Annotated in this window: 106 protein-coding genes, 2 tRNA genes, 1 other RNA gene, 2 pseudogenes and 1 riboswitch (2 of these 112 running past the window's edge); of the genes and pseudogenes, 65 read left to right on the forward strand and 46 right to left on the reverse strand. The window is 65.7% G+C overall.

Annotated features, from left to right (window positions below; all coding sequences use genetic code 11):
- The 5 genes from IWX62_RS00280 to upp form a co-directional block, all read right to left on the reverse strand.
- Positions 1-265 carry the 5' portion of a SixA phosphatase family protein gene (locus IWX62_RS00280; RefSeq protein ID WP_196839356.1) on the reverse strand. It extends 260 nt beyond the left edge of the window, so 265 of the gene's 525 nt are visible here — the first part of the coding sequence; the start codon lies at positions 263-265; its stop codon lies beyond the left edge, outside the window.
- Positions 266-612: 347 nt separating this feature from the next.
- Entirely contained in the window at positions 613-3,225 is a 2,613-nt protein-coding gene (locus tag IWX62_RS00285; RefSeq protein ID WP_196839357.1) for a helix-turn-helix transcriptional regulator, read from the reverse strand.
- Positions 3,222-5,666, reverse strand: a complete 2,445-nt coding sequence (locus IWX62_RS00290; protein ID WP_196839358.1) for a LuxR C-terminal-related transcriptional regulator — start codon at positions 5,664-5,666, stop codon at positions 3,222-3,224. Before IWX62_RS00290 ends, IWX62_RS00285 begins: the two co-directional genes overlap by 4 nt.
- Positions 5,667-5,940: 274 nt before the next feature.
- A complete protein-coding gene (locus tag IWX62_RS00295) occupies positions 5,941-6,780 on the reverse strand; it encodes a winged helix-turn-helix domain-containing protein (protein WP_196839359.1) in 840 nt (279 codons plus the stop codon).
- A 649-nt stretch (positions 6,781-7,429) separates the two neighbouring features.
- On the reverse strand, positions 7,430-8,065 hold the full coding sequence (upp, locus tag IWX62_RS00300) for a uracil phosphoribosyltransferase (RefSeq protein WP_196839360.1): 636 nt from the start codon (positions 8,063-8,065) through the stop codon (positions 7,430-7,432).
- Positions 8,066-8,088: 23 nt separating this feature from the next.
- Between upp and tadA the strand changes: the two genes are divergently transcribed.
- The 5 genes from tadA (at position 8,089) to IWX62_RS00325 (ending at position 12,036) form a co-directional block, all read left to right on the forward strand.
- The gene (gene tadA, locus IWX62_RS00305) at positions 8,089-8,574 is read left to right on the forward strand and encodes a tRNA adenosine(34) deaminase TadA (protein ID WP_196839361.1); all 486 of its coding nucleotides are present in this window, start codon (positions 8,089-8,091) and stop codon (positions 8,572-8,574) included.
- A gap of 138 nt (positions 8,575-8,712) precedes the next feature.
- Positions 8,713-9,198: a pyridoxamine 5'-phosphate oxidase family protein gene (locus IWX62_RS00310; protein ID WP_196839362.1), complete on the forward strand. Its 486-nt coding sequence runs from the start codon at positions 8,713-8,715 to the stop codon at positions 9,196-9,198.
- 43 nt (positions 9,199-9,241) lie between these two features.
- Positions 9,242-9,326, forward strand: a tRNA-Ser gene (locus IWX62_RS00315).
- A 242-nt stretch (positions 9,327-9,568) separates the two neighbouring features.
- Entirely contained in the window at positions 9,569-11,008 is a 1,440-nt protein-coding gene (locus IWX62_RS00320; RefSeq protein ID WP_196839363.1) for a hemolysin family protein, read from the forward strand.
- Positions 11,005-12,036, forward strand: coding sequence for a CNNM domain-containing protein (locus IWX62_RS00325; protein ID WP_196839364.1), 1,032 nt, complete (start codon positions 11,005-11,007; stop codon positions 12,034-12,036). Before IWX62_RS00320 ends, IWX62_RS00325 begins: the two co-directional genes overlap by 4 nt.
- Before the next feature lie 91 nt (positions 12,037-12,127).
- On the opposite strand, the gene IWX62_RS00330 is transcribed toward IWX62_RS00325, so the two are convergent.
- The 3 genes and pseudogenes from IWX62_RS00330 to IWX62_RS16160 form a co-directional block, all read right to left on the reverse strand.
- Complete coding sequence (locus IWX62_RS00330; RefSeq protein WP_196839365.1) at positions 12,128-14,059, reverse strand: PKD domain-containing protein; 1,932 nt, start codon at positions 14,057-14,059, stop codon at positions 12,128-12,130.
- Between the two features lie 168 nt (positions 14,060-14,227).
- Positions 14,228-14,449, reverse strand: a complete 222-nt coding sequence (locus tag IWX62_RS16155; RefSeq protein WP_333483159.1) for a DUF3253 domain-containing protein — start codon at positions 14,447-14,449, stop codon at positions 14,228-14,230.
- 36 nt (positions 14,450-14,485) lie between these two features.
- Positions 14,486-14,629 (reverse strand): annotated as a pseudogene (locus IWX62_RS16160) (DUF2256 domain-containing protein); the annotation flags it as partial.
- 31 nt (positions 14,630-14,660) lie between these two features.
- Between IWX62_RS16160 and rlmH the strand changes: the two are divergent.
- The 4 genes from rlmH to IWX62_RS00355 all read left to right on the forward strand — a co-directional run bounded on the left by rlmH (position 14,661) and on the right by IWX62_RS00355 (position 17,451).
- Positions 14,661-15,119: a 23S rRNA (pseudouridine(1915)-N(3))-methyltransferase RlmH gene (gene rlmH / locus IWX62_RS00340; protein WP_196839367.1), complete on the forward strand. Its 459-nt coding sequence runs from the start codon at positions 14,661-14,663 to the stop codon at positions 15,117-15,119.
- A 111-nt stretch (positions 15,120-15,230) separates the two neighbouring features.
- The gene (locus IWX62_RS00345; protein WP_196839368.1) at positions 15,231-15,848 is read left to right on the forward strand and encodes a hypothetical protein; all 618 of its coding nucleotides are present in this window, start codon (positions 15,231-15,233) and stop codon (positions 15,846-15,848) included.
- A 93-nt stretch (positions 15,849-15,941) separates the two neighbouring features.
- Positions 15,942-16,679, forward strand: a complete 738-nt coding sequence (locus IWX62_RS00350) for a YcnI family copper-binding membrane protein (RefSeq protein WP_196839369.1) — start codon at positions 15,942-15,944, stop codon at positions 16,677-16,679.
- Positions 16,680-16,764: 85 nt separating this feature from the next.
- On the forward strand, positions 16,765-17,451 hold the full coding sequence (locus tag IWX62_RS00355; protein WP_196839370.1) for a DUF4232 domain-containing protein: 687 nt from the start codon (positions 16,765-16,767) through the stop codon (positions 17,449-17,451).
- 78 nt (positions 17,452-17,529) lie between these two features.
- Here the strand turns inward: IWX62_RS00355 and IWX62_RS00360 are convergent, their stop codons facing one another.
- A complete protein-coding gene (locus IWX62_RS00360; protein WP_196839371.1) occupies positions 17,530-18,066 on the reverse strand; it encodes a hypothetical protein in 537 nt (178 codons plus the stop codon).
- 63 nt (positions 18,067-18,129) lie between these two features.
- Between IWX62_RS00360 and IWX62_RS00365 the strand changes: the two genes are divergently transcribed.
- From IWX62_RS00365 to IWX62_RS00390, 6 genes are all read left to right on the forward strand, one after another.
- On the forward strand, positions 18,130-23,019 hold the full coding sequence (locus IWX62_RS00365) for an ATP-dependent helicase (RefSeq protein WP_442859220.1): 4,890 nt from the start codon (positions 18,130-18,132) through the stop codon (positions 23,017-23,019).
- On the forward strand, positions 23,012-23,818 hold the full coding sequence (locus IWX62_RS00370) for an Fpg/Nei family DNA glycosylase (RefSeq protein ID WP_196839373.1): 807 nt from the start codon (positions 23,012-23,014) through the stop codon (positions 23,816-23,818). The genes IWX62_RS00365 and IWX62_RS00370 overlap by 8 nt, the downstream gene beginning before the upstream one ends.
- A gap of 28 nt (positions 23,819-23,846) precedes the next feature.
- Entirely contained in the window at positions 23,847-25,796 is a 1,950-nt protein-coding gene (locus IWX62_RS00375; RefSeq protein ID WP_196839374.1) for a DUF6541 family protein, read from the forward strand.
- A gap of 68 nt (positions 25,797-25,864) precedes the next feature.
- Entirely contained in the window at positions 25,865-26,773 is a 909-nt protein-coding gene (locus IWX62_RS00380) for an RluA family pseudouridine synthase (protein WP_196839817.1), read from the forward strand.
- 69 nt (positions 26,774-26,842) lie between these two features.
- Positions 26,843-27,490 (forward strand): DedA family protein, encoded by a 648-nt coding sequence (locus IWX62_RS00385; RefSeq protein WP_333483121.1) that lies wholly within the window; start codon positions 26,843-26,845, stop codon positions 27,488-27,490.
- Positions 27,441-28,661: a hypothetical protein gene (locus IWX62_RS00390; protein ID WP_196839376.1), complete on the forward strand. Its 1,221-nt coding sequence runs from the start codon at positions 27,441-27,443 to the stop codon at positions 28,659-28,661. The genes IWX62_RS00385 and IWX62_RS00390 overlap by 50 nt, the downstream gene beginning before the upstream one ends.
- On the opposite strand, the gene IWX62_RS00395 is transcribed toward IWX62_RS00390, so the two are convergent.
- Genes IWX62_RS00395 through IWX62_RS00405 form a run of 3 tightly spaced genes read right to left on the reverse strand, consistent with a single transcriptional unit; the run spans position 28,603 to position 30,925 of the window.
- Positions 28,603-28,908 (reverse strand): hypothetical protein, encoded by a 306-nt coding sequence (locus IWX62_RS00395; RefSeq protein ID WP_196839378.1) that lies wholly within the window; start codon positions 28,906-28,908, stop codon positions 28,603-28,605. The two genes, IWX62_RS00390 and IWX62_RS00395, sit on opposite strands and share 59 nt — an antisense overlap.
- Before the next feature lie 44 nt (positions 28,909-28,952).
- On the reverse strand, positions 28,953-30,116 hold the full coding sequence (locus tag IWX62_RS00400) for an acyl-CoA dehydrogenase family protein (RefSeq protein ID WP_196839379.1): 1,164 nt from the start codon (positions 30,114-30,116) through the stop codon (positions 28,953-28,955).
- A 32-nt stretch (positions 30,117-30,148) separates the two neighbouring features.
- A complete protein-coding gene (locus IWX62_RS00405; protein ID WP_196839381.1) occupies positions 30,149-30,925 on the reverse strand; it encodes an SDR family NAD(P)-dependent oxidoreductase in 777 nt (258 codons plus the stop codon).
- A gap of 170 nt (positions 30,926-31,095) precedes the next feature.
- Between IWX62_RS00405 and IWX62_RS00410 the strand changes: the two genes are divergently transcribed.
- A complete protein-coding gene (locus tag IWX62_RS00410) occupies positions 31,096-32,223 on the forward strand; it encodes a glycoside hydrolase family 76 protein (RefSeq protein WP_196839382.1) in 1,128 nt (375 codons plus the stop codon).
- Here IWX62_RS00410 and IWX62_RS00415 read toward each other — a convergent pair.
- The 4 genes from IWX62_RS00415 to IWX62_RS00430 form a co-directional block, all read right to left on the reverse strand.
- Positions 32,175-33,242, reverse strand: a complete 1,068-nt coding sequence (locus IWX62_RS00415; protein ID WP_196839384.1) for an ABC transporter ATP-binding protein — start codon at positions 33,240-33,242, stop codon at positions 32,175-32,177. The genes IWX62_RS00410 and IWX62_RS00415 overlap by 49 nt on opposite strands.
- The gene (locus tag IWX62_RS00420; protein ID WP_196839385.1) at positions 33,239-34,813 is read right to left on the reverse strand and encodes an ABC transporter permease; all 1,575 of its coding nucleotides are present in this window, start codon (positions 34,811-34,813) and stop codon (positions 33,239-33,241) included. The genes IWX62_RS00415 and IWX62_RS00420 overlap by 4 nt, the downstream gene beginning before the upstream one ends.
- A gap of 25 nt (positions 34,814-34,838) precedes the next feature.
- Complete coding sequence (locus IWX62_RS00425) at positions 34,839-35,894, reverse strand: iron ABC transporter substrate-binding protein (protein WP_196839387.1); 1,056 nt, start codon at positions 35,892-35,894, stop codon at positions 34,839-34,841.
- Between the two features lie 103 nt (positions 35,895-35,997).
- The gene (locus tag IWX62_RS00430; RefSeq protein ID WP_196839389.1) at positions 35,998-36,588 is read right to left on the reverse strand and encodes a YdeI/OmpD-associated family protein; all 591 of its coding nucleotides are present in this window, start codon (positions 36,586-36,588) and stop codon (positions 35,998-36,000) included.
- A 62-nt stretch (positions 36,589-36,650) separates the two neighbouring features.
- Here IWX62_RS00430 and IWX62_RS00435 point away from each other — a divergent pair, with 62 nt between their 5' ends.
- The 6 genes from IWX62_RS00435 (at position 36,651) to IWX62_RS00460 (ending at position 42,209) form a co-directional block, all read left to right on the forward strand.
- A complete protein-coding gene (locus tag IWX62_RS00435) occupies positions 36,651-37,331 on the forward strand; it encodes a VOC family protein (protein ID WP_196839391.1) in 681 nt (226 codons plus the stop codon).
- Positions 37,332-37,454: 123 nt separating this feature from the next.
- Positions 37,455-37,994: an NUDIX hydrolase family protein gene (locus IWX62_RS00440; RefSeq protein ID WP_196839393.1), complete on the forward strand. Its 540-nt coding sequence runs from the start codon at positions 37,455-37,457 to the stop codon at positions 37,992-37,994.
- A 3-nt stretch (positions 37,995-37,997) separates the two neighbouring features.
- The gene (locus IWX62_RS00445) at positions 37,998-38,849 is read left to right on the forward strand and encodes a DUF6707 family protein (protein WP_196839395.1); all 852 of its coding nucleotides are present in this window, start codon (positions 37,998-38,000) and stop codon (positions 38,847-38,849) included.
- Between the two features lie 96 nt (positions 38,850-38,945).
- A complete protein-coding gene (locus IWX62_RS00450; RefSeq protein WP_196839396.1) occupies positions 38,946-39,752 on the forward strand; it encodes an SRPBCC domain-containing protein in 807 nt (268 codons plus the stop codon).
- Between the two features lie 20 nt (positions 39,753-39,772).
- Entirely contained in the window at positions 39,773-41,026 is a 1,254-nt protein-coding gene (gene tgt / locus IWX62_RS00455) for a tRNA guanosine(34) transglycosylase Tgt (RefSeq protein WP_196839398.1), read from the forward strand.
- Between the two features lie 226 nt (positions 41,027-41,252).
- On the forward strand, positions 41,253-42,209 hold the full coding sequence (locus tag IWX62_RS00460) for a type IV toxin-antitoxin system AbiEi family antitoxin domain-containing protein (RefSeq protein WP_196839400.1): 957 nt from the start codon (positions 41,253-41,255) through the stop codon (positions 42,207-42,209).
- Positions 42,210-42,268: 59 nt separating this feature from the next.
- Here the strand turns inward: IWX62_RS00460 and IWX62_RS00465 are convergent, their stop codons facing one another.
- Positions 42,269-42,982, reverse strand: coding sequence for a queuosine precursor transporter (locus tag IWX62_RS00465; RefSeq protein WP_196839402.1), 714 nt, complete (start codon positions 42,980-42,982; stop codon positions 42,269-42,271).
- Positions 42,983-43,128: 146 nt separating this feature from the next.
- Between IWX62_RS00465 and thiD the strand changes: the two genes are divergently transcribed.
- The 4 genes from thiD (at position 43,129) to IWX62_RS00485 (ending at position 50,648) form a co-directional block, all read left to right on the forward strand.
- Positions 43,129-43,953, forward strand: a complete 825-nt coding sequence (thiD, locus tag IWX62_RS00470) for a bifunctional hydroxymethylpyrimidine kinase/phosphomethylpyrimidine kinase (protein ID WP_196839404.1) — start codon at positions 43,129-43,131, stop codon at positions 43,951-43,953.
- On the forward strand, positions 43,950-45,413 hold the full coding sequence (locus tag IWX62_RS00475) for a polysaccharide pyruvyl transferase family protein (protein WP_196839406.1): 1,464 nt from the start codon (positions 43,950-43,952) through the stop codon (positions 45,411-45,413). The genes thiD and IWX62_RS00475 overlap by 4 nt, the downstream gene beginning before the upstream one ends.
- Positions 45,414-45,422: 9 nt before the next feature.
- Positions 45,423-46,412, forward strand: a complete 990-nt coding sequence (locus IWX62_RS00480; RefSeq protein WP_196839407.1) for a glycosyltransferase family 2 protein — start codon at positions 45,423-45,425, stop codon at positions 46,410-46,412.
- Between the two features lie 300 nt (positions 46,413-46,712).
- Entirely contained in the window at positions 46,713-50,648 is a 3,936-nt protein-coding gene (locus IWX62_RS00485; protein WP_196839409.1) for a S8 family serine peptidase, read from the forward strand.
- 78 nt (positions 50,649-50,726) lie between these two features.
- On the opposite strand, the gene rraA is transcribed toward IWX62_RS00485, so the two are convergent.
- Together rraA and IWX62_RS00495 are read right to left on the reverse strand one after the other, a co-directional pair.
- On the reverse strand, positions 50,727-51,203 hold the full coding sequence (rraA, locus tag IWX62_RS00490) for a ribonuclease E activity regulator RraA (protein ID WP_196839411.1): 477 nt from the start codon (positions 51,201-51,203) through the stop codon (positions 50,727-50,729).
- 39 nt (positions 51,204-51,242) lie between these two features.
- Positions 51,243-52,748: a helix-turn-helix domain-containing protein gene (locus tag IWX62_RS00495; protein ID WP_196839412.1), complete on the reverse strand. Its 1,506-nt coding sequence runs from the start codon at positions 52,746-52,748 to the stop codon at positions 51,243-51,245.
- Between the two features lie 179 nt (positions 52,749-52,927).
- Between IWX62_RS00495 and aceA the strand changes: the two genes are divergently transcribed.
- From aceA to IWX62_RS00510, 3 genes are all read left to right on the forward strand, one after another.
- Complete coding sequence (gene aceA / locus IWX62_RS00500) at positions 52,928-54,268, forward strand: isocitrate lyase (protein ID WP_333483122.1); 1,341 nt, start codon at positions 52,928-52,930, stop codon at positions 54,266-54,268.
- Positions 54,269-54,379: 111 nt separating this feature from the next.
- Entirely contained in the window at positions 54,380-55,999 is a 1,620-nt protein-coding gene (aceB, locus tag IWX62_RS00505; protein WP_196839414.1) for a malate synthase A, read from the forward strand.
- A 91-nt stretch (positions 56,000-56,090) separates the two neighbouring features.
- The gene (locus IWX62_RS00510) at positions 56,091-56,804 is read left to right on the forward strand and encodes a DsbA family oxidoreductase (protein WP_196839416.1); all 714 of its coding nucleotides are present in this window, start codon (positions 56,091-56,093) and stop codon (positions 56,802-56,804) included.
- Here IWX62_RS00510 and IWX62_RS00515 read toward each other — a convergent pair.
- The 3 genes from IWX62_RS00515 to IWX62_RS00525 all read right to left on the reverse strand — a co-directional run bounded on the left by IWX62_RS00515 (position 56,801) and on the right by IWX62_RS00525 (position 58,961).
- Positions 56,801-57,505, reverse strand: coding sequence for a LytR C-terminal domain-containing protein (locus IWX62_RS00515; RefSeq protein ID WP_196839418.1), 705 nt, complete (start codon positions 57,503-57,505; stop codon positions 56,801-56,803). The genes IWX62_RS00510 and IWX62_RS00515 overlap by 4 nt on opposite strands.
- Positions 57,498-57,797 carry a type II toxin-antitoxin system VapB family antitoxin gene (locus IWX62_RS00520; protein ID WP_196839419.1) on the reverse strand — a complete coding sequence of 100 codons (300 nt, stop codon included), beginning with the start codon at positions 57,795-57,797 and terminating at the stop codon, positions 57,498-57,500. The genes IWX62_RS00515 and IWX62_RS00520 overlap by 8 nt, the downstream gene beginning before the upstream one ends.
- Before the next feature lie 87 nt (positions 57,798-57,884).
- Positions 57,885-58,961 carry a multicopper oxidase domain-containing protein gene (locus IWX62_RS00525; protein ID WP_333483123.1) on the reverse strand — a complete coding sequence of 359 codons (1,077 nt, stop codon included), beginning with the start codon at positions 58,959-58,961 and terminating at the stop codon, positions 57,885-57,887.
- A 70-nt stretch (positions 58,962-59,031) separates the two neighbouring features.
- On the opposite strand from IWX62_RS00525, the gene IWX62_RS00530 reads away from it, so the two are divergent.
- Positions 59,032-59,358, forward strand: a complete 327-nt coding sequence (locus IWX62_RS00530; RefSeq protein ID WP_196839420.1) for a hypothetical protein — start codon at positions 59,032-59,034, stop codon at positions 59,356-59,358.
- Here IWX62_RS00530 and IWX62_RS00535 read toward each other — a convergent pair.
- A complete protein-coding gene (locus IWX62_RS00535; protein WP_196839421.1) occupies positions 59,339-60,781 on the reverse strand; it encodes a multicopper oxidase domain-containing protein in 1,443 nt (480 codons plus the stop codon). The genes IWX62_RS00530 and IWX62_RS00535 overlap by 20 nt on opposite strands.
- On the reverse strand, positions 60,774-61,439 hold the full coding sequence (locus tag IWX62_RS00540) for a hypothetical protein (protein WP_333483124.1): 666 nt from the start codon (positions 61,437-61,439) through the stop codon (positions 60,774-60,776). Before IWX62_RS00540 ends, IWX62_RS00535 begins: the two co-directional genes overlap by 8 nt.
- Positions 61,440-61,556: 117 nt before the next feature.
- On the opposite strand from IWX62_RS00540, the gene IWX62_RS00545 reads away from it, so the two are divergent.
- Positions 61,557-62,447 carry a hypothetical protein gene (locus tag IWX62_RS00545; RefSeq protein ID WP_196839422.1) on the forward strand — a complete coding sequence of 297 codons (891 nt, stop codon included), beginning with the start codon at positions 61,557-61,559 and terminating at the stop codon, positions 62,445-62,447.
- Here the strand turns inward: IWX62_RS00545 and IWX62_RS00550 are convergent.
- Entirely contained in the window at positions 62,444-62,944 is a 501-nt protein-coding gene (locus tag IWX62_RS00550) for a glutathione peroxidase (protein ID WP_196839423.1), read from the reverse strand. The two genes, IWX62_RS00545 and IWX62_RS00550, sit on opposite strands and share 4 nt — an antisense overlap.
- Before the next feature lie 75 nt (positions 62,945-63,019).
- Here IWX62_RS00550 and IWX62_RS00555 point away from each other — a divergent pair, with 75 nt between their 5' ends.
- Positions 63,020-63,949: an oxygenase MpaB family protein gene (locus IWX62_RS00555; RefSeq protein WP_196839424.1), complete on the forward strand. Its 930-nt coding sequence runs from the start codon at positions 63,020-63,022 to the stop codon at positions 63,947-63,949.
- Positions 63,950-64,104: 155 nt separating this feature from the next.
- Here the strand turns inward: IWX62_RS00555 and IWX62_RS00560 are convergent.
- Positions 64,105-64,189: transfer RNA gene (locus IWX62_RS00560), tRNA-Ser, on the reverse strand.
- A 191-nt stretch (positions 64,190-64,380) separates the two neighbouring features.
- Between IWX62_RS00560 and ffs the strand changes: the two genes are divergently transcribed.
- From ffs to recR, 4 genes are all read left to right on the forward strand, one after another.
- Positions 64,381-64,476: signal recognition particle sRNA small type (ffs, locus tag IWX62_RS00565), an RNA gene on the forward strand.
- 24 nt (positions 64,477-64,500) lie between these two features.
- Positions 64,501-65,391, forward strand: coding sequence for a tRNA glutamyl-Q(34) synthetase GluQRS (gluQRS, locus tag IWX62_RS00570; RefSeq protein ID WP_196839425.1), 891 nt, complete (start codon positions 64,501-64,503; stop codon positions 65,389-65,391).
- A gap of 44 nt (positions 65,392-65,435) precedes the next feature.
- A complete protein-coding gene (locus tag IWX62_RS00575; protein WP_196839426.1) occupies positions 65,436-68,330 on the forward strand; it encodes a DNA polymerase III subunit gamma and tau in 2,895 nt (964 codons plus the stop codon).
- A 39-nt stretch (positions 68,331-68,369) separates the two neighbouring features.
- Positions 68,370-68,966, forward strand: a complete 597-nt coding sequence (gene recR / locus IWX62_RS00580) for a recombination mediator RecR (protein ID WP_196839427.1) — start codon at positions 68,370-68,372, stop codon at positions 68,964-68,966.
- Between the two features lie 132 nt (positions 68,967-69,098).
- Here recR and IWX62_RS00585 read toward each other — a convergent pair whose 3' ends face one another.
- Both IWX62_RS00585 and IWX62_RS00590 read right to left on the reverse strand, forming a co-directional pair.
- Positions 69,099-70,235 (reverse strand): ABC transporter permease, encoded by a 1,137-nt coding sequence (locus tag IWX62_RS00585; RefSeq protein ID WP_196839428.1) that lies wholly within the window; start codon positions 70,233-70,235, stop codon positions 69,099-69,101.
- Positions 70,232-71,164 (reverse strand): ABC transporter ATP-binding protein, encoded by a 933-nt coding sequence (locus IWX62_RS00590; RefSeq protein ID WP_196839429.1) that lies wholly within the window; start codon positions 71,162-71,164, stop codon positions 70,232-70,234. The genes IWX62_RS00585 and IWX62_RS00590 overlap by 4 nt, the downstream gene beginning before the upstream one ends.
- Before the next feature lie 163 nt (positions 71,165-71,327).
- Between IWX62_RS00590 and IWX62_RS00595 the strand changes: the two genes are divergently transcribed.
- Positions 71,328-72,620 (forward strand): aspartate kinase, encoded by a 1,293-nt coding sequence (locus tag IWX62_RS00595; protein WP_196839430.1) that lies wholly within the window; start codon positions 71,328-71,330, stop codon positions 72,618-72,620.
- Here the strand turns inward: IWX62_RS00595 and IWX62_RS00600 are convergent.
- Both IWX62_RS00600 and IWX62_RS00605 read right to left on the reverse strand, forming a co-directional pair.
- On the reverse strand, positions 72,617-72,898 hold the full coding sequence (locus tag IWX62_RS00600; RefSeq protein WP_196839868.1) for a hypothetical protein: 282 nt from the start codon (positions 72,896-72,898) through the stop codon (positions 72,617-72,619). The two genes, IWX62_RS00595 and IWX62_RS00600, sit on opposite strands and share 4 nt — an antisense overlap.
- A gap of 84 nt (positions 72,899-72,982) precedes the next feature.
- Positions 72,983-73,189, reverse strand: a complete 207-nt coding sequence (locus IWX62_RS00605; protein ID WP_196839431.1) for a hypothetical protein — start codon at positions 73,187-73,189, stop codon at positions 72,983-72,985.
- Positions 73,190-73,300: 111 nt separating this feature from the next.
- Between IWX62_RS00605 and IWX62_RS00610 the strand changes: the two genes are divergently transcribed.
- The 6 genes from IWX62_RS00610 (at position 73,301) to IWX62_RS00635 (ending at position 78,849) form a co-directional block, all read left to right on the forward strand.
- Complete coding sequence (locus tag IWX62_RS00610; protein WP_333483125.1) at positions 73,301-74,275, forward strand: 3-methyladenine DNA glycosylase; 975 nt, start codon at positions 73,301-73,303, stop codon at positions 74,273-74,275.
- Between the two features lie 80 nt (positions 74,276-74,355).
- Positions 74,356-74,892 (forward strand): SSI family serine proteinase inhibitor, encoded by a 537-nt coding sequence (locus IWX62_RS00615; protein ID WP_196839432.1) that lies wholly within the window; start codon positions 74,356-74,358, stop codon positions 74,890-74,892.
- 169 nt (positions 74,893-75,061) lie between these two features.
- Complete coding sequence (gene purS, locus IWX62_RS00620) at positions 75,062-75,334, forward strand: phosphoribosylformylglycinamidine synthase subunit PurS (RefSeq protein WP_196839433.1); 273 nt, start codon at positions 75,062-75,064, stop codon at positions 75,332-75,334.
- Positions 75,331-76,089, forward strand: a complete 759-nt coding sequence (gene purQ / locus IWX62_RS00625; protein WP_196839434.1) for a phosphoribosylformylglycinamidine synthase subunit PurQ — start codon at positions 75,331-75,333, stop codon at positions 76,087-76,089. The genes purS and purQ overlap by 4 nt, the downstream gene beginning before the upstream one ends.
- Positions 76,090-78,402 (forward strand): phosphoribosylformylglycinamidine synthase subunit PurL, encoded by a 2,313-nt coding sequence (gene purL, locus IWX62_RS00630; RefSeq protein ID WP_196839435.1) that lies wholly within the window; start codon positions 76,090-76,092, stop codon positions 78,400-78,402. It begins immediately after the preceding gene.
- A gap of 39 nt (positions 78,403-78,441) precedes the next feature.
- Positions 78,442-78,849, forward strand: a complete 408-nt coding sequence (locus IWX62_RS00635; protein ID WP_333483126.1) for a DUF1304 domain-containing protein — start codon at positions 78,442-78,444, stop codon at positions 78,847-78,849.
- A 7-nt stretch (positions 78,850-78,856) separates the two neighbouring features.
- Here the strand turns inward: IWX62_RS00635 and IWX62_RS00640 are convergent, their stop codons facing one another.
- Positions 78,857-79,381 (reverse strand): DUF1990 family protein, encoded by a 525-nt coding sequence (locus tag IWX62_RS00640; protein ID WP_196839436.1) that lies wholly within the window; start codon positions 79,379-79,381, stop codon positions 78,857-78,859.
- On the reverse strand, positions 79,368-79,763 hold the full coding sequence (locus tag IWX62_RS00645; protein ID WP_196839437.1) for an MmcQ/YjbR family DNA-binding protein: 396 nt from the start codon (positions 79,761-79,763) through the stop codon (positions 79,368-79,370). Before IWX62_RS00645 ends, IWX62_RS00640 begins: the two co-directional genes overlap by 14 nt.
- A gap of 60 nt (positions 79,764-79,823) precedes the next feature.
- On the opposite strand from IWX62_RS00645, the gene IWX62_RS00650 reads away from it, so the two are divergent.
- Positions 79,824-80,651 carry a DUF1206 domain-containing protein gene (locus IWX62_RS00650; protein ID WP_196839438.1) on the forward strand — a complete coding sequence of 276 codons (828 nt, stop codon included), beginning with the start codon at positions 79,824-79,826 and terminating at the stop codon, positions 80,649-80,651.
- Between the two features lie 6 nt (positions 80,652-80,657).
- On the opposite strand, the gene IWX62_RS00655 is transcribed toward IWX62_RS00650, so the two are convergent.
- Positions 80,658-81,074, reverse strand: coding sequence for a CoA-binding protein (locus IWX62_RS00655; RefSeq protein WP_196839439.1), 417 nt, complete (start codon positions 81,072-81,074; stop codon positions 80,658-80,660).
- 205 nt (positions 81,075-81,279) lie between these two features.
- On the opposite strand from IWX62_RS00655, the gene IWX62_RS00660 reads away from it, so the two are divergent.
- From IWX62_RS00660 to IWX62_RS00690, 7 genes are all read left to right on the forward strand, one after another.
- On the forward strand, positions 81,280-82,092 hold the full coding sequence (locus IWX62_RS00660; protein ID WP_196839440.1) for an ABC transporter ATP-binding protein: 813 nt from the start codon (positions 81,280-81,282) through the stop codon (positions 82,090-82,092).
- A gap of 145 nt (positions 82,093-82,237) precedes the next feature.
- A complete protein-coding gene (locus tag IWX62_RS00665) occupies positions 82,238-83,278 on the forward strand; it encodes an aliphatic sulfonate ABC transporter substrate-binding protein (protein WP_196839441.1) in 1,041 nt (346 codons plus the stop codon).
- Positions 83,275-84,201 carry an ABC transporter permease gene (locus tag IWX62_RS00670; RefSeq protein WP_196839442.1) on the forward strand — a complete coding sequence of 309 codons (927 nt, stop codon included), beginning with the start codon at positions 83,275-83,277 and terminating at the stop codon, positions 84,199-84,201. The genes IWX62_RS00665 and IWX62_RS00670 overlap by 4 nt, the downstream gene beginning before the upstream one ends.
- A complete protein-coding gene (gene acs / locus IWX62_RS00675; protein WP_196839443.1) occupies positions 84,192-86,135 on the forward strand; it encodes an acetate--CoA ligase in 1,944 nt (647 codons plus the stop codon). Before IWX62_RS00670 ends, acs begins: the two co-directional genes overlap by 10 nt.
- Positions 86,136-86,212: 77 nt before the next feature.
- Positions 86,213-86,317: riboswitch (SAM riboswitch) on the forward strand.
- 5 nt (positions 86,318-86,322) lie between these two features.
- On the forward strand, positions 86,323-87,480 hold the full coding sequence (gene sfnG / locus IWX62_RS00680; protein WP_196839444.1) for a dimethylsulfone monooxygenase SfnG: 1,158 nt from the start codon (positions 86,323-86,325) through the stop codon (positions 87,478-87,480).
- Entirely contained in the window at positions 87,480-88,811 is a 1,332-nt protein-coding gene (locus tag IWX62_RS00685; protein ID WP_196839445.1) for an O-acetylhomoserine aminocarboxypropyltransferase/cysteine synthase family protein, read from the forward strand. Before sfnG ends, IWX62_RS00685 begins: the two co-directional genes overlap by 1 nt.
- A complete protein-coding gene (locus IWX62_RS00690; protein WP_196839446.1) occupies positions 88,808-89,311 on the forward strand; it encodes a CoA-binding protein in 504 nt (167 codons plus the stop codon). Before IWX62_RS00685 ends, IWX62_RS00690 begins: the two co-directional genes overlap by 4 nt.
- A gap of 143 nt (positions 89,312-89,454) precedes the next feature.
- Here IWX62_RS00690 and IWX62_RS00695 read toward each other — a convergent pair whose 3' ends face one another.
- Positions 89,455-90,261, reverse strand: coding sequence for a carbon-nitrogen hydrolase family protein (locus tag IWX62_RS00695; RefSeq protein WP_196839447.1), 807 nt, complete (start codon positions 90,259-90,261; stop codon positions 89,455-89,457).
- A 71-nt stretch (positions 90,262-90,332) separates the two neighbouring features.
- Between IWX62_RS00695 and IWX62_RS00700 the strand changes: the two genes are divergently transcribed.
- Both IWX62_RS00700 and IWX62_RS00705 read left to right on the forward strand, forming a co-directional pair.
- A complete protein-coding gene (locus IWX62_RS00700) occupies positions 90,333-90,827 on the forward strand; it encodes a DUF427 domain-containing protein (protein WP_196839448.1) in 495 nt (164 codons plus the stop codon).
- A 562-nt stretch (positions 90,828-91,389) separates the two neighbouring features.
- Positions 91,390-92,166 carry a SurA N-terminal domain-containing protein gene (locus IWX62_RS00705; protein WP_333483127.1) on the forward strand — a complete coding sequence of 259 codons (777 nt, stop codon included), beginning with the start codon at positions 91,390-91,392 and terminating at the stop codon, positions 92,164-92,166.
- A 17-nt stretch (positions 92,167-92,183) separates the two neighbouring features.
- Here IWX62_RS00705 and IWX62_RS00710 read toward each other — a convergent pair whose 3' ends face one another.
- The 6 genes from IWX62_RS00710 to IWX62_RS00735 form a co-directional block, all read right to left on the reverse strand.
- A complete protein-coding gene (locus IWX62_RS00710) occupies positions 92,184-93,962 on the reverse strand; it encodes an EAL domain-containing protein (protein ID WP_333483128.1) in 1,779 nt (592 codons plus the stop codon).
- Between the two features lie 177 nt (positions 93,963-94,139).
- The gene (locus tag IWX62_RS00715) at positions 94,140-94,406 is read right to left on the reverse strand and encodes a DUF3253 domain-containing protein (protein WP_196839449.1); all 267 of its coding nucleotides are present in this window, start codon (positions 94,404-94,406) and stop codon (positions 94,140-94,142) included.
- Between the two features lie 8 nt (positions 94,407-94,414).
- Positions 94,415-95,701 (reverse strand): adenylosuccinate synthase, encoded by a 1,287-nt coding sequence (locus IWX62_RS00720; RefSeq protein WP_196839450.1) that lies wholly within the window; start codon positions 95,699-95,701, stop codon positions 94,415-94,417.
- A 159-nt stretch (positions 95,702-95,860) separates the two neighbouring features.
- On the reverse strand, positions 95,861-96,298 hold the full coding sequence (locus tag IWX62_RS00725) for an SRPBCC family protein (RefSeq protein ID WP_196839451.1): 438 nt from the start codon (positions 96,296-96,298) through the stop codon (positions 95,861-95,863).
- A gap of 104 nt (positions 96,299-96,402) precedes the next feature.
- Positions 96,403-97,296, reverse strand: coding sequence for a helix-turn-helix domain-containing protein (locus tag IWX62_RS00730; protein ID WP_333483161.1), 894 nt, complete (start codon positions 97,294-97,296; stop codon positions 96,403-96,405).
- Positions 97,256-97,642, reverse strand: coding sequence for a DoxX family protein (locus IWX62_RS00735; protein ID WP_196839453.1), 387 nt, complete (start codon positions 97,640-97,642; stop codon positions 97,256-97,258). The genes IWX62_RS00730 and IWX62_RS00735 overlap by 41 nt, the downstream gene beginning before the upstream one ends.
- 47 nt (positions 97,643-97,689) lie before the next feature.
- Here IWX62_RS00735 and IWX62_RS00740 point away from each other — a divergent pair, with 47 nt between their 5' ends.
- The gene (locus IWX62_RS00740; protein ID WP_196839454.1) at positions 97,690-98,286 is read left to right on the forward strand and encodes a hypothetical protein; all 597 of its coding nucleotides are present in this window, start codon (positions 97,690-97,692) and stop codon (positions 98,284-98,286) included.
- A gap of 1 nt (position 98,287) precedes the next feature.
- Here IWX62_RS00740 and IWX62_RS00745 read toward each other — a convergent pair whose 3' ends face one another.
- From IWX62_RS00745 to IWX62_RS00755, 3 genes are all read right to left on the reverse strand, one after another.
- Positions 98,288-98,707, reverse strand: a complete 420-nt coding sequence (locus IWX62_RS00745; RefSeq protein ID WP_196839455.1) for a DUF3151 domain-containing protein — start codon at positions 98,705-98,707, stop codon at positions 98,288-98,290.
- 1 nt (position 98,708) lies between these two features.
- Complete coding sequence (gene fbaA / locus IWX62_RS00750) at positions 98,709-99,728, reverse strand: class II fructose-bisphosphate aldolase (RefSeq protein ID WP_196839456.1); 1,020 nt, start codon at positions 99,726-99,728, stop codon at positions 98,709-98,711.
- A gap of 187 nt (positions 99,729-99,915) precedes the next feature.
- Entirely contained in the window at positions 99,916-100,551 is a 636-nt protein-coding gene (locus tag IWX62_RS00755; protein ID WP_196839457.1) for a TrmH family RNA methyltransferase, read from the reverse strand.
- Positions 100,552-100,614: 63 nt separating this feature from the next.
- Here IWX62_RS00755 and IWX62_RS00760 point away from each other — a divergent pair, with 63 nt between their 5' ends.
- A complete protein-coding gene (locus IWX62_RS00760; RefSeq protein ID WP_196839458.1) occupies positions 100,615-101,394 on the forward strand; it encodes an HAD-IIA family hydrolase in 780 nt (259 codons plus the stop codon).
- 3 nt (positions 101,395-101,397) lie between these two features.
- Entirely contained in the window at positions 101,398-102,132 is a 735-nt protein-coding gene (locus IWX62_RS00765) for a tyrosine-protein phosphatase (protein ID WP_196839459.1), read from the forward strand.
- Here the strand turns inward: IWX62_RS00765 and IWX62_RS00770 are convergent.
- Both IWX62_RS00770 and pyrE read right to left on the reverse strand, forming a co-directional pair.
- A complete protein-coding gene (locus tag IWX62_RS00770; RefSeq protein WP_196839460.1) occupies positions 102,126-103,127 on the reverse strand; it encodes a thioesterase domain-containing protein in 1,002 nt (333 codons plus the stop codon). The two genes, IWX62_RS00765 and IWX62_RS00770, sit on opposite strands and share 7 nt — an antisense overlap.
- 15 nt (positions 103,128-103,142) lie before the next feature.
- The gene (gene pyrE / locus IWX62_RS00775; RefSeq protein WP_196839461.1) at positions 103,143-103,703 is read right to left on the reverse strand and encodes an orotate phosphoribosyltransferase; all 561 of its coding nucleotides are present in this window, start codon (positions 103,701-103,703) and stop codon (positions 103,143-103,145) included.
- 68 nt (positions 103,704-103,771) lie between these two features.
- Between pyrE and IWX62_RS00780 the strand changes: the two are divergent.
- Positions 103,772-104,653 (forward strand): annotated as a pseudogene (locus tag IWX62_RS00780) (DUF5996 family protein); the annotation flags it as partial.
- A gap of 3 nt (positions 104,654-104,656) precedes the next feature.
- On the opposite strand, the gene IWX62_RS00785 reads toward IWX62_RS00780, so the two are convergent.
- Positions 104,657-105,868, reverse strand: a complete 1,212-nt coding sequence (locus tag IWX62_RS00785) for an ROK family transcriptional regulator (protein ID WP_196839463.1) — start codon at positions 105,866-105,868, stop codon at positions 104,657-104,659.
- A 116-nt stretch (positions 105,869-105,984) separates the two neighbouring features.
- Here IWX62_RS00785 and IWX62_RS00790 point away from each other — a divergent pair, with 116 nt between their 5' ends.
- The 8 genes in view from IWX62_RS00790 to IWX62_RS00825 are tightly spaced (at most 54 nt apart) and all read left to right on the forward strand, a layout consistent with a single transcriptional unit that may run on beyond the window.
- The gene (locus IWX62_RS00790; protein ID WP_196839464.1) at positions 105,985-107,517 is read left to right on the forward strand and encodes a sugar ABC transporter ATP-binding protein; all 1,533 of its coding nucleotides are present in this window, start codon (positions 105,985-105,987) and stop codon (positions 107,515-107,517) included.
- Positions 107,514-108,521 carry an ABC transporter permease gene (locus tag IWX62_RS00795; RefSeq protein ID WP_196839465.1) on the forward strand — a complete coding sequence of 336 codons (1,008 nt, stop codon included), beginning with the start codon at positions 107,514-107,516 and terminating at the stop codon, positions 108,519-108,521. Before IWX62_RS00790 ends, IWX62_RS00795 begins: the two co-directional genes overlap by 4 nt.
- On the forward strand, positions 108,518-109,624 hold the full coding sequence (locus tag IWX62_RS00800) for an ABC transporter permease (RefSeq protein ID WP_196839466.1): 1,107 nt from the start codon (positions 108,518-108,520) through the stop codon (positions 109,622-109,624). Before IWX62_RS00795 ends, IWX62_RS00800 begins: the two co-directional genes overlap by 4 nt.
- Positions 109,624-110,862, forward strand: a complete 1,239-nt coding sequence (locus tag IWX62_RS00805; RefSeq protein ID WP_196839826.1) for a substrate-binding domain-containing protein — start codon at positions 109,624-109,626, stop codon at positions 110,860-110,862. Before IWX62_RS00800 ends, IWX62_RS00805 begins: the two co-directional genes overlap by 1 nt.
- Positions 110,863-110,916: 54 nt before the next feature.
- Positions 110,917-111,816, forward strand: a complete 900-nt coding sequence (locus tag IWX62_RS00810; RefSeq protein ID WP_333483129.1) for a sugar phosphate isomerase/epimerase family protein — start codon at positions 110,917-110,919, stop codon at positions 111,814-111,816.
- Positions 111,813-112,973: a Gfo/Idh/MocA family protein gene (locus IWX62_RS00815; protein WP_196839467.1), complete on the forward strand. Its 1,161-nt coding sequence runs from the start codon at positions 111,813-111,815 to the stop codon at positions 112,971-112,973. Before IWX62_RS00810 ends, IWX62_RS00815 begins: the two co-directional genes overlap by 4 nt.
- A 25-nt stretch (positions 112,974-112,998) precedes the next feature.
- On the forward strand, positions 112,999-113,736 hold the full coding sequence (locus tag IWX62_RS00820; RefSeq protein WP_196839468.1) for a sugar phosphate isomerase/epimerase family protein: 738 nt from the start codon (positions 112,999-113,001) through the stop codon (positions 113,734-113,736).
- A protein-coding gene (locus IWX62_RS00825) for a Gfo/Idh/MocA family protein (RefSeq protein WP_196839469.1) crosses the window boundary here: on the forward strand, positions 113,733-114,308 show its 5' portion. It continues 534 nt past the right edge of the window; the window shows 576 of its 1,110 coding nt (coding positions 1-576); its start codon is at positions 113,733-113,735; its stop codon lies off the right edge, out of view. Before IWX62_RS00820 ends, IWX62_RS00825 begins: the two co-directional genes overlap by 4 nt.

Here is a 114,308-nt window from a genome sequence, read left to right on the forward strand (position 1 = left end):
AGTACAACTGTTCCTCGAGCTTGGGGGTTGGCGCCTTGTCACCCAGTTCGTGGCAGATCCAGGTGCAGGTCTGACGGGTCCGCAGGGCCGAGGAGCAGAGAATGAGGTCCGGGACGGCGTCGTTCTCCACCATCCACCGGCCGGGCAGTGGAGCGTCCCGGTGGCCGCGGGAGCTCAGGGGACGCTCGAAATCCTCGACGTTGCGGGGCCAATCAGATTTGGCGTGACGCAGCAGCATGAGCCGTTTGAGGTGGTGGGATGCCATGGCCGAAGTCTATGGGGTTTCTGCGGCAGGACCGTCATGCCAGGGGTCCAACAGAAAGAGCGGCTTCCCGGCTCTCGCCCCGGGAAACCGCTCCGATCTGTGGGTCAGCGGTCGGTGTTCCGCTTCGGTCGATGCTGCCTCAGCACTGGCGGAGGCGGAGGCGGCGAGGTTCGTTGGGGAGTCCCTCAGCCGCCTCCGGCTCTATGCTTCAGTGCTGGTGTCTGCACCGACCTAGGAATTTCTTCCGTGTAAACAACATATGCTGCGAACCCCCGCCTATCACTACGCAGGAACTACCTGTCTTCGAGCGCTTGGTACGTAGTTTCTACTCGTTTTCCAGCCCCCAACTACTTGGTTTGCTTGCCGATGTCCTTGCGTGAGGACAACCCCAGCTTGGTGAGAATACTTTCGACGTGCCCATCCACGGTCCTGATCGACACCCCCTGCTCCCTGGCGACCTGTTTGGTGGTTTTCCCCGCCGCGATGTCTGAGGCGATCGTCGCTTCGCGGGGGGTGAGGCGGGTGGCCTGCCGAAGTGCCGCCAGTTGGGGGTGGAGTCGTTGCAGTTCCGGGTCGAGTTGCGCCAGCAGCTTTGAGGCGCTGCGGACTACCCTGCTGTTCGATCCCGGGGACTTGGTGAGCAGCACCCCCAGGCACACGGGCACCAGTAGCTCCTGGCCGCGTTCGAGGCACAGCTCGGCGGCTCCCACCAGGTCGACGTCGTCCCCTCCGGAGAGGGCGGAGAGCACAGCATGCAGGCCCTGGGCGCGCGGGTCCGCGAGCCCTGCGGTACGCGTGATGGCGACGTCGATGGCACCCGCCACCCCGGCCTGCACCTCAAGCACGCTGAGTTCAGCGCGAGTCTGTGGATTCGCGGCCTCGGACGCCACGGTGGTGAGTTGACGCGTCGACGACCCGGCCGGTGCCCCCACCACGGCCATATAGGCCTCGGCGAGCATCCGGCGTTCGGGTGGCCCCCGGTGGGTGAGCCGATGGTACTCCGCCACGTAGTCTTTCAGACCAGCGTCGCCAATGAGCCAGGACGTGTACGCTGCGAGCGCTGTGGCGAGCGGTCTGAACCGTTTGATGTCCCGTTCACGGAGGACGACGACGGCCGTCCTGAAGTGGGCCAACGCGCTCAGCGGCCGACCGCGGCGCAACGCCGTCAGGCCGTCGATCAGCTCCCAGAAGCCGATTAACCGTGTGACCCAGGGTGCCCTGCCATTCGTGACCTTGGCCTGCAATGCCGATAATTCTTCCCAGAACCCTCCCCCTGCCAGCAGGAACATGAGACGCACCAGGACGTACCCGCCGTAGTTCCGCAGCGGCTCATACGCCAGGACAAATTCGAGGGCCAGATCCAGCTCCCTGGCCGCAGCGGCGAGATCACCGCGTCGGTAGTGCAGTTCACCGGCAACAAGATGCCAGCACAGCGCCTCTCTGGGGTCATCCGGCACGCCAACCACCTCGACAAGGGGCAGCTCGGGGATAGCTCCAGTGACTAGATATTGCAGATCCTGGCCAAGCCGGGTGACCAGGGTGCTTTCATACGCGTTTCCGGCGGGGTTGACCTCAGCCCGACGACGGACAGCCTGGGCGAGTGCGGAGGCTCCCATCCCGGTGGCAAGGTTAACCTGAAACGTGAAGTGGACCAGTGAGGTCAAGAGCTCCGGTTCCAGATCACTGAGGACAAGGCGCCGGAGCCGGGGCAGCGCGAGATCGGTTCGCCCGTCATAGAACTCCGCGCGGGCACGCTGCAGTTCTGCCGCGGCCGCCAGGCCCGGCTGGCCCGCGGCAACGTCGGACGGCAGCAGGTTCAGGAGGAACTCGGCGGTTTCCGGCTGATCGAGGCGGTTGGCGAGGATGGCCGCGTTGAGCAGTTCAGAGTCATCAACGGCGACACCCACTGACAGCTTCCAGACCACCCGGTGAATGATGCCCGGCGTATTGGTGAGATGGGTGAGATGCTCGTGGATGTTGTCCCAGAGCCGACGCGAGCGGAAGGGTTCGACCCGCTGCCTGATCGCGGCCGCCAGGATGGGCGGGGCTGCGCGCAGCCAGATCTGGCCGGCGTCCTCCACCCGGGCCATCGCACCTTCCAGCAGGAGGGCGTTGACGGGATCCACGCCCCAGAGATCGACTGCCAGCTGAAGGGGTATCTGATGGGCCAGTGCCACGGTCACAAGGAGGTCCTTCTCCTCCGACCCGTAATCGGCGATCAGGCTGAAGACCCGTTCGGCCATCCGTTCGGTCAGACGCAGTTCGCGGGGGAGGATCCATACGCCGTCGCGCAGTTGGATCAGATTCTCAAGGACTCCGTCCCGTGCCACCATTTCCAGCAGGACCGGGCTGCCGCCAATCACATCACACACCAGGGTGCTGGAGAGCACGGGCAGCGTCCCGCCCAGGATGGAAGCGAAGTATTCTCTGACCTCTACTGCGCCCAGCTCCGGGATCAGGACCTCCTCGATGAACCCATCGGCGAGGGAGAGTTCAAGATCCACGGGCAGCTGACTGCGGGGGCCGCAGCGGATGAGCAATCCGATTGCGGTCGACTCAGCGAGGCGCGTCAACACGGCGATGCTCGACGTGTCAAGGTGTTCGGGGCCGCGCACCACCACCACACAGCTCTTCCCCTCGGTGAGGCGCTGGATGCGGTCACGCACCGCAGAGAGGACCTCCATTTCCGAGCTGAAATCGATATCCGGTGAATCCTGGAGGAGTGGAGCCAGCGGGGCGTAGGGTAGCCCCGAAAAGGACTCGGTTCCCTGCACGCTGACCGTATAGAACGGGTCGGCTGATGCCAGAATGCGCGCTAGCAGAAAGTCTCCACCGAAGACCGTCGACGTGGTGAGGAGCAGCCCCCCGGAACGGGATGTGACCAGTTCCCGTCCCGCGGCATGGAGCACGTCGTCGAGAGCGCTTCGAGTGTGGTTACCGGCGGGGGGCGAACTGGTCATGCACCGCCCGATTCAGCGGCGTCGTCGGGAGGCTGGAGTGCCCGCCGCAACTCCTCGCGGGTTGAGACGCCCAGCTTCCGGTAGGCGTTCTGCAGATGACGTTCCGCGGTCCGTGGAGAAATCCCGAGTACCGCAGCGATCTCGGAGTTCTTGCTGCTGGACCGGGCCAGGTCAACTACCTGGCGTTCACGCCGGGTCAGCATTGCCGCTTCCCGAGGTACGTCCGGCTGGGCCTCCGAGCCGGGCACCAACTCCTGGGCGGCGCGCTGGATCTCCGGCTGCCTGATCCGCCCCGCCGTGCGTGATGCCAGGGTGGCCGCGACCGTTGACAGCCCAGTGTTTCCTTGCCTGGCGGCAGCCTGCGCTGCCCTGACGAGCGTGGCAGGCTTACCGGTCAACAGTCCGTCGGCGAGCAGGCCAAGCTGGCGGGCCAGCGGGCCCGTCGTCGACCTGGCGCACCGCTCGAGGCGTTTGAGGTCAAGCTCGTTGAAGTCCTCGCCCGAGCTGGGGTCGGTGTCACCCTCGCCCTGCACGAGCACCAGCGACCCGAGAGCGAACAGTTGCAATCCGAACAGCCCGGTAAGCCGCCGGTCGCCCGCGAGTTCCTTGAATTGGGCCACCATGTGGTCCACCGTGTCGTGCACCGTGAACAGGTCCGCGGATCGCTCGAGAAACCACGCGAACATATCTGCGGGGCTAGCCGCACTTTGCTCACCACCGACGACGCCGGCCCGGGGTTCCCGTGCGATCAGTCGGGGAAGCAACAGGGTGGACTGCTCACCGAACAGCAGGCGACCCGGACGTCGCAGCACATTTTGGGTGAGGAGGTCGCTGAGCGCCCGCCATTCACCGTTGAGGAACAGGACGCGGTAATGGGCAGTCTCCCCGATTTCCCGGACCACGCCGGACCGCACATTCCCCGCTACCAGCCCGCACTCGATGGTCAGGAGGCGGGCACGGGCGGAGTCGCCACAGGCAGCATAAGCCTCCGCTGCGAGCATGGTGACCAGGTAGCGGGAATCCGACCCCGAGGGGAGGGTGATGGAGCGATACAGCTCAAGCATTGCCCGGTAGTTACCGGTCCGCCGGTGGACCAGCAGTTGTGCAACTGAGTCTCCCGCCACGCCCTCAGGTGTCGCCTCGCGAGCGGCGAAGACCGACCTCACCAGGCGACTCAGGGCCACTTCATCAACTGCCGGGGACGTGGACGCCTCTGGATGCTGTGCCTGGCCGGCCAGCACGCGCTGGCCCTGCTCGAACTGCCCCAGGAACCAGTGGGCTTCGGCCTGCATCCGGATCGACAGCCCGGTTCGCCATTTCACCGCAGATACGAGGTCCAGGGCAATGCGCGGCGAGTAGGCGCGGATGGCGTCGTCGGCGGCGGCGAGCAGAGCCGCGTCGTTGACTTCGATGCCGCGTTGCAGCGCCCAGACGATGTTGGCGCCGGGCGGTCGCACTCCGCGTTGCGACATCCCGGGTTCGACGATTGTGGTCCACACTTCACGGCTTCTTGCGTTGCCCAGGGTCTGACGCAGGATGTGGGCCAGGCCCTTGCTGTGCAGCCAGTAGGTGTTTCCGCCGTCGCGGGCTTCCACCATGCCCTCGCGTTGCAGGCGTTCGAGGGCTTGCATGTCGCAGTAACGTGCCAGCACATCGATGTGGACCGATCCGGCGGCGGCGAGCACCTCAAGCGCGGCGCGCTCGTCAGCGTTGAGTCTTGACTGGAGGACTGCCAGGCCGCTGCGCAGTGATCCGCTGGTGAAGGGCTCGGCATAGTGGACGGTGGTCCGCCAGAGCCCATCGACGTGAGCAATATTGCCGTTCTCCCGCGCGTGCGCAGCGAGCATCGTCAGGATTCGTCCGTTGCCCCGGGAATGCGCGTGCAAGGAGTTGGCAACGGAGGTGGAAACCCTTCCGCCCAGGAATCGCTCGATGACGGCCCTGCCCTCGTCGACTGACAACGCGGTCAGGGTGAGGGGTTCCATTGCACCGCTGTTCACTGCCGCCCTGATCTCGGGACTGTCGTCGACCCGGTTGCAGGAGACCAGTAAAGTGACCGCTGGCATGTCCAGCACCATGGTGCACAGGGCCATGCTCTGCGGATCAAGGAAATCGAAGTTGTCGATCAGTAAAATGACCGGGCGGTCCTCGGCAAGCTGACGCAGCCGGGCGGTTAGCTGGGCGAAGACGACCGCCGGGTGGGGGATGCTTCCTGAGCCGACCCTGACGAGGTCCCCCAAGGCCAGATAGGCAGTCTCGCTTCCGCGGGGCGTCCCCCGGAGGCGGACAATATTTCTGTCGGACTCTAGCGCCCGCGCTGCCAGCCTCAGGGTTTCGGTCTTTCCGGAGCCAAACTGGCCCTCGACCACCACCGACACTCCACGCCTGAGATGCACCTCCAGTTGTGTCATCAACTGGCCGCGGGTTCTGTCCCCAGTCATACCTGTCCCCCATGTGGCGAGTGCTCGGATGGGAAACTGGCAACTACTACCGCCTCGTTAAACACCACCCCAACACCCGCCAGGGCGCAGGGAATCGTGAAATCTTCCGGTTCTGCAGCCACGGGTTACCCGGCTCACCTCATCCGGGGGAGACTGACTCCCAACAGTCATCCCGATGATGAGATGGCCACAGGTTAGCACCTGTTACGCGCATTGGAAACCCCCTGCGCCCATACTGGCACCACTACTCGCAGAGGTACGCGGTTCATGCCAATCAGATGGAGTACTCGGGCGCCGCCCAGACAATCACTTCGGGGTGCTCGTAGAAACGGTAGCCCTGTCCCCTGACCGTCCTGACGGTGTTCGCCAGGCGACCGAGCTTTGAGCGCAACCGACGGATGTGAACGTCGATGGTGCGCTCATTGGGCACCTCTTCGGCGTTGCGCCACAGTCCGCTCAGGAGCTCTTCCCTGCCGACAGTACGGGTCGCATTTTCGACCAGGTAGTTGAGGAGCTCAAACTCCTTGAACGTGAGGTTCAGGGTGTCGCCGTCCAGATGGACTTCCCGGCGGGACAGGTCGATGAGGACGCCGGTGGGGCGCGGTGCGGCGGGCAGAGCTGGCTGGGCGGGGGCCCGTCGGGTCACCGTCGGGTCGCCGAGGGCCCGGCGGACGACGTCGATATCGCTGCCTGCTGCGTCGGCCGGGGCCAGCGCAACCGCGGCGTGGCTCTGCGCCTGCGGAACCAGAGACCGGACATGGGCCCTGACATCCTGCGCCAGTTTGGTCAGCGTGGTGCCGCTGTGCGCTGCGGTTTCTTCGTCCAGGGCAACGTAGAGAACAAATCCCCGAGCTGTGGTGTCTCCTGAGACTGCCTGCGGTCCCGGGACGCCGTTGGGCGTCACGACGGGCGTGGGTGCTGTGTCGGGGTGGCCGTTGTCCGCGGCGCCGGGTACGGACTGGAGCGGTCGGTACCGGGACGGCGGCTGGTCCTGAGCCGGAACCTCGCCATAGGGGACGAAGGATGGGCTCGGCTGGTAGGACCGGCCCTGGAAACTAGCGCGGGTCTGCGCGCTGCGGAGGGAAATGTGGACGTATCCAGATGCTACTGACATGTATGGCTTGCCTCTACGTGGATGGCCGTCATCACGGCACGAATGCGGGGGTATGCCCGGTCGGGATGGCTTCATGGAGCCCGCCGTTGGGCTTAAGGGGCGTACGGGTCTGGGTATGCCGTTACGCGTGCATTCGACACCAGCACATTCCGCGAGCAGGCTGTGTGCCTGCTACGGAAGATGAGACTGGAGATGCCGACGAGTGGGTAAACACATGACAAATTATTGCACGTCACATTCCTTTACGCACAAGTAACAATGCTGCCCGAGGTGGCATAAGGCCTAAATCGCCACTGGACAGAACGTTTCCGAAGGGCGCTAAGCAACCTTTGGATGTGCCGGTTTGTCTATCAAAATGGCGTAAAAGTCTCGTATCGTCCATGAATACCATGACTTTTCAGAGCCAGCCGTCATGAACCGGGGTCGCCAACACGATTCCTGACAGCCGGGGAGTTGGGGGCAGCAGGGGCAGGCTGTAGCCAGCATCGCCGGGGCCGGATGGGCCGGACACTGACAAAGGCCTGAGGATCGCCGTCGCACCGTTCCGGTGAGGAATCGAGACAATTGAGGCCAGAATTCCGCTCACCCATGCCCCGTATGACCCCCACGGACCGGATTTGCCCACCGTTCGGGGCCAAGAGGAGGGTGACTAGCCGACGACGCCGTACAGGCGGTCGCCAGCGTCGCCCAGGCCGGGCACAATATAGGCGTTTTCGTTGAGTTTCTCGTCAATGGAGGCCAGCACGATGGTCACGTTGGCGTCCTCGAGTTCGGCTTGCAGCGCTGCCAGGCCCTCTGGCGCGGCGAGGAGGCAGATGCAGGTGACATCGGCGGCGCCGCGCTTGAACAGGAACTTGATGGCCTCGCGCAGGGTGCCGCCAGTGGCGAGCATCGGGTCGAGGACGAAGACCTGGCGGCCGGTCAGATCATCCGGGAGCCGTTCGGCGTAGGTGATGGCCTCGAGGGTTTCCTCGTTGCGGGCCATGCCCAGGAAGCCCACCTCGGCGGTGGGGACCAACCGGGTCATACCCTCCAGCATGCCCAGGCCTGCCCGGAGGATCGGCACCACCAGCGGCGTTGGCTTGACGAGCCCGGTCCCGATCGTGGTGGTGACCGGTGTTTCGATCTCGACGGGCTCGACCCGGACATTGCGGGTTGCCTCGTAGGCAAGCAGCGTCACCAATTCCTCGGTCAGCTGCCGGAACACCGGCGATGCAGTGTTCTTGTCCCGCAGGACGGTGAGTTTGTGGGCCACAAGGGGATGATCTACAACCAGTACGCGCATAGCTCAAAAGTATCATTGGGACCATGCCACCAAACCCCCCACCCACCGACCCGCTCCATTCCCAGTGGATGGCCCTGGCGCTGGACGCCGCCCGCCGGGCACTGGCAACCGATGATGTGCCGATCGGCGCCGTCGTCGTCGGTCCGACGGGGGAAATTCTGGGTACGGGCTGGAATGAACGCGAAGCAACCGGCGATCCCACCGCCCATGCGGAGGTGCTGGCGCTCCGGCGGGCCGCCGCGGCGGCTGGCAGCTGGCGGCTGGAGGGCTGCACCCTCGTCGTCACCCTCGAGCCGTGCGCCATGTGCGCGGGTGCTTCGGTGCTGGCGCGCATTCCCCGCGTGGTGTTCGGCGCCTGGGATGCCAAGGCGGGCGCCGCCGGCTCGGTGTTCGACATCCTGCGGGACCGGCGGCTCAATCACTGGTCCGAGGTGCTCCCCGGGGTGCGGGAAGACGAGTGCGCCGACCTGTTGCGGGCCTTCTTTTCAACGCATCGTCCCGTCCGGTGAGCCAGACCGGGATCAACCCGGGTTGGAAGCTATCGCTGGCGGGCGAGTTTCGCTAGGCGCTAAGCCGGTATCGCTCACCGCAGGTAGTGCGTAGGCTGACTAAATCCGCTAGAGCCGCATAGTTTGAAGGAGCAGTTGATGACCACGCAGCAGGACGGCATGAAAGAACTGAACAAGGTGCTGAAGGACGCTGACATCGCGATCCTCACCACCATCAACGCCGAGGGCCAGCTGGTTAGCCGCCCGTTGGCGGTGCAGAAGGCCGAGTTCGACGGCGATCTGTGGTTTTTCACCGATGATCCCTCTCCCAAAGCCGATGAAATCCGCGCCAACCCTCAGGTTAACGTGTCGATCAGCAGCGGCAAGGGCTACGTGTCGATCGCTGGCACCGCGTCCCTGACCAAGGACCCAGCCACGATCAACGAACTGTGGAGCGCCTCGGTGGAGCCTTGGTTTGAGAATGGCAAGGATGACCCGTCGGTCGCGTTGATTAAGGTTGACGCCGACACCGCCGAGTACTGGACGCTCGACTCCCCGAAGATCGTCTCGGCATTCAAAATCGCCAAGGGACTCGTCACCGGCGAGCGCGCCGATCCAGGCAAGAACGACGTCGTCGATCTCTAACGTTTTGGGGCTTGGGCCCGCCAGCCGGTAAAGTAATCGAGTTGGTGACGTGTCCGAGCGGCCGAAGGTGCAACACTCGAAATGTTGTTTGGTGAAAGCCAACGTGGGTTCAAATCCCACCGTCACCGCGGTTCAAGAGGTCCCGGTTCCCCCTGCCAAAGGAGGGAAACCGGGGCCTTTTGCTTTTCCTGAAGGTTCACCGTAGCGCAGCGATAGCTCGGCCTCACGTATCGTTAAACGTACTTGTTCTCATCGTTAAACGTACTTGTTCTCATCTACGAAAGAGAAAATCCATGACCAATCATCGCAGTGCCCCCGATCCGGAGGGTCGATCTTCGAACCCCCTCAATGCACGAGGGGGTGAAGTTAGATGATTGAAGCAGTACTGACACTGCTGGTAGGTATTCTACTGACGCTGGCCATCATTGCCGCGTGCGGGTTCTTCGTAGCCCAGGAATTCGCCTACATGTCGGTGGATCGCTCCAAGATGGCGGCACTGGCCGAGAAGGGCGACGCCCAAGCCAAACGTGTTCTGGCCATCACGAAGCGTACATCGTTCATGCTCTCCGGAGCCCAACTTGGCATCACTGTCACCGGGTTGCTCATCGGCTACGTCGCCGAGCCCCTCATTGGACAGTCCGTCGGAACACTTCTGGGCGGCGTGGGTATAGACCCTGCCATCTCGGTGGCGATCGGAACAGCCGGCGCCCTGTTGCTGGCCATGGTGGTGACCATGATCTTCGGCGAGCTGTACCCAAAGAACCTCGCCATCGCCAACCCTGAACCGTTGGCCAGGGCGCTCGCCATGCCGACGCGCATCTATCTTTTGGCGTTCGGCTGGCTCATCACCATCTTCGATGTGGCAGCCAACCTCCTGCTCAAACTGCTGCGCATCGAGCCCCTTGAAGACGTCGACGAAAGTGCAACGGCACGCGACCTCGAATCAATCATCAGGGATTCCCGCGTCAGCGGAGACTTGCCCGATGATCTGTCGATGATCATTGACCGAATCCTTGACTTCCCGCAACGCGACGTCGAGCACGCCATGATGTCCCGCGCTAAGGTCGATTCAATCTCCCCGGACACCACCATCCGCGAAGTTCTCGCACTGATGGCTACCGGACACACCCGCTACCCAGTCATCGGCGACGAAGACAACCCTGTGGGTATCGTCGAACTCATCGACCTGTTGCGCGGTGACCACGATCTCGACGCTCCAGTGTCCACCGTGATGCGGGAGGCCGTTGTCCTGCCCACCACCATGCAGCTACCCCTCGCGCTTGAACGCATGCGCCAGACGCGAAACGAGCTGGCCTGCGTCGTCGATGAATACGGCAACTTTGACGGCATCCTCACCATCGAAGATCTCACCGAGGAAGTCATCGGTGAGATCTCTGATGAGCACGACCTCCACATCAACGAAACCGTGAATGTCGGAGCGGACCACTGGAGCCTGCCGGGAGACGTTCACCTCGACGAGGTGGAGCGCCTCATCGGTCATGACCTGACCCACAACGAAGCCGAAACCATCGCCGGCCTCGTGATCAGCGAGCACGGCGATCTGCCCCCGGTGGGTTCAGTGGTGCGAATCGACCTGCCCGAGAAGGCATCGGAAACGGTGCAGGATCTCCGCATGGAGCGTTGGCTCGACGTGGAAGTCACCGAAGTGGACCGACATGTCCCCTCCCAGCTCATCGTGCGGTTGCACGAACTCGATCTTGATGCCGAGGACACCCCGCCCGGTGACACAGACGCCAGTGACGATGCGCCCATTCTTTCCGACCGAAGCAGCAAGGAGGTGACCCGATGAGTTGGTGGATGGTCACAATCATCACGGTAGTCCTCATCCTGGCGAGCGCATTCTTCGTCATCGTCGAGTTCGCGTTGCTCGCCGCCAGACGATACCGGCTCGAAGAAGAGGCCGAACGTAGCGCCTCCGCGCGGGCCGCCCTTCGCGGGCTCAACGAGCTCACGGTCATGCTGGCCTTCGCCCAACTGGGCATCACCGCCTGCACCTTCCTGCTCGGCGCAGTGACGAAGCCGGCGATCGATTACGCTCTCGCACCAGTATTCGAGCAGTGGGGCTTGCCCACCGCCTTTGCCGGTGTGACTGCGTTCATGCTGGCCCTGATCGTTGTCACGTTCCTGCATCTCGTCATTGGCGAGATGGCACCAAAGTCGTGGGCGATTGCCCATCCCGAGACCGCAGCCAAAGCAACCGGCATCTCAGCGCGCGCCCTCACCTGGCCGCTGCGACCGTTCCTGCTCTGGATCAACCACCTCGCGAACCGGCTGGTGAGGGCCTCAGGAGTTGAACCCGTCGACAAGGCGGCCGCCGGCGGTCAGGACGCCGATACCATCCGGAAGCTGGTGGCACACTCCCGTGCCGCCGGCGTCCTCGACGCCGAATTCTCCGGGCCAATCGATCGTGCCATCACCCTGGGGACACTCACCCTCGGCGATATCGTCCGCACCGACCGTGTACCAACTTCGGTGCCTGAAACGGCTACCGCTGCGGATATCCAGGCGGTCGCCGCGTCGTCGGGGCACCTGCGTGTTCTTGTCGGAACCGGCGTGGACTGCCAGGTGGCGCACGTTCGCGACACTCTGGCCGTTGACGGGCAAACCCCGGCCATGGACATCGCCCGCGCAGCCCTTGCGCTGGCTCCGGAGGTGTCAGCGTACGATGCTCTCGCCCAGATGCGGCGAAGCCAGGTCCAGCTGGCCACGGTGGTGGCCGCCGACCGACTCCTCGGCGTCGTCACCCTCGACGATCTGCTGCAAGAGGTACTCCCGGGCCCGGCTGATTCTCAGGAGCAGCCCCTCCCCGTGGCATGACACCCTGAGTCGACGAAAGGTCCCTGGCTTCCTGCATCACAGGAAGACCAGGGGCCTTACGTCGTTAAAGCCGCTCGTTCGGCAACGCAGCTCATTCGGCGGTGACGTCGTCGATGAGCACCGTGACCGGCACATTCGTCACCGAGCCGGACAGATAAGTGAACAACCCGATCGTGCCGCCCGCCTGCAGGGCCGCCGTCGCGTCGGTCGCTGAACGCTGCCAGGCCGCCGGCTCAGGAGTCCCGGCCTTCCACGCCTTCGCCCTGATGGTGGTGGGTCCAGTCCCGGTCACTTCGGTCCGCAACAGCAGCCGGTCGCCCGGCGTGTACGTCAGCCCGGGCAGGGTGAGCGAACCCTGCAGGGATGTTTCGGCACCGGAGGCGTTGGTGCGGTGCAGCGAGAGTGCCGTCTGGCCGTTGGCGTCAAGGCGGAGCTTCGCACGGTACTCCCCCACCCCCGCGACACGGCGACCGATCGACGACACGTACAGCGCGCTGCCAGCGGGCCGTTTGTCCACCCCCACTGCGACCGTCAGGTCGGTGGCCGACGACGGCGGCGGGCTGAGGTAGACGGTCCGCCCGGACCCGGCGGTGGTGTGCCAGATGATGCCCGTTCCTGACCCCACCGAGTACGACGTCCCGCTACCCGCCACCGTCCACGGCCCGCCCTGCTCAGCAGCCCCCCAGCCGGAGGCGACCGTGCGGGTGAAGGTATCTGCCGCGAACGTTCCCGGCTGTGGTGCGGACTGGACGGTGACGCTGCGGGTGGTGGTGCCGGTGGCGCCGTCGTCGTCGGTCACCGTGAGCCGGACGGTGTAGGTGCCGGGCAGCGCATAGTCGTGGCTGGTCTGCGCTCCGGAGCCGCTGGCTCCGTCGCCGAAGTCCCAGGCGTAGCCGGTGATCGACCCGTCGGAATCGGCTGACCCGGCGGCGTTGATCGCGCAGGCGAGCAGGGTGCAGGAGGTGGTGAAGGTCGCGGTGGGCGGCACATTCGATGGCGGCACGCCAACCCCCAGAGTGAAGGCGTCGGTGAAGGTACCTCCCGATGCGCCGGTGAAGCCCGCACTGAGCTGCCCCGGGGTGACTGTCACGTTCAGCGAACCGAAGGTGGGGTTGGCGTTCAACCCGGAGGCCGCGGCGAAGTAGGGTGCCTCAGGGTCCGCGGGGAACACGTCCCGCAGGGTGACCCCGCCGGTGCCGATCGTCGCAAAGACGGTTCCGGCGCCCTTGGTCATTGCGGACCCGGTGCCGCTGATGCAGGACGACGACGCCGTCCCCGGCACCACCGCCGGGCAGCCGGGGCCATGCGCCAACTGATGGGTGCGCTGGTAGAGGTGTTCGTGACCGCTGAGTACCAGATCGACCCGCTTCTCCAGCATCAGGTTGGTAATGTCAGCCCCCGCCACGCAGCCATACTGGCCCTGGGACAGACACGGCGCATGCATGCCCACCACCACCCAGGGGATGTCGCTGCTCCGCGCACCGTCAATGGCAGCCGCCGCCCAGTTGTACCGTGGGGTGCCAGCCGCGTAGGACCAGACCCCGCCGTCGGTGAACGGGATGCCCGGCGAGATCATCACATACCGGACGAGGGGGTCCTCCCTGGGCACGTCAACGTAGTATTGCCGGCCGTAGGAGCCGACCAGCCCCGGCAGCTGGTTCGGAAGGCACGCAGCGAAGTCGTTGACGTTGCCGTTCTGGCCATTGGATTCGTGGTTGCCGGACAACAGCTCGAAGGCGAACCCCTGGCCGACGCGTGACGTGACGAAATCGCACCACGCCTGTTCGGCTCCGGTCGCCCCATAGGACAAGTCTCCCAGGGCAAGATGCAGGTCAGGTTGGAGGGTGCCGATCTGACTGAAGACCGAGGCTGCGGCAGGGCTCGCCGAGAAGTCGCCGCTGGCGGTGAACTGCACTGAAGAGTCAGCGGCCGGCGCCATCGGCACCATGCTGGGAAGGACTGCCGACCCCACGATCAGCGCTGTGCTGGCCACAATTCCGGTCACTACTTTGGCAGTTCCCATGGCGAGTCTCCATCTGGCAGGACATCGAAAAAGCGCATTCGTTTGAGACCCTGCGCGAAGCGTACACCCGCCCCGCCATCCCCGGAAGAGCAGCGATCCGGGCTGCTCAGGAGGGTTCCCGTCCGTCCGTCACCGTGTGCTGGTTGGAGCCTCTGGCGCCGAGGCTGCCTACCGCACCTTCCGGATGCGGATAGCCCCCTTGGCGGTGGACGGATCAACTGCTGCTCCGCCCTGAGTGATCTGGACCTGGCCGGAGTCAACCAGTCTCCGGGCTGCCCGACGCGCCGGCTCCAGGAAAGAACGCCAGTCGTCGCCGCCCACGGCTCGTGCCGCGTCCGACGGGCCGATGGTCGGTGTTGCGGCCAGCAGGGAAAGGATTGTCGCTTCCAACTCCTCATCGGTTCGGCTCACCCCTCGGCGGCGACAGGCGGATGAGCAATAGCGCACCTCGTCCCAATTCGCTGCCCACTTGGCCCGCCACTCCATCCGTCTCCCACAGGAGGCACAGATCTTTTCCTCAGGTGTTTGCGCGGTTCCGCGCTGTCGGTGGGCCATGGATTCATTTTCCATGCCCCAGACCCACCCTTGTAGTCTTACCGACGTGGCATTGAGAATTCTGGCGGTCGGGAAGAAGCATGAAGCGTGGGTCAGCGACGGCGTCACGCGCTACGAGAAGCGGCTGAAGAAGCCCTTCGACCTGAGCTGGCAGCTGATTCCCCATTCAGCGCGGGAGAATGACGCCGCCCGACGGGAAGAGTCCGAGCGGCTGCTCGCCAAACTCAGCGCCGACGACTTCGTGATCCTCCTCGACGAACGCGGCAAAGCCCTTGACTCCCCCGGGCTGGCCCGCACCCTTCAGCAACCTATCGACAGCGCCCGTACGGTGATCCTCATCATTGGCGGCGCGTACGGCGTGGACCCGTCAGTCCACACCCGCGCCAACCTGGTCTGGTCACTATCACCCCTCGTTTTCCCCCACCAGCTGGTCCGGTTGATCCTCGCCGAGCAGCTGTACCGGGCGCAGGAGATCGCGTCGGGACGCCCATACCACCACGAGTAGCGCGTTCCCACCAAGCCGACCACCCCTCCACGTCGAATACCCTTAGGTAGGGCGGGTAGCCCTTTCCGCCGCAGTACGAGCGCGGACAACCACGTGATGCAGGGGGGGACCATGAGCGGCGCACCAGCAACACTTCGCCTGGTCCGGTCCTCCGCGACATCAGCAGTTGTCCTCGCCCTTGCTGCCGGGGCGCATGTTATCGGTGGGGGAAACCTCCCCGCCCCGTTGATCGTTGCCGTGCTGGGGTCGGCAACGCTCTTGGCAGTCACAGTGATTGCAAAAAAGGCACTATCGCTACCCGCTCTCCTTCTTCTCCTCGGCCTGGGTCAGTGGCTACTGCACCACGCTTTCAGTCTCACTTCGACCACGATGGCGGCATGCGTCGCCGCTCCGGCCCGGCACTACGCCGTCCCGGCGGTTTCCTGCGCTCCGGCCGGTGTGCATGCCCACGCCGAGGCCGCCCACGCCGACGTACGGATGCTGGCGCTTCACGCGGCGGCCGTCGTCGTCACGGGATTCATGCTCCACCGGGGCGAAACCGCCCTCCGGCGTGCCATGGCCTGGCTCGTTCCGCTGCTGCGCCTGCCTGCAGCCGCCGTCGTCGTCCCCACGCCACGCATCCCCTCCTTTCCCCCTGCGCCCGTGTTACGCGCCGTCCGTGCGCTGCGGGACGTGCCTCCCCTCCGCGGGCCACCGTTGGCGTCTCTTCCCGGCCTCTCCCCCGCCTGACTTTCTCGGTCCGGGGACTGATTAACCATCCCCACACCCATTTTCTGCTGCCCTGAGCCGCGCGCCCGGGCAGTATCCCGAAAGGCATTTCCCATGAAAGCTTCAGCACGCCGCACCGCCACCACCTCGGCACTCGCCGTCACCACCGCAGGGCTGATGGCCCTCGGCCTCGGCACTGCATCAGCTCACGTGAACGTGAGCCCGGCCAGCACCACCGCTGGCGGGTACACCCAGCTCAACTTTTCGGTCCCCAGCGAATCCGACACCGCGCTGACCGAGTCGATTGAAGTCCAGCTGCCCACCGACACCCCCTTCACCTCGGTCCGGGCCAAGCCGGTGGAAGGGTGGACCGCCGAAGTAGTCCGGGGCGAGCTTCCCGAACCCGTGGAGATCGACGGCGCCACCATCACCGAAGGTGTGCTGTCAGTCATCTGGACGGCCGACAGTGAAGATGACAGTCTCTCGAACGATGAGTACCAGGTTTTCTCGCTATCGGTCGGCACCCTGCCCGAAGCCGGTACCACTGTCACGCTTCCAGCCATCCAGACCTACACGGATGGCAGCGTGTCCAGCTGGGATGAGGTCGCCGAGGAAGGCGCCGAGGAACCCGAAAGCCCTGCGCCGTCCTTCGTGACCACCGCCGAGACCGAGGAAGGCGGGCACGGCCACGATGCAGCGGCCACCGACGAGGCTGAAGCGGCCGACGCGGAGCCCGCCTCGTCAACCGAATCGTCGGCAACACAGCCAGTGATCTGGGTAGCACTTGCCGCTGGCCTGCTTGGTCTGGCAGCGGGGGCACTGGCCCTGATCCGGACCCGCAGCACCAAGTAGGAGTCTGTAACGATCCCTGCGTCAATCGGCCGACTCATTACTGCGGCCGATTGACGCAGGGGCAAACACCGGCGAAGGTGAGTCCATGGGTACCCACACACGGACTTCGTCCAAAGCAGCTGCCGTTCTCGCGGCCTTCAGTTCCATCGCGTTGATTGCAGGATGCGGATCATCCGGCTCCACCGACCAGGCGACGACGGCGCCGCCGGCCGAAACCACCTCTGCCGCTCCGACGTCTGAGCCACCCACCGAGGAACCCACCGAGGAACCCAGCGAATCGCCCTCGCCGGAGCCCGAGGCCACAGTGAGCCCCACCGCTGACGCTCCCGCTGAGCCCACAGATCCGGCCAACGGCGCCTGCACGGCTGCCGATCTAGCAGCAACGGTGGAAACACCGATGGGCGCAGGAAGCGCAGGGACCGCGGCGCGCAACCTTATCCTGTCGAATACTTCTGACGCCGAATGCACCATGACCGGGTACCCGGGGGTGTCCTATGTGGACGCGTCGGGGGCACAGATAGGGGCCCCCGCGGACAGGGAACCCGGCGTCGAATCCCCCACCGTGATCCTGGAACCAGGCCAGTCGGCGATTGCCACCCTGCAGCAGACCAACGCTCAGAACTATGGAGACGCCTGCGTCGTCACCGACACCGTGGGGGTGCTCATCTACCCGCCAGGCGCCACCGACTCGTTGATGGCAGTCCAGGAATCATTTGGCTGCGCGGCCGAGGACATCATCTTGATGACCGTCGGTCCGGTCGTTGCCATGTAGGCAGCCCCTCACGGGGAGGCTCTCACGGGGCGGACCTCACGGGGAGGCTCATTGGAGAGCGTCCTCACGGAGCGGCCCTTAGTGGAAGGCTGGAGCCGGGGACTCGGGTGCGTCGTCGGGCACCCGCCGGTGTGACAGCGACAGGTGCCGCAGCCGGCCTGCGGCGAGCGCAAAGACCGCTGCCGCCACCAATTGCAGTGTCACGGTGAGCCAGCTCTGGTGCGCCATCACGGCGACGCCGCCGGCCAGCACGGCGAACGCTCCGGCCGTCACCATCACCCGGCCACGTTCCAGCAGCCCGTAGGCCACCAGGCCGGCCCCCAGGACCAGCCAGCCGCCGAGCCCGCGCAGGGCGGCAATGGAGCCGCCGAGCAGGGCCGCCAACTCCAGGACGACGGCGAGGATCAGGTAGGTGCCGGAATTGGCGTTGATTGCCGGTGGATTACGGACCAGCCACGGGGCCGCCAGCAGGATAAGCACCAGGGTTGCGACGACGAAGTAGGCTGCCACGGCACCGGTGTTGTCCCCGGCTATCATGCCCGCGACGGCGCCGCCCACAAAGAGGGCAGACACTCCGGCCATCGGAACCCAGTTGTTGCCTACCTGGCCACTCATGTGTGATCCTTTCCTGCTGGAACGGGGGCGATCTACCCTGAAGCTACCCCTGATTTGCCGGTGATGCGGGAGCCTGGGCCCGCTGCGTCGCAAAATGTCAGCCGCCTGGGAGATGATGAATCGGTGACATCGGTGCTGGAAAAGTTCACTCCCGCAACCCATCAGTGGTTCGCTGGAGCATTTGCCGCGCCCACCTCCGCGCAGGAGGGGGCCTGGAACGCCATCTCGGCGGGCTCCAATGCCCTGGTCATAGCGCCCACCGGGTCCGGCAAGACCCTCGCGGCGTTCCTTTGGGCGCTGGACAAGTTCATCGCCTCCGGCGCCGCTGAAGCCGAGGCTGCTGCCCAGAAGAAGCCGACGGCCAAGGGGGTGCCAGCGAAGAAGCGTGGCACCCGGGTGCTTTACATCTCACCGCTGAAGGCACTCGGCGTCGACGTTGAACGCAACCTGCGCGCTCCAATGATCGGCATCACCCAGACCGCGAAACGGCTGGGGCTTCCGGCGCCAGTGATCACCGTGGGAGTGCGCTCGGGAGATACCTCGCAGGCGGACCGGCGGGCACTGCTGACCCGGCCGCCGGACATTCTCATTACCACCCCCGAATCGTTGTTCCTCATGCTGACCTCCAAGGCAAGGGAGACGCTGACCGACGTCGACACGGTCATCATTGATGAGGTCCACGCGGTCGCCGGCTCCAAACGCGGGGCACACCTCGCCGTGTCGCTGGCCCGGCTGGACGCGATGCTGGACACGCCGGTACAGCGCATCGGGCTCTCCGCCACGGTTGAGCCGCAGGAAACCGTCGCCCGTTTCCTGGGCGGCAACGCGCCGGTGGAGATTGTGGCGCCGCCCTCGAAAAAGCAGTGGGACCTGACGGTCACCGTGCCGGTCGAGGATATGACCGAGCTCGGCGGGCCGCCGACACAAAACACTGGAGACGACGACGATGCGTACGGCGCCGACGCCGTGCCGCAGGGCAGCATCTGGCCGCATGTCGAGGAGAAAATCGTCGACCTGATTCAGGCCAACCGCTCCACGATCGTGTTCGCCAACTCCCGCCGGCTGGCCGAACGCCTCACCGCCCGCCTCAACGAGATCCACGCCGATCGCCTCGAAGCCGCTGCACTGCGCGCGGCACCGGAACAAGGCGCCGGGACCGATGAGCCTGCCGGGAAGACCACTACAGACCAACCCACCCAGTCACCACCGGCCCAGCTGATGGGACAGTCCGGTCAGGCCGAGGGCGCTGAACCACTGCTGGCGCGCGCCCACCACGGGTCCGTGTCCAAGGACCAGCGGGCGCTGATTGAGGATGACCTCAAATCCGGGCGACTGCGCTGTGTTGTCGCAACGTCGTCGTTGGAACTCGGCATCGACATGGGCGCCGTTGACCTGGTGGTCCAGGTGGAGTCCCCCTATTCGGTAGCCAGCGGGCTGCAGCGGGTGGGCCGCGCCGGGCACCAGGTGGGCGAAGTCTCTCAGGGAGTGCTTTTCCCCAAACACCGCGGCGACCTGGTGAACACAGCTGTCACCGTTGAGCGGATGCTCGCCGGGAAGATCGAGCCGCTCTACATTCCCGCCAACCCACTGGACATCCTGGCGCAGCAGACGGTGGCAGCGGCTGCTCTCGGCACCATCGATGTTGAGGAATGGTTCGACGTCGTCCGCAGGTCGGCGCCCTTCGCCACCCTGCCGCGCTCCGCCTTCGACGCCACCCTCGACCTGCTGGCTGGGCGCTACCCGTCCGACGAGTTCGCCGAGCTGCGCCCACGGATCATCTGGGACCGGGTGGAAGGCACCATCACTGGGCGGCCCGGCGCCCAACGCCTGGCGGTCACCTCCGGCGGCACCATCCCCGACCGGGGGCTCTTCGGTGTTTTCCTGGTGGGCTCCGCCGAACCCGGCACCGGTGGCAAACAGGGCGGGCGGCGGGTCGGTGAACTCGATGAGGAGATGGTCTACGAGTCCCGGGTGGGCGACGTGTTTGCCCTGGGTGCCACCAGCTGGCGGATCGAGGACATCACCCACGACCGGGTGCTCGTGTCCCCCGCGTTCGGGCAGCCCGGACGGCTGCCGTTCTGGAAGGGCGATTCACTGGGCCGGCCGGTGGAACTGGGCCGCGCCGTCGGGGCGTTTGTCCGTGAGACCTCTACCGCCAGCCCCGAGGACGCGCAGGCCCGGTGCAAGGCGATCGGGCTGGACGACTGGGCGTCGGGAAACCTGCTGACCTACCTCGCCGAACAGCGGGCAGCCACCGAAATTGTCCCCAACGATCGCACCCTGGTAGTCGAACGGTTCCACGACGAGCTCGGCGATTGGCGTGTCATTCTGCACAGCCCGTTCGGCATGCCGGTGCACGCTCCATGGGCGCTCGCCGTCGGAGCCCGCCTGGAGCAGCGGTACGGCATGGACGGGTCCGCGATGGCATCCGACGATGGCATTGTGCTGCGGGTGCCCCTAATGGACGACGAACCGCCCGGCGCCGATCTGTTCCTGTTCGACGCCGAGGAACTCGACGGGATTGTCACCACCGAGGTGGGCGGCTCCGCCCTATTCGCCTCACGGTTCCGTGAGTGTGCTGCGCGCGCCCTGCTGCTGCCCCGCCAGAACCCCGGGAAACGCTCCCCCCTGTGGCAGCAACGCCAGCGCTCCGCGCAACTCCTCGACGTCGCCCGGAAATACCCCACCTTCCCGATCGTGCTCGAAACGGTCCGCGAGTGCCTGCAGGATGTGTACGACCTGCCCGCCCTGAAGGACATCGCGGCCAGCATCGAGCGCCGGGAACTGCGGATCGTCGAAACGACCACCTCGCAGCCGTCGCCGTTCGCCCGGTCCATGCTGTTCGGCTATGTGGCCTCCTTCCTCTACGAGGGCGATTCACCGCTCGCCGAACGGCGTGCCGCGGCCCTGTCGCTGGACCCCACCCTCCTCAACGAGCTGCTGGGACGCGCGGAACTGCGCGAGCTGCTCGATCCGCAGGTCATCACCACCACCGAAAGTGAGCTGCAGCGGCTCGCGCCGGACCGTACCGTGCGCGGGCTGGAAGGCGTCGCAGACCTGCTGCGCCTCCTTGGCCCGCTCACCACGCAGGAAGTGGCCGATCGCTTCCAGGCTCCCGAGGAGTCCGGCGACGCCCCCACCCCCGAGGACGTGGGGCCGCTCCTCACCCAGCTCGCCCAGGCCAACCGGGCCCTGCAGGTTTTCATTGCCGGCGAGGAACGCTGGTCGGCCGTCGAAGACGCCGCCAGGCTGCGCGATGCGCTGGGTGTTCCTCTCCCTATGGGCATCCCGCTGGCGTTCATCGAACCCGTGGCGGATCCCCTCGGCGACCTGGTGGGCCGGTACGCCCGGACCCACGGACCATTCACCGCCGCGGAGACCGCACAGAGGCTTGGCCTCGGCGTGGCCGTAGTGCTGACCGCGCTGCAGCGGCTGGCCGCTGACGGCCGGGTGGTCGAGGGTGAGTTCCGCCCTGTGGCCTCCCTCCCCGAAGGCACTGCCGAAACCACGGGCCACACAGCAGCGCCCAGCGAGTGGTGCGACGTCGAGGTGCTGCGCAGGCTCCGCCGCCGGTCCCTGGCTGCGCTGCGGCAGGAAGTGGAGCCGGTGGACCCCGCAGCCTACGGCAGGTTCCTGCCGTCCTGGCAGCATGTTGGGTCCAGCCTTCGCGGCTTGGACGGGGTGGCAACCGTGGTCGACCAACTCTCGGGGGTGCCCATCCCCGCATCGGCGTGGGAGCCCCTCATCCTCGCCTCCCGGGTAGCCAACTACACGCCGGCGATGCTCGACGAGCTCACCGCAACCGGGGAGGTGGTCTGGTCCGGGGCCGGGTCGCTCCCCGGCAACGACGGCTGGATTGCCCTGCACCTGGCCGAAAACGCGCCACTCACCCTCCGACCGGACCCGGTGTTCGACCCCTCAGCCCTGCAGCTGAACCTCCTCGACCTCCTCGGCCGGGGCGGCGCGTACTTCTTCAGGCAGCTCGCCGAATCGTTGGACTCCGCTACGCCACGGAACGACACGGACGTGGTCAACGCACTGTGGGAACTGGTGTGGGCCGGCCGGATCAGCAATGACACATTCACGCCGGTGCGCAGCCTGCTCGCCGGCGGGAAGACTGCCCACAAGCAGCGCGCCGCACCACCGCGGGCCCGCTCGTCGCGGGTCGGCCGGCTGGGACGCGCCCCCGGTGCGTCGCTGACCGGATCCTCCCTGCGCGTTTCCGGGAACGACGACGGCGTCCGCGGCTACCAGCGCAGCACCCCGCCCATGGCGGCGGGCCGCTGGACCGTCCTGCCACCGGTCGAGGCGGAAACCACGGTCCACGCCCACGCCACCGCGGAACTGCTGCTGGACCGGTACGGGGTAGTCACCCGCGGGTCGGTGGGCAGCGAAGGCACCCCCGGCGGCTTCGGCCTGCAGTACAAGGTGCTGGCCCGCCTCGAGGAAATGGGCCGGTGCCGGCGCGGGTACTTCATTGAGCATCTCGGTGCCGCGCAGTTCGCTGTTCCCGCCACGGTTGACCGCCTGCGCTCGTTCGGCGCCGATGCCCAGCAGGAGCGCCGCCCCGGCGAGGACCCGGACGTCGTGCGGTCCTCGATTGCCCTCGCCGCAACCGACCCGGCCAACCCCTACGGCGCCGCTCTGGCCTGGCCCTCGTCCGACGGCGGCCACCGCCCGGGCCGGAAGGCTGGTGCACTGGTCATCCTGCAGGACGGCAAACTGGCCCTCTACGTGGAGCGGGGTGGCAAGACAGTGCTGGCCTTCACTGAGGATTCGGCGGCCCTGCATGCGGCGGCTGGCGCGCTGGTCGCGGTGATCCGCCGGGGTGCGGCGGAAAAGATGGCGATCGAGAAGGTCAACGGCGAACCGGTCCTGGACTCAGAGGTAGGACGCGCGTTGACCGCTGCCGGCTTCTACTCCACACCGCGGGGGCTGAGGATCCGTGCCTGAGGGAGATACCGTCTGGCGGGCAGCCCGCGAACTGAATGCAGCCCTGGCCGGCCGGACGCTGACCCGCTGCGATATCCGGGTACCCCGGTTTGCCACAGTCGACTTCACGGGCCAGACGGTACAGAACGTGGTCGCCCGCGGCAAGCACCTCCTAATCCGGGTGGGCGACAACGACGGGTTCACCATCCATTCGCACCTGAAAATGGAGGGTCTCTGGCACATCTACCCCAAAGGAGTGAAATGGCGGCGCCCGGCGTTCAAGGCACGCTGCATTCTTGAGACCGCCGAGTCCGCGGCGGTGGGATTCGAACTGGGATTCCTGAAAGTCCTCCCCCAATCCGCGGAGAACGAGGCGGTGGGTTATCTGGGCCCCGACCTCCTGGGCCCGGATTGGGATCCCGATGAGGTGCTGCGCCGTCTGCTGTCCCAGCCTGACCGGGCGATCGGGTTGGCCCTGCTCGACCAGCGGAACCTTGCGGGGATTGGCAACGTGTATCGGTGTGAGCTGTGTTTCCTCGCCGGAGTGCACCCCCTGACTCCGGTGGCCGGCGTCCCTAACCTGACGCGCATGGTGGCCCTGGCCAAGAAACTTCTCGAAGCGAACAAGGCGCGATCCACCCGTGCCACCACCGGCAACCTGAGGGGCGACACGCTGTGGGTTTACGGCCGGGAGCACCGCGGCTGCCTGCGGTGCGGCACCAAGGTGACGCTGGAACAGCTCGGGGACAACGAGCTCGAGTTGCGGGACCTGTACTACTGTCCGTATTGTCAGCCGGCCAGACCGGCAGCATCCGAATGAGCATTTCCGCCACCATCCGAGAGGACCTATGAGCTGGGCAGCAACCCTCCCCGCGTTTGTTGTTGCCCTGGTTGTGGTCTTTGGGCCCGGTCTGGCCTGGGGTGCCGCGCTGGGGCTGCGGCGGCTCACACTGCTGGCTCTTGCCGGGCCCTTCAGTATCACCGCGGTGGTGGTGTCCGCTGAGGTTGCTGCCTTCGCTGGAGTCGACTGGACATTGCTACCGGTGCTGGCCGTCACCGTGGCGGTGGCGGGTGCGTTGTGGTTGCTGCGCCGCGGCGCCGGGCACCTGATGCACGGCCCCATCGGAGGGGCCGAACAGCAGGCGCGAACACGGACCGTTCTCATCGCGTGGGCGGTAGGCGCGGTGCCGGTGGCGGCGTGGATGTTCTGGATGTTCGGGTCTCCCGAAAACATCGCCCAGTCCCACGACAACATTTTCCATCTCAATGCCCTGCGCTACATCACCGAGACCTCCAACTCCTCGTCGCTGACCCTCGGGTACCTCGGAACCCGGGAGGGAACGTTCTACCCGGCTGGCTGGCACGCTGTCGTTTCACTGGTCATCGCCACCTCGGGCATTCCCCTGGCCGCAGCCATCAACGTGACCAATCTGGTGCTGATCACCGGAATCTGGACTGTCGGCTGCCTCTTCCTGGTCACCCGGCTGACCGGCGAGCGCGCCCTTCCCCTCCTGGTCGCCGGTGTCCTCTCCACCGCCTATAGCTCCTTTCCCTACCTGTTGTTGGAATTCGGGGTCGTGTACCCGTTCATGCTGTCCATCGCCATCCTCCCAGCCGCGCTTGGCCTGGTCATTCAGCTGGTGGGAGCCGGCGCCGAGGTGCAGCTCAGACGCTTCGGTACCGTGATGCTCCTGGTGGGTCTCCTGCCCGGGCTATTACTGGCCCACCCGTCATCCCTGCTGGGGCTGCTGGCCCTGTCGGCACCCGCCGTGCTGGCGGTGGCCTATCGGACCGCCCGCACGGGTCACGGTCGACGGCGGCTGGCGGCCGCCATCGGCGCCGCCTCATTTGTGGTGCTGTCGGCTGTGCTCTGGATGACTGTCCGTCCCGCCCAAAGCAGTTCAGAAAACTGGGCCCAGATGGGCGACGCCGGTGGCGCCATCTCTGAGGTCCTCCTCCACGGCCCCCTGGGACGGCCGGCGGCTATGCTGGCAACCATCCTCACCGCAGTGGGCGCCGCCGTCGTGCTGTATCTGCGGAGCCATCGGTGGGTCATCGTCATGTATCTGGTGGCCGGTGCGTTGTTTGTCCTCGGCAGCTGGCAGGAGCAGCCCACCCTGCGGTGGATCGTCGCTGGTGCCTGGTACAACGACTATTTCCGGATCAGCGCCATGCTCGCACCCGCAGGACTCCTGGTGGCGAGTATCGGTGGCGTGGCGATCGCCAGTTCCGCGGTCCGTGGCCTTCAACGGGTACGTGCCACGCGCAGTACGCCCGAGCCGGGATGGTTCCTGCCGGCAGTCACGGCTGCGATGGTGGTGATCGGCCTGGCCGTGGCACCGTTGTTTGCCGTGCAGCGCGCGGTGAGCGAGGCGGCCTTCCACTACCGGTACACCGAGGACTCACGGTTGCTGACCATGGACGAGTTGGCCCTGATCGAACGGCTGCCTGACCTGGTCCCCGCCGACGCGGTGATTGCGGGCCAGCCGCTGACCGGGGCATCACTGTCCTATGCCTTCGCCGGGCGTGCGTCCCTGCTGCCCTATGGCATCAGTCCGGCGACCCCGGAAGCAAAACTCATTTTTGACGAGCTGGACACCATGCGGCGGAACCCGGCGGTCTGCGACGCTGTGCGAAGCACCAACACGGCATTTGTCCTGGATTTCGGGACTGCCTCGGTCCACGGTGGTCACGCCCCCATCTTCTCCGGCCTCAGCGATCTCTCCCCCGGCGCGGGCTTTGAACTGGCGGACCGGGAGGGGGAGGCGTCCCTGTACCGGATTGTGGGCTGCGGCTAGCCAGCCGTTGCCTTGCCTCCCGTTCCTGATCCTGATCCTGAGTACACGGCGCGTACAGTTGATGGGTGATGCAATCCCCCCTTCCCGTCCGCGACGGTGTCAACGCCACCCGGTTGCGCCTGCCCGCCGAGGGGCCCTGGGGAACCGCACTCGACTACATCCTGGACCGGTGGGGCCATGTCGACCCTGAAGGGATCGCCGCCCGTTTCGACCGGGGCGAGGTGGTCGCGCTGAACGGTGAGCGGCTGACCCGGACCACCCCTCTCACCGAGCACACCTTCATCTGGTATTACCGGGAGCTGCCAGTTGAGGTGCGCCTTCCGGTAGAGGTGGGAATCCTGCATCAGGATGAAAACCTGCTGGTGGTGGATAAACCGCATTTTCTGCCGACCACCCCGGGCGGCCAGTACGTGGCCGAGTCGGCTCTGGTCCGGCTGCGGGTCCAGCTGGACCTCCCCGATCTGATCCCGATGCACCGTCTGGACCGGCTCACCGCCGGAATCCTCTTGTTCTCCACCAACCCGGCCACCCGGGGAAACTATCAGCTTTTATTCGAGAACCGGCTCATCTCCAAGGAATACGAGGCGGCTGCCCCAGTTGACCCCTCCCTGGACCTGATGGACCACCCGCGGGTGGTCCGCAGCCGCATCGTGAAGAGCCGTACCTATCTGCTCGCCCAGGAAGTGGAGGGTGAGCCCAACACTGAGACCCTGGTGCACCTCGTCGAAGAACGGAACGGGCACGGCCGCTACCGGCTCACCCCGCACACCGGCAAGACCCACCAGCTTCGCCTGCACATGGCTGGCCTCGGGCTGGGGATCACCAACGATCCGTTTTACCCGGTCCTCTACCCGCAGGCACCCGACGACTACACCAAACCGCTGCAGCTACTCGCGAAGACCATATCGTTCACCGACCCCCTCAGCGGGGTCGCCCGTCGTTTTGACAGCCGGTTGCAGCTCCAGGCCTTCACCTAGCTGTCTCAGTACACCCAGCAGGTAGGCCACCCTGGACCGCGCCCGGTGGGGCACCTGTAGATTGGAACCGTGGACCTTACCGATCTCGGAGCATGGTCACCGCTGTTCCATCCCCTGACCTTCATCGTCGTCGTGATCGACGTTTTCATTCCCGCCGTGCCCTCCGAGTTTCTGGTGATCGCGTCCGGCACCATGGCGTCCGAGGGCACCCTCCTCCTGCCGGTGGCCCTCCTGACTGCAACCCTAGGAAGCTGGCTGGGGGACATCGTCCTGTACCTGCTGTTCCGCAACCGGCTGACATCCTGGCTGGACAGGTTCCGGTGGGGTCGCGGCATCCACCGGGGCATCCGGAACGCGGTCGAGAAAGCGGGAAAGTCCCCTACCTACGCGGGGCTCATCGCCCTAAGATTCCTTCCGGCCGGGCGGTCGGCCGGTGTCGCGGCGGCGGGGATCGCCAGCCTTCCGCTTCGGCCGTTCCTCGCGTGCGCCGCCGTCGGGGGGATCCTGTGGGCATCGTGGCTGGTCATGCTGGGCTACATCACCGACGCCACCACGGGGTTCCCGCTCTGGGTCAGTGCCCTCCTCGGAATGGGTATAGGTACTCTGGTGGGACTTGTAATTGCAGCATTCCTCGCGCTCAAGCAACGCCGGAAGGTGAGAACCACTGATGAGCACCCCGACCCCGCCCGTCCCCCGGCTGCCGAACAAACCGACTAGCCTGCCGGCGGTCACCTCGGAATCCGTGCCGCCCCGGACTGCGGCTGAGGCACCCGCACCGGGATCGACGTCGCCGGTCTTGGAGCGGCTCCGGGCCGGGCGACCCGCCGGCGTCACGGCTCCGGGAACTGCCGCCGACACTCCGGCGGCTGCGTCGCCTGTACCGCAATCATCGAGCACCGCCCGGACCCCACCGGAGGACGCAGTTTCCCCGTCGGGTCCAGCGGGGAACGGGAGCAACGCACCCCGGGCTGCCGCGCGCCGGGTGGGGCAAAGTGGCTCCGCGGTGGTCAAGCAGGTGGGCTCCTGGGACCCGGATCTGGTCCGGCGGATTGCTGTGACTGTTGTGGTGCTGGGTGCCGGCCTGGGCGCGGCCAGCACCGCCGGCGCATTCGGCGGACCGGATATCCGCGGCACTTCCCTGGGAACATTCGACCCCGAGGCAACCCTGATCTCCCCCGCCGCGCCGGCGCACTATCTGTGGCTGCTGATCGGCGTCGGTCTGCTGGGGTACACGGCGCACCAGTGGCTGCCATCCCAGCGGCGCAGCCCCCGCCACCGCGGACTAGGGTGGCTGGTTGCCGCAGCGACGCTGATGACAGCGGCCTGGGCACTTAGTGTTCAACGGAATCTTGGAACCGCCAGCCTGGTCACGATCGTACTGCTGCTGGCCACCCTGGTGGGATCCCTGCGCTGGCTGAACCACTACCCGGCACAGACCCGGCGTGAAGGCGCCCTGGTTGATGTACCGCTTGGCCTGTTCCTGGGGTGGGCCGGCGTCACCACTGCGGTGCAGATCGCGGCGGTGCTGACGACACAGGGTGTCGACTGGCTGGGGTGGGGAGCTCAACGTTGGGCGCTTGCTGGGATAGTTCTGCTCACCTTGGCCGCGATGGCTGTGTGCATGACCGATCGGGGTCGGATCGCCGTCGCCCTGGCAGTGGGCTGGGGGTTGGCATGCGTGGTTCCGGTGCGCCTGTTCGGTGACCTTCAATCGACGCCGGTGGCCTTCGCCGCCGGGCTGGGCGTCTTCCTGCTGATCATCTCCGCTGGCTCGAGGCGGCACCGGGTGGACCACGCGTACCGCCGAGAACTCCGCGCACGGCAGATGGCTACAGTCGCTCCCATCGATTTCTACGACGACGGAGAACCCGCAGAGGCCCGACCGTAGCTACGCGCTCCACCGCGTGCCGCATAGTGACTGCGGCCTGGATCGCCTGCCGGGCTCCGGTCTCATAACCGGTTTCCTCGACGAGGAACCTCAAGGTGATCCGAGGCGTACCCGCTACCACGTCGAGCTGTTTCGCTTCCACCAGATGGGCGGCACCCAGAGCCGCCTCGGCGGAGTCCATGACGGCCTCCGGCGCGTGTCCTGGGAGCAGGCCCATGATGTCGAGCTCGGTGCGGAATGACGGCATGGGATAAGTCTGCCATTGCGGGGTCCAGGTGTTAGCGGCCGGATCTAATTGATCGCCGACAGCCCGGTGATGGCCCGTCCGACAATGAGCGTGTTGATTTCGTAGGACCCCTCATAGGTGAAGATGGCTTCGGCGTCGGCGAAGATCTTGGCCATCCGGAAGTCGGTGGTAATGCCGTTGCCGCCAAGGATTCCGCGCCCCAGGGCGACTGTCTCGCGCATCCGGGCGGTCGTGTACGCCTTCGCGAGCGCCGCCTGGGGCATGTCCCCGCCCCCGTCTTCCTGCAGTTGGGCCACCCGGGCCATCATGCCCAGGCTGGCGGTCGTGTTGCCGAGCATGCGTACCAGCTGATCCTGCACCAGCTGGAACCCGGCGATGGGCCGCCCGAACTGGTGGCGGTCCACGGCGTACTGGCGGGCGACGTCGAAGGCGGCCAACTGCTGGCCCACCGCCTGCCAGCCCACCAGGATCCGCGATCCACGCAGCAACCGGCGGGTGTCCCCGAAGGTGCTGATCCCGGCGAACCTGTCCGCTTCGGGCACCCTGACGTTATCCAACAGCACGTCAGCGTTTTGGACGGTGCGCAACGCAATCTTGTTCTCAATCCGCGTGCGGGTCACCCCGGGCAGCGTCGCGTCGAGGATAAAACCCCTGATGCTCCCGTCCGCGGTGTCCCTCGCCCACAGCAGCATGTAGTCGCAGAAGGTGCCATTGCCGATCCAGCGTTTGGCACCGTTCAGGACCCAGGTGTCGCCGTCGCGCGTTGCGGTGGTCGAGAGCCCGCCAGCCACATCGGAGCCGTGCAGCGGTTCGGTGAGCGCGAACGCCCCGGTGATCTTCAGGTCCATGGCGTCCTGGAGAAGCCGGGCTTTCTGGTCCTCGGAACCGAATTCGTGCAGCGCCTCCACGAACAGGTCGTGGTGCACCATGAAAAAGGTGGCGAGTGAGGTGTCGGCCCGCGTCATTTCAGCGATCACCATACCGCTGAACAGGTAGCTGTACCCCTGCTGGACCGGGGTGCTCAGGTTCAGGGCGGCGAGCTTGGGAAGCACCTCGATGGGGAACTCCGCCCGGTTCCACCACTCTTCGGCCGACGGCGCCACCTCCTTGTCGAGGAAATCACGGACGTCGTCGAGCTTCGCGCTCTCGGCGTCGCTGAGCAGGGATTCGAAGCCCATGAAATCGGCGGAGGGGAGGGTGCTCTCCATTGAGCTGTTCCTTTCTGGAGCTGCGGTGGCAGCTATTTCGGTGCCATTCGGATGGCACCGTCGAGGCGGATCGTTTCGCCGTTGAGCATCTGGTTCTGCACAATGTGTGAGACCAGGGCCGCGTACTCGGCGGGCTTGCCGAGCCGCGATGGGTGGGGGACCTGCGCGCCCAGGGAATCCTGCGCTTCCTGCGGCAACCCGGCCATCATCGGGGTTTCGAAGATTCCCGGCGCGATGGTGACCACCCGGATCAGCGAACGGGCGAGTTCCCGCGCGATGGGCAGGGTCATCGCAGCGACGGCACCCTTGGAGGCGGCATAGGCTGGCTGGCCGATCTGCCCGTCGAACGCCGCGACCGAAGCAGTGTTCACGATCACTCCGCGTTCGGGGGAACCGTCCGGTGGGGAGACGGGGTCGGTGGCCGCCATCGCTGCGGCGGACAGCCGGATCACGTTGAACGTGCCGATCAGGTTGATGTTGATGACCCTGGCGAACTGCTCCAGGGGAAGCACCCCGTCGCGTCCGAGAACCTTGCCGGGCGTGGCAATCCCTGCGCAGTTGACCACGGTGCGCAGCGGACCCAGTGCTACGGCTGCGTCGACGGCGGCCTGCACCTGGGCGGGGTCGGTGACGTCGGCCGGGGCGAACACTGCACGGTCGCCGAGTTCGGCGGCGACCTGGGCGCCGGCGGATTGCGGCAGGTCGACGAGGACCACGATGGCGCCGTCGTCGTGCAGTTTCCTAGCGGTGGCCTGGCCCAGGCCTGAGGCGCCCCCGGTGATCAGTGCCACAGTATTGGTGATGTCCATGGAGTCTCCTGGGCTTCGGTGCCGTTGGGCGATCTGTCGGTTTTGCGGGCTCAGGTGGAACCTGATGCCCACCAAACACTACTGTGACGCAGCCCATACTGCACCCGATGGACGCGCGGGTTGGCAGATTGCTCAATACCTGTCGCGCACTGTCCGGTTAGGGTGGATTTATGCTCACTTCGGGGGAGGAACCCCAGATCCGTGCGGCGGGTTTGCGTGCCGGGGCCGCCGCAGAGTCCGTCCAATCCCGCTTCGGCCACCGGCTTTTCGGGCTACCGGGAACCCATCTGGGCACCATCCGGAGTCCCCGTGGGCGTTCCGGCACTGCCTGGCACTACTGGTGGCAGGCCCATTACCTTGATGCGTTGGTTGACGCAGCCCAACGGGAATCCGACCGGGGTGAGGCCGCAGGTCATCCCGCCTCCGCACTTACCGCCCGGCGACTGCTGCGCGGGATCCTCCTGCGCAACGGACTGCGCTGGACCAATTCCTACTACGACGACATGGCCTGGCTGGCCCTCGCGGTGGACCGGCTATACCGGCTGGGTGGGGACGGCGGACGGGCCCTTCCTGCCCTGGAACGAGCCTTGAGGTCGGCGCAGACGCCGGACCTGGGCGGCGGACTCTACTGGAATACCGATCGCGACTTCAAAAACACCCCCGCCACCGGCCCCGCGGCCCTGGTGTTCGCCCGGCGGGACGATCCGGGACGGGCACAGGACCTGGTGGACTGGCTGGGGCTCCGGCTCAGGGATCGACAGACAGGCCTGTACCGGGATGGGATCCGGCTCACGGCCGGCAGCGAAGTGCTGGTCCCCGCCGTGTACACCTACAACCAGGGTCCGGTTCTTGGTGCCCTCCTGGCGTTGGGTGGCACCGCCAACCTGACCGTCGCCGCTGACCTGGTCGCCGCCGTCGGGAAACATTTGGCAGTCGACGGGGTTCTGATCACGCATGGAGGCGGCGACGGCGGCCTGTTCACCGGAATCCTGGTCCGCTATCTCGGTCTCGCCGCACTGGATTCCTCCCTGCCGGGCGCCGCCCGGCGCACTGCCGCAGCACTGGTGACGACGACGGCGGACTCGTTGTGGGCGGGGCGCACCGCTGTGGACGCCCCGGCAGTCCGCGGCCGACGTCGGGATTCCAAGGCCGCGGTGCTGTCCTTCCCGGCAGGGACGGGCGACGACGCGGTCACCGGCGGCGCCGAATTATCCACGCAGTTACAGACGTGGATAATCCTGGAGGCCGCCTACCGCGTGACTGCCGGCGCGACGGGCGACGCCGAGGTCTTGGAGTAGGCGAGCGCACGATGCCTGATGCCCAGCGATACCCGGTCGCCGCGGGTCGGCAGATCCGGGGCGGCCATCCGGGCGCGGACGGTCAGCCCGGTGGTCAGTTCGACACTGACGAGGGCGTCGTGGCCCGCGTAGGCCACTGAGGTGACAGTCGCTTCGGTTCCACCGCCCTCTACATGCAGCCATTCCGGGCGGAGCATGACGCACACCGGCGAGCCGTCCTTCGGTTCGCTGCCGTCGGCCATCTCGGCCTCCACCAGTCCAAGACCGCACTGCACCAGACCGCCGGACCAGTAGCCGTCCATTTCCACCGTGTCACCGACAAACGCTGCCACCCACCGGCTGACCGGCCGCTCGTACACCTCGCGGGGGGTACCCCACTGCAGGATCCGGCCGTCACGCATCACCGCAACGTAGTCGGCCAGGGACAGCGCCTCCTCCTGGTCGTGGGTGACCAGGAGGCTGGTGTTGCTTTGTCCGCGGAGCAGGTCAGCAACCTCGCGGCGCAGCGTGGACCGTAGCTGGGGATCAAGAGCGGCGAACGGTTCGTCGAGGAGCACCAGATCGGGCCGGGGCGCAAGGGAGCGGGCCAGCGCCACCCGCTGGGCCTGACCGCCGGACAGCTGGGACGGGGCGCGGTCCAGCAGCTCGTCGAGGCCAACGAGTGCGGCAAGGTCGGCGATCCGCCGGGCCCGGTCCGGGTTGCGCTTCAGCCCGAACCCGATGTTGTCCCCCACCGACAAGTGGGGAAAAAGGGAGGCATCCTGCGGCACCCAGCCCACCCCGCGTTTTTCCGGGGCCAGCTGGACTGTCGGTGAGGACAGCAACTTCTCGCCCACACTGATGGTGCCGCCGGTCGCAGGAAGCAGGCCGGCAATGGCACGCAGCAGGGTGGTCTTGCCGCAGCCGCTCGGGCCGAGCACAGCGGTCAGGGAGCCCCGGGGGATCTCCAGATGGACGCCGTCGAGCACCGTCGTGGCGCCGTAGGCAACACGCAGCCCGTCAATGACTACCCAACTCACAGATCCTCCTTCGCGACGCCCCGGAACCCGGAGAGCACCACCGCCGGGACGGCGGCGAGCAGCACCAAGGTTGCCGCGTAGGGTGCGGCCGCCCCAAATTCAAACACTGTGGTCCGTGACCACAGCTCAGTGGCGAGAGTGGATGTGCCCGTGGGGCGCAGCAGCAGCGTCGCAGGTAATTCTTTCATGACGGAGATGGCCACCAGTAGCGCGCTTACCCCGATGCCGGGGAGTGCCAGCCGGGCTGTCACCCGCCACCACGACTGGAGCGGGGACAGCCCCAGCATCCGCGACACATCAACCAGATTCCCCGGTACCGCCGCGATACCGCTGCGCATCGTGCCGATGGCCTTCGGCATGAACAGCACGGCGTACCCGAAGATGAGCACCACAACCGTTTGGTAGAGGGCCGGGACTGCGGCAAGGGCAAAGAACACCAGAGCCAGGCCCACCACAATCCCGGGCAGGGCATGGCCAAGGAAACCCACTGCCTCCACGGCGGCGACCAGACGACCCCGGTACCGCGCCGCCAGGACGGCAATGGGGAGTGCCAGCATCACGGCGGCGAGCGCGCCGGCAACGGCGAGGCCCAGGGTGGTCCCGATGGCCTCACCGAGGCGCGCGACGTCGAGTTCCCGCAGGGTCTGGGCTTCCACCAGGCGGCTGGTGAGCCCGGCGACGGGAACAGCGACGCCGACCAGCGGTGCAGCCAGCACCAGGGCGAGAGCCGCGGTGACCCACCGGCCGGCCGGGACCAGCGGCATCCGGCCGCGACCGGTGCCCTGGCCGGCCTGGCCGCGGAATCGTTTCTCTCCGGCGACCACGGTCAGCGCCAGGGCCACCAGCATGAGAGCCAGCAGGGCGGCCTGGTTTCGATCGAAGCTGGCGCCATAGGCGGAGTTGATGCCCCAGGTCAGGGTCTGAAACCGTAGCATGGCCACCAGGCCAAAATCGGACAGCGTGTACAGGGCAACGAGGAGCGCTCCGGCCAGGGCCGCGGGGCGGACCCGCGGCCAGGTGGCGGAGCGGAAAGCTCCCCAGGGGCCGCGGCCCAGGGTACGGGCCACCGCCTCCAGCTCACCGGACGCGCCACGGAGTGCTGCGACCACCGGCAAGGTGACGTAGGGGGTGCAGACGGCGGTCATGATCAGCCAGCTCGCAAAGAAACCGTCCAGGGTGGGCAGCCAAACCAGCCAGCCGTAGGCGGCCAGGTAGGACGGGACGGCGAGGGGCAGCGCCGATACCAGCAGCATCGCCCGGGGTGCGGGGATGCGGACCCGGGTCAGCGCCCATGCCGATGCGGTACCCAGCACCAGGCAGGAACCGGTCACTGCTGCGGCGAGCAGTACCGAGTTCAGCGCCAGCTGCAGCACCCTCGCCCTGAGGAGGGTGTCGGCGAATTCAGCGAACCCGGCGTCGGTGGTGCGTGCCACGAGATAAACCAGCGGGATGGCTGCGGTCGAGGCACACAGGATGGCCAGCACCAGCAGCCATCCCGGGGCTTTGGCCCGTGGCGCACGCGGAGAACGTACCGGCGAAGTGCCGGCACGTCCTTCGCGGACCATGCTCATCGGGTGTGTCACCTGCTCCGTGAGATCAGATCAGGCCGTGCTTGCTGAGCAGTTCCTGAGTCGCCTCAAGTGACTCAAGATCGGACAGGTCAAGGTCAGGGTTGACCAGCGAGTCCAACGCTGGAAGGTCCTCGGGGGCTTCAACACCCTCCGCCAACGGATATTCGAACGTCTCGTCGACGAAATACTGCTGTGCTTCAGCTGAGACCAGGAACTCGACGAATTCGAGGGCGTCGGCGTCCTGAGCGGCACCGGAGAGAATTCCCGCTCCGGTGACGTTGACGATGGAGCCCGGGTCTCCGGCCTCCGGGTAGGACAGCTGGGCGCGCATGTTCTCTTCGCCGATTTCCGTTGCTTGACCGAACCAGTAGTAGTGGTTGATCAGTCCGGTGTCGACCACCCCGTCATTCACGGCGGTCAGCACCGCCCCGTTGTTCTCGAAGATCTGCGGATCGTTGGCGGCCAGCGCTGCTACCCACTCGTCGGCTGCTTCCTCGCCCTTCAGCACCCGGTACGCGGTGATGAACGCCTGGAAGCTGGCATTCGAGGGGGCGATTCCTACCCGGCCAGCCCACTCGGGGGTGGTGAGTTCGTCGACGGTGACGGGCACGTCGTCAGCGGCGAGCTCTTCGCCGTCGTACACAATGACACGAGCGCGGCCGGTGACTCCAACCCAGCTGTCATCGGTGGAGGTGAAACCGGCGGGGACGCTCGCCGTGACGTCCTCAGGGAGGGTGGTGAACAGACCCGCGCTGCCGAGAGCGCCGAGCGCACCGGCATCCTGGGACAGGAACACCTGGGCGGGGGTCTGCTCACCCTCTTCGAGCAGCAGGGCGCCCAGCTCGGCGGTGTTGCCGTAGCGAACGTCCACCGAAATGCCGCTGGTTTCCTCGAACATGTCGATAAGGGGCTGGATCAACTCTTCATCCCGACCCGAATAGAGGGTCAGCGCGTCGTCGCTCTCCGCCTCGACGGCGGGTGCTGAACTTTCCTGCTCCGCGGCTGGGTCTCCTGACGCCCCGCAGCCCACGAGGGCGAGCAGGGTGGCACCAGCGGCGAGGGCGGCAAATCTGTTGGTCATAAGTGATATCTCCGAGGGGAATCCAATGGGGGTAAGGATTACCTTACACGGAATCAGCACCGAATTAGTCACACAAATGTGACCTAATAGGTGTGACGGGGCGTCAGGGCTGTTTGCGCTGGGGGTAGAGCGTTTCGTGCCTGGCGAGCATGGCCACAAATTTCACGATATTCCGCTCCCGGGCAGCCTCGGTTTTCAGCTGGCCCAGGCGGAAAATAAGCGCGTACCTGTTCTGGGAGGAGAGGACGTCGAACATGGCCTGCGCTGACGGGTCCGCGGCGATGGCGGCAGCCAGGTCCGCGGGAACCTGGGCCGTCGCCGGTCCGGCGTAGGCCCGCGCCCACCTGCCGTCGGCTTGCGCGGTGGCGACGGCGTCATGCCCTGCCTGAGTCATCCGCCCCTCGGCGGTCAACCGTTCGATGTAACCGATGTTGCGCAGGGACCAGATGCTGCGCGGCCCGCGCGGGGTGAACCGCTGGAACGTGCTTCCGTCGTCCCGCCGCCGGGCCTGGCCGTCGATCCACCCCACACACAGCGCCTCATCCAGCGCCGCCGGGTAGGTCAGGTCGGTGACCGAGCCGCCCTTCTTGTGCAGGATCAGCCAGACCCCCGGGGAGGTCGAGTGGTGGGCGTCAAGCCATTCCTTCCACGCGGCAGCATCAGGAATCAGCAATTCGGGCAGTTCGGCCTTCATGGGGCTACTGTAATCCTCTGGGCTTCGCTGAGCTCCCCCACCCAGGAATCTGGAGAAACCTCATGCTGCGGGTCCGTCCCACGATGATCACCACCGACAACGAGCGGATGGCGGCCCTCTTCCGCACCCTCGGCCTGCTACCTGCTGAAGGAACTGCTGGCGAGACACTTTACGACGCCGGTGGTGGCCGGATTGCCCTCCGCCGCGCCGGGGACGGGCGGAACCGGATCGGCTTCGAGGCGGGGGACCTGGCCGAATTTGCACGCCGCACCCGGGAGAGCGGGACGACGGCGGAGCTGGCCGAGCCTGACGGCGGCACAGCGGTCCACGCAAAAATTGTCCAGGTCACGGCACCCGGCGTAGCGTTCACCGTCCATCAGGGTGAGCGGGCGGCCCGTTCCGGCGCCGACCCGAATCTCACCGTGGTGGGTGTCTGGCACACGCCGGAGCCCCGGGCTGCGGCGAAGGTGCTGGGCGACATCGGCGCGCGGCCGCAACCTGCCGGCCAGGACGGCTGGGTGGATTTCGTCGCCAAAAACGGGGGCCTGGTGTCGGTCCGTGCGGGGGATCATCAGCGCGTGGACGTGGGCTTCGAGTACACGGGGGAACTCCCCAGCCTCCGCGACAGGGTGCTGGGCGCCGGGTTTCCTGCAGTGTTGGCCAGCGCCGGTGCACTGCTGCAGGTTCCGCTCCCGTCGGGTGAACAGATGATCATTTCCCGGCCGCGGTGTACGCGCCGTTGACCGTCCGCCAAGCCCGCCGCAGCATCCCACTGCGACCGGCCAGCCAGTGCCCCCGGATTCAGCCAAGGGCCGAAGCGCAGCGCGCCGCCCGCCATCGGGGCCCCGTCTGCGATACAACAAAGTATGAACGTTCGCACCCCTGACCCCAATCCCGGGTGGCTTTCGGAAGATGACCTCTACGAAGCCCGCCGCCGCCTCCCCATGGTCTATGTGGAAGCCATTCCGGTGCGCTGCGACTCGCTGGGATATGTCACCGAGGTTGGGCTGCTGCTGCAGGCCAACGATCAGGGCGAGATGGTCAGGACCTTCGTGTCCGGGCGGGTGATGTACCGGGAAACCATCCGCGCCGCGCTGGTCCGTCATCTGGAAAAGGACCTGGGCCCGTTTGCCCTCCCCCAACTGCCGCCCTGCCCTGTCCCGTTCACCGTCGCCGAATACTTCCCGTCGCCGTCAGAGACCGGGATGACCGATGACCGGCAGCACGCCGTCGCCCTCGCGTACCTCATCCCCGTCACCGGCGAATGCCAGCCGCGCCAGGACGCGTTGGAGCTGTCCTGGATGACTCCAGACGAGGCGCTCAGCCCCGGCGTTCAGTCCGAATTCTCGGGTGGACGCGGTGGACTACTCCGCCAGGCGCTGGCCTACGCGGGCTGGGGACGCTAACCGGTGAGCAAAAACCGGAAACCGACCCGGGTGCGCAGGCTCAGCGCCGAAGCCGTCACCGCCGGTCACCACATCATCGGTCCTGCCGGCGCGGAGCCCACCAAGGTGGTGGGCACCGACATTGAGAATGACGATTTCGGTACCCCCGCCGTCGTCGTCGCGACTCTGGACTCCGGCGACACGCTTCGTATCGCCACCGGTTCACAGGTTCAGATTGCCGTCGACGACGCCGAAGCGGGGGCAGGCTCGATCCCCGCCCAGGACGGCACCCCCGAGGCGGTCATTGCCCACGCGGTATCCGTGCACCCGGAGAGCACCCAGCTGCAGGGCATTGCCGAGCGGCTCTCCAACGGCGTGAACGTCAAGTCGGGGAGCAATCTGCAGGACGTCCATGACCTGGCGCTGAGCCTGCTGGTTGACTTCGCTGATGCGACCAACGCGCAGCGGGTCTGTGACCTGCTCACCCCGCTGCCGTTTGACGGCAACTTTGGCCGCTGGAAGTGGATCGAGGGAGCGTTGGCTCTCGCGTCGTATCTGGCCTACGACGACGGCGACCCCGCCCGCGCAGATGCCTACTCGGCGTCACTGCGGACTGCCGACGACGCCGAAACCGACCCCCTGAAAGCCAAGCTGGCGGGGGCGGTCCGGCAACGCCAGCTGAACGCCCCCAACCTCTACGACCCGGAGATTAGCCGCGCCGCCGCCGCCGGGAATCCGGCGGCTGAGAAGGACTGGCGGGTGGTGCGGCTGACCGCACTGTTTTACCTGCGCTCCCACGGCGGTTCCGAGACGTTGACGACCGAGGAACTGACCCGGCGGATCCACAACGAACTCCTCGCAATCCGCGCCCTGTAGCGTTCCAGGAACGCTCCAGGGGACCCTCTCGGGGACCCTCTCGAACCGTCCAGGAACGCTCTGGAGCGCTGACTCCTGCGGGAGTAGAGTGTGGCCATGAATCACTCGCCTGGCACCACCGGCACGGCCGCAGCTGAGGTTAGGAACCCGCTCAGCGTCCACATCAACGCTGACGCCCGTCAGGTCTGGGTGATGCTCCGTGAACCGGCGAAGGTCTCCCAGTGGCATGGGTGGGACTACGACGGCCTGGCGGAGGAGATTCGGCTGATCTTCTTCGCACCCGGCGTCGCCGAAGCCCCCGACCACCTGTCGCTGACCCTTGAGGACGGGGACACGTTCCTCGTGGAGCCCGGCCCGGACGGGACTGTCGTCACCGTCCGGCGGGGGACCCCGGAGCCGGGGTCCGATCTGGCGGACTGGGACGCGGACATCACCGAGGGGTGGATTTCCTTCCTCCACCAGTTGCGGTTCGCGCTGGAGCGCCACCCCAACACCAACCGTCACACGGCGTTCTTCGCCGGCACACCCGCCGATGGGCTCTCCATCGTGGACCGGGTGGGCGCCGGGTCGGTGGGTGAGCCTGGCGACCCCTACACGCTGACGATGCCGGACGGTGGGGAGCTGACGTGCCGGGTGTGGTTCCGGACCGCACGGCAGCTCGGGCTGACCGTGGCGCAGTACGCCGAGCACGGTGATGGGCTGCTGATCCTGGCCGAGCAGCCAGTGGTGGAGGGGGTGCGTGACAAGCCGTCCGCCCTGGTCATTGCATCCACCTATGGGTTGGGGGCCAGGGCCTTGCACGGCGTCTGGGACAGCTGGGAGGCTGTGCGCCGCGATTCCTACCCCGACGCCGACCCGCTGGTCACTTCGGACCTCAACCGCGCGGGCAAACTGTCCTCCTAATTTGCTGGCAAAATAGGTTGGTGCCAACTGATACTCAGCAATCGTCCTTCTCGTTCACCGTCGATCAGCGGCTGAGCGACCCCGCGGGCGGGCCGTTGCATGGGCGCACCGGCACCATCACCACCCCGCACGGTGAGATCCGCACGCCCGCGTTCATCGCCGTCGGGACCAAGGCATCGGTGAAGGCGGTGCTCCCCGAATCCATGAAGGAGCTCGGCACCCAGGCGCTCCTCGCCAACGCGTACCACCTGTACCTGCAGCCCGGGCCGGAGATTCTCGACGAGGCAGGCGGTCTGGGCCGTTTCATGAACTGGGACGGACCCACCTTCACGGATTCGGGTGGTTTCCAGGTGATGAGCCTGGGCTCCGGGTTCAAGAAAGTCATCACCATGACCGTCGCCGACGCTGAGGGCGGGGGTTCCGACCACCGGGTGGCCGCCGGCAAGGAACGGCTCGCCCACATTGACGACGACGGCGTCTGGTTCAAGTCCCACCTGAACGGGGACCGGCACCGGTTCACCCCCGAAATTTCAATGCAGGTACAGCATCAGCTCGGCGCCGATATCATGTTCGCGTTCGACGAGCTCACCACCCTGATGAACTCCCGCGGCTACCAGGAAGAGTCACTGGAGCGCACCCGGCTTTGGGCCGAACGCTGCCTCGCCGAACACGATCGGCTGACGGGGGAGCGGGTGGGTAAGCCGTACCAGGCGCTGTTCGGTGTCATCCAGGGGGCCCAGTATGAGGACCTGCGGCGGAAAGCCTCCCGGGACCTCGGCAACATGAACTTCGACGGATTCGGGATTGGCGGCGCCCTGGAGAAAGAAAACCTTGGAACCATCCTGGGTTGGTGCGCTAATGAACTGCCCGAAAACAAACCGCGGCACCTCCTGGGGATCTCGGAGCCGGATGACCTGTTCACCGGCATCGAGAACGGCGCCGACACCTTTGACTGTGTTTCCCCTACCCGGGTGGCCCGCAATTCAGCGTTCTACACTCCGGACGGGCGGTGGAACCTCTCGAATGCCCGGTTCAGGAAGGACTTCACTCCCCTGGTGGATGGCTGCGACTGCTACACCTGCACCAACTACACCCGCGCCTACATCCATCACCTGTACAAGGCGAAGGAAATGGTTTCGGCCACGCTCATCTCGATCCACAACGAGCGCTTCATCGTGAAACTGGTCGACGACGCCCGCGACGCGATCGGCGACGGCACCTTCTTCGACTTCAAGGCCGAGGTGCTGGGCCGCTACTACCCCGCCAGGCCCTAGCCCTCGAAGGAAAGTGGCCGCCCCGCAGGTTAGTGGTGGCGCAACAGCGAACCTGCACGTGTGCCACTTTTCTGGGGTGGGACGGGACCAGCCCGGCCGCGTCGAATCGACCTCACCGGGCCGTTGCTGCCCTCGACTTCTCCTCCACAGGCGCCGGTGGAGCGGAGTTGTCCACATATCGGCTCCGGCCGACCCCACCGAGCATGGACCGGCGCATGCTGACTGCATGAATACCCAGTGCCCGTCCTGGCTAAAGCTTTCAACGAGTCCCTGGACCACCGCGGAACTCGCCGACCGGAATGTCAGCGAGCGGCAGGTCGCCCGGCTCGTCCAGACGGGAGACCTGGTCCGGCTGCGTCGCGGATGCTATCTTTCGGGCCAACTCTGGGAACAACAGTCATCTACAACGCGGGCACTGCAACGCATCTACGCACACCACCACTCCCTGCTGCGGTCCACTCAGTCCGAGCTGGTGTATAGCCACACGTCGGCTGCCCGCATCCATGGGTTGCACCTGTGGAACGTTGATGACTCGATCCACATCACTCAAAGTTTTCCCACCTCACCGCACGGACACGGTCCAGACGTTCGACCCCATTACTCACCGTTAGCACCCGAGTCCGTGTCCTTCCGGAAAGGCCTGCAGGTCACCTCGCTGGAACGCACCGTGGTGGACTGCGCACGGATCCTCCCCTACCGGCAGTCACTCATCATCGCGGACAATGCGCTGTATCTGGGCGCGAACCGACCACTGATGCAGGACATATGCCTCCACTTCACCGGCCACAAGGGCATCGCCAACGCGAGAATGGTCCTCGATCACGCCAGCGCCCTGGCCGAGTCGCCCGGCGAAACCCTGGCCCGGCACGTGATCAGACGCCTGCGGCTGCCGATGCCTGAAGAGCAGGTCGCCGTCAGGACCAGGCATGGCAATCACCGGCTGGACTTTGCGTGGCGTGAGCTGCTGCTGGCCCTCGAGTTTGACGGCAAAATCAAGTACTTTGCCTACGCTCCCACTGAAGAGGTGCTCTATCAGGAGCGCCGGAGGGAGAAGGCGCTCATGGAAGACGGCTGGCAGTTCGTCCGGCTTGAATGGGCGGATCTGTTCAGGGAAGCCGAGCTAAGGGCACGTCTCACCATTGCTCTACGCCGGGCGTCCCTGCTCCACCGGGAAAGTGCCTGACCCGCAAACGAGTGGCAGCCCCACCACTCGTCTGCGGCTCCGGCACTTTCCCGGCACCATCAGGACGCTGCGTAACTCGGTTCGCGCCTCTTGATCGTCTTGATGACCAGTGCAGTGACCGGGACAAACAGCACTTCGATGAGGGTCTTGTAGAGGAAGCCGAAGAGCAGGTAGTTCAGGAACCCGCTGAAGGTGGTGATGCCTATCACGGATGCCGCGATGGCGCAGAAGATCAGGGTGTCAGCGAACTCGCCGACCACCGTTGACCCGAGCAGTCGGCCCACGAGGCCGCGCTCGCCGAGCCGGGCTTTCATCCGGACCAGCACCCAGGCGTTGAGGGTCTGCCCTACAGCGAACGCCAGCAGGGAAGCGAGCACAATCAACGGGACCGGTCCGAGTGCCCCCTCCAGGGCGACCTGCTTGGAGGTGCCGAAATCGTCGTCGAACCCGGGGAGGGCGATGATGATCAGATAGCAGAGGGAGGCGAACGCGGACAGCAGGAACGTGACGATGATGGCCAGCCGGGCGGCCTTGAAGCCGTAGACCTCGCTGATCACATCGCCCAGGATGTAGGCAAGGGGGAAGAGGAAGAAGCCGCCGTCGGTGATGATGCTGAAATCGCCGACAACCGGCCCGATCAGGACACCCTTGGATGCCCCGATGTTCGACAGCAGCACGACGACGGCGAGCGTCGCCAACATGACGGCGAAGTAGGTACTCCCGGAGGAGGCAAATTTGGCGCGGGTTTTTTCCTGCAGCTGAGTCAACGTCATCTCATTCATCGAAGTGGTTCGCGGACACTTTTCGGCCCACTGTATTAGCACTGATGCCCGGCTACCCCCGGACAGTTTAATTCTCCCACGCCAGGAGAGGACGCCCTGAACTGGCCGCCCCGGACGAAAATGGGCAGACTGTACAAATGTCCCTTACTCATTCAGCCCCAGCAGTAACCCTGACCATCGCCGGATCCGAAGCTACAGGCGGCGCTGGCGCCCAGGCGGACCTCAGGACCTTCCAGGAGCTGGGTGTCTTCGGCATCGCTGCCCTGACCTGCATCGTGTCTTTTGATCCGAAGGACAACTGGAACCACCGTTTTGTGCCAGTTGACCCGCAGGTGATCGCCGATCAGTTGGAGGCCGCCCAGACGTGTTATCCGCTGGAGACCGTCAAAATTGGCATGCTCGGAACCCCCGCAACCATCAGCACGGTTGCGGCAGCGCTCAAGAGCCAGCAGTGGCGGAACATCGTGTTGGACCCGGTATTGATCTGCAAGGGGCAGGAGCCGGGCGCAGCACTCGACACCGACCAGGCGCTGAAGGCCAGCATCCTTCCCCTGGCCACCGTGGTCACGCCCAACCACTTCGAAGCCGAATCGCTATCCGGCATGACCATCAACAGCATCGAGGATCTGCAGGAAGCCGCCAAGCGGATCCACGAGATCAGCGGGGCCGTCGTCGTCGCGAAGGGTGGTGTCCGGCTGGAAGGCGAGAACGCCGTCGACGTCTACTTCGATGGCACCACCCTTGAACTGCTGTCCGCTCCGAAGGTCGGTGATGTGGCGGTCAGCGGTGCGGGGTGCACGCTCGCCGCGGCCATCGCCGCCGAACTATCCAAGGGCGCCTCGCCCCTGGAAGCCGCCCGAACAGCAAAGGCGTTCGTGACCAAGGGGATTCGCAACCGGATGTCGTCGAAGGCACCGTTCGACGCCGTCTGGCAGGGCGGCGCCGCCGGTATCCCAGCATGAAGGTAGCGATTCTGGGCGATATCGGACAGCGGGTTTACCACGTCGGGGATGACGCGATGACCCACGCGGCCGTCGACGAACTGGCTGCGCGGGGGCTCACTAATGTCATCCTGCTCAGCCGCAATGTCACCGACACTGCCAGCCGGTTCGGGGTCGAAGCGGCCCCGACCATTGAATTCCCTTGGCCTTACGCCGAGTACCAGCAGTACCTCAAGGACGTTCTTTCCCTCCTGGCCGGCGAGCCCCATGGGCTGGCCGCGGATGACCAGATCCATCAGCTGATCGAGACCATCTCCGGGTGCGACGCCGTGCTCATCGCCGGCGGCGGAAACATGAACTCGGTGTACGGCTGGCTGTTGTATGAGCGCGCGGCTGTCGTCGAGATCGCCCGGCATCTCGGCAAGCCGGTGGTCATCGCTGGCCAAACCGTCGGTCCGCTCTTGTACGAAGCGGACCGCGACATCGCCGCACGGATGCTCACTCACGCCAGACTGGTCGGAGCGCGGGAAGCCAACACGCTCATGCTCGCCCGTGAACTGACGAAAACCACTGTAGTGCCCGGCCTCGACGACGCCTCGTTCCTAGCCACCAGCGCCGCGCTGGGTGAGAACAAGCCGGCCGAGGAGTTGCCTGCCGGTGCGTACCTGGTGGGCACCTTTGCTGGGGGCTCGGGCGCCTGTCCCCGCGACGTCTTTGTTGGGTCGGTCGCGAAGGCGCTCGATGACGCGGCTGAACTCACCGGCCTGCCCGTGGTACTCCTCCCCCATATGGCGGTGGAGGGTGAGGGTGGCGTCGATGAGACCATGCATGCCGAGATCGCTGCAGCCATGACCTCCCCCGTTGAGGCCCGGCAGATCGTGTCAGCCCGCGACACCGCGGTTCTGACGTCGCAAGCCGCCATGGTGGTCACGTCGCGATACCACCCGGTGATATTCGCGCTCGACGGTGCCGTTCCAACGGTCGCCCTCTCCCTCGACGAGTACAGCGATGTGCGCCTGCGGGGAGCCCTCGCCAACTGGGGACTGGCCCACTTCGCCCTGCCCCTGCCGTCCCTGCTCGACGGCACCCTTCGTCTGGCCATCCACGAGGTCTGGGACCGCCGGAACGACATTGTCGACCAGGTGCAAGCCCTACGACCGCAGAAATTGGCTGACTCGGCCATCTGGTGGGACACGGTCGTGCGGACCCTCCAGGGACAAGCCGCCGGTCTCCCGGCCCCACGCTCACATCGGGAGCTGGTACCCGAGGGCGCCTGGGCGGCCGCCGCCGCCGCGGCGCGTGTGGTGTTCCTGCCCATGTCAGCGGAGCTCGCCCACCTGCATAAGACCCGTGAACACCTCGAGGGGGACGCCGCAGCAGCACGCGCGGAACTCGACGGCTGGTTCAACTCGTCCAGTTTCCGCTTGGTCCGCGCCCTCGCCTCACTCCGATCGCGGCTGCGCCCGCACAAAGCCGCCTAAGGACTCCCCATGACCGCCGCATTCCCCGCCTCAGTCGCCATCATCATGCGGTCCCGGAACCGCTCCCTGCTGTTGGACCGCGCCCTCAGGGATGTGCTCCGCCAGACCGTGTCCGACTGGACTCTCGTCGTCGTCAATGACGGCGGCGACCGCGCCGAAGTGGATCCGGTGGTGGACCGCTACCGCCCGCAACTCGGCGCCCGGGTCCAGGTGATCCACCACGACGCTGCGCTGGGGATGGAGGCTGCCTCCAACGCCGGTATCCGCGCGTCGGACTCGGAGTTCGTTGCCATCCACGACGACGACGACGAATGGCACCCCGCCTTCCTTGAACGGACGCTCGCCCACCTGGCCCAGCACGACGACGCCGGGGTAGCGGTGCGCACCGAGATCGTTTTCGAGCGGATCCTGAACGGGACCATCGAGGAGATCGGCCGGGAAATCTTCCAGCCCGAAATGCAGTCAGTAACCCTCTTCGACACGCTGCGGCACAACCGCTGCGTTCCCATCTCGGTGCTGTACCGCCGTGCGCTTCACGACCAGATTGGGTACTACGACGAATCCCTTTCCGTGGTGGGTGACTGGGAATTTCAGCTCCGTCTCCTGCGCCACCACACCCTGGGATTCCTTGGCGCGGAACCCCTCGCGTTCTGGAACCAGCGACGGGAGGCGACCGGCGATCTGGGCAACAGCGTGATCATTGACGACTCCGGCCACAAACTGCTGGACCGGAAGGTACGCGAGCACCACCTGAAGGAGTACGCGAACCAGTACGGCCTCGGCTCCCTCCTCTATCAGACGTCCTACCAGCAGCGTGAATTCGACCTGCTGCACGACCGGCAGACCTACTCGGAGGACCTCCTACGGCAGATCCTCGACACCAACACGCGCCTGGGCGAGCGGGTGCAGATGCTCGAGGAAGCAATCAACGACGCGAGCCTGGTGTCGCTGGCGCGGCGCAGGTACCGCCGGTTGAAGGACCGCCTGACTCGGCGCTAAAGGCCAGCAGAATGTCACCGATTTCACATTGCGCGACCGTTCTCAGGTAATTATCAGGAAATTGCCTAACTTAACTAAGTTTTTTATGTGGTACCCGTTGACTTGTGACCCACTACACAGAAAAGTGGTACCGGTGGAGGGGGTCGGTTCTGCCGGCAACCACTGATCAACTACTGCTGACGCAACTTGTTCACTCCAGGAATGTCACTCACATCTGTCATGGCCGTGTCAGCAGTACTTGCGGGGAGCTAACCAAAGGTCTCTGTAGGTGGCCATGTCTGAGTCTCACTAAGGAGAAGTATGAGCAAGTCATACCACCGGAATACGGGGAAGGCTGTGTTGGCATCGCTAACCGGCCTTGTTCTGGCTTCCAGCATGTGGGCGCCTGCTTCGGCATTGGAATCACCGTCGTCTGGTGAGCCCACTGCCGAGGGAATCGAGCTCCAGGCAGTCCCCGATCTCAAAGTCAGCGCGGACCTGAAAGACAAGAAGGGTTCAACTGCTGCCTACATCCAGTTCTCAGGCAAAGGCGCCTTCGAACAAACCCAGCCCGCAGAGGTCCTCAGCGGCCTGACAGCCCCCTTGGACCGGACCGGTGATGTTCTCAATATCAGGTCGGGCATCCAGGACCAGGCGGATTCAGTGGCCGCAGAGGCGTCCGCCACGCAGCTCTACACCACTTCAAACACGCTCCCCGGTGTTGCCATTCAGGGTGACGCCGCAGCCATCCGGGCTCTTGCTGTCCGCCCCGACGTCGTGAAGATCACCGGTATTGTGCCGAAGACCGTTACCAACAAGGGCGCGGACATCGACACCCGCGCTCTGGATGCCTGGACGGCCCGCGATCAGACCGGCGAGGGAGTCACCATCGCCGTCCTGGATACCGGACTCGATTACACCCACGCCGGTTTCGGCGGCCCGGGTACCATCGAAGCGTTCGAGCAGGCTCAGGCCGACCTGGAACCTGATCCCGCTCTGTTCGACGCCGCCAAGTACGTGGGCGGCTTCGACCTCGTCGGCGACGACTACAACGCTGACGACCCGGACAACGACACCCCCGCTCCGGACCTTAACCCCCTCGACTGCCAGAGCCACGGGTCGCACGTCTCCGGCACCGCCGCAGGCTACGGCGTCAACGACGATGGCACCACCTTCGACGGCGACTATGCCGCCCTCGACGCTGACGCGGTCAACGCCATGCGGATCGGCCCGGGTTCAGCTCCCGAGGCCCAGCTGGTTGCCATCCGCGTCTTCGGTTGCGAAGGTTCCAGCTCAGTGGTCGGCCAGGCGCTCGACTACGTGCTCGACCCCAACGACGACGGCGACTTCAGCGACCGCGCACAGGTAGTCAATATGTCGCTGGGTTCCTCCTTCCCAGCGTATGACGACCCTGAAAACGACATCGTCAATGAACTCACCACCCTCGGCGTCCTCTCAGTTGTTTCCTCAGGAAATGACGGGGACGTTTACGACATCGGCGGTTCCCCCGGCAGCGCCAAGTCGGCGCTGACCGTCGCTGCGAGCGTCGGCTCCCAGGTCACCCTGGACCGCGCAGACGTGCTCGCGCCTAGCGGCGGATCAGATGAGGCTCTCGGCCAGTACAGTCAAAGCTTCGACTATGCCGCCGCCACCGAGGAGCAGCTGACGGGTACCGTTGTGAAGGCTGATCCCGCGAACGCTTTCGGTTGCCAGGCCTTCGCACCAGGGACCTTCAACGGTGAGTGGGTTTGGCTGCAGTGGGAAGACGGCGACAAGCCACTTCCCTGTGGGTCAGCCAAACGCTTCGATAACGTCGAAGCAGCGGGTGGAGCTGGTGTGGTCCTCGACTCGACCGATGCTGTCTTTGACGGCGGAATTGCTGGCAACCCGTCAGCGGTGAATCCCATCAGCCCTGAGGGAATTCCCGGCATTCAACTGACCGCCGCATTCTCCGAGCAGCTGGAACCAGCAGCAGAGGCTGGCACCCTGGAAATCCGCCTTGCTGCGGGATACCAGGCAGTTTCGAGCGCCGCCTCTGGCGCTCTCGACACGCTCGCATCCTTCTCTTCCCGCGGGGTTCACGGCTCCAATGGGGTAGTCAAGCCCGACGTGTCAGCGCCAGGCGTCTCCATCGGTTCAGTCCAGGTCGGCACAGGCACCGGAGCGTCATCGAAAAGCGGCACATCGATGGCCGCCCCTCACACAGCAGGCATCGCAGCGCTTTTGGTTGGCGCAACCGACTTCAACCCGTACGAGATCAAGTCAATGATCATGAACACGGCCACAGAGGATCTGCTGACCGCCGATGGGGTTGCTTACGCACCCAACAGGGTTGGCTCGGGCCGCGTTGACGCGATCCAGGCACTCGACACCGGCGTACTGGCTTACGCCACCGAGGATCCATCACTGACCTCGGTTAACTTCGGTGTGCTGGAACTTGGCACCGAGGCCATTGACATGACCAAGCAGGTCACAGTGGAGAACAAGTCGGACACCGTCCTGAACTACACGACCAGCTACCTCGAGGCATCCACCATGCCTGGTGTTGAGATCACAGTGTCCCCCGAGGCGGTCGATGTACCCGCCAACGGAACTGTCACCCTTGATGTCACCATGAGCGTCGCTGATCCTGCGGCACTCGCGAAGACAATCGATCCTGCTGCTGAGGCAACCCAGCTCGGTCTTCCTCGCCAGTACCTCGCCGATGTATCCGGCCGGGTTCAGCTGCTGGGTGCAGAGGGCCAGGAACTCCGCGTTCCCGTCTACTCGGCGCCGAAGCCGACGTCTGAAATCTCTGCTGGCGCGAAGATCATGTTCGAGAACGCCTCAACCCTTGAGACCGTGATCGCTATGCAGGGCCGCGGCTTGCTGCAGGGCGAAGAAGATTCGCTCTACGCGTCAGTCGTTTCCCCACTCGTCCTCGGTGCTGAAAGCCCTCGGGCCGAAGAGCGTCCGCTGGAGTCCCTGTACTCCTATGACCTGCGTTCAGTCGGCGCAGCGTCAACGGTTCCAGCAGTGGTTGCGGCCGGTGGCGACCCCGCTGACGGCACGTTCAACCTGGGTATCAGCACCTGGCAGAACTGGGGCCAGCTCGGCGGTAACAACAGCGTCGAGGTCGAGTTCGACACGGACAACGACGGTACAACCGACCACGTCGGTTTCACCGGACGCGCAGCTGACCTGGACCTGATCCTCTTCGAGGTCTACGAGCTCAACGCTGACGGTTCGCTTGGTCCGGTGGACGCGAACGGCAACCCTGTTCCATTGGCTTTTGTCCCTGCAAACGGCGTCCTCGGGGATGTTGACACCAACACCTTCGACACCAACGTCATCACCTTCCCCATCCCGGCTGAAGCTCTTGGCCTCGATCTGGAAGCATCGGCACCCATCAAATATCGCGTGGCAACCTACAGCTCCTTCAACGTGGACGAGAACGGCGAGAACGGTCCGGTGGACACCACCGACTGGATCGACTTCAACCTCACCGAGCCGGAACTGTGGTTCGAGGGCGCTGATCCTGAAGCCGCCTCCTACGTGTCGGCTGACGGAGCTTTGCTCGGCGTCAACCGTCAGGAAGGCGTCACCGACGCCCGCGGGTTGTTCCTGCACCACCACAACGCAACGGGCCTGAAGGACGAGATCATCGACCTCCAGGTCGATCAGCTTCGCTTCCCGGATGTTGCGGGTAACGAACATGAGGAAGCAATCAACTGGTTGGCTGATCAGGGCCTGACCACTGGTTATGAGGATGGAACCTACCGCCCTCTCGCCTCGATCAACCGCGATGCCATGGCGGCGTTCCTTTACCGCCTGGCCGGCGAGCCAGCGTTCGCCGATCCAACCACTTCACCGTTCACCGACGTTCCCACCACCGACCTCTTCTATACGGAGATCGCCTGGATGGAGTCGGTTGGACTGGCTGAAGGCTATGAAGAGGCAAACGGCACAGTAACCTTCCGCCGTCTGGCTCCCGTCAACCGCGACGCGATGGCTGCGTTCATGAACCGGTTCGCCGGGCTCTACTGCAACATCGGCGACGCAGCGGACTACACAGCACCGCAGGTTGCACCATTCCCTGATGTCCCAGTGAACGATCAGTTCCACCGGGAAATCTCGTGGATGGCTGAGAATGGCATCACCACCGGCTTCAGCGACGGCGAGTTCAAGCGCCTTCAGCCCGTAGCCCGTGACGCCATGGCTGCATTCATCGAACGTCTCGATGGGTACACCGAGGACAACGGCGGCTGCAACCCGTAACCACGGTTAGCAGCAGCTAGACACCAATAAGTGGTGGCCACCCGGGAACGGGCGGCCACCACTTTTTTGCCCGCGTCGTTATTCCGCCGGTCCCTTCACAAGGATTCCATCGTCGTCGGCGTACACGGTATCGCCCGGCGTGAAGATGACTCCGCCAACAGCGACAGGCACGTCCACATCACCCGCACCCTCCTTGGTGCTCTTGCGGGGATTGCTTCCCAGCGCTTTGATGCCGATCGGTAGGCCAGCGAGCACCGCGCGGTCGCGAACCGCTCCGTTGATAATGACGCCGGCCCAGCCGTTCTGCACAGCGATCTCAGCAATCATGTCGCCCATCAGCGCCCGCTCCAGTGACCCACCGCCGTCGACCACCAGGACGGCGCCCGCTCCGGGCGTCGAAAGAACCGACCTGAGCACCACGTTGTCGTGGTAACACTTCACCGTTCGGACCGGGCCGCTGAATGCCGTGTTCCCTCCGAGGTCCTGGAACTGGAGGGGCACTGACTGGACGGACTCCCCGAGTTCGTCGTAAAGGTCTGCGGTAGCAAAGTCCATGTTTTTCTCTCCTGATTGATGTTGGCATGTGGTCAGAGGTCAGCCGGAGTGAGCCTCCAGGAAGCTGTATACCTCAGTCTCGTCCACCCCGGGGAACGCGCCGGGAGGCATCGCGGCCAGGAGATGTGAATGGGCCCGGGCGCTGGGCCATGCGTGACCGGCCCAGTTGTCAGCCAACGACGACGGCGGTCGCCGGCAGCACGCTTCATCCGGGCAGAAGGATTTCTCCCGCATAGTGGTGTCCCTGCCCCTGAACCACTTCACGTGTGCGTAGGGGACCCCGATGCTCAGCGAGAACTCGCCGTTTGCCGACCGTTCGGTCCTGGCCGTGCACCAATACGTGCCGCTGGGAGTGTCCGTGTACTGGTTGTACGCACGGAACTTGTCGGCCACCTCAAACACGACCCGCGAGGTCCACCGTTTACAGGAGGGCTGGCCCTCGATGGCCCCGGTGTGATCCTGGGGGAACGTGACGCCGTCGTTCTCATAGGCCTTGTAGATGATCCCGCTCTCGTGGGTCTTCTGAAAGTGGGTGGGGATGCCCAGGTGCTCGGTGGCCAGGTTGGTGAACCGGTGCGCCGCTGTCTCATAGGACACGGCGAACGCGTCGCGGATGTCCTCGACGGCGATCTCCTTGGCGGCCTTGGACCGCTGCAGGAATTCCACAGCCGGCTTTTCCGGCAGCAGCAGTGCTGCGGCAAAGTAGTTGGTGGCCACCCGCTGCCTGAGGAACTCCCGATAGTTTTCAGGCGTCTGGTGGTCAAGCACGTAATGCCCGAGCGCCTGGAGCAGCACCGAACGCGGATCATGATCGGTTCGCTGGGATTGGGTGAGGTAGATCCTGCGGTTCTTCAGATCGGTGACCGAGCGCGTCGAGTGCGGCAGGTCACCCACATGGTGAAGGGTGAACCCGAGGTGCGCTGCAATGTCGGCGATCAGGTGCTGCGACATGGGTCCGGCGGTGTGACCCACCGAGTCCAGGACTTTCTGCGCTTCAGCCTCAAGGGTGGGAAAGTAGTTGTTCTGGCGGCGCATCTCCCCCCGCAGCTCGGCGTTGGCCCGGCGGGCTTCCTCGGGGGTGGCAACCTGTTCGTTGAGCCGCCGCTCCAGCTCGCCCTGGAGCCCCACCAAAGATTCGAGGACCTCCATCGGCAGGCGCGATGAGATGCGCACCTTCGGCAGGCCCAGCGACCCATATAGCGGGCCGCGCTGCGCCCGCTCCAGCTCGATCTCCAGAGCAGCCCTTCTGGTGGGCGGCTCAGCACCCAGCAGCTGGTCGATGCCGACGCCAAGGGCAGCGGCAAGCCCCTGCAGCATCCCCAGCTTTGGCTCCCGTTTGCCGTTCTCGATCAGCGACAGCTGCGACGCAACGGTGCCGACGACGACGCCCAGATCGTCGAGCGTCATCCCTTGCGCTTTCCGGAGGTGGCGGATCCGTCGGCCCAGGCTGATCGCGTCGAGATCCCCTGGCGCACCGGCGCCCACTGCAGCCCCACCTGACTCCGGCCGGTTCCAGGTGGCTGGTGTGATCGGCATGTTAGTCATTTGTTGAGGTTACGCGAAGAAGTGCGTTTCTTGCCAGCACTTTCATCTAGGCAGGGGGTTGAAAGGGGAGAAAGGTTGATTTTACGAAGCCGACGAAACCTTTTGACGGTGAATCAACGACTCAATCCAATAGACGGCCCCGTCGCATGAACGGCTCAGGGAATTCAAAGGAGAATGCAATGACACAGGACCAGACCACCCCACCCGCCCACACAGCATCCACTGGCCAGGGCAGCGAAGGATCGGCGGAGCGGGAGCTGGAACTTGAATGGTCAGCCAATCCCCGCTGGGAGAACGTTGCACGTGATTACTCGGCGGCCGACGTCGTCCGTCTCCGCGGCCGGGTCCAGGAGGAGCACACCCTGGCGAAGCGCGGCGCTGAGAAGCTCTGGACACAGCTGACCGCGCAGGCCAGTACCGGCGAGTACACCCACTCGCTGGGCGCCCTTACCGGCAACCAGGCGGTACAACAGGTCAAGGCGGGCCTGAAGGCCATCTACCTGTCCGGCTGGCAGGTCGCCGCTGATGCCAACAACTCCGGGCACACGTATCCGGACCAGTCCCTGTACCCCGCTAACTCAGTGCCCACCGTGGTGCGGCGCATCAACAACGCGCTGCTCCGCGCCGACCAGATCGACTTCGCTGAGGGCGTCCAGACGGTCGAGGACTACCTGGTGCCCATCATTGCCGACGCCGAGGCGGGCTTCGGCGGCCCACTCAACGCCTACGAGCTGATGAAGTCGATGATCCAGGCCGGCGCCGCTGGTGTTCACTGGGAGGATCAGCTCGCGTCCGAGAAAAAGTGCGGGCACCTTGGTGGCAAAGTGCTCATCCCGACCCAACAGCACGTCCGCACCCTCAACGCCGCCCGGCTCGCCGCCGACGTCGCCGGCACCCCCTCAGTGGTGGTGGCGCGTACCGATGCTGAGGCGGCAACGCTGATCACCTCGGACGTCGATGAAAGGGACCAGCCGTTCATCACCGGCGAGCGCACCCCTGAAGGCTTCTACACGGTGCGCAACGGCCTCGAAGCCTGCATCGCCCGGGGCCGCGCGTACGCGCCCTATGCGGATCTGCTGTGGATGGAGACCGGGACACCCGACCTCGACTTGGCACGGAAGTTCGCTGAAGGGATCAAGTCCGAGCACCCGGACCAGATGCTTGCGTACAACTGCTCGCCGTCGTTCAACTGGAAGAAGCACCTCGACGACGCAACCATCGCCAAGTTCCAGCGCGAACTCGGCGCCATGGGCTTCACCTTCCAGTTCATCACTCTGGCCGGCTTCCACGCCCTCAACTACTCGATGTTCGACCTCGCTGAAAGCTATGCCCGCGACGGCATGAGCGCCTACGTCGAACTGCAGGAGCGTGAGTTCGCTGCTGAATCCCGCGGCTACACCGCCACCAAGCACCAGCGCGAGGTGGGTACCGGCTACTTCGACCAGGTTGCCACGGCCCTCAACCCCACGGGCAGCACCCTCGCTCTGGCCGGCTCGACCGAGGCGCAACAGTTCCACTAACCCCCACCCCCAATCCCCGATCCCACCATCCTGCCCGATCCCCCACCAACCCGGGGGCGGGTGGGTGGGGGATCCCGGGGTGAGGGACCCACTCTTCCCAGGAGGCACCTCATGAACAACCTGATCACTCTCAACGGCGTTACCCTGACGGCGCCGGCCGTGCGCCGTCAGGACGAAATCCTTACCCCGGAAGCCCTCGAGTTTCTCCGGAAACTGCACCAGTCGACAGCGAGCCGCCGGCAGGAACTCCTGCAGCTGCGGCAGCAGTCCCGCGCCAGGATCTCCAACGGCACCGACCCGCGTTTCCTTCCAGAAACCAAACACATCAGGGACAACGCCGGCTGGCGGGTTGCCCCAGTCGCTCCCGGGCTGGAGGACCGTCGGGTGGAGATCACCGGGCCGGTGGACCGGAAGATGACCATCAACGCCCTCAACTCGGGCGCCAGGGTGTGGCTCGCTGACATGGAGGATTCCTCCACCCCGAGCTGGTCGAACGTCATCAACGGGCAGCTCAACCTGCGCGACGCCCTGACGGATCGGATCGACTTCACCTCGCCGGAGGGCAAGGAGTACCGCCTGGGTGCGGACCGGCCCACCATCGTGGTCCGGCCCCGCGGCTGGCACCTGCCGGAAAAGCACCTCCTGATCAACAACACTCCGATCGCCGGCGGGTTGGTGGACTTCGGGCTATATATCTTCCATAACGCCCGCACCCTGATTGAGCAGGGCCGGGGCCCCTACTTCTACCTGCCGAAGATCGAAAACCACCTCGAAGCGCGGTTGTGGAATGACATTTTCGTCCAGGCCCAGCAGCTCCTTGGCCTCCCCCAGGGCACCATCCGCGCTACGGTCCTGATCGAGACGATTACCGCGGCCTTCGAAATGGAGGAGATCCTCTATGAGCTGCGCGAACACGCCGCGGGCCTGAACGCGGGCCGCTGGGACTACATCTTCTCGGTGATCAAGAACTTCAGGACCCGCGGACCACGCTTCGTCCTCCCCGACCGGTCCATGGTGACGATGACCGCCCCGTTCATGCGGTCCTACACAGAACAGTTGGTCCGAATCTGCCACCGCCGGGGCGCCCACGCGATCGGTGGGATGGCGGCCAACATCCCCAACCGACGCGATGAGGCGGCCAACGCCGTCGCCCTGGAGAAGGTGAGGGCCGACAAGACCCGCGAAGCCAACGACGGCTTCGACGGCTCCTGGGTGGCCCACCCGGACCTGGTGCCGGTGGCCATGGCGGTGTTCGACTCGGTCCTCGGCGCCGAACCGAACCAGCTCACCAGGCTGCGCGACGACGTCGTCCCCGATGACAAGGCGCTGCTGAACATCGCTGGCACGCCCGGGGTCATCACCGAAGGTGGTATCCGCGGCAATCTGGAGGTGGGGGTGAGGTACATCGAGTCGTGGCTGCGTGGCAATGGTGCCGCGGCGATCAACTCGCTCATGGAGGACGCGGCCACCGCCGAGATTTCCCGGTCCCAGATTTGGCAGTGGATCTACTCGGGGGCGGTGACCGACGACGGCGAAAAGATCACGCACACCTGGGTCGCCGAACTCCTTGAGGAGGAGTTCGAGGGGCTGGAACGCTTCGCTGGCGACCGGTTCGACGACGCGCGCGCGATCTTCGAGGAGGTGGCCCTCGGCGAGGAGTTCCCCACCTTCCTCACCGTTCCGGCCTACGCCCGCTACCTGCACGAGAGCCGGGAGCTGGCAGCCGTCTAGTCCCAGCCCGGCGCGCCCGCATCCCGGTTGGATGCGGGCGCGCCGCTTTGCTGCGGGAATACCCCGAAGCCACCACCGCGTTGTGCGAAGTATGCAGATTGAAATTTGGTCAGACGTCAAGTGCCCGTGGTGTTTCGTTGGCAAGCGCCGGTTCGAGAAGGCCCTGTCAGGGTTTGCCCACCGGGACCAGGTGACGGTGACCTGGAAGAGTTTCCAGCTCGATCCGGATCTCCCAGACCATTACGACGGCACCGAGCAGCAATACCTTGCCGAGCGTAAAGGCATCCCTGAGGACCAGGTCCGCCAGATGTGGGACAGTCTCTCCGCCTCGGCCGCGGGCGAGGGTCTGGACTTCCGTTTCGAGGACGTGGTGGTGGGCAACAGTTTCACCGCCCACCGGTTCCTGCACCTGGCCAAGTCCCAGGGCCTCGGCGACGCCGCCAAGGAGGCCATCCTGTCCGCCCACTTCGAGCAGGGCAAAGACACCTCCGACACCGAGTTCCTGGTGCGCCTGGGCGCTGGCTTCGGCCTCGCTGAGCAGGACGTGCGGGAGACTCTCAGCACCGACCGATTCGCTGACGACGTCCGGCAGGACATTGCTGAAGCACGCGCCCTCGGCATCAGCGGGGTCCCGTTCTTCGTCATCGACCGTAAATACGGCATCTCAGGGGCCCAGCCCGCGGAACTGTTTGCCGAGGCGTTGGACACTGCGTGGAAGCAAGCGAACCCGCTTACCCTCGTCAGTCCTGCGGCTTCAGCGACCGGGTCCGACGGCGAAGCGTGCGGCCCGGACGGCTGCCACTAGGGTGCCGCTGGGGTAGATTCCGGGGCGCCCGATGTCGACTCGGGTTCCCCAGACGCTGTCGGGTCGGCGCAGACCAGCCCGGCCGGCGTCGTATCCAGGGCTTCCTCGGCGATGAGGGTCTCGAACCCTGAGCCGACGACGACGTCGACCGTTGCGTCCGTTCGCTCGTCCTCGACGAACGTGGTGCCGGGAATCTGGCGTTGCACGGTGAAGGCGTTTGCGTATCCGGCGGGCCCCGACACGATGATAGCGGTCATGCCGACCCGGTTTACCGTCCGGTTGCCCACCTCGCCCACGACAAAGGCCCGAGCCTGCAGGCTCTCCCCGACGTCCCCCGCCAACCCGTCAATGGTGGTGCTGTTGTAGAGATTGACTGTGACGGCTGAAGGCGATTGCACCTCGAAGGGTCCTGCGGGGCAGGTGTCGGTTGGTGCTACGTCCGGTTCGAGGGCGGCAATCCGAATATCCCCGCGGTTGATGCCGATCGCCACGAACACTGCCGCCGCCAGCAACGCCACCAGAATCACGAGGACCACGCCATGCCTGAGCCGCCGCATGTAGATATGGGGCCGCTCAACGTCTCCGGTGTCAGCGAAGACATAGTCCAGGTCGTTCTCAGTGACAATCCGGTGGCCGTGCCACTCGATCGGATTCTTCTTGGACTTTTTGGTTTCGTGCCGGTGCGGGGGGTGGTCAGTCATCGATCACCAGCACGCGCGCGTGCAGAATGGCCCGTTGGTGCAGGGCGGTCCTGACGGCGCGGTGGAGCCCGTCTTCCAGATAAAGGGTCTCGTTCCACTGGACCACGTGGGGGAACAGGTCGCCGAAAAAAGTTGAGTCCTCGGCGAGCAACGCCTCAAGGTCGAGGGTGGTCTTGGTGGTCACGAGTTCGTCAAGTCGTACCTGACGGGGTGCGACGCCGGCCCAGTCCTTGGGGGTCACATGACCATGGTCAGGGTACGGACGTCCGGCGCTTACGGCTTTGAAGATCACCAATACAGACTAGAGAACAACACCGGTCAATGGAACATCAGCCGCACCTCACGGTGTTTAGTGGCCTAAAGGTTACGATCCGGCCCGTCAACTCGCGATAATCGGGATGGTTCGCGTCGCTAGTATTTCGCCGGTAATCCAGTCTTCCCATTCCACCCGCAATTGATATCGGCCGGGAGTGGGGGGCAGCAGCATCACGTCGTACCGTTCGGCTGCCCCGAAAGCCAGCACGCTGGTGAGTAGCGGATAGCCTGCCGCCGCGCAGGTGGGGGACGGCACCCCCGGCACCGAGGTGTCCCTAAAGGGTCGCCCATCGTGGGCGATCAGCTCGGCGATCCTCGCCGGGTTCCCTGCCTGATCGGTGAAGTACATCCGGTTAGGCAGATAGTTGGCGTTGACGATGCGCAAGAGGGTGGGCTTGCGGGCGCCCGGCACCACGTTGGCGGGAATGGAGGACAGGCTCCAGACCCGGTCATCGGTGTTGCCCCTGTTGGCCAGATTCCCTCCCAGCAGGTAGAAGTGCTCGGGTTCGAACCTGTTCAGGCCAGCATCCTCGCCGGACAGCCCGGCGGCGTGGTTCATCTCGTGCCAGCGGGGGTCAACTGAGTAGGGGATGAGAATGCACTCGGTCGCGATGTCGTACTCAGGCCCATCGACGAAGGGCCTGCGGGCGCCAGGGGTCACCGGGTAGCTGGGATGTACCACGGGGTCAACCACCAGTGCGCCAAACATGCCCATCTGAGCATGCAGGACAGTGTTGACGTGGCAGTGGTAGAAGTAGGTGCCCGCCGCCCCATAGTTGGGATCACCGGGCCTACCCGGCTCGGCCTGCCACTGGTAGGTGTAGGTGCCCCCGATTTCAAAGGAGGTGTGCCCGACGCCGTCGTTGCGGGGGTCGGGCTCCATCCCGTGCCAATGAATGGTGTGCGCCCCCTTGGCCGGGGTGAACGTCGCATGGAAAATTTCGCCCTCCGTGGGGCGCAGCGTCGGTCCGGGAAGGCTCCGCCCGGAATCCTCCGATTCGAAGCTCCAAACCTCAAACTCCGCCCCGTCATCAAACACCAGGTCCCGGGAGAAGAATTCCAACACCACAGATCGCTGCGGCGTCTGCCGGAACTCAGTAACAGGGTTCTCCAGGTCCAGCTGTTCCGAGCTGAAGTCCACCTGGCTGCGGAAGCGGTGGCGCGCGACGTCGTCGTCCTTAGGAACGGGCGGGGTGGCGGTGGGCGAGGGTGTGGGCGATTGGGTCGGAACCGGAGTTGTCGCCGTCGCACTTGATGTCGAAGTAGCCGTAGATGTCGGCGTCGGCGACTTCGTCGGTGTGGGTTTGGTGCTCGACGTCGGCTTCGGCGTCGGCGACTTCGTCGGTGTGGGCTTGGTGCTCGGCGGCTTCGTCGGTGTGACCTTGGCACTCGACGTCGGCTTCGGCGTAGACGACTTGGTCGGCGTCGGCTTGGCACTGGGTTTTGCGGTTGGTTTTGGCTCGGTGCGCCTCAACCAGGCGAACCGGCCCTCCGTGCCTGCGGGTACCTTGACGTTGCTCACAATGCCCCTCCTGTGATCGGTGCTTTCAGGGTCCAGTGGGCCACCAAACCACCGGGGTAAAGCCCGCCGGCAGCCGTCTGCGACGGCTCGGCGTGGCAGTGCATGGGGTATTCCCAGTCAGTGGTCCGCGCTGCCCACACCTGGTTGACGGCGTCGGGCGGCCGTTTGATCGGGATGATGCAGTCCTTGCGGTCCATGGGTTCCAGTTCGACCACGTCCTCCCACTGTTGGACCACCACGTGCCCCTCGGGATCCACAAAGCCGTCGCTGCGCGGCCAGTTGTAGTTGTTGCGTCCCACAGTCCACAGGTGGTTGCCGTGGAAGTGCATCTGGTGGAACACAATGCCGGGGTTGACCATGCGGACCAGCTGCCCGCCGCGCAGCGTCCCCAGCTCAGTGCCTTCGCCGAATTGCCGGACGTCCAACTGCCGAGGGTAGCCCGAGATCAGCGTCTCTTCCTCCGTGGCCAGATTCAGCGCGTCATCGGTGGTGATTCCCAGGGATTCGAAGCCGCTGCGACCGTTGAGAAGGAAGTACCGCGGCACGGCTTTCGTTCGGCGGGGATCCACGGTTCCCCCCGACGCTTCGATCCCGGCCCAGACCGGATCGACATCGTGGCAGATCCACAACCATTGGCGTTCGAAGGACGCACGATCTTCCCCGATGGCCCACCGATGCTCCGGATCGATCACCAGCAGCACCCCAAACAGGCCCAGCACCCGCTCAACCGGGGCGTTGGTCGGGTCCGCGTAGATATACGTCCCGGGGGCCGGGGTGACGAGCTCCAGCATTGCGCTTCCGCCGGGCTCAATTGCTCCCGTTCCGACATCAGTGCGCCCTGGGCCGGCTTCGTGCAGCGTGAACTGGTGCGGCTTGGACAGCCGATTGTGAACCCGGATCCGTATCCTGCTGCCCACTTCCGCGATGATGGTCCGCTGCGGATAGTAGCTCGCCCAATAGTTTCTCCGGATGAAGTACTGCCCGGGGTTGGCAGGGTCCGGCCCGAAAGGCTGGGGTGTTCCGTGCGGTGGCAGCGGGGCGCCCAGGGGGTAGGTCCGGCTCTCCACTAGTTGCCCGTCCGCAGTGAACACCTTCGGTGCGATAGCGAGGCTGGGCCGGAAGTCATCGACATCAGTCGGGCGGTCCCCGAATCCGCGGTGGTACACGAGCGATTTGTCGACCATTTTGAGGTAGCCCTCGTTGATGTACAGGTCAAGAACCCCTGGCAGCGGGCTGACGGCGAGGGGCTGCACCGTCGCCACCCTGGCGGCCTGTGCCGCTTTGGCAGGTTGCGCGTGAAGCAGGGCAACCGCCCCCACGCCTGCGGCCGCCCCGTACCGGAGGAAGTCCCAGCGGCCCAGCTGACCTGTAGCCACACGACCGGCGGGTTCCGCCGCGTTCTCGTTGCCTGTTTCAGCGGTTCCCAGGATGTCAGTCATGATCCACCGCCAGCGAACCGGGCCGGTTGAGCACCGGGGGCAGTTCCAGGGCCACTGGGGGCCCCCCACCTCCCGGTTCGGTGAACCCGGCGGAAAGTCTCGTCTCACCGGAGGGCACCAGGAAGCTGATCCACAGGGACATCGTCGACTCGGCCGGGAGCGGGCCGGTGACCGCTTCCGCGTCCCGGTTCGTCACCGTAGGTCCGTCCGCCCCGATCTGCAGCCGCAGCTGGCCCGGCGCGAAGAGCACGGGCTGGTCGGAGTCGTTGCGGAGTTCCAGCCGGAGGGCCAGGTGCTCCCCCCAGGTGCTGTTGGCTGGTTGAACCGTTGCGCCAACCGCGTTGTGGCCGCCGTGGGCGGTGCCGGTCAGTTTTTGGGCGCCGACGCCGCTTGGACCGGTCGCCGGCAGGAACCGCAGCTGCCGTTCGGCCTCGGTCAGCCGTACGCTCCCAAAGGAGGTCTTCACCCCCGGCGGGCCGGCAGAAGCGCCGGCCACCAGCAGGCCGCCGGCCGCAGCTGTGCCCGCCACCGTAACACCGATCAGGACGCCGAAGACCCGGCGCGTCAGGCCGGTTCGGTCGTCGGATGCGATGGTTGCGTCAACCGCTGAGCTGGCGTCGACGGTAGGCTGCTCAACGTCCCCCAATAGTGTGGTCATCGGCCCTGTCCGCTCATTCGGTGTGGATCTGGATGGGTGTGGCCTGTCGTCCAAAAATGATGACTTCGACACCTTGTAGAAACCTAGGGATTGACCGAAAACATGGAGAATTGACCTATGCCTGATACAGCTACAGACCTGCGCACCGGACTTCTGCTCGACGTCGATGGGCCGATCGCGAGCCCCGTGTCGCGCACCGTGCGGAAGGAAATCATTGACGACCTCCTGACGCTTGCTGCTGCGGGGTGGCCGGTCATCTTCAACACCGGGCGGTCCAATGCGTTTATCCGCAGTGAGGTCATGGACCCGATGCTCAGGGCAGGGATTCCGGAGGGTGTGGTGTTCCACGCCATCTGCGAGAAGGGTGGGGTCTGGTTCAGCTTTGACCGCTCAGGGGCCGGGGAACTGCACGTCGATCAGTCGCTCGCGCTGCCGGAAGAGTTCGGGGCGGGGATTCGCGACCTGGTGGCGGAGAAATATTCGGCCCACATGTTTTTCGATGAAACGAAGTACGCGATGGTCTCCGTGGAGCAGCACATCGACGTGGATAACACCGATTACCTGGCGGAGCAGGCAGGGTTCGACGCCGACGCGCTGGCCCTGATGAGTTCCTTCGGGATGGGAGTATGCCGGTTAGCGCACCATGCTCCGGACAGTGACGACAACATTGACTTCAGGATCGACCCGACCATCATCTCCACCGACATCGAGTCGGTCCGCCTGGGCAAGGACCTGGGTGCCGAGCGGGCCCTGGCCCTGCTCGGCTCCATTCCGTCCCGCTGGCGGACTGTCGGGGATTCACGCACCGACTACGCGATGGCCGATTACCTGCACGCGCAGGGCTACGACGTCGCCCACGTCGATGTCCGGCCGGCGGACGGCGTGCCCACCACCCCGTATCCAGTGCTCACCGAGGACCATCTGACCAACGACGACGCCGGCGCCGCCTTCCTTGCTGGCTGCGTGCGGTCCCTGCAGGACCCCAGCCACGAGCCGTCCACTCGTTAGGCTGCTGTGCCGAGGGCGTCCTCGATGGCAGCGACAACCTCGTCCGATTCAGGTTCGACGGTCGGGGCGAAGCGCGCCACTACCGAGCCCTGATCGTTGACCAGAAACTTCTCGAAGTTCCACTTCACCAGGCCGGGCAGGATCCCGTTCTTGAACTTGGTCAGCTCCGAGTACAGCGGGTGCTGGTTCTTGCCGCGCACATCGGCCTTCTTGGTCAGGGGGAACGTGACGTCATAGGTGGTGGAGCAAAACGACTGAATATCCTCGTCGGTGCCTGGCTCCTGGCTCATGAACTGGTTGCAGGGCACTCCGACCACCACAAATCCCTGGTCGCGATACTTCTGGTACAGGTTCTCCAGTCCCCCGTACTGCGGGGTGTAACCGCACTTCGACGCGACATTCACCACCATCACCGTCTTGCCCTTGAAGTCGCCGAACGACTTCTCAGTGCCGTCATTCATGGTCAAAGGAATGGAATGCAGATTCGTTGGTGACATGGTTACTCCCGGTAGTCGACTGCTTAGCATTCGTACGGTAGCAGCCCGTGGATGGGCCTGAGCAATAATGAGGGTGTGGCCTCACTGATCAGCACCTGGCGAACACAGCTCCGCAAAACCTTCACCGGCAACTCGGAGGTCCCTCCGTCCTGGGCGGAGAAGCTCGACGAGGGCGACGACGTCGGATACTTCCCGCCGTCGTCAGCGGCCTGGGCGGTTCACGGGTCCATGACCCCCCTGGTCGGCGGGATCCGCGCGCTCCTCCTGCAGGCCCTGCACCCGGGCGCGATGGCGGGCGTCCACGACTTCTCGCGCTACCGCGAAGACCCCCTCGGGCGCCTGGCGGGCACCATCCAGTGGATCTTCACCGTCACCTATGGGTCAGCCGAGGCGGCCAAGGGCGGCTCTGCCTGGGTGCAACGACTGCACCAGCGGGTCTCGGGGACGTACACGGACAGCCAGGGGGCGACCCAGCCCTACTCGGCGGCATCCCCCGATTTACTGCGCTGGGTGCATCTGGCCTTCACCGACGCGTTCCTCGCCTCACATCTCGCGTACGGGCCAAAAATCCCCGGCGGGGCCGACAACTATGTCAGCGAATGGGCCCAGGCAGGACGGCTCATGGGGGTCACCGACCCGCCGGAATCCGCGGCGGAGCTCGCCGCCCAACTGGCAACGTTCGACGGCGAGCTGGTGTGCAGCCCGCAGGTCACCGAAGCCCTCCGGTACATCAAACGTCCTCCTCTTCCGGCGTCACAGCGGTTGGGGTACCAGGTACTGTTCGCCGGGGCAGTGGCAACACTTGAGCCTCGGCACCGGGAACTGCTCGGGCTGCGCGTACCGTCGCTGGGGCCTATCCCCTTGCCGGTGCGGACAGCTACCCGGCTGGTCATGTTCATTGTCCGGCTGGGTCTTGGGCCGGAAGGGCCCAGCGAGGCAGCGGCGCTCCGCCGGCTCGCACGGCTGCGCGGCACCGACGCGAATCCGCCAGGGCCGGGGACGTAGCATCCGGGCACGCTGCACGGATGCTCGCTGAGACCGGGCTTTTACTGCGCATGAACGCTCATGCGCAGTAAAGCTGGCCGGAGGATGGGCATCTGTGCCGGTCTGACACAAAGGAAAAGCACCCCCAGCCGAAGCTGAGAGTGCTTTTCGTAGTGCGGAGGATGGGGGATTTGAACCCCCGAGGGCGTTAACCCAACACGCGTTCCAGGCGTGCGCCATAGGCCGCTAGGCGAATCCTCCTAGTTTGGAGCAGATACCAGACTACCCAACGGAGAACGATCTAACGAATCGCCGCCGGGGGAACCCGCCACACACCGCCGTGAGCAACGGTTGCCCGACGCGCCACCGACCGATCCCCGGCCTACATTTGAGCCCTCTGACCGGCCGACGACCCGGTTCGAAGCTGACCGCCGGATTCCTGTAGACTCTTTTCCGGCCCCTCATGTGGTGTCACCCTGTGAACTCCCCCAGGACCGGAAGGTAGCAAGGGTAAGCGGGCTCTGACAGGTGCATGGGGGGTCTTCTCATTCCCTGACGCTTCAGGAGCACCGATGAACAGCCCCGGCGCCGGACGCTTTGCACCCAGCCCATCCGGAGAGCTGCACCTGGGGAATCTCCGCACCGCCATGCTCGCGTGGCTGTTCGCCCGCAGCACCGGACGGACGTTCCTCCTGCGAATCGAGGACCTGGACCGGGCCCGCGCTGGAGCCGAGGACGCGCAGCTCGCCGAGCTGGCCGCCGTCGGGCTCACCTGGGATGGGACGCCGGTCCGCCAAAGCGAGCGCATCCCTTCGTACGAGGCAGCCGTTGGCTCCCTGCGGGAAGCTGACCTGCTCTACGAATGCTTCTGCACCCGCCGGGACATCGCCGAGGCAGCCACAGCACCACACGGCCTGCCCGGCTCCTACCCGGGCACCTGTCGTAACCTCGCCCCGTCGGAACGCCCCCAACAAGCCCGCCCGCCGGCGCTCAGGCTCCGGTCGGGCGCCTCCACCTGGACTATCAGTGATCAGCTGCACGGCGAGTACACGGGCCCAGTGGATGACTTTGTCGTTGTCCGCAGCGATGGTGTGCCCGCCTACAACCTGGCAGTGGTGGTCGACGACGACGCCCAGGGGGTGGACCAGGTGGTCCGCGGCGATGACCTGCTCAGCTCCGCGCCACGGCAGGCCTACCTCGCCACCCTGCTGGGAATCACCCCACCCCGGTACGCGCACGTTCCCCTGGCCCTGAACCGGCAGGGACAACGGCTCGCCAAACGGGACGGCGCCGTCACCCTCGAATCCCTCGCCGATCATGGGTGGAGCGGTGACCGGGTACGGGACCTGATCCTTCGTTCGGCGGGGCTCCCGCCGGGTACGCTGGCAGGAGCGTTGGAGGCGTTTCACCCCGAGCGAGTGCCACGCGAAGCCTGGACAGTCGAGCCCGGCAACCTGTCCTGATGCCACCGCTGCACTACGTCACCACCAACCGATAGGGTTCTTCTGTGAGCACAGCCCTTTACCGCCGATACCGTCCCGAAGCCTTCGCGGATGTCATTGGCCAGGAGCACGTCACTGAGCCCCTCATGGCCGCCATCGAGAAGGGCAGGGTCAACCACGCCTACCTGTTCTCCGGGCCCCGAGGTTGCGGAAAGACCACTTCAGCACGCATTCTGGCGCGCTGCCTGAACTGTGCCCAGGGCCCCACTCCGGTCCCCTGCGGTGTTTGCGACAGTTGCGTGGAGCTGGCCCGCGGCGGCTCGGGCAGCCTCGACGTGATTGAGATTGACGCTGCCAGCCATGGCGGCGTTGACGACGCCCGGGACCTCAGGGAACGCGCCACCTTCGCACCCGTCCGCGACCGGTACAAGATCTTCATCATCGATGAGGCCCATATGGTGACCTCGGCGGGCTTCAACGCGCTGCTGAAGATCGTTGAAGAGCCGCCTGAGCACATCAAGTTCATCTTCGCCACCACCGAACCGGACAAGGTGATCGGCACCATCCGGTCCCGCACCCACCACTACCCGTTCCGGCTGGTCCCGCCCGAACCGTTGATGGCTTATCTCGATCTCCTCTGCCAGCAGGAGGGCATCCCGGTGGCCCCCGGCGTGTTGTCCCTCGTGATCCGGGCTGGCGGCGGCTCGGTGCGCGATTCCCTCTCTGTGCTCGACCAGCTCATGGCTGGTGCCGGTCCGGATGGGCTCGACTACGAACTTGCCGTGTCCCTCCTCGGGTACACGCACGCGTCCCTGCTCGACGACGTCGTCGACGCCTTCGCAGCGGGCGACGCCGGCACGGTGTTCAGCGCCGTCGACCGGGTAATCCAGACCGGTCACGACCCCCGCAGGTTCGTTGAGGACCTTCTGGAGCGGTTCCGTGACCTCATCATCGTCAACGCGGTCCCGGACAGCGCCGCAGCGATCCTTCGAGGCACCCCGGATGACCAGCTGAATCGGATGCGCACCCAAGCGAACCAGCTGGGTCGCGGCGAGCTCTCCCGTGCCGCCGACATCACCAATACGGCACTCACCGAGATGACCGGCGCCACATCACCGCGCCTGCACCTCGAACTGTTGTGCGCCCGCATCCTGTTGCCGGCCGCCGACGAAACCGAGCGGGGAACCCTGGCGCGCGTCGACAGGATTGAGCGTCGCCTGCAGTATGCCGGATCCGGAGCCGTTCCGGACCAGACTGCAGGACCGGCCGCCAAAGCTGTGGAGCCCGCTCCCGCGTCCAGCGCACCCACCAGCCCGCCGGCAACATTAACACCGCCCGCCGCAACCCCTGCAACCCCGATGCCCGTGACCCCGTCACCGGAGCGCATAGCCCCCAGTGATTCGGCGTGGCCGGAGGAAACAGACCCGGTCGAGACAGCGCCGGCTTCGACGTCGCCTGACGCGTCGACCCCGGTGACGCCCGCAGCATCGGCTCCCGTTTCGACAGATCCGGGCCCCTCGGCGCCCAGAGGCCCAGCGGCACCCGCTTCAGCTCCCGCCGCGCCGGAACCAGCCCGGCAGGAACGGGTAGCGGCGGCTCCAGCGTCCGGCGCCCCACAGGTGGAGATGATCCGCCGCGCATGGCCCGAAATCATGGATGAGCTGGCCCGGATCAAGCGGACCACCTGGCTCAACGTCAATCCCGACGCGAAGCCGCGGACCATGAACGGAAACCAGTTGGTGCTCGCTTTCGCAACGCAGGGAAACGCCATCGCGTTCCAGCGTGGCACCCATATGGACAACGTGAAGCAGGCGATCCACAAGATCCTTGCCCTCAACGTCACCATTGAAGTGCTCCACGACGGCGCCGCGTCAGCGGGTGAGCCAAACCCAAAAGTACCCACTAGTCGGCAGGCGCCGACGGAGCCCCCCAGCAGGTCAACGCCCGAATCGGGTCAGCCCAGCCAGGCGCTCCCGACGACGGCCCCGTCACGCCAGACGCCAGCCGTCTCTGACCAGGGTGCAACCCCGGCTGTCCCTCCGCCCGCCGCCAGCCCCGCAGAACCTGCTGTATCCGCCGCCAGCCCCGCAGAACCTGCCGCGACCGCAACATCGCCCGGGGCGGCCGCATCGACAGAGCGGCCACCCTCGCAGCCAGCACCATCAGCCGCCGCACCCTCGGCGTCCACCCCCGCATCGACGAATTCCGGGCCAGAGGCATCCCCTGCACCGGGCAATGCCCGGCCACGGGTTGTGGCCGCGGCGGCCCCTTCCCGGGCTACGGACCAGTCACGTGGGGCAGCGCCGGCTCGTTGGAATACCGGCCCGAGCACCGGCGCGAACCAGAGCGGTCCTGCCCGGCAAACCCCCGGCGCTCCGGCTGCCGCCTCGAGTCGGCCCCAGCGAAGCAGGACTCCCGCGGAGCCTGACGACTCCTGGGCCTCCGTGGAACCGCCCTCCGACGAATACGATCTGGGTCCGGAAAGCAACGCCTGGCAGACTGCCGAACCCACCAGCGCAGAGCCCGAGGACACATTGTCCACCCGCCGCCCGTCGCAGCCCGCACCTGCACCGGATGCGCCGGACGCCCGACCTGCGCCGACCGCGACGCCCGTCCGGGAGAAATCCCAGGACCTGCCTGCGGCGAAACCCTCGAATACACCGCGCGAACAGCCTCCGCGGGCAACCGCGCCTGGACCAGCCACTCCACCACCGACGGCCGCAACGCCACCGGCGAAACCGCTCAGCCGATATCAGCGTCTGCTCGACGAGGCGGAGCGCAAGCGTCTGGAGGAGGAAGCGGCTAATCCGCGGAAGGGCGCCGTAGACTTGACCTACGTTGAGGACGAGCCCAGCGCCGATGATGAAACCATCGAAGAGTCGGGGCTGGTTGGGCGCTCAGCCATCGAACGCATCCTGAACGGAAAATTGATTGAAGAACGCGGCGTCGACAGCCCGTAGCGGTCAGTCCCAGTGAATTAGCAACCAGAAGAAGGTCCAGTGTACGAAGGCGCAGTCCAGGAGCTCATCGACGAATTGGGCCGTCTTCCAGGCGTCGGACCCAAGTCGGCTCAACGGCTGGCCTTCTACATTCTGGAAGGCGACGGCGAGGACATCAAGCGCCTCGTCAATGCCATCGTCACGGTCAAGGAACGGGTCAAATTCTGCACGGTGTGCGGCAACGTCGCCGAGCAGGAAACCTGCGGCATCTGCCGTGACCCGCGCCGCGATCCAACAGCGATCTGCGTGGTGGAAGAGTCAAAAGACGTGATCGCCGTTGAACGGACCCGATCCTTCAGGGGCCGGTACCACGTGCTCGGCGGCGCCATCAACCCTATTGCCGGCATCGGTCCCGACCAGCTCAGGATCCGCGAACTCCTGAGCCGGCTCTCCGACGATCAGATCGAAGAGATTATCATCGCCACCGACCCCAATCTCGAGGGTGAAGCGACCGCCACCTATCTGGCACGGATGCTGAAGACCATCGGGATCAAAGTGACCCGACTCGCCTCCGGGCTGCCGGTCGGCGGCGACCTCGAATATGCCGACGAAGTGACCCTCGGCCGTGCCTTCGAGGGGCGCCGCACCGTTTCCTAGCTATTCCTGGGCAGCCGACCGATGGTCGCTGGCCCTCGAACCCCGATCCGGTGGTCAATCTGGAGATCGGTGGGCAACAATCCGGTCACCGATCTCCAGGTTGACCCATCCGGTCCGCTTTGCTCCCCCAGGTCAGGCGATCCGCGTCCCCTGCGCGAGGCGCCGGGTGGGAGTGGTGAGTTTGCGGCGGCCAAGCCACAGCAGGCCGCCCGCTAGCGCCGACTGCAGCACCAACCCGAGGGGCCAGATCGGGAATCCCCCTTCAGGCAGGTCCCGCCCGGTACCTTGTGCCTCCTCGCAGGTCATCTCGTAGTCGGGGCCGGCCTGCAGGAGACGGACTCCCTGACTGATGCCCTCCATCACGCCCGGCTGGACATACACGTCCGAGCTCATCGGCGCTGCAACCTGACCAAAACCGCCTCCGCGGGAATAGGGCACCGAGTCGGCCACGATCACGAAGGGGTTCGCGGCCAACAGCCACGCCGTCCGCTCGGTGTGGTGCACCGTCTGGACCTCGGTCCGGGTAACGCATTCCAACTCCACCGACGCCGGAATCTCCTGCGAGAAGTCGGTGCCCGGCGGGTATTCCATGTAGGAGTAGGTGACCTCCGCGTTGTCTTCTTCAACCAGGGCGTAGCTTAGCCCGAACGTGATGAGGGTGCCGATGCCCAGCAGTGCCACCACCATGTAGGTGGTCACGATCGAGAACAGAGGCCGGTTGGCCAGCGCCGAGATGCCGATACCGATCGCCGACACGATGCCCAACTCGATGCTGAGCATCAGCAAGGAGACAAACGCTTCCGCCGGGTTGACCCCACCCAACGCGAGCGCCCAGAAGATAAACGGCGTACTGACCAGCAGGAAAGCCAGCGACGCCACCCACGAGGCAAGCCATTTGCCCCACAGGATCTGACCGGGCGTCAGGAGAGTGATCTGCAGGATGGCAAGAGTACCGGCGGCCCGGTCCCCATTGACTGCATTGGCGGACAGCCCCGGCGCGACCAGCAGCCCGAAGAACAGGACGAATCCCACCACCAGGTCAAAGAGGATGGCGCCGCTTCCGAAGGTTGACGCCGTCGTCAACGACGCCAGCAGGAACACCAGGCCAATCACGAAGAACCAGACGACCAGCATGATGTACCAGGCCCGGGCCCGCAGTCGCTGCCGCATCTCCAGGCCGAAGACCGCTTTTACCCCGCCCCAATAGGTCAGGGCGAGGTCGGAGGACGCACCGGTGGAGCCCGGTTGCTCGGTGATTGAGATGCTCATTGGTTGTCCGTATCGAGGCTCATGTAGGTTTCTTCGAGGGCGCCACCAGCCGGCGCGAAGGCGGTGATGGCGACGTCGGCCAGGACCAGGGTGCGCAGGAGCCACGCCGCCTGGTCGGTACTGCTGACAAGGACCTGATACTCGGCGCGGCGGGAGTCCCCGCGCACCTCAAACTCGACGCCGTGACTGGCCAGCGCGTCGGCCAGCGGCTGCAGAGGATCGGCCTGGATGTAGTAGCGGCGGATCTGGGTGCCGGCTTCGTCGAGGGTCTGATTCTTGACCGACTCGCCCCGGTTGATGAACACCGCACGGTCTGCGATCTCGTCGAGTTCGGAGAGCACATGGCTCGACACCACGATGGTCTTGCCCTGGTCCGCCAGGGAACGCAGCGTGGTCCGGAGTTCCACCCGGGATCCGGGGTCAAGCCCGGACGCCGGCTCATCCAGAAGGAGCACGGCTGGATCGTGGATCAATGCCCGGGCGAGGCTCAGCCGCTGCTGCTGCCCCCGGGACAAAACCCGCGCGGGTTTATCGGCGAACTCCTCCAGCCGGACGGCGGCGAGCAACTCTGCAGCACGCTCGCGGCGGTGGTCCACCGGCATCCCGTACAGCGAACCCATCGTGGTGAGGATCTCGGTGGCGGTGAGCGATTCCCAGACCCCCAGGGTGTCGGGCATCCACCCGACCCTGCGCCGCACGGCGGCGGCGTCCTGCATCGGGTCCACACCGCCCACGGTGAGCGTTCCGTCGTCGGGCGCCAGGAGCGAGGCCAGGATCAGCAGCAGAGTGGTTTTACCCGATCCGTTGGGCCCAATCAGCGCTGTCACCTCCCCGGGCGGCGCCGCAAAGTCGATGTGCCTGATGGCCGCGACGGAGCCGAAACTCCTCGCGATTCCCCTGGCAACGATTCCCCCATACTCGTTGTTCATAGTTGAACACTATGCGATGCACGTCACGTTCAGGTGATCCTGGGCGGAACAATCGGACGCACAATTGGCTGACGCATTTCCCGCAGGGCTAAACTTGGACCGTCAACCGCAGCGCCAACGATGTCGCACGGCCTCACCCACTTATCCGTCAGCGAGCGTGCGCATGAGCTTGATCGTCCAGAAGTTTGGTGGCTCCTCAGTTGGGGACGCCGCCGGCATCAAGCGTGTCGCGCAGCGGATCGTCCAGACACAGCGCGCCGGCCACCAGGTGGTGGTTGTCGTCTCGGCGATGGGTGACAGCACCGACGAGCTGCTCGACCTTGCCGCCCAGGTCTCCAACGACGTCGTCGCCAACCCCCGCGAAATGGACATGCTCCTGAGCGCCGGCGAGCGTATCTCCATGGCACTGCTGGCGATGGGCATCCAGGGGCTCGGCGCGTCAGCCCAGTCCTTCACCGGCAGCCAGGCCGGCATGATCACGGACGCCATCCATGGACGCGCCCGCATCATTTCCGTGTCACCGCACCGGATCAGATCCGCGATTGACCGCGGCGACGTTGCCATCGTCGCTGGTTTCCAGGGGATGAGCCGCGAGAGTAACGACATCACCACGCTGGGTCGTGGCGGGTCGGACACCACGGCGGTGGCGTTGGCCGCGGCGCTCACTGCAGACGTGTGCGAAATCTATACCGACGTCGACGGCATCTACAGCGCGGATCCGCGCGTGGTGCCGAGCGCACGGAAGATCGATCAGATTTCCAGCGAGGAGATGCTGGAAATGGCGGCTTCGGGCGCCAAGATCCTGCACCTGCGCAGCGTCGAGTACGCCCGCCGGTTCGGCGTCCGCCTGCACGTGCGGTCCTCGTTCAGCGAGCAGGAGGGCACCTGGGTCCTGCCCAGCCCCGACGACCACATCAAGATTCAAGAGGGAGATCCCATGGAACAGCCCATCATCTCGGGCGTCGCCCATGACCGTTCGGAAGCGAAGGTCACCGTGGTGGGTGTCCCCGATATTCCCGGGAAGGCTGCGGAAATCTTCGGCATTGTCGCTGGAGCGCATTCCAACATCGACATGATTGTGCAGAACGTGTCGACGCACGGGTCCGGGCGCACCGACATTTCCTTCACGCTGCCGATCGTCGAGGGGTCTGAAGCGTTGGCCGCTCTGAAGGCTGCCCAGGAACGGGTGGGCTATGAGAGCGTCGACTACGACGAGAAGATCGGCAAGCTGTCGCTGATCGGCGCAGGAATGAGGTCGAATCCCGGGGTGTCCTACCGGTTCTTCAAGGCGCTCTCCGATGCGGGAGTGAACATCGACATGATCTCGACGTCGGAAATCCGCATCTCCGTGGTGACCGATGCAGACCTGCTGGACCGCGCGGTCCGGGCCGTGCACGCCGCATTTGAGCTCGACGGCGAAACGGTGGCCACCGTCCACGCCGGCACCGGGCGCTAATCCTCAGTGTGTAGGACTTTCTTGCCGGTGTAGTCGGTGTACTTCGTGATGGGCTCGGGTGGCCGGGCCGGCGGGTGCTCCCTACGCACGGCGTAGTGGTGACCGGTCGAGTCCTCCTCCACCTCGAATCCGGCAAGATCGGCCTCCGACGCCTGCTCGAATTCGTCGTGCCGGTGAACGACGGGCAGGCTGGGATCGCTCCGCTCCGCCGGGCCCATGAATATCCTGGCCGGGTTCCTCAGCCACTTTCGTGGTGTTGCCCCTGGATGATCTTTCATTCGAACCGCCTTCTCTCCACGCGATACGCCTGCCGCCAATTTTACCGCCGGTGGAAGGAAAAGGCGCCGCCGAAAACCGGGCAGCTAACTCCTGGGCACAATGTAGGTGCTGCCGTCCGGACGCTTCACCGTTTCCCACTGCGACGCGTCGGCTTCACGGTCCTTCAGCAGCGCCTGGTTCTCCCGGGTCATGGGGTGGTCGAGCGAACTGCTCTGGGCTGGCCCAAACACTGCGCGGGCCCTCCCCGTCGCTGTCATGAACCGCTGCACAAAACTGGGCTTACCCGCCATGGTGTTCCTTCCGCGCTGCTGATCGATGAACGTCTTCCGCTTCCCATTATCCTCCCGGGTTGACCGGTCCCCGACGTCGACCGGATGGGGCCGCGGTGAGACACTGGAGGGGTGAGCAGCTTATCGATCAGTGCGACGGCGACGGCCCGGCCGGGCGCTCTGACGGTCCTGCAACGGGACCGGTGGCTCTCCGCCACGACGTCCCATCGGGCACGGGTCGAACCTTTCGCCCGCCCTTACCTGGAACGGCGGTCTGCCGGGTTGAAGCACCCGGTTGAGGATTTCCTGTTCACCTACTACACCCAGAAACCGGGCCAGTTGTCGCGCTGGCACCCGGGAGCCGGCGTCGTACTCACCGGCCCGGAGGCCGCCGAGCGGACCACCTGGAAGCACTATCGGACGCTGACGGTAGCCGAGCGCACGGAGCTGGCCCTGGAGGACGACGTCGACGCCGTCACCGCCGACGTCGACGCGTTCCGCCGCGACCGGACGGAGGCCCTGCGCTTCGCTGCGATCATTGTCCGCCGCACGCAGGCCCGCCGGGCCCAACTGGGCTGTTTCGGCTTGCACGAGTGGGCGATGGCGTACCGGTCGCAGGTCAACGGGGTGCGCCACGAGTACCTTGAGCTCCGGCTCGGGGGCGAGGGAACCGACCGGTTGGTTGAAGACAGCAAGATCAGTTGCACGCACTTCGACGCCTTCCGGTTCTACACACCGCAGGCGGTCCCCCTGAACGCCCTGCAACCCACCAGGGAAACGCAGCGTGACCTCGAACAACCCGGGTGCCTGCACGCCAACATGGACCTGTACAAATGGGCGTACAAGCTGACCCCCCTACTCTCCAGTGACCTGGTGATGGATTGTTTTGAACTGGCGTGGCGGATCCGGGCGATGGACATGCGGGCCTCGCCCTATGATCTAGCCCACTGGGGCTACGAACCGATCCGCATCGAGACACCAGCGGGCCGCGCCGAATACGCCCGTCTGCAACGCAGATTCTCCGACGAGTCCCAACACCTTCGGCAACGATTGGGTACCGCTTTGGAGAACGTGGAACTGGCCGGGACGCAACCGGCGTTGAGCTAGTGATGGTCCGTCCGCACCATCGGGAAACCGACTCACCAGCAGCCGCGGCGTAGTCCGTCGCCAGGATAAGGAGAGATTCCATGATCCGCGAACACCTTTCCCGCCGCCCGTTGACGCCGCCAGCCGTCCTGGTGGGTGCCGGCTTGATCCTGCTGCTCCTCACCGGCTGCGGTGCAGAAAGTGGGGGAACACCCCCGGGCTCCGCAACCGGCGAGCCGACCACCCAGCCGCCGACAACAGCTCCTGACCCGTCGGCAAGTATCGACCCCGCCACCGAATCTGAGCTCACGGTCATCGTCACCGCCGGCGACGACGCCGAGCCGGTCACCTACGAGCTCACCTGCGCAGCCGGGGAGCCCGTCGGTGAATCGGCCTTGCCGGATCCTGCTGCGGCCTGCGCGGTGCTGGCGGAGCACGGCGATCTGGTCGCGGCGGAGCCGGACCCCGACGCCATGTGCACCATGCAGTACGGAGGACCGGAGACCGCCGTCGTGAAGGGCACCGTCGCTGGGGAACAGGTCATGGCCAGCTTTTCCCGGGAGAATGGCTGCGAGATTGACCGGTGGACCATGTTTGAGCCGCTGCTTGGAACGCCAGGTGGCACCGGCACCCTGTAGCCGGTGCCGCATTGAACACCCCCTACCACCCGAAATTCCGGGCTGTGGGTGATCCCCGGTAGACTGGGGGCGCAAGCTCGCGGAGCGCTGGATTCACCATTTTCCTCAGCGTGAGACGGCACCTCCGAAGCCACTGCATTTAACGCACCTTGAGCCCAGGAGTAACCGGATGCCCCGGATAATTGTTGACGTCATGCCTAAACCCGAGATTCTTGACCCGCAGGGTAAGGCCATTGCCGGAGCGCTGCCGCGGCTGGGCTTTACCGGGTTCACCGGGGTCCGCCAGGGCAAGCGCTTCGAACTCACCGTAGACGGCGAGGTGACCGAAGAGCTGCTGGAGCAGGCACGCGCCGCCGCTGCCACCCTTCTGTCGAACCCGGTCATCGAAGACGTGACCCGCGTTGAGGTGCTCACCGACGGACCGGGCGAGGACGCCAAATGACTCAGGTGCTCGCAACCGAGGACGGGGCGGCGCTTGACTCGGTCCGGGTCGGGATAGTCACGTTCCCTGGCTCCCTCGACGACCGCGACGCCGCCCGCGCGGTGCGCCTCGCCGGCGGCACAGCTGTCCCCCTCTGGCATGGCGACCACGACCTGCAGAACGTTGACGCCGTCGTCATCCCCGGCGGTTTCTCCTACGGCGACTACCTGCGCGCCGGCGCCATCTCCCGGTTCGCTCCCCTGATGGAACAGATCACCGCCGCCGCCTCGGGTGGCGACAACGCGCTGCCCGTGCTGGGAATCTGCAACGGCTTCCAGGTCCTCACCGAGGCTCACCTGCTGCCCGGCTCCATGATCAAGAACAACCACCTGCATTTCCTCTGCCAGGATCAGCGTCTTCGCGTCGAGAATGCCGCCACCCTGTGGACCGCCTCCTACGCTGCGGGTGACGAGATCGTGGTTCCCCTGAAAAACCAGGACGGACAGTTCGTTGCCGACGAACGCACCCTGGACGAGCTGGAGGGTGAAGGCCGGGTGGTGTTCCGCTACGTGGGCGGCAACCCCAACGGGTCCCGCCGCGACATCGCCGGAATCTCCAACGCTGCCGGAAACGTGGTGGGACTGATGCCCCATCCCGAACACGCTGTCGAAGCTGGCTTCGGTCCCGACTCCTCGGCCGCCGGACAGGTCGGTGTCCGCGGTGGCACCGACGGACTGGGAATATTCACCTCTGTACTGAAGAAGCTGGTTAAGTAAGTGACCCTCAATAGCTCAGCCGTGCCTGCCGAGGCCCGCAAGTTCAACATCGACACCGTGGCCCACGCCACCGGGACTCCCGACGTCGAACTCCCCTGGGCCGCGCTCGGCCTGAAGGAAAACGAGTTCGACCGGGTGGTCGAGATCCTCGGCCGCCGTCCCACCGCCGCCGAGCTGGCCATGTATTCGGTGATGTGGAGCGAGCACTGCTCCTACAAATCGTCGAAGGTGCACCTGGCGCAGTTCGGCGACAAGGTCACCGACGCCATGAAGGAGCACCTCCTCGTGGGCATCGGTGAAAACGCTGGCGTCGTCGACATCGGTGACGGCTGGGCCGTGACCTTCAAGGTGGAATCCCACAACCACCCCTCCTTCGTGGAGCCTTACCAGGGTGCTGCCACCGGCGTCGGTGGCATTGTCCGCGACATCATTTCGATGGGCGCCCGCCCGGTCGCGATCATGGATCCGCTGCGTTTCGGCGCCATCGACCACCCCGACACCCCCCGGCTGGTGCATGGCATCGTCTCCGGCATCGGCGGCTACGGCAACTCCCTGGGCCTGCCGAACATCGGCGGCGAAGTGGTGTTCGACTCCGTCTACCAGGGCAACCCGCTGGTCAACGCACTGGCTGTCGGCGTCCTGCGCCACGAGGACATCCGCCTGGCCAACGCCTCGGGCGTGGGCAACAAGGTGGTCCTGTTCGGCGCCCGCACCGGCGGCGACGGCATCGGCGGCGCTTCGGTGCTGGCCTCCGAATCCTTTGACGCCGACAAGCCGTCGAAGCGCCCGGCCGTCCAGGTGGGCGACCCGTTCGCCGAGAAGGTGCTCATCGAGTGCTGCCTCGAACTGTTCAAGGCCTCAGTGGTGGAGGGCATCCAGGACCTCGGCGCCGCCGGCATCTCCTGTGCCACGTCCGAGTTGGCGTCCAACGGCGACGGCGGCATGCACGTTGAACTGACCGACGTCCTGCTGCGCGATCCATCGCTGACCCCCGGCGAAATCCTGATGTCCGAGTCCCAGGAACGCATGATGGCTGTCGTCACCCCGGCCAACGCCGCCGCGTTCGAAGCCATCATGGACAAGTGGAACGTCGAGTACTCGTGGCTCGGTGAGGTCACGGACACCGGTCGCCTCATTATCGAATGGGATGGCGAGAAGATTGTCGACGTCGATCCCCGCACCGTGGCCCACGACGGCCCGGTCTACCACCGGCCGTTCCACCGCCCCACCTGGCTCGACACGCTGCAGGAGAACACGTTCGACGGCGACCGGCCGGCGGACGGCGAGGGCCTGCGCGCCGCGGTGCTCGAACTGATGTCTTCGCCAAACATGTGCTCGAAGGACTGGATCACCAACCAGTACGACAGGTTTGTGCAGGGCAACACGGCCCTGGCCATGCCCGACGACGCCGGTGTGATCCGGGTGGATGAGGAAACCGGTCTTGGTGTCGCCATCTCCACCGACGCCAACGGCCGCTACTCCTACCTCAACCCCTACGAGGGTGCCCGCCTGGCCCTCGCCGAGGCTTACCGGAACGTAGCTACCGCCGGCGCCAAGCCGCTGGCCGTCACCGACTGCCTGAACTTCGGTTCCCCGGAGGACCCCGAGGTGATGTGGCAGTTCGCCGAAACCGTCCGTGGGCTCGCCGACGCCTGCCAGGAACTCGGGGTCCCCGTCACCGGCGGCAACGTGTCCCTCTACAACCAGACCGGCGGCGTGCCGATCCACCCGACCCCGGTGGTCGGAGTTCTCGGCGTGTTTGACGACGTCGCCCGCCGCACCCCCTCGGGTTGGCGCGACGACGGGCAGGCCATCTACCTGCTCGGCACCACGCGGGATGAGCTGGACGGCTCCGAGTGGGCCAACCTGCGAGGCCACCTCGGCGGTCAGCCCCCGGTGGCTGACCTGACGGCGGAGAAGACCCTCGCCGCCATCCTCATCAACTCTTCCCGCGACGGCATGATCGACGCCGCCCACGACCTGTCCGAGGGTGGACTTGCCGCTGCACTGTCGGAGGCGGCTCTGCGCTTCGGCGTCGGCGCGCGGATCGGAATCGATGAGCTCTGCGAGCGCGACGGCATCGACCCGTTCACCGCACTGTTCTCCGAGTCGCAGGGGCGCGCCGTCGTCAGCGTCGCCCGCTCCGAAGAGGTCCGGTTCAACGACATGTGCACGGCACGCAACTACCCGCACCTGCGGATCGGTGTGGTCGACGTCGAAAGCGGTGCCCTCGACGTGCAGGGCCACTTCACCCTGCCGCTGGATGAGCTGCGCACCGCCCACGAGGCGACCCTGCCCGCGCGCTTCGCCTAACCGCGGGGCACCGGGCAACGGCGGGGGTACTGTGGGGCCATGATGGTGCCTGCCTTGCCCCTGCTCACGGTGCTCTTCGGCGTCACTGCTGGGCTGATCCACGTGTATATTTTCGTGCTGGAGTCCCTGCGGTGGCGGCACCGGGCGGTGTGGTCCCGGTTTGGCGTGAGGTCGGCCGGGGACGCTGAAACCCTGCGGCCGATGGCCTTCAACCAGGGCTTCTACAACCTGTTCCTGGCGATCGGGGCGCTGCTGGGCGTGGTCCTCGCGGTCACGGGCGACGGTAGCGTCCGGGCGGTAGGTTACGGGATGCTGTTGCTGGCGTTGGCGTCGATGCTGCTCGCCGCCCTCGTGCTGATCCTGAGCAACCACCGGCTGGCGGTCGCAGCGGCGATCCAGGGCGGGGCGCCGGCGGTTGCCCTCGCCAGCCTTCTGCTGCCCGGCTAGTCCTGGGTCAGCTGGCCAGCCGTCGAGCGGCGGCCAGGTACCGGCGGGTGACCAGTTCCTGGCAGAACCGGGCCACCGGCGCACCCAGTGTGAAGAACCAGTTGGCGTGCCGGCTGAAGGCAAACACCTCGAAGTAGACGGCACCGTCCGGGTCCAGGACGGCGATGAACGCTTCCTCGCCCCGTTCCGGGTGGCCCGGCAGCGTGCCATACCCAAACCCGGCCCGCTGCGCGCCGCCGTCGTCGGTCGGCTCCTCTACCCACACCACGCGGCACGGTGCGGGCAGCCGTAACCGGCCCACCCCGAAGCCGGGAACCACCCCGCGGCCGGCGGTCGCCCGGCCCTGGTCCGCGGGCACACTCAGACCTGCACCGCGGTGCAGGTCCCAGCACAGGATGCCGTCCGCCAGCCGGACATACGCGGCGTGGCCCGTGCCCACCCGGGCCCTGCGGCTGACCGTCCGGAAACCATCCGGTGACTCACCGCGCTGACTCAATCCCACCGGCTCATACGTAAAACTAGGTGTCGTCATCTGCTGCCCATCTGCTCCAGCCGAGCATCACACGGTCCCTCGTGGGCAGGGATGCCACCACAAGGTCGTAGGAATCCTCAATCATGTCGCGGATCATCGGCTCGGGGAGACTACCGGTGCACGACACACCGTTCCAGTGTGTTTTGTTCAGGTGGTAGGCCCCGACGATTTCCGGGTGCGCGGCGCGCAGCTGCTCCGCCAACAGAGGCTCACACTTCAGGCTCACCGACAGCTGCGGATCCGACAGGTCGGAGAGGGCGAACATCTTCGCGGTGCCCCCGGGAGCTTTCACCTTGAACACCGACGCCGACGGACCAAACGGGAAGTCCTCGAAGGTGCCCGGCAGTGCCAGGCAAAACTCACGCAGACTAACTGGATCCATAGGGCGAGCGTACCGCCAACTAGTGGCAGGATGGGAGGACACCAACCGCAGGAGCGCACCATGAGCGAGGCAAAACGCCAGGCCGACAAGGCAGTGGACACCGCCGAGGACGTCTCGGAGTCCAAGGCATTTGAGATTGCGGCCCGGGCCGGCTACATCGCTGCTGGTCTGCTCCACCTGCTGATCGGCGTCATCGCGCTGCGGGTGGCGATGGGCGGGTCCGGCAGCGCCGACCAAAGCGGCGCGATCAGCGCGCTGGGCGACGGACCCGGCGGGGCGCTGCTCCTCTGGGGGTGCGCTCTCGGATCGATTGCACTGGCCCTGTTCATGGTCAGCGAAGTATTCTTCGGCGCCCGCGGGCTGAAGGATTCCGACAAACTCAAGTTCCGCGCCAAGAACGGTGCCAAGGCGGTCACCTACGGTGTCATCGGCGGCACCTTCGCCTCCTACGCCGCGGGTGGCAGCAGCGACAGCAGCGAAAGCACCCAGAACCTGAGCGCGTCCCTCATGTCCAACCCCGCCGGTTCCATCCTGTTGATGGCTATTGGAGCCGGGGTGATGGTGGTGGGCGGATACTTCGTCTACAGCGGTGCAACCAGGCACTTCACCAAGAACCTGTCAGGGCTACCGGGCAAGGGCGCGGGCACAGCGGTGATCCGTCTGGGCATGGTCGGTTACATCGCCAAGGGTGTTGCCCTGCTGGTGCTGGGCCTGCTGTTCATTGTGGCTACGGTGAAGAATAATCCCGAAGAGTCCACCGGCCTGGACGGCGCCCTGAAGTCCCTGCAGGACCAGCCCTATGGCGCGTGGATTCTCGGCGTTGTTGCCCTGGGCCTAATCGCCTACGGCGTGTTCATGGTGATCCGCTCCCGATACCAGAAGATGTAGCCAGCGCTACAGCCCCAGACGCGGCGCTTCGATCGCCGGGCAGGTATCCATGACGACCGCAAGGCCCGCGGCCGCGGCGCGGGCCGCGGCTGCTTCGTCGATGACCCCCAGCTGGAGCCAGACAGCTTTCGCGCCCACCATAATGGCTTGATCCACCACCGCCCCCACTTTGGAGGAGTTCACAAAACAGTCGACGACGTCGATGGTCCCGGGGATATCGGCTAGCCGCTGGTATCCGGTCTGCCCATGCACCGAGTCACCCTTGAGGCTCACCGGGATGACCTCCATTCCCAGATGGTCAATCAGAAACCGGGAGACGCCGAGCGCCGCCCGGCGGGGGTTATTGGACAGGCCCACCACTGCCCAGCGTGCCGGCGTCGTGAGCAGCGAGCGGATCACCTCGGGGTCATTGGTGTGTGTCATGGTGGTACGCCCTTTCGCTGCAATCAGTCGGATTGTTACGCCAGCACTTGCGAAGAACCCGTATACAGGAGTTTAGTAGTCCTTGACCATCCCGAGCGGCCGAGAGACCTGGATCGATGAAGCCGCAGCAACCCTGGCCATCCGGCTGACTACAGTCAGCCGGTGACAGTAGGGTGCTACCGCCAGGACCGATGGAGTTGACTCTATGAGCGTTCTGGCATCACCACATCCGAGAACTTCCCTGGCCCCCAAGCAGGCACTGACCGTCACCTTCGCGGGCCTCGGCCGTAGCTTCGGCCCGATCTCCGACCGCCGCACCGTCCTCCGGGACATCAATTTTGAGGTTCACGCCGGCGAGGTACTCGCCATTCTCGGCCCCAGCGGGTGCGGCAAATCCACCCTGTTGCGGGCCGCCGCCGGACTCGATGCGCTCAACGCCGGATCGGTACTGATTGACGGTATCGAAGTCCACGGTATCGACGAACGCTGTGCTGTCGCCTTCCAGGAGCCGCGGCTCCTGCCCTGGCACACCCTGCAGGCCAACGTGGCGATCGGGCTGCCCAAAGCCTCCAGCGCCAGTGAAGGCAAAGCCAAGGTGGCAGAACTGCTGCATCTTGTCGAACTGGGTGCCTTCGCCAAGCACCGGCCGCGGGAAGTTTCCGGCGGAATGGCGCAGCGGGCTTCGCTGGCGCGTGCCCTGGCGCGCAACCCGGGTGTCCTGCTTCTTGACGAACCCTTCGGTGCGCTGGACGCACTCACCCGGATCAAGATGCAGGATCTCCTGCTCGATATCCACCAGGCCCAGCCGACCACGGTGCTGCTTGTTACCCATGACGTCGACGAAGCACTGCAACTGGCCGACCGCATCGTCGTCCTCGGCGGCGAGGGCGACCAGCCCGGGGCGACGATCACCGAGGTGCTGACTGTGCCCGGGGATCGCCCCCGTAACCGCAACTCGGCGGATCTGGGCCGAATGCGCAGCTCCCTGCTGGCTTCCCTCGGAGTCACCGGCCACTAGGCCGCGTTCTCCTTCCTGCCTTCCGGCACCACCGCCTTCACTCTGTGCAGTGTCGCGGTACCCGGTGCCGCGCTCGCACCCACTCCATTTTTGTTCGTTCTACACAACCCGGCCCGGGCAATGTGTCTCACCCCAAAGGACCCTCATGAACCGCACACCAGCACCTTCCCCCCGCCGCACCGTTCTGGCCGCTGCAGCACTCGCCGCCGTCGCCTCGCTCACCCTCACGGGTTGCATGGCCGGTGAAGACGCCGAATCGGCTGGTCCTGCCGGTGGCGAACTGAACATCGACTTCGCCACCTACAACCCGCTGAGCCTGGTCATCAAGGAGCAGGGCTGGCTTGAGGACGAGCTCGCCGCCGAGAACATCACCGTCAACTGGATCCAGTCCGCCGGGTCCAACAAGGCTAATGAGGCGTTGCGGGCCGGAGCGATCGACGTCGGCTCCACCGCCGGCTCAGCCGCCCTCCTGGCCCGATCCAACGGGTCGCCCATCAAGGCCATCGACATCTACTCCCAGCCGGAATGGGCAGCCCTGGTGACCAACGCGGATTCCGATATCAAGGAGATCGAGGATCTGCGGGGCAAGTCAATCGCCGCGACTAAGGGCACTGACCCCTACTTCTTCCTCCTGCAGGCCCTCGAGGCCGGCGGGATCGATCCCTCCGAGGTGACGGTCCAGAACCTGCAGCACGCCGACGGCCGGGCCGCCTTGGCCAACGGGTCGGTCGACGCGTGGTCGGGGCTTGACCCGATTATGGCCTCGGCGGAGCAGGACGGTGCCACGCTGTTCTTCAGGGACATCGACTTCAACACCTACGGGTTCCTGAACGCCACCGAGGACTTCCTGGCGGAGAGCCCCGAGGTGGCCCAGATGGTAGTCAACGCCTACGAGAAGGCGCGCGAATGGGCGAAGGAGAACCCTGAGGAAACGGCGGAGATACTCGCCGAGGTGGCGGGAATCGACGTCGAGATCGCCAATGCTGTCATCATCGATCGCACCAACCTCAACGTCGATCCGGCCCCGGGCGAGGCACAGCGGGCCGTGCTGGAGAAGATCGGTCCGGTGTTCGTCGAATCCGGTGACGTATCCAGTCAGGAACAGGTCGACGAAGCGCTGGACACCCTCTTTGATGACTCCCTGGTGCGTAACGCAGACCCCGCAGCGATTGAGGCTTCCTCATGACCCGCGGCGGGAATCCCTATCCCACCGGGAACAGTGTTACGGGAGTGGCCAGGCCTGAGGGGCTTGCACCCTTGGCAGCCCCCGGCTCCACCGTAGCAACGGCAGACGCCGCCCAGCCGCAGCCCGGACGGGGCGGACCGGCACATGGATGGTCCCAGGCCGGCCCGCTGCGGCACGGCTGGGTGCGTCTGCTTCTCGGGCTGATCCTGCCCGCGTTGATCGTCACCGTGTGGCAGTTGAACTCGGTGACCGGCCTGTTCAGCGCTGTCCAGGTGCCGCCACCTGCCGCGGTGTTCAACGCCGCCGTCGAACTGATCCAGCGCGGTGAGCTGTGGACCCACGTCGGTATCTCCACCCAACGGGTGCTCCTGGGCTTCACCTTCGGCGCAGCCCTGGGCCTGGCGGTCGGCTCCGTGGTGGGACTGTCCCGGATCGCCGACGCTCTGCTGGCGCCGACCATCGGCGCGTTGCGTGCCGTTCCATCGCTGGCCTGGGTGCCGCTGCTGATCCTCTGGATGAAGATCGGCGAGGATTCGAAGATCACCCTGATCCTGATCGGGGCGTTCTTCCCTGTTTTCACCACCGTCTATCTGGCGTTGCGTCACGTAGACCGGAACCTGGTGGAGGCCGGCCGGGCGTTCGGGCTCAACGGGTTCAAGCTGCTGACCACGGTGCAGTTGCCGGCGGTGATTCCCTCAGTTTTCTCGGGACTGCGGCTGGGTCTCGCGCAGGCCTGGCTGTTTTTGGTCGCCGCTGAATTGATCGCCTCTTCCCTGGGCCTCGGATATCTGCTCAGCGACTCACAAAACAACGGCCGGGTGGACAGGATCTTCCTGGCCATCATCCTGCTGGCCGTCATCGGCAAGACCACCGACGCGCTGCTGGGGATTGCCGAGAAGTGGGCGGTCCGGCGATGGGCGTGAGGCTGCAGGAAGCCGACCCGCTCACCGAGACCGACCGGCTGGAATTCTGGGAACAGCAGGCCCGCCGCCTGGACTGGGCCACCGGATGGTCCTCGGTGCACACCTTCCAGCCGGCCCTCCCTGTTCCGGGCGGCGAGGAACTCACCGTCCCAGTCATCGAGTGGTTCGCCGGAGGCCAGCTCAACGTAGCCCACAACTGCGTGGACCGGCACGTCAACGCCGGGCTGGGCGACAAGGTGGCCCTGCACTTCGAGGGCGAGCCCGGTGACCGTCGCACCGTCACCTACTCCCAGCTGCAGGATGAGGTGTCCCGCGCCGCCAACGCCCTGCTGCACCTGGGGATCGGCAAGGGCGACCGGGTGGTCATCTACCTGCCGGTACTCGTGGAAACCGTCGTCATCACCCTGGCCTGCGCCAGGATCGGCGCTGTGCATTCGCTGGTATTCGGTGGGTTCTCCGCCGAGGCGCTCCGGTTCCGGGTCGAGGACACCGGAGCCAAGCTGCTGGTCACCACCGATGGGCAGTACCGCCGCGGCGCGGCGGTACCGGTCAAGGCCAACGCCGACGAGGCCGTCTCGGGGTCCACCAGCATCGAACACGTCCTGGTGATCCGCCGCACAGGCAGCGCCATCGACTGGACCGAGGGCCGCGACGTCTGGTGGCATGACGCCGTCGACGCCGCCTCACCCCGGCACACCGCTGAGCCGTTCGACGCCGAGACTCCCCTGTTCATCATGTATACCTCCGGCACCACCGGGAAACCCAAGGGCCTGGTGCACACCTCCGGCGGGTATCTCACCCAGGCGTCGTGGAGCTTCGACTACCTGTTTAGCCACCCCGACCCGGACCAGCGGGACGCCGACGTGCACTGGTGCACTGCCGACCTGGCCTGGGTCACTGCCCACACCTACGAGATCTACGGGCCGCTCTCCAACGGCGCCACCCAGGTGATCTTCGAGGGCACCCCCAACACCCCCCATCCGGGGCGGCACTTCGAGATCATCGAGCGCTACGGCGTGACCAGTTATTACACCGCGCCCACCCTGATCCGGTCGCTGATGGGCTGGTTCCCGGACGGCGTGCCAGCCGGTTACGACCTCTCCAGCATCCGGATCCTCGGCACGGTCGGTGAGGCGACCAACCCCGAGGCCTGGCGCTGGTTCAGGAAACACCTTGGAGCCGGCACCGCGCCGGTGGTGGACACCTGGTGGCAATCCGAAACCGGCGCCACCATCCTCTCCCCCCGCCCCACCGATGGGTCCTTCAAGCCCGGCTGCGCCTCCCGCGCCCTGCCCGGCGTGAGCACCCGGATTGTCGACGACGCCGGCCATCCGGTCCCGCCGGGCGAGCAGGGCCTGATCGTGGTGGACCAGACCGGCCCCGCCATGGCGAGGACCGTCTGGGGCAACCCACAGCGTTACCTGGATTCCTATTGGCGGAAGTTCGCAGTCCAGGGCTGGTTCCTGGCCGGTGACGGCGCCCGGTATGACGACGACGGCGACACCTGGATCCTCGGCCGCATCGATGACGTGCTCAACGTGTCGGGTCACCGGCTCTCGACCATTGAGATTGAATCGGCGCTGGTGGCCCACCCGTGGGTGATCGAGGCGGGGGTGTGCCCGGTCGCCGACCCGCTGACCGGTCATGCCATTGCCGCGTTCGTCGTGCTCTCCTCATCGGCTGGCGGGGTGCCCACACCGGAGGAGGTGGCCAGGATCCTGCGGGATCACGTCGGAACGGTGATCGGGCCGATCGCCAAGCCTGCCGCCGTCGTCGTCGTCGCTGACGTCCCGAAAACCCGGTCGGGGAAGATCATGCGCCGGTTGCTGACCCAGCTGTACGAGAACACCACACTCGGTGACACTACCTCGCTGCAGAACGAGGCGTGCGTGCCCGGTATCGCCGCGGTCCTGGCCGCGCGGGCGTCGCCGTGACCCCGGGCAGCCAGGCCCGCACCTGCAACCGGGAGCAACATTCTTGGCCTACCACGATGGGACTGCCACACTGGTGGTGACCATCCCGAGCGGTACGAGAGATCTGGCTCATTGACACCGCAGCAACCCTGGCCACTGCCCCGGCAGTGACATGAGGGTGCTAATGCCAGGCACGATGGAGGTTTTCATGGCTATTGACCTTTCCCAACCCCTCAAATTCGCCTATTGGGTTCCCAACGTGAGCGGCGGGCTGGTCGTTTCGACCATTGAGCAGCGCACCAGTTGGGACTTCGACTACAACAAGAAACTCGCGCGTATCGCCGAAAGGGCCGGCTTCGAGTACGCCCTGTCGCAGACCCGGTACGCGGCGTCGTACGGCGCCGACAAGCAGCACGAGGCCACCGCGTTCTCGCTGGCGCTGCTCGGGGCCACGGAAAGGCTGAAGGTGATTGCGGCAGTCCATCCCGGCATGTGGCAGCCGGGTGTCCTGGCGAAGTTCATCATCACCGCCGACCACATTTCCGGTGGGCGGGCGGCGGTGAACATCGTCTCGGGCTGGCTGAAGAGTGAGTTCACCGGGTTCGGTCTGCCGTGGCTGGAGCACGACGAACGGTACGTCCGCACCGAGGAATTCATCAGGATCCTCCGCGGCCTGTGGACCGAGCAGAACTACTCCCAGGCCGGGAAGTACTACAACATCACCGATTTCACCCTCAACCCGCCGCCCGTTGACGTGCCCGGGCGGCCGCATCCGGAGATCTTCTTCGGTGGGAACTCGACGGCGGCGCAGGCGACCGCGGGTCGGGTGGCCGACTGGTACTTCTCCAACGGAAAGGACCTCGAGGGGTTCAAGGAGAACGTCGCGGGCGTGCAGGCGTCAGCGGCGGACGCCGGGCGGCATCCGAGGTTTGGGCTCAACGGCTTCGTGATTGCCCGGGACACCGAGAAGGAAGCCCGTGAAACCCTCCGGGAGATCGTGGCCAAGGCGCATAAGCCAGCCGTCGAAGGGTTCCGGGACGCGGTCCAGGAGGCTGGCGCGTCCACCAGGGACGGCAAGGGTATGTGGGCCGACTCGTCCTTCGAGGACCTGATCCAGTACAACGACGGGTTCAGAACGCAGCTCATCGGGACGCCCGAGCAGATCGCCGAGCGCATCGTCGAGTACAAGAAGATCGGCGTGAACCTCATGCTGACCTGCTACCTGCACTTCCAGGAGGAAGTCGAAGCCTTCGGCAAGGACATCCTCCCCATCGTCCGCGAGCTTGAAGCGGACCTCGCCCGCAAAGAGGGCCTAGATTTCATTGTCGACGACGTAACACCCGAGAATATTAAGGCAGGTGTCTGATGGCTGACCGCAGCTTCGGTTTCCGCACGCGAGCCCTCCACGCTGGAGGCACTCCCGACTCGGCCCACGGGGCCCGGGCAGTACCCATCTACCAGACGACGTCGTTCGTGTTCAAGGACACGGCCGACGCCGCCAACCTGTTTGCGCTCCAAAAGTACGGCAACATCTACTCGCGGATCGGCAACCCCACGGTCGCCGCGTTCGAGGAGCGGATCGCCTCCCTGGAGGGTGGCATCGGGGCGGTCGCGACGGCGTCGGGCATGAGCGCCGAATTCATCACCTTCGCTGCCCTCTGCCAGGCGGGCGATCACATCGTCGCGGCCTCCCAGCTGTACGGCGGCACCGTCACCCAGCTCGATGTGACCCTGCGCCGGTTCGGCATTGACACCACATTTGTGCCCGGCACCGACCCCGCCGACTATGCCGCGGCCATCCAGGACAACACAAAAGCCGTCTACGCCGAGGTGATCGCCAACCCGTCCGGCGAGATCGCCGACATCCAGGGGCTGGCGAAGATCGCCCACGACGCCGGGGTGCCGCTGATCATCGACTCCACCCTGAGCACCCCCTACCTGATCCGTCCAATCGAGCACGGCGCTGACATCGTGATCCACTCAGCCACCAAGTTCATCGGCGGGCACGGGACCACCCTGGGCGGCGTCGTCGTCGAGGCCGGTACCTTCGACTGGGGCAACGGCAAGTTCCCCACCATGACGGAGCCGGTACCGTCCTACGGCAATATCCAGTGGTGGGCCAACTTCGGCGAATACGGGTTCCTGACCAAGCTGCGCACCGAGCAGCTGCGGGATATCGGCCCGTCCCTCTCCCCCATGTCGGCGTTCCAGCTGCTGCAGGGCGTGGAAACCCTGGCCCAGCGGATGGATGAGCACCTGTCCAACGCGCAGGCGGTCGCCGAGTGGTTGGAAAACGACCCCCGGGTTGAGTACGTGAACTTCGCCGGGCTCCCCTCGCATCGTCACTTCGAGCGGGCAGCCAAATACCTGCCGCAGGGGCCAGGATCGGTCTTCAGCTTTGGGGTGAAGGGCGGCCGGGCTGCCGGGCAGAAGTTCATTGAATCGCTGCAGCTCGCCTCGCACCTGGCGAACGTCGGCGACGCACGAACCCTGGTCATCCACCCCGGCTCGACGACGCACCAGCAGCTGTCAGCTGAACAGCTGGTCACGGCCGGTATCCCCGAGGACCTGGTCAGGATCTCGATCGGACTGGAGGACCTTGACGATATCCTGTGGGACATCGACCAGGCGCTGGACCTTGCCACCACGCCACACCTTGCCGCTGCACCGAATCCCACCGAAGGAGTTCAGGCATGAGCGCTGATCTGGAAACGGCACGGACCTGGGAGGGCCCGTCAGCACCCGAACGGCTCGCCCTCCTGCGTCATGCCAAGTCGGTGGCGATTGTCGGGGCGTCGGACAAGCCGTCCCGCGCGTCCTACTTTGTGGCCACGTACCTGCAGTCGTCGTCGCCGTACCGGCTGTACTTCGTGAACCCGGTGGCCAAGGAGATTCTGGGGCAGCCGGTGTATGCGTCACTGGCCGACCTGCCCGAGGTTCCCGACATTGTTGACGTCTTCCGGAAGCATGACGACCTCCCGGGTGTCCTTGAGGAGACGAAGGCGGTCGGCGCGAAGACGCTGTGGCTGCAGCTGGGGTCCTGGCATGAGGGAGTCGCGCACGACGCCGAGGAGGCTGGCCTCAACGTAGTCATGGACCGATGTATCAAGATTGAGCACGCCCGGTTCCACGGCGGGCTGAACCTGGCCGGCTTCAACACGGGAGTAATCTCCTCAAAGCGCCAGGTCACCGCCTAGCCCCGCCCACCTCATCTCCCCCACCGCCCCGCCCCTTGGGTTGAGTCAACAGAAATGACCGAAATTTCCCCGGAAAGTGGTCATTTCTGTTGACTCAACCCAGGGTTTTGACCCGGCCTAGTGAGTTGGCCAAGGGGGATGGGCTAGTGGGACTCGACGATTTCCTCGTTGCGCGCAAAGCGGCGGTTCTTCAGAACCGGCAGGAACTCCCTGACGTCGGCGATCCGGCGGCGTGAGACGTCGGTGGTGACCACGCCCTCGTTCTCATCGGTGAGGAAGACCTGGGGGATACCCATCGGGTCCAGAATGGCGGAGTGGCCAATCGTGTGCCCACTCGAGGTCCCCGCCGCAGCAATCCAGACGGTGTTCTCAATCGCTCGGGCCTTGAGCAGGGTTTCCCAATGATCCACCTTGTGGTCGCCCTTGAACCAGGCGGCCGGCACCAGAATCAGGTCAGCCCCGCGGTCAGCGAGCGCGCGGGCCTGTTCCGGGAAGCGGATGTCATAGCAGGTCATGAGGCCCACGGTGAGGTCACCGATGGTGACCACCTTGATACCGCCGTCGCCCGGTTTGATCCGGGTGGACTCCTGGTAACTGAAGGCGTCGTAGAGGTGAAGCTTGCGGTAGGTGTCCACGATCTTCCCCGTGGCATCCACCAGGACCAGCGTGTTGTAGGGGCGGTCCTCACCGCTGCCCTCATACCCGCCGGCAACAATGGCGATGCCCAGTTCCACGGCGATGAAGGACAGCTGCTGAACGAACGTCGACCAGTTCTCGTCCACGGCGGCCGCCAGTGAACCCTCCACTTTTCCAATGGAGAACATGGATTCCTCCGGAAAGACGATCAGCTCCGATCCTTCGGAGCGCGCCTTCTCGGCGAGCCCCCGCATGGTCCTGAGGTTGTCCGAGACGTCGCCGCCCGGCCGGAACTGCCCAACGCTGATCTTCATTGTCGCCGCTTTCATCATGAAATAGGTGCCCTCACAGCCTACCGAATGCCTGAACGTCCTATCGTTGGGTTATGACACTGCAACCTATCGTCCCGGGCCCCGGCCAGGAGTCCGTGTGGGACTACCCGCGGCCACCCCGTCTGGAGACCACCACCGAGCGGATAGTGATCGAGTTTGGGGGCACAGTGATCGCTGAGAGCACCACCGCGGTCCGCGTCCTCGAAACCAGCCACCCCCCGGTGTACTACGTGCCGATCGACGACTTCGTGGCCGGTGCGCTGGTCGCTGCGGAGGGTTCCTCGCTCTGCGAGTACAAGGGCATGGCGGCCTACTACGACGTCGTCAGCGGGCGCCGCCGTGCCCAGCGCGCCGGGTGGACCTATCCCAGCCCTACCCCCGGCTTCGAGGCACTCCGGACCAGGGTGGCGATTTACCCGGGAGCCATGGACCGCTGCCAGATCGACGGCGAGGTGGTCAAGGCCCAGGAGGGCGACTTTTACGGCGGCTGGATCACCAGCCGCATCGTTGGTCCCTTCAAGGGCGCGCCGGGCACCTGGGGCTGGTGAATCACTCCGGCCAGGTCATGGTGGACCTCCAGCAGAATCCTCCTGAGGGCCCAATAAATGTCATGCTGCGCCTCCACTGCATCAGATGGCGAACCGAAGCGTTCCATCAGGTCAACGGTCAGCGCCGAGAAGCCCAGCTCTGCGGCGCTCCTACCGGGCCGGAGGTAGGAGTAAAGGAAAATGTTGAGTGACAAAAGCCCGCCTTCTATCGCAGCCCAGACCCCGTAAGGGGATCCGAGCAACTTCGCATGGAACCGTCCGCTCGTCACCGAGGGGTGCTCCTGATCAAACGGCTCACCTGGGTCCCTCCTGATGGAATCACTTGTGTAGCTGTGGCGGGTGAGCCGAATCTGCAGCCAGCATCTGTGCAGCTGTGGCGGGTTCCGCCACGTGCAGCCCGCCACAGCTGCACAAATGGCCGGAGCAGTCACCGGCCAAGGCGGGGCAACCCACCACAGCTGCACAATGTTCGGGAGGAACGGAACGGAGCGTAACGTTCAGGTAACGCTCATAGAGAGCTGATACCTTCGCAGGTTGGTTATCTATCTGGCAGGAGAATATTGTGCGGAAGAAGTTGTTACTGAGTATTGCCTTGGCCGGAATTGTGTCGGTGGTGTCAGCATGCGGCACACCCGAGAGCGGCAGCGAGTCAGGATCCGAGTCGTCGCAGTCCCCCGCCAACGAAAGTGCAGCACCCGACGCGGCCCCAGAAGTAGCCGACCCCGATCTTGAGGGAGTGCCCGACGTCGTGGCGCTCGTGAACGGCAGCGAAATCCTCAAGGCGGACTTCGAGTCCGTATACACCGCCCAGTACGAGCAGGCCGCAATCCAGTCACAGATGTCAGGGGAAGCCGTCGACCAGGATGAGCTGAAAACCCAGACCGTTGAGGGAATGATCGGCACCGAACTGCTGGTCCAGGAAGCCGGCGAGCGGGGGCTTGAGGCAAGCGACGAAGCCATCACCGCAGCACTCGACGAGCTTGTAGCAGCGAACCAGCTCGGCTCGGCCGACGAGTTCTACGCGGCGCTCGCCGAGCAGGGCATGGACGAGGCAACAGTCAACGACCAGCTGACCACCCAGGTCCAGGTGGAACAGCTCATCCAGGAGGAGGCCGGAGACACCGCGCCCTCAGAGGAAGAGCTCACCGCTGCCTACGATGAGGCAGTAGCCCAGCAGGAAGAGCAGAACGCCCAGAGCGGCGAGGAGACTGAGGTTCCTCCCTTCGAGGAAGCAAAGCCGGCTCTGGAGGAGCAGCTCAAGAGCCAGAAGGAGTCCGCAGCAGCGGAGTCCCTGGTGACCAGCCTCCGTGAGGAAGCTGACGTCACGATCAACCTGTAGTGACCGGGGTGCCGCAGCTACAGCGCTGCGGCACCGGGAATGCTCTGGGTCCGCTCGGGCGATTCCATGGCGAACCACGACGCCAGGTCCGCCGCTGGTAGCGGCCTTGCATAGTGGTACCCCTGCGCCAGGTCGCAGTCGAGTCCGATCAGGGCCTCACGCTGGCCTTCCGTTTCGACGCCCTCGGCCACCGCCTTGATCCCCACGGCATGCGCCAGTTGAACACAGCTGGCCACGATGGCCGAGTCCCCACTGTTGATGCCCAGGCCCGACACGAACGTCCGGTCGATTTTCAGTTCGTCGATGGGGAACTGCCGGAGGTAGGTCAGGCTGGAGTAGCCGGTGCCAAAGTCATCAACCGCCAGCCCCACCCCCAGCGCTTTCAGGGCGCCCAGCGCTATCATCGCCGCTTCGGGCCCCACCATCAGTGACGTCTCGGTAATCTCAAGGGTCAACAGGGACGGGTTAAAACCGTGACGCGCCAGCACCGCTCCCACCCGACGCGGAAGCTCTGGGTCGGCGAGCTGCCGGGTGGAAAGGTTCACCGCCATTTCCACCGGCCCGCGGGCTGGCTGCTCGGCCGCCCAGCGCACCGCCTGCGCCACTGCCTCGTCCAGCACCCACGCACCGAGTTCACGGATCAGGCCTGATTCTTCGGCCAGTCCGATGAAGTCCGACGGCGGCAGCAGGCCTCGGGTGGGGTGTTCCCACCGCACCAGCGCCTCCACTCCGGTGAGGCTGCCATTCTTCAGGTTCACGCGCGGCTGGTAATACACGCGGAGCTCACCGTTGGTGATCGCGTGCCGCAGTTCGCCCAGCAGCTGCATCCTGTCGACCGCGGGATCGGACTGGGACGAGTCGTGGAGTTCCCAGGTGTTCCGCCCGCTGGCCTTCGCCTGGTACATCGCAATGTCGGCCCGGCGCAGCAGCCGCTCGGGCGTATCCCCGTCCTCGAAGACCGCCGCACCGATACTTGCGTCCACCACCACTTCGAGACCCTCGATCATGATCGGGGGTCTCAGCGACTCAAGTAACCGCCCGGCCACGGTCCCCACCTCTGCCGTGTCGCTGACCATCTCGACGACCACGAACTCGTCACCGGACAGCCGCGAAACGCGTAGCGGTTCACTGACGGCTCCCCGGAGCCGCCCCGCCACCGCGCCGAGTAGCTCATCCCCGGCCGCATGGCCCAGGCTGTCGTTGACCGCCTTGAAGTGGTCGAGGTCAACGAAGAGCACGACGGCGCGCCCGTCCGGGGAGGGCTCCTTCGACAGCGTGTCGCCCAGTTCCTGGATCAGGCCGGCCCGGTTCAGTAGCCCGGTCAAGGCGTCGTGGAGGGCCAGGTGCTGCAGCCCGGCCTCGGCGGCAGCCCACCGTGCCTCCGACTCTTTCGCCCGGCGTCGCGCATCCAGGAGGCTCTTCTCGTACCGCAGGCGCTGGTGTGCACCGAAAATTCCTACCCTGACCATCGCCGGTGTGGTGCCCGACGCCGGAACACGGTTCGCTGACAGCAGCGCCGCATGCCGGGAGCCGTCCTGACCGATCACCTCCAGGGCAATCTCGGCGACGACGCCGGTCTGGGTCAGCTGGGGAAGGCAATGCATGGTGTAGAGCAGCTGGTCCCCGGTGGGGAGCAGCGCGTGCAGCGGGGTGTGAAGCAGCTCCGCGCGGGTGTAGCCGGCCCAGGAGAGGAACGTTTCGTTGACCTCGGTGATGACGCCGTCGTCGTCGGTCAGCAGATACCCGCACGGAGCATGCTGAAACAGGGCCTGGTAGTCCAGCCCGGTGGCGCTCACGGCAATCGCCGGTGGGCGGGATGTGCCCGCTCAGAAAACGCCGTCGGCGCCATGACTGCCCCTCGAAAAGTCGGTGTGGGCGACGGCCTGGTCGGCTGGCCGTCTGCTCCTCACTGAACTGTCGGCGGGCGCGGGCTAAATGTTAGGTCGCGGAAAGTGAGCTTCCGCACCACAGGGTCAGTTGCGCCGGCGGCGAATCCTGATGGGGCCCTTGATCGTCGAGGGATCAATGACCGTCCCGCCCTGGGTGATCTCCACCTCGCCGGCAGCCACCAGCCGCCGGGCGGCGTCGCGGGACGCCTCCATCAGGTCCCGCCACTGCCCGTCGGACACGGCACGTGCGGCCTCCGACGGGCAGATCGTCGCCTCGGGTGCGCGCTCGCCGAGCAACCGCCGGATGGCGGCCTCGAGGAGCTGACCGGTGTCGGCGCTGGCGGGATCCACTGGCTGTTCTAGCCGATCAGGTCATTGATGACGATGGTCTGATCGCGGTCCGGTCCCACCCCAATGGCCGAGAAGCGTGCGCCGGACATCTTTTCCAGCGCCCGCACGTAGACCTGAGCGTTTTCCGGCAGGTCGTCAATGGTGCGCGCCGTGGTGATGTCCTCGGTCCAGCCCTCGAAGTACTCGAAGATGGGCTTGGCGTGGTGGAAGTCGGTCTGGGTCATGGGCATCTCATCGTGCCGGACTCCGTCGACGTCGTACGCCACGCAGACCGGGATCCGTTCGATCCCGGTGAGCACGTCAAGCTTCGTCACGAAGTAGTCGGTAAAGCCATTGACGCGGGCAGCGTGCCTGGCCAACACGGCGTCGTACCAGCCGCAGCGGCGCGGACGGCCGGTGTTGACTCCGAACTCGCCGCCCTTCGTCTGCAGGTACATGCCCATGTCGTCGAAGAGTTCGGTGGGGAACGGCCCGGCGCCCACGCGCGTGGTGTAGGCCTTGATGATGCCCACCGCACGGCTGATCCGGGTGGGGCCGATCCCCGACCCGACCGAGGCGCCGCCAGCGGTGGGGTTCGACGACGTCACGAACGGGTAGGTGCCGTGGTCCACGTCAAGGAAGGTGGCCTGGCCACCCTCCATGAGGACAACCTTGCCGGCGTCGAGGGCTTCGTTGAGCACGTAGGTGGAGTCGATGACCAGCGGACGGAGACGGTCGGCGAAGGACAGGAAATACTCGACCACTTCCTCCACCTCGACGTCGCGGCGGTTGTATACCTTGACCAGCAGCTCGTTTTTCTGGGCCAGTGACCCTTCAACCTTCTGCCGCAGGATGGACTCGTCGAAGACGTCCTGGACCCGGATGCCCAGGCGCGCCACCTTGTCCATGTAGGCGGGGCCGATGCCACGGCCGGTGGTCCCGATGGCCCGCTTGCCGAGGAACCGTTCGGTGACCTTGTCGAGGACCTGATGGTAGGGCGCCACCAGGTGGGCGTTTGCCGAAATCCGCAGCTTGGAGGTGTCGGCGCCTCGGGCCTCGAGACCTTCGATTTCCTCGAAGAGCGCCTCAAGGTTGATGACGCACCCGTTGCCGATGATCGGGATCGCGTTGGGGCTCAGGATGCCTGCGGGCAGGAGCTTCAGCTCATACTTTTCACCGCCGACGACGACGGTGTGCCCTGCGTTGTTTCCGCCGTTCGGCTTGACGACATAGTCAACCCGTCCGCCGAGCAGGTCGGTTGCTTTGCCTTTACCTTCGTCGCCCCACTGGGCTCCGACAATAACGATCGCTGGCATGGGATCCTCCCCCATCGTTGCGGCAGCACCCGCACAACACGCGATGCCGCCAGAAGTGCATGAGAATGCCCCAAGACCTCGTACTGCGTAGTTGCAAGAGATCTGGGGCTCTTACCAGCCAAGTTTAGCAACAGATCGCGACGACGCTCAGCTTGATGGCTATTCGGGGCCGGCGGGGGCGCCCTCGACAGACCTCTTGAAGTTGCTGAGCTGGACCGAGTCCTCCCGCGCAATGGCCTTCCTGATCACCGGGCCGAGGAGGCGCATGACGCCGTCGGACTTCACGGTGGCCACGAGGTCCAGACCGGTCGAGCCCCCACCCAGCGGCGTGAGGGAGTACCGGTAGTCGGCCCGCGTCTTGCCGACCCGCGAGGTCAGGGTGATGCTGCTGCCGGGTGCGAGCTCGGTGATCTCGGAGACCCGTTCCTTGCCCCGTGCGGTGAACTGCAACTGACTGCCGACGGCGAGCGCTCCCTCCGAGTGCAGGGCGGACACCCTGGGCATCCAGTGTGGTGCCGCTGACCAGTCGGTGAGCCGCGCCCAGACGGTCTGCGGTGGGAGGTTGATGGTTTCGTGGGAGGCGAAGGCCTGGCTCATGGGGGAACATCTTCTTTCGGTTGGCGGTGCTGGATGCTGGCTTCACCCTAGGCCTGACCAGGCGGCGTGCCTTGGATGGTTTTCACATCAGCTGCAGCGCTTCTCTACTTCTGGGGCACGAACCCTGGGGCGTTCTGGTCGGGTGGGTAACCTGCCCGCTGGGCGGCGAGGTACTCGCCGGGGGTGACGCCGGTGTGCCGCGTGAAGTCGCGGATCAGATGGGCCTGGTCGAACCAGCCCAGCCGCGTGGCGACCTCCGCCCACCTCACCCGCTGGTGCACGTCGACGTCAGCGAGCAGCCTGCGTAGCCGGATGATCCGTGCGACCGAGCGCGGCGTCAACCCCACTATCCTGGCGAACTCCCGGTCCAATGATCCGTGCGCCAGTCCGGTTTCCCTTGCCACCACGGGCACCGGGGTCATAGGGTCCTCCTGAAGCAGCCGGACCGCCGCCTCGCACCGTTCCAGCCCGGAGATGGAGCTGTTCACCCCTGCTGCCAGCCGATCCTGGACCAGACCGGTCAGCGCTGGCAGCGGCGCGCCCTGCGCTGCGGCTGCGGCCAGGTCCCGGCGCAGCGCCACAGCCGGTGCCCACACGGAGTCAAGCTCCACGGCCTGTCCCCGCACCGCCGAGGGAAGGACGCCCAGCAGCGCCTCACAGCCCACCGGCGTGGTCACGAACCCGACGGCGAACGTGCGTCCGGTGGGCTGGTTGATGATGGGCCGCTCGTGGGGTCCGATCAGGAATCCCCTCCGCATCGGTGCCGGTTCCCCGCCCGGGTGCCCCTGGATAATTGCCGGACCCAGAACGATCGCCGCCACGGTGGAACCGGTCGGGGCGATCAGTTCACGGGTCGCCTCCAGCTGGCCGCGGGCAGCCCAGAAGGTTTCAACAAAGCGGCTGAGCTCCCCGACCGGTGGACTGTAATGCGATTCGAAGGACCCGATCGTTTCCCCCTCAGCTCGGGTGACCGTCTCCCCGGGAGCGGTCGAGAAGATGGGCGCGGCCCTGCCAGGCCAGGATCAGGGCCCCGGTACCGAGCAGCACGTTGGTCCACACGTAGCCAGCGTCGCCGTTGACAATGTTGGTCACCGCCGCGCCGGCCATGACCAGGGCGAGCAGCAGCCCGCCCAGGGTACGGAACCGGGGGACGAACAGGGCAACGCTGCCAACAAACTCGAAAACCGCGGTCAGGTAGACAGTCCACCCGGGCAACCCTGACTTCTGGAAGGGCAGCAGGGCGGCCGGGTCCCCGATGACCTTCTCGATGCCCGCCCTGACGAAAAAGAAGGCGAGCACAGCGGCGAGCGCAAGCCACACCAGGTCGATCCGGTTCTTCTGCATAGGGCCATGATGCCACTCGCAGCACCACTGGAGGGGAGAATGTGCAGATGGATCGTTTTGTGGGCAACATTGCAGGGCTTGGCACCGGTTCGGGTACCCGGCTGGTGGTGGGACGGTGGGCGGAGTCACCCTGGGGGCCCTTCACCGATGTCATGGTGGAGGACAACGACGGGAAACGGACCCTGCTGGCTCCGACCCGGATGGTGGCCGACTATGTCAGCGCCACCTACCAGTTCGACCAGGTGCTGGTGGTGGACGTGGCCTCGACGCTTGACGAGGACACCCTGACCGTCGCGGCGGGGCCCCTGAAGGTCTCGGCCGAACTGGGCGGCGTCACCGGGCTGGGCCGGCTGCTGCGTCTCGTGCCCGCCCGGCTGGCCACCTCACCCCGCTGGCTCCGCCTGATCAACCCGCTGGCAGGCCTGTTCATGCCGGGCGTCAGGACGGCCGGCTCGGCGGGCAATGGGCGCACCGAATACTACGGGGTGACCACGGCACGGAGCATCCTCGCCGCGACAGCCAGCTGGGACGGCGCTGACCTGGGTGGCCTGGCCCGCCTGACACCACCGGTACGGTTCGGGTTCAGCTCAGCCCCGGCAGCGCCGATGCTGGTCACCGTGGTGACCAGCATCAGGCGGCCGTAGGCTAACTGCCGAGCTGTTTGCTGGCCTCGGGGTCGGATTCGCCAAGGAACTTGGCAATCCGTTCGGCTTCATCAATCTCGCCGATGGAGGCCGCGGCCCGCCCCAACGCGTACAGGGACCGCAGGAACCCGCGGTTGGGCTCATGCGAATACGGGACCGGGCCGGTGCCCCGCCAGCCGTTCCGGCGGAGGGCGTCAAGGCCGCGGTGGTACCCGGTGCGGGCGTACGCGTAGGACTCGATGGTGCGTCCCTCGTTGTAGGCCTCGTCAGCGAGAATGGCCCACACCAACGACGACGTCGGGTACTTGGCAGCGAGGTCAACTGCCTCGTCACCGGCAGCCAACCGTGCCCCAAGATCGGTCTCCTCAGGGAGCAGGGTGGGCTCGGGTCCAAGCAGGTTGCGGCGGAATTCGTCAGACATCCTAGAGCTTCTTCCCGGCGGAGCCCAGGGAAGCTGCAGCCTCGACGACGCGGGCGGCGAGACCGGCTTCGGCGGCTGCACCCCACACGCGTGGGTCGTAGACCTTCTTGTTGCCCACCTCGTTGTCGACCTTCAGGACGCCGTCGTAGTTCTTCAGCATGTGGTCGACGACCGGGCGGGTGAACGCGTACTGCGTGTCAGTGTCGATGTTCATCTTGATGACACCGAAGGAGACGGCATCGGAGATTTCCTGTGCCGAGGAGCCGGATCCGCCGTGGAACACCAGGTCGAAGGGCTTGTCCTTCCCCAGCCTGGCACCGATCTGGTCCTGGATGTCCTTGAGGATCTCGGGGCGCAGTTTGACGCCACCCGGCTTGTACACGCCGTGCACATTGCCGAAGGTCAAAGCGGTCAGGTAACGGCCGTGCTCACCGGAGCCCAGGGCCTCTACGGTGGCCAGGGCGTCCTCAACAGTGGTGTACAGCTTGTCGTTGATGGCGTTCTCGACGCCGTCCTCTTCACCGCCGACGGTGCCGATCTCCACCTCAAGGATGATCTTCGCTGCTGCCGCGCGGGGGAGGATGTCCTTGGCAATGCGCAGGTTCTCTTCGAGTGTTTCGGCCGAGCCGTCCCACATGTGGGACTGGAAGATGGGGTTGCCGCCGCGTTTGACCGCTTCTTCCGACGCGGCGAGGAGGGGCAGGACGAAGTCGTCCAGTTTGTCCTTGGGGCAGTGATCGGTGTGCAGCGCAATGTTGACGTCGTACTTCTTGGCTACCTCGTGGGCGAACGCCGCGAACCCGAGTGAGCCGACCACCATGTCCTTGACCGATGCGCCGGACCAGTAGGCGGCGCCGCCGGTGGAGACCTGAACGATCCCATCGGAGCCGGCCTCAGCGAAACCGCGCATCGCCGCGTTGAGGGTCTGGGACGAGGTGACGTTGACGGCCGGATACGCGAAGCCCCCGGCCTTGGCACGGTCGATCATTTCCGAATAGATCTCAGGTGTTGCAATAGGCATAAGGACTCCTTTGTGGAATGCGTGCTAAGAGGCGGGAGGGACAACGGACCGCTTAAACCATCCTATTCGACTGCTCGTTCGGCAGAAACGGCCCAGCGGCTCAGGTGTGCCGCTAGCAACCGGCCGACCCTGCCGGTAGGGGCCGTTTCTGGCCCCGCACCACTCAAAAACGGCCTCCCCACTCCGGTTAGATACCCTGCCCGAACACGTGGCGCCGGACCCAGCCGTGCATGGCGATTGCGGCGGCGGCCGACGCGTTGATGGAGCGGGTCGACCCGAACTGGGCGATGGAAAGGGTTGCATCAGCGGCGGCGTGCACCTCGGGGGTGAGACCCGGCCCTTCCTGACCAAAGACCAGCACACAGTTCTCGGGAAGCTCGTAGGTTTCCAGCGGTACCGAATCCGGGAAATTGTCGATCCCGATAATCCGCAGCCCCTCCCCGCTCGCCCAGGCCACAAACTCCTCCACCGTGGGGTGGTGACGGACGTGCTGGTAGCGGTCGGTGACCATGGCGCCCCGACGGTTCCACCGCCGTCGTCCGATGATGTGGACTTCCTTGGCCATGAAGGCGTTGGCGGTGCGCACCACCGAACCGATGTTCAGGTCATGCTGCCAGTTTTCGATCGCCACGTGGAAGGTGTGGCGACGGGAGTCGAGGTCAGCGACAATCGCGTCGTGAGCCCAATAGCGGTACCGGTCCACCACGTTGCGGGTGTCCCCGGCGGCGAGGAGGTCGGGATCCCAGTGGCTGCCCTCCGGCAACTGGCCCTCCCAGGGTCCAACGCCGACCGGGACCAGCGGAATTTCGGGATTTTCTTTCACGCTCCCAGCCTAAGGTGAAAGACTGGGACGGATAGCACCGCCCGGACGGCAGGGAGAGATCACATGCGCGAGAACGAACACATCGAATGCTGGCTGACGGACATGGATGGGGTTCTCGTCCACGAGAATCAGGCCATCCCCGGAGCCGCCGACCTGATTGACCGTTGGGTGGCCACCTCCAAACGATTCCTGGTGCTGACCAACAACTCGATCTACACCCCGCGTGACCTGGCCGCCCGGCTCAAAGCCTCGGGCCTGGAAGTTCCTGAGGAGAACCTGTGGACCTCGGCCCTGGCCACAGCGCAGTTCCTGAAGGAACAGTTGCCGGGCGGGCGCGCGTATGTCATCGGTGAGGCGGGATTGACGACGGCGCTGCACAACGCTGGTTTTGTGCTCACCGACCAGCACCCCGACTACGTGGTCCTCGGCGAGACCCGCACCTACTCGTTCGAGGCCATCACCAAGGCGATCCGGTTGGTCGAGGGAGGGGCCAGGTTTATCGCAACCAACCCCGACGTCACCGGCCCCTCCAAGGAAGGACCCCTGCCCGCGACCGGGGCGGTGGCGGCACTGATCACCGCCGCCACCAGCCGCGTCCCCTACATCGTGGGCAAACCCAATCCCATGATGTTCCGCTCGGCGATGAACCAGATTGACGCCCACTCGGAGACGACGGCGATGATCGGGGACCGGATGGACACCGACATCATCGCGGGGATGGAGGCCGGGCTGCATACGGTGCTGGTGCTGACCGGGATCACCCAGCGCGCAGACATTGACGCGTACCCATTCCGGCCCGCCCAGATCATGGAGTCGGTGGCCGACCTCATCGATCAGGTGTAGCCGGTGTCAGGGATTCTCAATCTCCGCGACATTGCGGAGCTCACCGCCGCCGATCCCCGGGCGCCTGTACCCGGCCGGGTGTTCCGCTCCAGCCAACCCTTCGGCTGGGACAGTGCGGCGACCATGGAGTTCCTCACGGGCAGGGGCATCGAGACGATCGTCGACCTGCGAAGCAGCCGTGAGGCGGGAATGGTGCCATGGCTGATGGCGGCCGACGCCGGGATCGACGTCGTCGCTGCACCGCTCGACCCCTCCGAAGCGAACCCCGCGTCCACCCTTGACCTGCAGACCCCCGAGGACCTGGGAAACCATTATGTGGGCTGGTTGCACAGCCGCCCCGGAGTGGTGGTCAGCGCCCTTGCACCGATTGTTGCGGGCCGGACCACCCTGGTGCACTGCGCGGCGGGTAAGGATCGGACGGGTGTGATCACCGCAGTTGTCCTCCTGGTGGCGGGGGTCTCCGATGAGCTGATCATCCAGGACTACGCCCACACCACCGGCGCATTGCCGCTGATCCTGCCGGCTCTCGCGAAGCTCTGGATGGGGAACGCCCCGGCGGGGTCGGACCGGATCTCCTTCGAGAATCCGCCGGTCATCCTGACGTCCCCGGCGGCCGCAATGGCCACATTCATCGAGGGGCTGCGCCGCGAGTTCGGGACCGTCGACGGCTTCCTGACGGGTGCGGGCATGGACCGCGCCGATCTGGCGCAGCTGCGGCGGGCGCTCAGGGGTCAGTAGACGGTTTTGAAGGAGCCGCCGCGCGGGAGCGGAAGGAATTCGTCCTGCAGCGCCACCACGATGCTCTGGTAGATCAGCGGGTTCCACTGCGGGCTGGCGTGCGCGGGCAGCGCCCCTTCGGTGACGTAGTCGGCCGAGACCAGGTTGTCGGGAAACGCCTCCGCCCACCCGGGCCGGGCGGTTGAGTAATTGACCGTACCGTCGTTGGGATTCCCGATGAACGCGATCCGGGTATCCCCGAGAGTGCCCTGGAACCGGGTGACGTTGTAGTGGTAGATGTAGGACGACTGCGACTGAATCAATACGCTGGACGGCGCAAGTGGTGACAGCTGTTCGAGGGTCTGGTTGAGGATCTGTTGCCAGGAGCGCTCATCCTTGTTGACGATCCGCTCGCCGAGCTCATACCCGCCCCGCAGCACCGTGGGCACCCGGTACCCGGCGTCGTACAGAAACACCACTCCCTCGAACACCGCCTGGTCCAGCACATCGTCCCGGGAGTGTGGACTGGAGTCCAGGAGGATCAGCTCCACGTTGATTCCGAGGCCACGCAGCTGGGACGCCACCTCGATCGCCACCATTCCGCCGAAGCTGTGCCCATAGAAATACAGGGTTTCCACTTGGAAGATCCGCACGTACCGGTTCAGGGCCGCGACAATGTTGGCGACATTGAGCCCACGGTTGGAGTATCCCAGCACGGAGATTTGCCCGCGCTGGCTGAGAGCAGGCTGCAGCGAATTGGCAATCCAGCCGCCCTCCTCCCAGCTGGTCTTGTAGCCGGGGAAGATAATCCAACGGGTTCGCGGGAACCGCTGCGCCGCGTCGTCATCGGTGATGGGCAGGATTTGCAGCTCTTCGCGCTCCTCCTGAACCCGCCGGGTCAGGAACAAATCGGCGGCAAGCGTGAGGCCAAACCCCGAGCCGATCAGAAACGACCGGCGGGACATCCCCTTGATCCCGTGCGCATAGCGAAGCAGCCGCTCGGAGTCCTCAGTCATGGGTGGGAAGGGGCGCTAGCCCAGACCAAGCTCGTCCTTGCCGAAGGCGTAAAGGTACGGGACGCCGGCTTCGGATTCGATCCGTTCCTTCGAGCCGGTGTCCCGGTCAACGATCACTGCCACGGCCTGCACCAGTCCGCCCGCCCGCCGGACACCTTCCACAGCGGTCAGCGCCGATCCACCGGTGGTCGAGGTATCTTCGAGCACGACGACGGGCCGGCCACTAATGTCCGGGCCTTCCACCTGACGGGCCATGCCGTGGTTCTTTTGGGCCTTGCGCACCACGAACGCGTCAATTTCGCGGTTACCGCGGGCTGCGGCATGCATGAGCGCAGTCCCCACGGGGTCAGCGCCCATGGTCAGGCCGCCAGCGCTCTGGAAGGTGATGCCGGCGTCGTCAAGCAGGTCCAGCATGACCTGCCCCACCAGCTGCGAGGCTTCATGGTGGAGGGTGATCCGGCGGAGGTCGATGTAGTAGTCGGCTTCCTTCCCGCTGGACAGGGTGACCTTCTCATGGACGATTGCCAGTTCCTGGATGAGTTCACGAAGGCGGTCTCGGGCGACGGTAGCAGTCATGCGTGCAATTCTAATGTCTTTGCTACCGGCGACATGCGAGAGCCAGTTCGGTAGGCTCGGACACACGGGACACCCTGCACCTGTGGACCCAGATCATCGGCAAGATCCGGCTGGCTCACGCACCGCTTGTCAATCATTGGTGGCAGGTCACCTTGTATGTCAGTCCCCGCGGATTGACCACGTCAACGATCCCCTACCGGAACACCGTTTTTGACATGGAGTTCGACTTCCATGACCACCGGCTGCGTATCCGCAGCGGTGCCGGGCACACACGGGAACTGGCGCTGGCCCCCATGTCAGTGAAGGAATTCCATATCTGGGTCATGGGAGCCCTCGCGGAGTTGGGTATCGAGACCGCAATCCAGTCCCGCCCCAACGAGGTGGACCCTTCGATTCCTTTCGCCGAGGACACCACGCACGCCTCCTACGATCCAGTCTCTGCCCACCTGTTCTGGCGCCAACTCGTCCAGGCGGACCGGGTGATGAATCAGTTTCGATCCCACTTCACGGGCAAGGTCAGCCCCGTCCACTTCTTTTGGGGTGCCATGGATCTTGCCTGCACACGATTCTCCGGCCGGAACGCCCCCGCCCATCCCGGAGGTGCACCAAACTGCGGCGATTGGGTGATGGAGGAGGGCTACTCAAAAGAGCTCAGCAGCTGCGGATTCTGGCCCGGAGGCGGCGGGGAAGGTGCATTCTATTCCTATGCCTACCCTGAGCCGGTGGGCTTCGCCGATCAGTCTCCCGGCCCGGAGGGGGCGTTTTATTCACCCGGGAACGGACAATTTCTTCTTCCCTATGAGGTGGTCCGTTCGGCGTCCGACCCTGACCGTGTGCTGCTCGAGTTCCTGCAGGCCACCTATGCTGCGGCGGCGACAACGGGTCACTGGGACAGAGCGGCACTGGAAACCGACCCGGACCGCTGGGACCGGCACATCACGCGCCGGTAGCACCTAGAGCGCGCCCAGGCTCGCCGTCTCAATGGACTCAGGCGAGAGGACGTGGGAAATTGCCATGACGGCTGCGCCCCGGACACCAGCGGTTTCCCCGGCAACTGACGGCACAATCCGCAGATGTTCTGTGGCTAGCGGCAGGGACCGCCGGTAGACCACCTCGCGAATCCCGGCCAGCAGGTGCTCTCCCGCCTGCGCGAGGCTGCCGCCGATCACCACCACTGACGGGTTGATCAGGTTCACGCAGGTGGCCAGCACATCGCCGATGTCCCGGCCGGCCTGGCGGATCACCTGAATGGCATCACGATCCCCCGACCGGACCAGGTCGATGACCCCCTGGCTCGTGGTCAGCACCCCACCGGTCAGGGCGCTCAACGCCGCCGCGAGGGCAGGGCCACCCGCCAACGCTTCAAGGCACCCCGTGTTCCCGCAGCGGCACGGAATGTCCCCGCCCCGTGGAACCCGGACGTGGCCAAGGTCGCCCGCCGTGCCCTGCGCGCCGCGCTGCAGCATCGAACCGGAGATGATTCCCGCGCCGATACCGGTGGCCACCTTGATGAACATCAGGTCGGTGGTGTCCGGCCAGTTACCGCTCAGCTCACCGAGCGCCATGATGTTGACGTCGTTGTCCACCAGCACCGGCACGTCGAAACTCCGTTGCACCAGCCCGGGCACGTCGAAACGGTCCCAGCCTGGCATGATCGGGGGATTGATGGGGCGGCCGGTCTCATGTTCGACCGGTCCGGGCAGACCGATTCCGATTGCCGCCAGCTCGGCGCTGCTCCGGTGGGCCTCCAGCAACAGGGCGCCGATCGCTTCGACCAGCCAGCCGAGCACCGCCCCGGGCCCGTCGGAAATGTTCAGGGTCTGCCGGGCGCTGGCGAGTTCGGCCCCGGACAGGTCAGTGAGGATGACATGCGCGTGGGTGGCGCCGATATCGGCGCCAATCACCCCACGGGCCCCAGGGTTGAGCGCAAACAACGACGGGGGCCTGCCGCCCGTCGACACAGCACCCCCGTACGGGGCAACCAGCCCAAGGGCCATCAGCGTGTCCACCCGTGAAGCAACAGTTGACCGAGCCAGCCCAGTGAGTTGCGCCAGTTCCGCACGCGTCCGCGGCTGCCCATCACGGAGCAGCTGGAATACCTCGCTGGCTCCAGGAGCAGGTAACGCCGACGTTCGGGCCTGCTTTTCGGACTCAATCTTCACCACAGTTTTAGTAAACCACGCGGAACTTCGACCTGTCTCGCAACTTACTAACGAATGTTCAACAACATACTTTTGCGTAATGCTCGACAAAAGTGTGAGTTCTATGTCACAGTGGGCGGGTGGATAACGATGTCTTCCCCCCAGAACCCCGGGAAAGCACCCCCGTGGTGCTGAGCGTCTCTGGACTGTCCAAGAGTTTCTTCGGGATCCAGGTTCTGAAGGACGCGTCCCTGCAGTTGCGGGCCGGCGAGGTCCACGGTCTCGTCGGAGAGAACGGGGCAGGTAAATCCACGCTCATGAAACTCCTCGCGGGCGTCCACCACCGGGACTCCGGGACCATCGACCTGGCGGGTACCGCAGTCGATTTCACCCATCCCACCCAGGCCCACGAGGCCGGGCTGTCCACCGTCTTCCAGGAATTCAACCTCCTCCCCGACCGCACGGTCGCCGAAAACATCTACCTCGGGCGGGAACCACGACGGGGGGTCCTGGTCAACAAGAAGGCCATGCTGGATCGCACCGCCGAACTGTTGGACCAGCTGGGCATCACCAGCATCCACCCGTCCACCCCAGTCAGTAACCTGTCGGTCGCGCAGCAGCAGATCGTCGAGATTGCCAAGGCCGTCAGCTACGACGCACGGATCATTTCCATGGACGAACCCACTGCCGCCCTCGCCGGCCCTGAAGTGGACCTGCTGTACGGAATCATCCGGCGGTTGAAGGACCGCGGCGTGGCAATCCTTTACGTATCGCACCGCCTGAAGGAAATCTTCGACCTGTGCGACACGATCACCGTCCTCAAGGACGGCGAAATTGTCGGCTCCCAGCCGGCGTCGTCAATGGATGACGCCTCGCTGGTGCGTCTGATGGTGGGGCGCCCCATCTCCGCGTACTTCCCCGACCCCGTGCCCGGCACCACGGTGGGCGAGCCTCTGCTGGAAGTCTCCGGCGGCGGCAATGACCAACTCGACGCTATCAACCTGACCCTCCGGACCGGCGAAATTGTGGGGATCGCTGGCCTGCAGGGGTCCGGGCGCACCGAACTGGTGGAAGCAATCTTCGGCGCCGCACCCTTCACCCGCGGCACCATGCGGCTGGCCGGCCAGCCGTACACCGCCAGAAGCACCCGCGCTGCGATCCAGCATCGGGTTGCCCTCATCACCGAGGACCGCAAATCACAGGGCCTGAGCCTGAACCAGTCAATCCTCGATAACGCCCTCAGCGTGATCCGCTCAGTATTCCCCGGTCGCACCAGCCAGGCCCGGCAGGAAGCGCCCGGCGTGTTCTCGTCGCTGGAGGTGATCGCCAGAGACCTGGACCAGGAGGTCCAGTACCTCTCCGGTGGTAACCAGCAGAAAGTGGTCCTGGCCAAGTGGCTGGCCATCTCCCCGCAACTGGTATTGCTGGACGAGCCCACCCGCGGCATCGACGTCGGCGCCAAGGTGGCCGTCTACAACCTGATGCGGGCGCTGGCGGCCGAGGGCAAAGCCATCCTCATGGTCTCCAGCGAACTCCCCGAGGTGCTTGGCATGTCCGACCGGGTGCTGGTGATGCGGGACGGCCTCATTGCCGGCGAACTATCCCCGACGTCCACCGAGGAAGAGGTTCTGCAGCTGGCCACCGGCGCGCGGACCGAGGAGGCTCCATCATGAACCGACTGTCGAGGCTCACATCGACCCACATCGTCTATCTGGTGGTGCTCCTCACCATCATCGTCGGGACGGTGCTGGTCGGATCGGTGGGCCGCAGCTTCTTCAGCACCGGCAACATCTCGGACATCCTGACCGGTACCAGTGTGCTGGGATTCATCGCCATCGGTCAGACCCTGGTGATCCTGGTCGGGAGCCTTGATCTGTCGGTCCCGTACGTCATCAGCCTCTCCAGCCTGATCGCCGCCGGCATCATGGCCAACCAGGGCGCCAACGTGCTCCCCGGCATTCTCGCTGCCCTCGCCGTCTCGGCCCTGATCGGCCTCGCCAACGGCCTGGTGGTGTCGGGACTGAAAGTGCACGGTTTCATTGCCACCCTCGGCATGGGCCTGATCATCAGCGGCTACCTCGCCACCAACTACCAGGGCAGCTCCGGGCAGACGCCCCTGTCCTTCCGGCTGATCGGTGCCACCGGGCTGGGACCCGTTCCGATCTCCACCCTGATCATGCTCGCCACCGCGGGCCTGGTCCTCCTGATGCTCAACCGCACCCGGGTGGGCCACCACATCTACGCGGTAGGCGGGGATCTTGGTGTCGCCAGGATGTCGGGCATCCGCACCCGCACCCCGATCATCACCGCCCACGTGCTGTGCTCGGTGATGGCCGGCCTGGCCGGGCTGCTGCTGGCTGCCCGGCTCGGCGTCGGGAGCCCCACGATCGGATCCCAGGGCGGCTACGACCTGCTGTCCATTGCCGCTGTCGTCCTCGGCGGAACCCTCCTCGCGGGAGGCAAGGGTTCCCTGGTGGGAACGCTGGGCGGGGTGCTGATCTTCGCGATGCTGGACAACATCATGAGTGTCATGCAGATCAACCCGTTCCTCAAGGACGTGGTGCGCGGACTGGTGATCGTGATCGCCGTCGCCGTCTACGCCCGCCGTACGGTCGTCACCCGTCCACCCCGCTTCGACGAGACAGCATCACCGACAGCGCGCGAGGTATCGGCATGAGCGTCAGCGAAAACGCGCAGGGAACCCGGAACGAAATCCTCGCCCGGAACCGGTCGTCGGCAGGCGACCGCCTGTGGCGGGCCCTGCGGACACCCAGCGGCGCAGTGTTTCTGCTGCTGATCGCGCTGCTCATCGCCGTCATCGCCGCCAACCCGTCCTTCGGCGAGCCCGGCTCCCTGATCCGTTTCATCGGCCGGACAGCGCCGATCGCCATCGCCGCGATCGGGCAATACTTCGTCATCGTGTCCGGCGAGTTTGACCTGTCCATGGGGTCGGTGGTCACAGCGCAGGTTTTCATCGCCGGCAACCTGATTGGCGACGACGACAGCCGGGTCATCCCGGTGCTGGTGCTGATGCTCGCGTTCGGCGCCCTCATTGGGCTGATCAACGGGCTGGTGACCACCCTGCTGAAGGTGCCGAGCTTCATTGTCACCCTCGGCATGATGTTGGCCCTGCTCGGCCTGGTGCTCTACTCCACCGGCGGCGCCGCGACCGGCAACCCAGCTGACAGCTTCCGGCAGATTGGCCGCGGCGGCATCCGGGACGTCCCCGTGCTGGAGATCATCCCCTACCCGGTCATCATCTTCGCCGTCACCGCCACTGCGGCCCTCTGGCTGATGCGCCGGCCCTACGGTCGCACCCTGATCGCCGTCGGCGACAACCACCGCGCGGCGGCCCTGACCGGCGCCCGCGTCTGGTGGGTCAAGACCCGTGCATTCATGCTCTCCTCCCTGTCGGCAACCGTGGCCGGGATCATCCTGGTGGGCTATGCCGGGGTCCACCCGTCGGTGGGCCGTGGCTACGAGTTCACAGCCATCACCGCCGTCGTCCTTGGCGGGGTGGTCCTGGGCGGTGGCCGCGGCTGGGTCCTGTCCGCCGCAGCGGGCGCCTTCGCACTCGAAACACTGTTCACCCTGGTGAACTTCCTTGGCGTCGAATCCACCTGGCGGGACACCGTCCAGGGCCTGATCATCATCCTCGCCGTCGCGGCGGCCGCCCAGACCTGGCAGCGGAAACGCCGCGGCAACAGCTCCCGGACCCATGAACCGACCCACCCCATCGCACCACCGCCCACCGTGGGCACCAATGAGAGAGGAATATGATGCGACGAAGCATCCTGACAAAGGTCACTGTCGTGGCAGCCACATCGCTGCTCGCCCTGACCGCTTGCACTACCGATTCATCCCTTGAGAACCCGCCTACGGAAGACGCCTCGGCAGCCGCCGAAGCAACCACACCAGCCGCCGAGGAAACGAGCAGCGACGAATGGTTTGTTCAGGAGGTGTACGACGACCAGTTCGAGCAGCGCTCAGCAACCTTCGAGGGCGACCCCGAACAGCCGTGGCTGCAGTACATCGACGGGGACATGACCGATACCGCCGACTACGCCGCGGACGGGGCGCAGAAGGCCTGCTTCGCCAACGCCTCGATCTCGAACCCGTGGCGGCAGACCGGTTGGATCACGATGAACGAGCAGCTCAAGGCGCTGCAGGATTCGGGCGTGATCTCCGAGATGGAAACCCGCGACGCGCAGGACGACGACAATACGCAAATCGCCGACATCGACTACTTCATCGCTGAAGGCAATTGCGACGCGTTCATCATCTCCCCCAACTCGACGGCGGCCATGACGCCTGCCGTGGAGCGGGCCTGCGAAACCGGAAAACCGGTAGTGGTGTTTGACCGCGGCGTGGAAACCGACTGCGCGGTCACCTTCATCCACCCGATCGGCGGCTTCGCCTGGGGCATTGACACCGCCGAGTTCCTGAGCGAACGGCTCGAGGAAGGCGACAAGGTCGTTGCGCTGCGCATCCTGCCGGGCGTTGACGTCCTCGAGCAGCGCTGGGCTGCCGCCGAGCGGATCTTTGAGGAGAACGGTATCGAGGCGGTCGACTACTTCACCGGAGCCGACCCCACCGAGATCAAGGACATCCTCGCTGACGAGCTGGCCACCGGCGACGTGCAGGGCATCTGGATGGACGCGGGCGACGGCGCCGTCGCAGCGATCGAGGCCTTCGAGGATGCAGGAGCCGATCTTCCGGTCATGACCGGTGAGGACGAGATGAGCTTCCTGCGCAAATGGGAGGAAACCGGCATCGACGCGCTGGCACCCGTCTACTCCAACTTCCAGTGGCGCACCCCGCTGCTGGCACTGGAGAAGATCTTCGCTGGCGAGGAAGTCCCCGCCGAGTGGATCCTCCCCCAGACGCCGATTACCGAGGACGAACGGGGCGACTTCCTCGCCGCCAATGAGGGCATGCCTGATGGCCACTACGCCAAGTTCGGCGGCGAGGACATGGAGGGCTACCCCGAGGTCTGGCAGGAACGCCAGATTCCGTAACCCGATCAACCACCCGCAGTAACGACTACCAGCACAGCGAAAGGAGGCAGGACCGTGGACAGCATTAGTCAGCGCCCCCTCGGCGTCAACACCTGGGTATGGACCTCACCCCTGACCGACGCCACCCTGCCTCCTTTGCTGGGTTCCATCGCCACCATGGGGTTCGACGCCGTCGAACTCCCCCTCGAGAACATCGGCGACTTCGCTGCTGAAACCGTCAGGGACTCCCTCCACGGGATGCACCCGTACCTGGTGGGCGCGATGGCACCCGGCCGGGACCTGGTCTGCGCCGACAGCGCGACCATCCTCGGGACCCAGCGGTACCTGAGTGCCTGCATCCAGCTGGCCCACGACGCCGGTGCACCGTCGGTGTGCGGGCCGTTTTACTCCTCCACCGGCCGGCTGTGGCGGATGGACGACGACGAACGCGCCTCGGTGTACGAACAGCTGCGCCGCAACCTTGCCCCCCTCGCCGACGAAGCGGCCGGCGCCGGCGTCGTCCTCGGGATCGAACCTCTGAACCGGTACGAAACGTCGCTGATCAACACGGTCGACCAGGCGCTTGACGCCCTGGGGCCGCTGCTCGGGCCCGCGGTAGGCCTGGCACTGGACACCTACCACCTGAACATCGAGGAACGCTCCTCCGCCGACGCCATCCTGCGGGCAGGGAAACACCTGGTGCACCTGCAGGTCTGCGGCAATGACCGCGGCGCCCCGGGCGGCGACCAGACCGACTGGACGGGCATCATCGAAGCCCTCGACGCGGTCGGTTACAGCGGACCGCTGAACATCGAAAGTTTCACTTCACACAACGCCAGCATCGCCACCGCCGCCTCCATCTGGCGGCCCCTCGCCGAGTCCCAGGACCGGCTCGCCCACGACGGCCTCGCGTTCCTGCGCTCGCTCACCCGCTCAGGAACCGCCACGCCCCTGCTTCAAGGAGACCACCGATGACCACCCCCGCCCCGGCAGCCACTGCCGTGCCCGGCACGCTCGGGGTGGCCGTTCTCGGCTACTCCTTCATGGGGAAGGCGCATTCCAACGCCTGGCGCAACGTGAATGCCTTTTACCCGACGCCGCGCGTGCGACAGCAGCTCCTCGTGGGGCGGCACGCCAGCCAGGTGGCCGACGCCGCCACCCAGTTTGGCTGGGCCGAAAGTTCAACTGACTGGCGGGAGGTGCTCGAACGCGACGACATCCAGATCGTTGACATCTGCACCCCCGGGCACCTCCACGCCGAGCTGGCCATCGCCGCCCTGAACGCCGGCAAGCACGTCATCGTGGAGAAACCGCTGGCCAATTCCGTGGCGGAAGCCGAACAGATGGTCGAGGCCGCAGTCGACGCGCGGACCCGCGGCATCCAGTCAATGGTCGGCTTCAACTATCGCCGGCTTCCCGCGCTTGCCCTGGCGCGGTCCCTGATTTCTGACGGGCGCGTGGGGGACGTCCGTCAGATTCGCGTGAGTTACCTGCAGGACTGGCTCGCCGACGAGCGCGCCGCCATGAGCTGGCGGTTGCGTCAGGCATCCGCCGGCTCGGGGGCGCTGGGCGACCTGGCGTCGCACGCCGTCGATCAGGTCGCGTTCCTGCTCGATGACCCGGTGACCTCGGTCTCCGGCACGGTCAACACGTTTGTGACCGAACGTCCCGGCCCGGACGGCCCTGAGCCGGTCACCGTCGACGACGCCGCCTGGGCCACCCTGCGTCTAGCCTCGGGCGCCGTCGCCAGTCTTGAGGTCTCCCGGTTCGCGACCGGCCGCAAGAACTCGTTGCAGATTGAGATCTACGGTTCCCGCGGCGGGCTGCGGTTCGACCTCGAGCACCTCAACGAGCTGCGGTACTTCGACACCGGCACGCCCACCGAGCTGCAGGGCTACAGCACCATACTGGTCACCGAGCCGTCCCACCCGTATCTTGGAGCGTGGTGGCCCGCCGGGCACACCCTCGGCTGGGACCACACCTTCACCAGCCAGGCAGCCGACTTCCTCACCGCGATCGACTCGGGCACCCCGGCGTCGCCGTCGTTCGAGGACGGGTTGGCCACCCAGCGGGTCCTGGCCGCAGTGGAAGCCAGCGCCGCCCGGACGGGCACCGCCGTCGCACCCGTCTGAAGACCTACCGTACGCAGGAGAAACCATGGAACTGTCCGTCCAGCTGTACACCGTCCGTGCTTCGCTTGAGACGGACCTCGATGGCACCATCGACCGGATCGCGGCGATGGGCTTCACCAATGTGGAGCCGTACAACTTTGCTGCCGACCCGGGCCCCCTCGCCGTTGCGCTGCAGCGCAACGGCCTGGCGGCGCCGTCCGGCCACGCGCCGCTGCTCTCCGCCGACCAGGCCACCATCTTCGAGGCGGCCCGCACCCTCGGCATGCGTACGGTGATCGACCCGTTTGTTGACCCCGAGCGCTGGACATCAGTTGCCGACATCGCCGCCACGGCCGGTCAGCTCAACGAAGCGGCGGCGCTCGCTGCCGGGTACGGCCTCCGGGTGGGCTACCACAACCACTGGTTTGAGCTGGAAACCGATTTCGAGGGCCGCACCGGTCTGGAGGTCCTGGCCGAGCACCTTCACTCCTCGGTAGTCCTGGAGGTGGACACTTATTGGGTAGCTGTCGGCGGTCAGGATCCTGCGGCGCTGCTGGGCCGGTTGGGCGACCGGGTCCGGCTGATCCACATCAAGGACGGTGCCGTCGACAGGGACAACACCTCGCAAGTGGCAGTCGGTGCGGGGCGGATGGACATCGATGCTGTGCTGGCGGCGTCGTCGACTGTTGAAACGGCTGTGGTTGAACTCGATGACAGTACCGGCGACCTGTTTGAAGCGATCGAGGACAGCCGCCGTTTCCTGCTCTCCCGGACCGGCGCGTGAGGGGACCGGTCGGCGTCGGCGTGATCGGCGCCGGCGTCATCAGCAAGGAGTACCTGACCAATCTCACCGCCTTCCCCGATCTCCACGTCCACATTGTGGCTGACCTCTTCGAGGATGCGGCCCGCGCCCGGGCCGCCGAGTTCGGCGTCGGGCTGTCGGGGAGCGTCGACGACGCGTTGGCCCACCCGGACGTCGAAATCGTGGTCAACCTGACCACTCCCGCCGCGCACGTGCCGGTGGCCCTCGCCGCGGTGGCGGCCGGCAAACACGTCTGGTCCGAGAAGCCCTTCGCGCTGGACCGGGGCTCGGGACGGGAACTGCTTGCAGCCGCCGAGGCGGCGGGAGTGCGCCTGGGTTGCGCCCCCGACACCTTCCTGGGCGCCGGCCTGCAGACCGGACTGCGCAGGATCCGGCGCGGCGACATCGGCACCCCCCTGACCGCGCTGACACTGATGCAGTCGCCCGGCCCGGAATCCTGGCACCCCAATCCTGCCTTCCTTTTCCAGGAGGGAGCGGGACCCCTGTTCGACATTGGGCCCTACTACCTGACCACCCTGGTGCAGGCCTTCGGC

Origin of the sequence: Arthrobacter sp. CAN_A1 (genome assembly GCF_015751665.1) — a bacterium.
In the GTDB taxonomy this organism is placed as follows: Bacteria; Actinomycetota; Actinomycetes; order Actinomycetales; family Micrococcaceae; genus Arthrobacter_D.

Bases quoted from the DNA above. Each gene is read 5' to 3' on its own strand.
- IWX62_RS00360 (WP_196839371.1), bottom strand. From the start codon at position 18,066: ATGAGTGGCCAGGTAGGCAACAACTGGGTTCCGATGGCCGGAGTGTCT.
- IWX62_RS00450 (WP_196839396.1), top strand. From the start codon at position 38,946: ATGAATCACTCGCCTGGCACCACCGGCACGGCCGCAGCTGAGGTTAGG.
- IWX62_RS00290 (WP_196839358.1), bottom strand. From the start codon at position 5,666: ATGACTGGGGACAGAACCCGCGGCCAGTTGATGACACAACTGGAGGTG.
- IWX62_RS00805 (WP_196839826.1), top strand. From the start codon at position 109,624: ATGCGACGAAGCATCCTGACAAAGGTCACTGTCGTGGCAGCCACATCG.
- IWX62_RS00320 (WP_196839363.1), top strand. From the start codon at position 9,569: ATGATTGAAGCAGTACTGACACTGCTGGTAGGTATTCTACTGACGCTG.
- IWX62_RS00685 (WP_196839445.1), top strand. From the start codon at position 87,480: ATGGCTGACCGCAGCTTCGGTTTCCGCACGCGAGCCCTCCACGCTGGA.
- IWX62_RS00330 (WP_196839365.1), bottom strand. From the start codon at position 14,059: ATGGGAACTGCCAAAGTAGTGACCGGAATTGTGGCCAGCACAGCGCTG.
- IWX62_RS00545 (WP_196839422.1), top strand. From the start codon at position 61,557: ATGCCTGATACAGCTACAGACCTGCGCACCGGACTTCTGCTCGACGTC.
- IWX62_RS00815 (WP_196839467.1), top strand. From the start codon at position 111,813: ATGACCACCCCCGCCCCGGCAGCCACTGCCGTGCCCGGCACGCTCGGG.
- fbaA (WP_196839456.1), bottom strand. From the start codon at position 99,728: ATGCCTATTGCAACACCTGAGATCTATTCGGAAATGATCGACCGTGCC.
- IWX62_RS00440 (WP_196839393.1), top strand. From the start codon at position 37,455: ATGAACGTTCGCACCCCTGACCCCAATCCCGGGTGGCTTTCGGAAGAT.
- IWX62_RS00665 (WP_196839441.1), top strand. From the start codon at position 82,238: ATGAACCGCACACCAGCACCTTCCCCCCGCCGCACCGTTCTGGCCGCT.
- IWX62_RS00465 (WP_196839402.1), bottom strand. From the start codon at position 42,982: ATGACGTTGACTCAGCTGCAGGAAAAAACCCGCGCCAAATTTGCCTCC.
- IWX62_RS00720 (WP_196839450.1), bottom strand. From the start codon at position 95,701: ATGCCAGCGATCGTTATTGTCGGAGCCCAGTGGGGCGACGAAGGTAAA.
- IWX62_RS00345 (WP_196839368.1), top strand. From the start codon at position 15,231: ATGAGCGGCGCACCAGCAACACTTCGCCTGGTCCGGTCCTCCGCGACA.
- IWX62_RS00410 (WP_196839382.1), top strand. From the start codon at position 31,096: ATGCTCACTTCGGGGGAGGAACCCCAGATCCGTGCGGCGGGTTTGCGT.
- IWX62_RS00600 (WP_196839868.1), bottom strand. From the start codon at position 72,898: ATGAAAGATCATCCAGGGGCAACACCACGAAAGTGGCTGAGGAACCCG.
- IWX62_RS00285 (WP_196839357.1), bottom strand. From the start codon at position 3,225: ATGACCAGTTCGCCCCCCGCCGGTAACCACACTCGAAGCGCTCTCGAC.
- IWX62_RS00695 (WP_196839447.1), bottom strand. From the start codon at position 90,261: ATGAAGATCAGCGTTGGGCAGTTCCGGCCGGGCGGCGACGTCTCGGAC.
- IWX62_RS00595 (WP_196839430.1), top strand. From the start codon at position 71,328: ATGAGCTTGATCGTCCAGAAGTTTGGTGGCTCCTCAGTTGGGGACGCC.
- acs (WP_196839443.1), top strand. From the start codon at position 84,192: ATGGGCGTGAGGCTGCAGGAAGCCGACCCGCTCACCGAGACCGACCGG.
- IWX62_RS00420 (WP_196839385.1), bottom strand. From the start codon at position 34,813: ATGAGCATGGTCCGCGAAGGACGTGCCGGCACTTCGCCGGTACGTTCT.
- IWX62_RS00430 (WP_196839389.1), bottom strand. From the start codon at position 36,588: ATGAAGGCCGAACTGCCCGAATTGCTGATTCCTGATGCTGCCGCGTGG.
- IWX62_RS00350 (WP_196839369.1), top strand. From the start codon at position 15,942: ATGAAAGCTTCAGCACGCCGCACCGCCACCACCTCGGCACTCGCCGTC.
- IWX62_RS00550 (WP_196839423.1), bottom strand. From the start codon at position 62,944: ATGTCACCAACGAATCTGCATTCCATTCCTTTGACCATGAATGACGGC.
- IWX62_RS00380 (WP_196839817.1), top strand. From the start codon at position 25,865: ATGCAATCCCCCCTTCCCGTCCGCGACGGTGTCAACGCCACCCGGTTG.
- IWX62_RS00820 (WP_196839468.1), top strand. From the start codon at position 112,999: ATGGAACTGTCCGTCCAGCTGTACACCGTCCGTGCTTCGCTTGAGACG.
- IWX62_RS00655 (WP_196839439.1), bottom strand. From the start codon at position 81,074: ATGACACACACCAATGACCCCGAGGTGATCCGCTCGCTGCTCACGACG.
- purQ (WP_196839434.1), top strand. From the start codon at position 75,331: ATGACTCAGGTGCTCGCAACCGAGGACGGGGCGGCGCTTGACTCGGTC.
- IWX62_RS00645 (WP_196839437.1), bottom strand. From the start codon at position 79,763: ATGGATCCAGTTAGTCTGCGTGAGTTTTGCCTGGCACTGCCGGGCACC.
- IWX62_RS00700 (WP_196839448.1), top strand. From the start codon at position 90,333: ATGACACTGCAACCTATCGTCCCGGGCCCCGGCCAGGAGTCCGTGTGG.
- IWX62_RS00725 (WP_196839451.1), bottom strand. From the start codon at position 96,298: ATGAGCCAGGCCTTCGCCTCCCACGAAACCATCAACCTCCCACCGCAG.
- IWX62_RS00295 (WP_196839359.1), bottom strand. From the start codon at position 6,780: ATGTCAGTAGCATCTGGATACGTCCACATTTCCCTCCGCAGCGCGCAG.
- IWX62_RS00485 (WP_196839409.1), top strand. From the start codon at position 46,713: ATGAGCAAGTCATACCACCGGAATACGGGGAAGGCTGTGTTGGCATCG.
- IWX62_RS00800 (WP_196839466.1), top strand. From the start codon at position 108,518: ATGAGCGTCAGCGAAAACGCGCAGGGAACCCGGAACGAAATCCTCGCC.
- IWX62_RS00495 (WP_196839412.1), bottom strand. From the start codon at position 52,748: ATGACTAACATGCCGATCACACCAGCCACCTGGAACCGGCCGGAGTCA.
- IWX62_RS00510 (WP_196839416.1), top strand. From the start codon at position 56,091: ATGCAGATTGAAATTTGGTCAGACGTCAAGTGCCCGTGGTGTTTCGTT.
- IWX62_RS00635 (WP_333483126.1), top strand. From the start codon at position 78,442: ATGATGGTGCCTGCCTTGCCCCTGCTCACGGTGCTCTTCGGCGTCACT.
- IWX62_RS00515 (WP_196839418.1), bottom strand. From the start codon at position 57,505: ATGACTGACCACCCCCCGCACCGGCACGAAACCAAAAAGTCCAAGAAG.
- IWX62_RS00690 (WP_196839446.1), top strand. From the start codon at position 88,808: ATGAGCGCTGATCTGGAAACGGCACGGACCTGGGAGGGCCCGTCAGCA.
- IWX62_RS00540 (WP_333483124.1), bottom strand. From the start codon at position 61,439: ATGACCACACTATTGGGGGACGTTGAGCAGCCTACCGTCGACGCCAGC.
- IWX62_RS00310 (WP_196839362.1), top strand. From the start codon at position 8,713: ATGACCACGCAGCAGGACGGCATGAAAGAACTGAACAAGGTGCTGAAG.
- IWX62_RS00435 (WP_196839391.1), top strand. From the start codon at position 36,651: ATGCTGCGGGTCCGTCCCACGATGATCACCACCGACAACGAGCGGATG.
- purS (WP_196839433.1), top strand. From the start codon at position 75,062: ATGCCCCGGATAATTGTTGACGTCATGCCTAAACCCGAGATTCTTGAC.
- IWX62_RS00425 (WP_196839387.1), bottom strand. From the start codon at position 35,894: ATGACCAACAGATTTGCCGCCCTCGCCGCTGGTGCCACCCTGCTCGCC.
- IWX62_RS00795 (WP_196839465.1), top strand. From the start codon at position 107,514: ATGAACCGACTGTCGAGGCTCACATCGACCCACATCGTCTATCTGGTG.
- IWX62_RS00650 (WP_196839438.1), top strand. From the start codon at position 79,824: ATGAGCGAGGCAAAACGCCAGGCCGACAAGGCAGTGGACACCGCCGAG.
- pyrE (WP_196839461.1), bottom strand. From the start codon at position 103,703: ATGACTGCTACCGTCGCCCGAGACCGCCTTCGTGAACTCATCCAGGAA.
- IWX62_RS00475 (WP_196839406.1), top strand. From the start codon at position 43,950: ATGAAGGTAGCGATTCTGGGCGATATCGGACAGCGGGTTTACCACGTC.
- thiD (WP_196839404.1), top strand. From the start codon at position 43,129: ATGTCCCTTACTCATTCAGCCCCAGCAGTAACCCTGACCATCGCCGGA.
- IWX62_RS00535 (WP_196839421.1), bottom strand. From the start codon at position 60,781: ATGACTGACATCCTGGGAACCGCTGAAACAGGCAACGAGAACGCGGCG.
- IWX62_RS00480 (WP_196839407.1), top strand. From the start codon at position 45,423: ATGACCGCCGCATTCCCCGCCTCAGTCGCCATCATCATGCGGTCCCGG.
- aceB (WP_196839414.1), top strand. From the start codon at position 54,380: ATGAACAACCTGATCACTCTCAACGGCGTTACCCTGACGGCGCCGGCC.
- IWX62_RS00395 (WP_196839378.1), bottom strand. From the start codon at position 28,908: ATGCCGTCATTCCGCACCGAGCTCGACATCATGGGCCTGCTCCCAGGA.
- IWX62_RS00585 (WP_196839428.1), bottom strand. From the start codon at position 70,235: ATGAGCATCTCAATCACCGAGCAACCGGGCTCCACCGGTGCGTCCTCC.
- IWX62_RS00760 (WP_196839458.1), top strand. From the start codon at position 100,615: ATGCGCGAGAACGAACACATCGAATGCTGGCTGACGGACATGGATGGG.
- upp (WP_196839360.1), bottom strand. From the start codon at position 8,065: ATGCGCGTACTGGTTGTAGATCATCCCCTTGTGGCCCACAAACTCACC.
- IWX62_RS00735 (WP_196839453.1), bottom strand. From the start codon at position 97,642: ATGCAGAAGAACCGGATCGACCTGGTGTGGCTTGCGCTCGCCGCTGTG.
- IWX62_RS00400 (WP_196839379.1), bottom strand. From the start codon at position 30,116: ATGGAGAGCACCCTCCCCTCCGCCGATTTCATGGGCTTCGAATCCCTG.
- IWX62_RS00355 (WP_196839370.1), top strand. From the start codon at position 16,765: ATGGGTACCCACACACGGACTTCGTCCAAAGCAGCTGCCGTTCTCGCG.
- IWX62_RS00375 (WP_196839374.1), top strand. From the start codon at position 23,847: ATGAGCTGGGCAGCAACCCTCCCCGCGTTTGTTGTTGCCCTGGTTGTG.
- tadA (WP_196839361.1), top strand. From the start codon at position 8,089: ATGCCACCAAACCCCCCACCCACCGACCCGCTCCATTCCCAGTGGATG.
- IWX62_RS00390 (WP_196839376.1), top strand. From the start codon at position 27,441: ATGAGCACCCCGACCCCGCCCGTCCCCCGGCTGCCGAACAAACCGACT.
- sfnG (WP_196839444.1), top strand. From the start codon at position 86,323: ATGGCTATTGACCTTTCCCAACCCCTCAAATTCGCCTATTGGGTTCCC.
- IWX62_RS00640 (WP_196839436.1), bottom strand. From the start codon at position 79,381: ATGACGACACCTAGTTTTACGTATGAGCCGGTGGGATTGAGTCAGCGC.
- aceA (WP_333483122.1), top strand. From the start codon at position 52,928: ATGACACAGGACCAGACCACCCCACCCGCCCACACAGCATCCACTGGC.
- rraA (WP_196839411.1), bottom strand. From the start codon at position 51,203: ATGGACTTTGCTACCGCAGACCTTTACGACGAACTCGGGGAGTCCGTC.
- IWX62_RS00660 (WP_196839440.1), top strand. From the start codon at position 81,280: ATGAGCGTTCTGGCATCACCACATCCGAGAACTTCCCTGGCCCCCAAG.
- IWX62_RS00670 (WP_196839442.1), top strand. From the start codon at position 83,275: ATGACCCGCGGCGGGAATCCCTATCCCACCGGGAACAGTGTTACGGGA.
- IWX62_RS00365 (WP_442859220.1), top strand. From the start codon at position 18,130: ATGCGGGAGCCTGGGCCCGCTGCGTCGCAAAATGTCAGCCGCCTGGGA.
- gluQRS (WP_196839425.1), top strand. From the start codon at position 64,501: ATGAACAGCCCCGGCGCCGGACGCTTTGCACCCAGCCCATCCGGAGAG.
- IWX62_RS00590 (WP_196839429.1), bottom strand. From the start codon at position 71,164: ATGAACAACGAGTATGGGGGAATCGTTGCCAGGGGAATCGCGAGGAGT.
- IWX62_RS00615 (WP_196839432.1), top strand. From the start codon at position 74,356: ATGATCCGCGAACACCTTTCCCGCCGCCCGTTGACGCCGCCAGCCGTC.
- IWX62_RS00745 (WP_196839455.1), bottom strand. From the start codon at position 98,707: ATGTCTGACGAATTCCGCCGCAACCTGCTTGGACCCGAGCCCACCCTG.
- IWX62_RS00605 (WP_196839431.1), bottom strand. From the start codon at position 73,189: ATGGCGGGTAAGCCCAGTTTTGTGCAGCGGTTCATGACAGCGACGGGG.
- IWX62_RS00770 (WP_196839460.1), bottom strand. From the start codon at position 103,127: ATGACTGAGGACTCCGAGCGGCTGCTTCGCTATGCGCACGGGATCAAG.
- IWX62_RS00460 (WP_196839400.1), top strand. From the start codon at position 41,253: ATGAATACCCAGTGCCCGTCCTGGCTAAAGCTTTCAACGAGTCCCTGG.
- IWX62_RS00325 (WP_196839364.1), top strand. From the start codon at position 11,005: ATGAGTTGGTGGATGGTCACAATCATCACGGTAGTCCTCATCCTGGCG.
- IWX62_RS00405 (WP_196839381.1), bottom strand. From the start codon at position 30,925: ATGGACATCACCAATACTGTGGCACTGATCACCGGGGGCGCCTCAGGC.
- IWX62_RS00740 (WP_196839454.1), top strand. From the start codon at position 97,690: ATGGATCGTTTTGTGGGCAACATTGCAGGGCTTGGCACCGGTTCGGGT.